This is a genomic window from Polaromonas sp. LjRoot131, from assembly GCF_964252805.1.
Classification (GTDB): domain Bacteria; phylum Pseudomonadota; class Gammaproteobacteria; order Burkholderiales; family Burkholderiaceae_C; genus Polaromonas.
In genome coordinates this window covers 608,287-720,970 of sequence record NZ_CAXUPF020000002.1, presented here as the reverse complement: position 1 = coordinate 720,970, position 112,684 = coordinate 608,287, and the positions used below count along the sequence as shown (strand labels likewise).

100 protein-coding genes, 2 pseudogenes and 1 riboswitch (1 of these 103 cut by a window edge) are annotated in these 112,684 nt (G+C 64.8%); of the genes and pseudogenes, 24 read left to right on the top strand and 78 right to left on the bottom strand.

All coding sequences use genetic code 11. From position 1 onward, the window contains the following. The first annotated feature begins 199 nt into the window (after positions 1–199). From ACSQ27_RS13880 to ACSQ27_RS13870, 3 genes are all read left to right on the top strand, one after another. Positions 200–1,186 (top strand): 23S rRNA (adenine(2030)-N(6))-methyltransferase RlmJ, encoded by a 987-nt coding sequence (locus ACSQ27_RS13880; protein ID WP_436156068.1) that lies wholly within the window; start codon positions 200–202, stop codon positions 1,184–1,186. Between the two features lie 171 nt (positions 1,187–1,357). After that, entirely contained in the window at positions 1,358–3,358 is a 2,001-nt protein-coding gene (locus ACSQ27_RS13875; RefSeq protein ID WP_436156067.1) for a sensor histidine kinase, read from the top strand. Further along, the gene (locus ACSQ27_RS13870; RefSeq protein ID WP_436156066.1) at positions 3,355–5,427 is read left to right on the top strand and encodes a protein kinase domain-containing protein; all 2,073 of its coding nucleotides are present in this window, start codon (positions 3,355–3,357) and stop codon (positions 5,425–5,427) included. Before ACSQ27_RS13875 ends, ACSQ27_RS13870 begins: the two co-directional genes overlap by 4 nt. 2 nt (positions 5,428–5,429) lie before the next feature. On the opposite strand, the gene ACSQ27_RS13865 is transcribed toward ACSQ27_RS13870, so the two are convergent. From ACSQ27_RS13865 to ACSQ27_RS13855, 3 genes are read right to left on the bottom strand one after another with little or no spacing between them, the layout of a single operon-like run. Continuing rightward, positions 5,430–6,461 (bottom strand): cytochrome d ubiquinol oxidase subunit II, encoded by a 1,032-nt coding sequence (locus ACSQ27_RS13865; protein WP_436156065.1) that lies wholly within the window; start codon positions 6,459–6,461, stop codon positions 5,430–5,432. Then, positions 6,454–7,872 (bottom strand): cytochrome ubiquinol oxidase subunit I, encoded by a 1,419-nt coding sequence (locus ACSQ27_RS13860; protein ID WP_436156064.1) that lies wholly within the window; start codon positions 7,870–7,872, stop codon positions 6,454–6,456. Before ACSQ27_RS13860 ends, ACSQ27_RS13865 begins: the two co-directional genes overlap by 8 nt. 2 nt (positions 7,873–7,874) lie before the next feature. Then, positions 7,875–8,531: a GbsR/MarR family transcriptional regulator gene (locus ACSQ27_RS13855; protein ID WP_436156063.1), complete on the bottom strand. Its 657-nt coding sequence runs from the start codon at positions 8,529–8,531 to the stop codon at positions 7,875–7,877. A 195-nt stretch (positions 8,532–8,726) separates the two neighbouring features. Between ACSQ27_RS13855 and ACSQ27_RS13850 the strand changes: the two genes are divergently transcribed. Continuing rightward, a complete protein-coding gene (locus tag ACSQ27_RS13850) occupies positions 8,727–9,026 on the top strand; it encodes a hypothetical protein (protein WP_436156062.1) in 300 nt (99 codons plus the stop codon). A gap of 54 nt (positions 9,027–9,080) precedes the next feature. On the opposite strand, the gene ACSQ27_RS13845 is transcribed toward ACSQ27_RS13850, so the two are convergent. From ACSQ27_RS13845 to ahcY, 4 genes are all read right to left on the bottom strand, one after another. After that, positions 9,081–9,686: a septal ring lytic transglycosylase RlpA family protein gene (locus tag ACSQ27_RS13845; protein WP_436156061.1), complete on the bottom strand. Its 606-nt coding sequence runs from the start codon at positions 9,684–9,686 to the stop codon at positions 9,081–9,083. 11 nt (positions 9,687–9,697) lie between these two features. After that, positions 9,698–10,531 carry a methylenetetrahydrofolate reductase [NAD(P)H] gene (gene metF / locus ACSQ27_RS13840; RefSeq protein WP_436156060.1) on the bottom strand — a complete coding sequence of 278 codons (834 nt, stop codon included), beginning with the start codon at positions 10,529–10,531 and terminating at the stop codon, positions 9,698–9,700. A gap of 10 nt (positions 10,532–10,541) precedes the next feature. Beyond that, positions 10,542–11,543 (bottom strand): TlyA family RNA methyltransferase, encoded by a 1,002-nt coding sequence (locus ACSQ27_RS13835; protein WP_436156059.1) that lies wholly within the window; start codon positions 11,541–11,543, stop codon positions 10,542–10,544. Positions 11,544–11,698: 155 nt separating this feature from the next. Then, positions 11,699–13,129: an adenosylhomocysteinase gene (ahcY, locus tag ACSQ27_RS13830; RefSeq protein ID WP_436156058.1), complete on the bottom strand. Its 1,431-nt coding sequence runs from the start codon at positions 13,127–13,129 to the stop codon at positions 11,699–11,701. Positions 13,130–13,231: 102 nt separating this feature from the next. Further along, positions 13,232–13,304: riboswitch (S-adenosyl-L-homocysteine riboswitch) on the bottom strand. 259 nt (positions 13,305–13,563) lie between these two features. Here ahcY and ACSQ27_RS13825 point away from each other — a divergent pair. After that, positions 13,564–14,358: an HAD family hydrolase gene (locus ACSQ27_RS13825; protein WP_436156057.1), complete on the top strand. Its 795-nt coding sequence runs from the start codon at positions 13,564–13,566 to the stop codon at positions 14,356–14,358. On the opposite strand, the gene ACSQ27_RS13820 is transcribed toward ACSQ27_RS13825, so the two are convergent. Then, positions 14,355–15,608 (bottom strand): MFS transporter, encoded by a 1,254-nt coding sequence (locus ACSQ27_RS13820; protein ID WP_436156056.1) that lies wholly within the window; start codon positions 15,606–15,608, stop codon positions 14,355–14,357. The genes ACSQ27_RS13825 and ACSQ27_RS13820 overlap by 4 nt on opposite strands. Positions 15,609–15,714: 106 nt before the next feature. Between ACSQ27_RS13820 and ACSQ27_RS13815 the strand changes: the two genes are divergently transcribed. Then, the gene (locus ACSQ27_RS13815) at positions 15,715–16,299 is read left to right on the top strand and encodes a TetR/AcrR family transcriptional regulator (RefSeq protein ID WP_436156055.1); all 585 of its coding nucleotides are present in this window, start codon (positions 15,715–15,717) and stop codon (positions 16,297–16,299) included. Here ACSQ27_RS13815 and ACSQ27_RS13810 read toward each other — a convergent pair. Together ACSQ27_RS13810 and uvrA are read right to left on the bottom strand one after the other, a co-directional pair. Beyond that, on the bottom strand, positions 16,286–17,254 hold the full coding sequence (locus tag ACSQ27_RS13810; protein WP_436156054.1) for a tripartite tricarboxylate transporter substrate binding protein: 969 nt from the start codon (positions 17,252–17,254) through the stop codon (positions 16,286–16,288). The genes ACSQ27_RS13815 and ACSQ27_RS13810 overlap by 14 nt on opposite strands. Positions 17,255–17,459: 205 nt before the next feature. Then, positions 17,460–23,333, bottom strand: a complete 5,874-nt coding sequence (gene uvrA, locus ACSQ27_RS13805) for an excinuclease ABC subunit UvrA (protein WP_436156053.1) — start codon at positions 23,331–23,333, stop codon at positions 17,460–17,462. 192 nt (positions 23,334–23,525) lie between these two features. Between uvrA and ACSQ27_RS13800 the strand changes: the two genes are divergently transcribed. After that, on the top strand, positions 23,526–24,638 hold the full coding sequence (locus ACSQ27_RS13800; protein ID WP_436156052.1) for an ABC transporter substrate-binding protein: 1,113 nt from the start codon (positions 23,526–23,528) through the stop codon (positions 24,636–24,638). 242 nt (positions 24,639–24,880) lie between these two features. On the opposite strand, the gene ACSQ27_RS13795 is transcribed toward ACSQ27_RS13800, so the two are convergent. The 14 genes and pseudogenes from ACSQ27_RS13795 to ACSQ27_RS13730 all read right to left on the bottom strand — a co-directional run bounded on the left by ACSQ27_RS13795 (position 24,881) and on the right by ACSQ27_RS13730 (position 38,549). Continuing rightward, positions 24,881–25,345 (bottom strand): hypothetical protein, encoded by a 465-nt coding sequence (locus tag ACSQ27_RS13795; RefSeq protein WP_436156051.1) that lies wholly within the window; start codon positions 25,343–25,345, stop codon positions 24,881–24,883. A gap of 184 nt (positions 25,346–25,529) precedes the next feature. Beyond that, complete coding sequence (locus tag ACSQ27_RS13790) at positions 25,530–25,661, bottom strand: hypothetical protein (protein ID WP_436156050.1); 132 nt, start codon at positions 25,659–25,661, stop codon at positions 25,530–25,532. Positions 25,662–25,794: 133 nt separating this feature from the next. After that, positions 25,795–27,453: an MFS transporter gene (locus tag ACSQ27_RS13785; RefSeq protein ID WP_436156049.1), complete on the bottom strand. Its 1,659-nt coding sequence runs from the start codon at positions 27,451–27,453 to the stop codon at positions 25,795–25,797. A 252-nt stretch (positions 27,454–27,705) separates the two neighbouring features. Beyond that, positions 27,706–28,356 carry a 2-hydroxychromene-2-carboxylate isomerase gene (locus ACSQ27_RS13780; RefSeq protein WP_436156048.1) on the bottom strand — a complete coding sequence of 217 codons (651 nt, stop codon included), beginning with the start codon at positions 28,354–28,356 and terminating at the stop codon, positions 27,706–27,708. A 16-nt stretch (positions 28,357–28,372) separates the two neighbouring features. Next, positions 28,373–28,540, bottom strand: coding sequence for a DUF1289 domain-containing protein (locus ACSQ27_RS13775; protein ID WP_436156242.1), 168 nt, complete (start codon positions 28,538–28,540; stop codon positions 28,373–28,375). Positions 28,541–28,633: 93 nt separating this feature from the next. Further along, positions 28,634–29,128, bottom strand: a pseudogene (locus ACSQ27_RS13770) (YbaK/EbsC family protein); the annotation flags it as partial. Position 29,129: 1 nt separating this feature from the next. Then, positions 29,130–30,050 (bottom strand): hydroxymethylglutaryl-CoA lyase, encoded by a 921-nt coding sequence (locus tag ACSQ27_RS13765; RefSeq protein ID WP_436156047.1) that lies wholly within the window; start codon positions 30,048–30,050, stop codon positions 29,130–29,132. A 153-nt stretch (positions 30,051–30,203) separates the two neighbouring features. Beyond that, positions 30,204–31,142: a 2-hydroxyacid dehydrogenase gene (locus tag ACSQ27_RS13760; RefSeq protein ID WP_436156046.1), complete on the bottom strand. Its 939-nt coding sequence runs from the start codon at positions 31,140–31,142 to the stop codon at positions 30,204–30,206. Positions 31,143–31,162: 20 nt separating this feature from the next. Then, entirely contained in the window at positions 31,163–33,154 is a 1,992-nt protein-coding gene (locus ACSQ27_RS13755; protein WP_436156045.1) for an acetyl/propionyl/methylcrotonyl-CoA carboxylase subunit alpha, read from the bottom strand. Further along, positions 33,147–33,818, bottom strand: coding sequence for a DUF4126 domain-containing protein (locus ACSQ27_RS13750; protein WP_436156044.1), 672 nt, complete (start codon positions 33,816–33,818; stop codon positions 33,147–33,149). The genes ACSQ27_RS13755 and ACSQ27_RS13750 overlap by 8 nt, the downstream gene beginning before the upstream one ends. 4 nt (positions 33,819–33,822) lie before the next feature. Beyond that, positions 33,823–34,614, bottom strand: a complete 792-nt coding sequence (locus ACSQ27_RS13745) for an enoyl-CoA hydratase/isomerase family protein (protein ID WP_436156043.1) — start codon at positions 34,612–34,614, stop codon at positions 33,823–33,825. Beyond that, the gene (locus ACSQ27_RS13740; protein ID WP_436156042.1) at positions 34,611–35,783 is read right to left on the bottom strand and encodes a dienelactone hydrolase family protein; all 1,173 of its coding nucleotides are present in this window, start codon (positions 35,781–35,783) and stop codon (positions 34,611–34,613) included. Before ACSQ27_RS13740 ends, ACSQ27_RS13745 begins: the two co-directional genes overlap by 4 nt. After that, complete coding sequence (locus tag ACSQ27_RS13735; RefSeq protein WP_436156041.1) at positions 35,776–36,912, bottom strand: acyl-CoA dehydrogenase family protein; 1,137 nt, start codon at positions 36,910–36,912, stop codon at positions 35,776–35,778. Before ACSQ27_RS13735 ends, ACSQ27_RS13740 begins: the two co-directional genes overlap by 8 nt. Positions 36,913–36,926: 14 nt before the next feature. After that, positions 36,927–38,549, bottom strand: a complete 1,623-nt coding sequence (locus ACSQ27_RS13730; RefSeq protein WP_436156040.1) for a carboxyl transferase domain-containing protein — start codon at positions 38,547–38,549, stop codon at positions 36,927–36,929. A gap of 146 nt (positions 38,550–38,695) precedes the next feature. Here ACSQ27_RS13730 and ACSQ27_RS13725 point away from each other — a divergent pair, with 146 nt between their 5' ends. The 3 genes from ACSQ27_RS13725 to ACSQ27_RS13715 all read left to right on the top strand — a co-directional run bounded on the left by ACSQ27_RS13725 (position 38,696) and on the right by ACSQ27_RS13715 (position 40,910). After that, on the top strand, positions 38,696–39,733 hold the full coding sequence (locus tag ACSQ27_RS13725) for an AraC family transcriptional regulator (RefSeq protein WP_436156039.1): 1,038 nt from the start codon (positions 38,696–38,698) through the stop codon (positions 39,731–39,733). Between the two features lie 52 nt (positions 39,734–39,785). Further along, positions 39,786–40,466, top strand: coding sequence for a glutathione S-transferase family protein (locus tag ACSQ27_RS13720; protein ID WP_436156038.1), 681 nt, complete (start codon positions 39,786–39,788; stop codon positions 40,464–40,466). Between the two features lie 213 nt (positions 40,467–40,679). Next, positions 40,680–40,910 (top strand): helix-turn-helix domain-containing protein, encoded by a 231-nt coding sequence (locus ACSQ27_RS13715; protein ID WP_436156037.1) that lies wholly within the window; start codon positions 40,680–40,682, stop codon positions 40,908–40,910. A 78-nt stretch (positions 40,911–40,988) separates the two neighbouring features. On the opposite strand, the gene ACSQ27_RS13710 is transcribed toward ACSQ27_RS13715, so the two are convergent. From ACSQ27_RS13710 to ACSQ27_RS13605, 22 genes are all read right to left on the bottom strand, one after another. Then, positions 40,989–41,675 carry a Fic family protein gene (locus ACSQ27_RS13710; protein WP_436156036.1) on the bottom strand — a complete coding sequence of 229 codons (687 nt, stop codon included), beginning with the start codon at positions 41,673–41,675 and terminating at the stop codon, positions 40,989–40,991. Continuing rightward, entirely contained in the window at positions 41,672–41,884 is a 213-nt protein-coding gene (locus tag ACSQ27_RS13705; RefSeq protein ID WP_436156035.1) for a hypothetical protein, read from the bottom strand. Before ACSQ27_RS13705 ends, ACSQ27_RS13710 begins: the two co-directional genes overlap by 4 nt. Before the next feature lie 643 nt (positions 41,885–42,527). Next, positions 42,528–42,923: a hypothetical protein gene (locus ACSQ27_RS13700; RefSeq protein ID WP_436156034.1), complete on the bottom strand. Its 396-nt coding sequence runs from the start codon at positions 42,921–42,923 to the stop codon at positions 42,528–42,530. Positions 42,924–42,945: 22 nt separating this feature from the next. After that, positions 42,946–44,106, bottom strand: coding sequence for an aminotransferase class V-fold PLP-dependent enzyme (locus tag ACSQ27_RS13695; RefSeq protein WP_436156033.1), 1,161 nt, complete (start codon positions 44,104–44,106; stop codon positions 42,946–42,948). An 86-nt stretch (positions 44,107–44,192) separates the two neighbouring features. Beyond that, the gene (gene hpaI, locus ACSQ27_RS13690) at positions 44,193–44,975 is read right to left on the bottom strand and encodes a 4-hydroxy-2-oxoheptanedioate aldolase (protein WP_436156032.1); all 783 of its coding nucleotides are present in this window, start codon (positions 44,973–44,975) and stop codon (positions 44,193–44,195) included. Between the two features lie 97 nt (positions 44,976–45,072). Then, on the bottom strand, positions 45,073–45,453 hold the full coding sequence (locus ACSQ27_RS13685; RefSeq protein ID WP_436156031.1) for a YciI family protein: 381 nt from the start codon (positions 45,451–45,453) through the stop codon (positions 45,073–45,075). Positions 45,454–45,566: 113 nt separating this feature from the next. Beyond that, the gene (locus ACSQ27_RS13680; protein ID WP_436156030.1) at positions 45,567–46,229 is read right to left on the bottom strand and encodes an HAD family hydrolase; all 663 of its coding nucleotides are present in this window, start codon (positions 46,227–46,229) and stop codon (positions 45,567–45,569) included. Next, complete coding sequence (locus tag ACSQ27_RS13675) at positions 46,226–47,062, bottom strand: metallophosphoesterase (protein WP_436156029.1); 837 nt, start codon at positions 47,060–47,062, stop codon at positions 46,226–46,228. The genes ACSQ27_RS13680 and ACSQ27_RS13675 overlap by 4 nt, the downstream gene beginning before the upstream one ends. A 53-nt stretch (positions 47,063–47,115) precedes the next feature. Then, complete coding sequence (locus tag ACSQ27_RS13670) at positions 47,116–47,412, bottom strand: hypothetical protein (protein WP_436156028.1); 297 nt, start codon at positions 47,410–47,412, stop codon at positions 47,116–47,118. 27 nt (positions 47,413–47,439) lie between these two features. Next, complete coding sequence (locus tag ACSQ27_RS13665) at positions 47,440–47,856, bottom strand: YchJ family protein (protein ID WP_436156027.1); 417 nt, start codon at positions 47,854–47,856, stop codon at positions 47,440–47,442. Beyond that, entirely contained in the window at positions 47,856–48,278 is a 423-nt protein-coding gene (locus tag ACSQ27_RS13660) for a rhodanese-like domain-containing protein (protein ID WP_436156026.1), read from the bottom strand. Before ACSQ27_RS13660 ends, ACSQ27_RS13665 begins: the two co-directional genes overlap by 1 nt. Positions 48,279–48,299: 21 nt before the next feature. Further along, entirely contained in the window at positions 48,300–49,430 is a 1,131-nt protein-coding gene (locus ACSQ27_RS13655; protein WP_436156025.1) for an acyl-CoA dehydrogenase family protein, read from the bottom strand. A gap of 9 nt (positions 49,431–49,439) precedes the next feature. After that, positions 49,440–50,162, bottom strand: a complete 723-nt coding sequence (locus tag ACSQ27_RS13650; protein WP_436156024.1) for a hypothetical protein — start codon at positions 50,160–50,162, stop codon at positions 49,440–49,442. Positions 50,163–50,170: 8 nt separating this feature from the next. Further along, entirely contained in the window at positions 50,171–50,845 is a 675-nt protein-coding gene (locus tag ACSQ27_RS13645; RefSeq protein ID WP_436156023.1) for an SDR family oxidoreductase, read from the bottom strand. Positions 50,846–50,851: 6 nt separating this feature from the next. Further along, the gene (locus ACSQ27_RS13640; protein WP_436156022.1) at positions 50,852–52,045 is read right to left on the bottom strand and encodes an acetyl-CoA C-acyltransferase; all 1,194 of its coding nucleotides are present in this window, start codon (positions 52,043–52,045) and stop codon (positions 50,852–50,854) included. A 1-nt stretch (position 52,046) separates the two neighbouring features. Further along, positions 52,047–52,748 carry a hypothetical protein gene (locus tag ACSQ27_RS13635; RefSeq protein WP_436156021.1) on the bottom strand — a complete coding sequence of 234 codons (702 nt, stop codon included), beginning with the start codon at positions 52,746–52,748 and terminating at the stop codon, positions 52,047–52,049. A gap of 19 nt (positions 52,749–52,767) precedes the next feature. Next, positions 52,768–54,645: a bifunctional isocitrate dehydrogenase kinase/phosphatase gene (gene aceK, locus ACSQ27_RS13630; protein ID WP_436156020.1), complete on the bottom strand. Its 1,878-nt coding sequence runs from the start codon at positions 54,643–54,645 to the stop codon at positions 52,768–52,770. Positions 54,646–54,657: 12 nt separating this feature from the next. Then, positions 54,658–55,350 carry a carbonate dehydratase gene (gene can, locus ACSQ27_RS13625; protein ID WP_436156019.1) on the bottom strand — a complete coding sequence of 231 codons (693 nt, stop codon included), beginning with the start codon at positions 55,348–55,350 and terminating at the stop codon, positions 54,658–54,660. 51 nt (positions 55,351–55,401) lie between these two features. Further along, the gene (locus ACSQ27_RS13620) at positions 55,402–56,220 is read right to left on the bottom strand and encodes a hypothetical protein (RefSeq protein WP_436156018.1); all 819 of its coding nucleotides are present in this window, start codon (positions 56,218–56,220) and stop codon (positions 55,402–55,404) included. 5 nt (positions 56,221–56,225) lie between these two features. After that, on the bottom strand, positions 56,226–57,407 hold the full coding sequence (locus ACSQ27_RS13615) for an isovaleryl-CoA dehydrogenase (RefSeq protein WP_436156017.1): 1,182 nt from the start codon (positions 57,405–57,407) through the stop codon (positions 56,226–56,228). A 37-nt stretch (positions 57,408–57,444) separates the two neighbouring features. Next, positions 57,445–57,888 (bottom strand): PaaI family thioesterase, encoded by a 444-nt coding sequence (locus tag ACSQ27_RS13610; RefSeq protein ID WP_436156016.1) that lies wholly within the window; start codon positions 57,886–57,888, stop codon positions 57,445–57,447. Between the two features lie 127 nt (positions 57,889–58,015). Continuing rightward, positions 58,016–58,423, bottom strand: coding sequence for a MerR family transcriptional regulator (locus ACSQ27_RS13605; protein WP_007867394.1), 408 nt, complete (start codon positions 58,421–58,423; stop codon positions 58,016–58,018). A gap of 111 nt (positions 58,424–58,534) precedes the next feature. Here ACSQ27_RS13605 and ACSQ27_RS13600 point away from each other — a divergent pair, with 111 nt between their 5' ends. Then, the gene (locus ACSQ27_RS13600; protein WP_436156015.1) at positions 58,535–59,617 is read left to right on the top strand and encodes an MBL fold metallo-hydrolase; all 1,083 of its coding nucleotides are present in this window, start codon (positions 58,535–58,537) and stop codon (positions 59,615–59,617) included. A gap of 218 nt (positions 59,618–59,835) precedes the next feature. Here ACSQ27_RS13600 and ACSQ27_RS13595 read toward each other — a convergent pair whose 3' ends face one another. The 10 genes from ACSQ27_RS13595 to ACSQ27_RS13550 form a co-directional block, all read right to left on the bottom strand. Next, entirely contained in the window at positions 59,836–60,477 is a 642-nt protein-coding gene (locus tag ACSQ27_RS13595; RefSeq protein WP_436156014.1) for a response regulator, read from the bottom strand. Positions 60,478–60,631: 154 nt separating this feature from the next. Further along, positions 60,632–64,936, bottom strand: a complete 4,305-nt coding sequence (locus ACSQ27_RS13590; RefSeq protein ID WP_436156013.1) for a PAS domain S-box protein — start codon at positions 64,934–64,936, stop codon at positions 60,632–60,634. A gap of 58 nt (positions 64,937–64,994) precedes the next feature. After that, positions 64,995–65,435: a response regulator gene (locus ACSQ27_RS13585; protein WP_436156012.1), complete on the bottom strand. Its 441-nt coding sequence runs from the start codon at positions 65,433–65,435 to the stop codon at positions 64,995–64,997. Between the two features lie 167 nt (positions 65,436–65,602). Then, the gene (locus tag ACSQ27_RS13580; protein ID WP_436156011.1) at positions 65,603–66,622 is read right to left on the bottom strand and encodes a M48 family metallopeptidase; all 1,020 of its coding nucleotides are present in this window, start codon (positions 66,620–66,622) and stop codon (positions 65,603–65,605) included. Positions 66,623–66,658: 36 nt separating this feature from the next. After that, positions 66,659–67,411 carry a lysophospholipid acyltransferase family protein gene (locus tag ACSQ27_RS13575; RefSeq protein WP_436156010.1) on the bottom strand — a complete coding sequence of 251 codons (753 nt, stop codon included), beginning with the start codon at positions 67,409–67,411 and terminating at the stop codon, positions 66,659–66,661. Positions 67,412–67,488: 77 nt separating this feature from the next. Continuing rightward, positions 67,489–68,061 (bottom strand): D-glycero-beta-D-manno-heptose 1,7-bisphosphate 7-phosphatase, encoded by a 573-nt coding sequence (gmhB, locus tag ACSQ27_RS13570; protein WP_436156009.1) that lies wholly within the window; start codon positions 68,059–68,061, stop codon positions 67,489–67,491. Positions 68,062–68,080: 19 nt separating this feature from the next. Continuing rightward, complete coding sequence (glyS, locus tag ACSQ27_RS13565) at positions 68,081–70,186, bottom strand: glycine--tRNA ligase subunit beta (protein WP_436156008.1); 2,106 nt, start codon at positions 70,184–70,186, stop codon at positions 68,081–68,083. Continuing rightward, positions 70,183–70,716, bottom strand: a complete 534-nt coding sequence (locus tag ACSQ27_RS13560; RefSeq protein WP_436156007.1) for a metal-dependent hydrolase — start codon at positions 70,714–70,716, stop codon at positions 70,183–70,185. The genes glyS and ACSQ27_RS13560 overlap by 4 nt, the downstream gene beginning before the upstream one ends. A 28-nt stretch (positions 70,717–70,744) precedes the next feature. After that, positions 70,745–71,665 (bottom strand): glycine--tRNA ligase subunit alpha, encoded by a 921-nt coding sequence (glyQ, locus tag ACSQ27_RS13555; RefSeq protein ID WP_436156006.1) that lies wholly within the window; start codon positions 71,663–71,665, stop codon positions 70,745–70,747. A gap of 82 nt (positions 71,666–71,747) precedes the next feature. Further along, a complete protein-coding gene (locus tag ACSQ27_RS13550; RefSeq protein ID WP_436156005.1) occupies positions 71,748–72,701 on the bottom strand; it encodes a LysR family transcriptional regulator in 954 nt (317 codons plus the stop codon). Between the two features lie 162 nt (positions 72,702–72,863). Between ACSQ27_RS13550 and ACSQ27_RS13545 the strand changes: the two genes are divergently transcribed. Further along, entirely contained in the window at positions 72,864–73,649 is a 786-nt protein-coding gene (locus ACSQ27_RS13545) for an SDR family oxidoreductase (protein WP_436156004.1), read from the top strand. Positions 73,650–73,738: 89 nt separating this feature from the next. On the opposite strand, the gene ACSQ27_RS13540 is transcribed toward ACSQ27_RS13545, so the two are convergent. Further along, positions 73,739–74,800 (bottom strand): asparaginase, encoded by a 1,062-nt coding sequence (locus ACSQ27_RS13540; RefSeq protein WP_436156241.1) that lies wholly within the window; start codon positions 74,798–74,800, stop codon positions 73,739–73,741. Between the two features lie 267 nt (positions 74,801–75,067). Here ACSQ27_RS13540 and ACSQ27_RS13535 point away from each other — a divergent pair, with 267 nt between their 5' ends. Next, the gene (locus ACSQ27_RS13535; protein ID WP_436156003.1) at positions 75,068–75,973 is read left to right on the top strand and encodes a LysR family transcriptional regulator; all 906 of its coding nucleotides are present in this window, start codon (positions 75,068–75,070) and stop codon (positions 75,971–75,973) included. 132 nt (positions 75,974–76,105) lie between these two features. On the opposite strand, the gene lnt is transcribed toward ACSQ27_RS13535, so the two are convergent. The 3 genes from lnt to ACSQ27_RS13520 form a co-directional block, all read right to left on the bottom strand. Further along, complete coding sequence (gene lnt, locus ACSQ27_RS13530) at positions 76,106–77,716, bottom strand: apolipoprotein N-acyltransferase (protein ID WP_436156002.1); 1,611 nt, start codon at positions 77,714–77,716, stop codon at positions 76,106–76,108. Between the two features lie 52 nt (positions 77,717–77,768). Then, positions 77,769–78,551, bottom strand: coding sequence for an HlyC/CorC family transporter (locus ACSQ27_RS13525; protein ID WP_436156001.1), 783 nt, complete (start codon positions 78,549–78,551; stop codon positions 77,769–77,771). A gap of 278 nt (positions 78,552–78,829) precedes the next feature. Further along, entirely contained in the window at positions 78,830–80,398 is a 1,569-nt protein-coding gene (locus ACSQ27_RS13520; RefSeq protein WP_436156000.1) for a B12-binding domain-containing radical SAM protein, read from the bottom strand. Between the two features lie 114 nt (positions 80,399–80,512). On the opposite strand from ACSQ27_RS13520, the gene ACSQ27_RS13515 reads away from it, so the two are divergent. The 5 genes from ACSQ27_RS13515 to ACSQ27_RS13495 all read left to right on the top strand — a co-directional run bounded on the left by ACSQ27_RS13515 (position 80,513) and on the right by ACSQ27_RS13495 (position 86,223). Continuing rightward, positions 80,513–82,696, top strand: a complete 2,184-nt coding sequence (locus ACSQ27_RS13515) for a protein-disulfide reductase DsbD family protein (RefSeq protein WP_436155999.1) — start codon at positions 80,513–80,515, stop codon at positions 82,694–82,696. A 32-nt stretch (positions 82,697–82,728) separates the two neighbouring features. Continuing rightward, entirely contained in the window at positions 82,729–83,394 is a 666-nt protein-coding gene (locus tag ACSQ27_RS13510; RefSeq protein ID WP_436155998.1) for a thioredoxin family protein, read from the top strand. 22 nt (positions 83,395–83,416) lie between these two features. Further along, positions 83,417–83,881 carry a CoA-binding protein gene (locus tag ACSQ27_RS13505; protein WP_436155997.1) on the top strand — a complete coding sequence of 155 codons (465 nt, stop codon included), beginning with the start codon at positions 83,417–83,419 and terminating at the stop codon, positions 83,879–83,881. Between the two features lie 68 nt (positions 83,882–83,949). Beyond that, the gene (locus ACSQ27_RS13500; protein ID WP_436155996.1) at positions 83,950–84,750 is read left to right on the top strand and encodes a hypothetical protein; all 801 of its coding nucleotides are present in this window, start codon (positions 83,950–83,952) and stop codon (positions 84,748–84,750) included. 132 nt (positions 84,751–84,882) lie between these two features. Continuing rightward, positions 84,883–86,223, top strand: coding sequence for a class I SAM-dependent methyltransferase (locus ACSQ27_RS13495; protein ID WP_436155995.1), 1,341 nt, complete (start codon positions 84,883–84,885; stop codon positions 86,221–86,223). A gap of 8 nt (positions 86,224–86,231) precedes the next feature. Here the strand turns inward: ACSQ27_RS13495 and ACSQ27_RS13490 are convergent, their stop codons facing one another. Further along, the gene (locus ACSQ27_RS13490; RefSeq protein ID WP_436155994.1) at positions 86,232–86,528 is read right to left on the bottom strand and encodes an RNA recognition motif domain-containing protein; all 297 of its coding nucleotides are present in this window, start codon (positions 86,526–86,528) and stop codon (positions 86,232–86,234) included. A 260-nt stretch (positions 86,529–86,788) separates the two neighbouring features. Here ACSQ27_RS13490 and ACSQ27_RS13485 point away from each other — a divergent pair, with 260 nt between their 5' ends. Continuing rightward, positions 86,789–89,299 (top strand): EAL domain-containing protein, encoded by a 2,511-nt coding sequence (locus ACSQ27_RS13485; protein ID WP_436155993.1) that lies wholly within the window; start codon positions 86,789–86,791, stop codon positions 89,297–89,299. Here the strand turns inward: ACSQ27_RS13485 and ACSQ27_RS13480 are convergent. Then, a complete protein-coding gene (locus tag ACSQ27_RS13480) occupies positions 89,280–89,642 on the bottom strand; it encodes an aminoacyl-tRNA synthetase (RefSeq protein WP_436155992.1) in 363 nt (120 codons plus the stop codon). The genes ACSQ27_RS13485 and ACSQ27_RS13480 overlap by 20 nt on opposite strands. Positions 89,643–89,755: 113 nt before the next feature. Here ACSQ27_RS13480 and hemE point away from each other — a divergent pair, with 113 nt between their 5' ends. Together hemE and priA are read left to right on the top strand one after the other, a co-directional pair. Beyond that, complete coding sequence (gene hemE / locus ACSQ27_RS13475) at positions 89,756–90,865, top strand: uroporphyrinogen decarboxylase (RefSeq protein WP_436155991.1); 1,110 nt, start codon at positions 89,756–89,758, stop codon at positions 90,863–90,865. 375 nt (positions 90,866–91,240) lie between these two features. Next, positions 91,241–93,442: a replication restart helicase PriA gene (priA, locus tag ACSQ27_RS13470; RefSeq protein ID WP_436155990.1), complete on the top strand. Its 2,202-nt coding sequence runs from the start codon at positions 91,241–91,243 to the stop codon at positions 93,440–93,442. An 891-nt stretch (positions 93,443–94,333) separates the two neighbouring features. On the opposite strand, the gene ACSQ27_RS13465 is transcribed toward priA, so the two are convergent. From ACSQ27_RS13465 to ACSQ27_RS13455, 3 genes are all read right to left on the bottom strand, one after another. Beyond that, positions 94,334–94,873 carry a restriction endonuclease gene (locus tag ACSQ27_RS13465; protein WP_436155989.1) on the bottom strand — a complete coding sequence of 180 codons (540 nt, stop codon included), beginning with the start codon at positions 94,871–94,873 and terminating at the stop codon, positions 94,334–94,336. A 361-nt stretch (positions 94,874–95,234) separates the two neighbouring features. Further along, positions 95,235–95,684 (bottom strand): hypothetical protein, encoded by a 450-nt coding sequence (locus ACSQ27_RS13460; protein ID WP_436155988.1) that lies wholly within the window; start codon positions 95,682–95,684, stop codon positions 95,235–95,237. 207 nt (positions 95,685–95,891) lie between these two features. Beyond that, positions 95,892–96,656: an ArsR/SmtB family transcription factor gene (locus tag ACSQ27_RS13455; protein WP_436156240.1), complete on the bottom strand. Its 765-nt coding sequence runs from the start codon at positions 96,654–96,656 to the stop codon at positions 95,892–95,894. A gap of 140 nt (positions 96,657–96,796) precedes the next feature. Here ACSQ27_RS13455 and ACSQ27_RS13450 point away from each other — a divergent pair, with 140 nt between their 5' ends. Then, positions 96,797–98,083 carry an MFS transporter gene (locus tag ACSQ27_RS13450; RefSeq protein ID WP_436155987.1) on the top strand — a complete coding sequence of 429 codons (1,287 nt, stop codon included), beginning with the start codon at positions 96,797–96,799 and terminating at the stop codon, positions 98,081–98,083. 4 nt (positions 98,084–98,087) lie between these two features. Here ACSQ27_RS13450 and ACSQ27_RS13445 read toward each other — a convergent pair whose 3' ends face one another. The 13 genes and pseudogenes from ACSQ27_RS13445 to ACSQ27_RS13385 all read right to left on the bottom strand — a co-directional run bounded on the left by ACSQ27_RS13445 (position 98,088) and on the right by ACSQ27_RS13385 (position 110,209). After that, a complete protein-coding gene (locus ACSQ27_RS13445) occupies positions 98,088–99,386 on the bottom strand; it encodes an RNA polymerase sigma factor (RefSeq protein ID WP_436155986.1) in 1,299 nt (432 codons plus the stop codon). Positions 99,387–99,392: 6 nt separating this feature from the next. After that, positions 99,393–99,830, bottom strand: a complete 438-nt coding sequence (locus ACSQ27_RS13440) for a YciI family protein (RefSeq protein ID WP_436155985.1) — start codon at positions 99,828–99,830, stop codon at positions 99,393–99,395. A 42-nt stretch (positions 99,831–99,872) separates the two neighbouring features. Continuing rightward, the gene (locus tag ACSQ27_RS13435; RefSeq protein ID WP_436155984.1) at positions 99,873–100,409 is read right to left on the bottom strand and encodes an SRPBCC family protein; all 537 of its coding nucleotides are present in this window, start codon (positions 100,407–100,409) and stop codon (positions 99,873–99,875) included. 172 nt (positions 100,410–100,581) lie between these two features. Next, positions 100,582–100,944, bottom strand: coding sequence for a YciI family protein (locus ACSQ27_RS13430; protein WP_436156239.1), 363 nt, complete (start codon positions 100,942–100,944; stop codon positions 100,582–100,584). A 75-nt stretch (positions 100,945–101,019) separates the two neighbouring features. After that, positions 101,020–101,355, bottom strand: a pseudogene (locus tag ACSQ27_RS13425) (YciI family protein); the annotation flags it as partial. Between the two features lie 74 nt (positions 101,356–101,429). Then, positions 101,430–101,855, bottom strand: a complete 426-nt coding sequence (locus ACSQ27_RS13420) for a YciI family protein (RefSeq protein ID WP_436155983.1) — start codon at positions 101,853–101,855, stop codon at positions 101,430–101,432. Between the two features lie 165 nt (positions 101,856–102,020). Further along, the gene (locus ACSQ27_RS13415; protein WP_436155982.1) at positions 102,021–102,974 is read right to left on the bottom strand and encodes an AEC family transporter; all 954 of its coding nucleotides are present in this window, start codon (positions 102,972–102,974) and stop codon (positions 102,021–102,023) included. 220 nt (positions 102,975–103,194) lie between these two features. After that, complete coding sequence (locus tag ACSQ27_RS13410) at positions 103,195–104,253, bottom strand: porin (protein ID WP_436155981.1); 1,059 nt, start codon at positions 104,251–104,253, stop codon at positions 103,195–103,197. Positions 104,254–104,372: 119 nt separating this feature from the next. Continuing rightward, on the bottom strand, positions 104,373–105,155 hold the full coding sequence (locus tag ACSQ27_RS13405; RefSeq protein ID WP_436155980.1) for an SDR family oxidoreductase: 783 nt from the start codon (positions 105,153–105,155) through the stop codon (positions 104,373–104,375). A gap of 77 nt (positions 105,156–105,232) precedes the next feature. Then, positions 105,233–106,513, bottom strand: coding sequence for an L-fuconate dehydratase (locus tag ACSQ27_RS13400; RefSeq protein ID WP_436155979.1), 1,281 nt, complete (start codon positions 106,511–106,513; stop codon positions 105,233–105,235). Between the two features lie 60 nt (positions 106,514–106,573). After that, the gene (locus tag ACSQ27_RS13395; protein WP_436156238.1) at positions 106,574–107,518 is read right to left on the bottom strand and encodes an ABC transporter substrate-binding protein; all 945 of its coding nucleotides are present in this window, start codon (positions 107,516–107,518) and stop codon (positions 106,574–106,576) included. A gap of 133 nt (positions 107,519–107,651) precedes the next feature. Further along, positions 107,652–108,647, bottom strand: coding sequence for an ABC transporter permease (locus ACSQ27_RS13390; protein ID WP_436155978.1), 996 nt, complete (start codon positions 108,645–108,647; stop codon positions 107,652–107,654). Positions 108,648–108,667: 20 nt separating this feature from the next. Next, entirely contained in the window at positions 108,668–110,209 is a 1,542-nt protein-coding gene (locus tag ACSQ27_RS13385) for a sugar ABC transporter ATP-binding protein (protein ID WP_436155977.1), read from the bottom strand. Between the two features lie 453 nt (positions 110,210–110,662). Between ACSQ27_RS13385 and ACSQ27_RS13380 the strand changes: the two genes are divergently transcribed. Further along, the gene (locus tag ACSQ27_RS13380) at positions 110,663–111,523 is read left to right on the top strand and encodes an IclR family transcriptional regulator (RefSeq protein ID WP_436155976.1); all 861 of its coding nucleotides are present in this window, start codon (positions 110,663–110,665) and stop codon (positions 111,521–111,523) included. Positions 111,524–111,732: 209 nt separating this feature from the next. Next, on the top strand, positions 111,733–112,684 hold the 5' end (the start) of the coding sequence (locus ACSQ27_RS13375; RefSeq protein WP_436155975.1) for an ATP-dependent helicase. The gene runs 1,142 nt beyond the window's last position; 952 of the gene's 2,094 nt are visible here — the first part of the coding sequence; it begins with the start codon at positions 111,733–111,735; its stop codon lies off the right edge, out of view.

Here is a 112,684-nt window from a genome sequence, read left to right as displayed (position 1 = left end):
CTTTCGAAAAAATGGTTTGTCGGGTTCTTTTCTGCGGTCGGTGTTCTTCTGATGAGAACCTCTTAGGCAGTATTTGCTAGCCCTGCCGCGGAACCACTAGGCGCTGCAGAGCCCACGATTATATGAAAAATCAAGGACTTGCGTCAATATTTGGCCGGTTTTAAGGCATTCCCCCCCGGCAAGAAGGTAGGATAGCCCCATGTTTTCCTATCGCCACGCCTTCCACGCAGGCAACCACGCCGACGTGCTCAAGCACACCACGCTGATCGCGTTGATGAAGTACCTGACCCAGAAAGACACGGCGCTGACCGTGATCGACACACACGCGGGCGCGGGCCTGTACCGGCTGGACGGTGACTATACCGAAACCAGCGGCGAGGCCCAGGAAGGCATTTTCCGCCTGCTGTCCGAGCCCAAAGCGGCTCCAGCCCCCGCCAAGAAGGCGCCTGCTGCTCCCAAAACCGCAGCAGCCGACGCAGGCAAACCTGCCGCCGCACCGGCCTGGGCGCCGGCGCTGCAGGACTATATTGACCTGCTGCGCGGCCTGAACCCGCAGTTCTCCGAAACCGGCGACCTCGCCCATCTCAAGATTTACCCGGGCTCCCCCTTCATCGAGCAGCAATTCCTGAGCGGGCGCGACAAGCTCAAGCTGTTCGAGCTGCACCCCACCGATTTCAAGTCGCTTTCCGGCAACATCGAGCAGCTGGGCGTGGGCCGCCAGGTGGCCGTTGCCCGTGAAGACGGCTTTGAAGCCCTGAAAACCTTTCTGCCGCCGCCGGCCCGCCGGGCCATGGTGCTCTGCGATCCCAGCTACGAAATGAAAAGCGACTACGGCCGCGTGGCCACCTGCATGGCCGACGCCCTCAAGCGTTTTGCCACCGGCACCTATGTGGTCTGGTACCCCATCATTCCGCGGCCTGAAGCGCACGATTTGCCGCGAAAACTCAAAACCCTGGCCGTCAAAAGCGGCCGCAGCTGGCTGAATGCGGCTTTAACGGTGAAATCAAGCAAGTTAACGACAGATACGACCGGGGAAGTGATTCGCCCGGGCCTTCCCGCCAGCGGCATGTTCGTCATCAACCCGCCGCACACGCTCAAAGCCGAGCTGCAGGCCGCCCTGCCGCAAATGGTCGCGTTGCTGGGCCAGGACCGCAACGCGGGCTTCACGCTGGAACACGGCGGCTGAAGCGCACGGGGGCAAAGGTCTGGCGACGCCGAGGCTAGCCGGTTTGCAGCCTCGCACGCACATGTTTTCCGGTCTTTACCGCCGCGGTGAGTTGTGGCAAGGTTGCCTGTCACCTTTCCCGCGTCCGCAGCCCCTGCCCTCCTGACCTCTCACCGGCGTTTGACAACCTTCATGCCCGCTCAGGCACATCCGACTTCCCCCGCCCTGCCCGGCACGCCCGGCCGCGGGCCGCGTACGGACTACCCGGTCCCGGCGGACGAGGAATCCATGGAAGCCGAGATCGCGCGCCAGGTCGCGCTGCGCACGCGCGAGCTGGGCGCCTCGCTGGCGCGCTACCAGACCATGGTCGACCTGGCGACCGAAAACATCTGCGTGGGCCAGGGCGGACTGCTCCGCTTCGCCAATCCGCCCTGCCTGGCCTTGCTGGGCACGCAGGCCGGCAGCATGGCCGACCGGCCCATGATTGAGTTCATCCACCCGGAAGACCGCGACTTTGTTTCCGGCAAGCACCAGCTGCGCGCCGCGGGCCAGGTCGTCCCGGCCTTTGAGGCGCGGTTCCAGCGCGACGACGGCACGGTGTCCTGGGTGGAAATCAACGGCGTGCTGGTGGACTGGGAGGGCGCGCCGGCAGACCTGTTTTTCCTGAAGGACGTCACCGAACGCAAAAGGCTGGAGGCCCTGACCCAGTCCGCCGCCGAGCGCTACCGCGCGGTCGTGGAAAACGTCAACGACACCATCCTCGTGGTGCAAAAAGGCATCGTCCGCTTTGCCAATGCCAGCGCGCAGGAGCTGTTCGGCTGCACGCTCACCGGCCTGCCTTCGCTGCACCTGATACACCCCGACGACCGGCCCATCGTGCAGCAGCGCCGCGAACTCATGCAGTCGGGCACCATGGTCAGCGCCTATGAGGCGCGTTTCATCACGCCGCCGCGCGAGGCCATGGCGCCCTCGCTGCGCACCGGCTGGGCCAGCATCTACGGCACGCGCATCGAGTGGGACGGCGAGCCGGCCCTGCTGGTGCTCATGTCCGACATCAGCGAACGACGCCGGCTCGACCACGAACTCAAGAGCGCGCTGGCGCAGCGCGAGGCCATCCTGGAGACCACCGCCGTCGGCGTGACCTTCCTGAAGGCGCGTCGCCACCAGTGGCTGAACCGCACGCTGGCCGCCATGCTGGGCTACAGCCCGGCCGAGCTGCTGGGCCAGGAAACCCGGGTGCACTACCCCGACGACGAAGAGTTCGAGCGCCTGGGCGCGCTGGCCTACGCGCAGATCACGCAGACCGGCCTGTTCTCGGCGGAAGCGCGCATGCGCCGCAAGAACGGCGAGCTGATCTGGGTGCAGCTGGACGGCTCGGCACTGGACCGCGGCCGGCCCGAGGACGGTTCGGTCTGGACTTACGTGGACATCACGCGCCGCAAGGAAGCCGACGAGGAAACCCGGCGCGCGCTGGTGCGCGAGCGCGAACTGGGCGAACTCAAGACCCGCTTCGTCTCCATGGCCTCGCACGAGTTCCGCACGCCGCTGGCGACGATCCTGTCCTCGGCCGAACTGATAGAGCACTACGGCGAAAAAATCACGCACCGCGAGCGCCAGGACATCATGGCCGACCTGGTGGTCGCGGTGAAGCGCATGCAGGGCATGCTCGAAGACATGCTGACCGTCGGCCAGGCCGACGCCGGCAAGCTCAGGCTCAATCTGCGGCCGGTGGACATCGCGGCGCTGTGCCGCAAGCTCGTGACCGAGGTGCACACCAGCGACGCCGGCCAGCACGCCATCGAATTCGAGGCGCCGGTCGGCCACGACGCTTTTTCGCAGCTGGTCATGCTCGACGAACGGCTGATACGCCACATCGCCAGCAACCTGCTGACCAATGCCTGCAAGTATTCCGCCCCGGGCAGCGTGGTGGTGCTGACGCTGGGCGGCGGCAAGGACGAGTTGATCCTGCAGGTCAGCGACGAAGGCATAGGCATCCCGGCCGCCGACCTGCCGCGGCTGTTCGAGAGCTTTCACCGCGGCTCCAACGTCGGCAACCGGCAGGGCTCGGGCCTGGGCCTGGCCATCGTGAAACACGCCGTCGACCTGCACCACGGCAAAATCGAAGTGGCGAGCACGCCAGGCGCAGGCAGCCGGTTCACGGTCAGCCTGCCCATTTCCCAAGGACATACATGACCCTGATTCTGATCGTTGAAGACGACGACGCCATCCGCAGCAACATCGTGCGCCTGCTCAAGCTCGAAGGCTTTGAGACCGCCGCCGCATCCGACGGCGTGCAAGGCCTGGCGCTGGCCCGCGCCAGCAGGCCCGACCTGATCATCTCCGACGTCGGCATGCCCGGCATGAACGGCTTTGAGCTGCTGGCCACCCTGCGCGCCGACCAGGACATGGCCAACACCCCCTTCATGCTGCTCACGGCGCTGGACGACCGCGACAGCATGCGCCGCGGCATGACCTCCGGTGCAGACGACTACCTGTCCAAGCCCTTCAGCCGCGCCGAGCTGCTGGACGCCGTCAATGCCCAGCTCAAGAAAAAAGCGCGGGTGCGCGAAGCCATCGATTCGGAAGTGGCCGCCGGCGAAGCGCGCCTGCGCGCCGCCTTCTCCAACCGCATCAGCGGCGACCGGCCCGACTCGGTCCCCGTGGACATTCCCGCCACGGCGCAAACCGAAGAAATCTCCAGCGCCACGGTGCTGGTCGCCAGCATCCGCAACTTCACCTCCATTGCCGAAAAGCTCAACGCCGCCGAAGTGTCGCAACTGCTCACAGAATACTTCGAACGCGCCTCCGAGCCGGTGCTGAAGAACAGCGGCCGCCACATCAAGTTCATCGGCGACGGCCTGATGGCGGTGTTCTCGGACACCATGACCGGCTCGCCGCTGCCGGCCCCGCGCCGCGCGATTTCCGCCGCCCTGGCCATGGCGCTGGCCACGCATGAATTCCGCGACTGGCTGGACGAACGCTTCGGCGCACGCGCCCTGCCGCCCTTTGCCATGGGCGTGGGCATCCATAGCGGCGCCGTCACGCTGTGCCAGCTCGGCACGCAGCAGAACAAAGAGGTCACCCCCGTCGGCGAAACCGTGACCCTGGCGGCGCGCCTGGAAAGCGCTTCCGAGGAAATGGGCTGGACCGTCATGGCCAGCGAAGAAGCCCTGGGCCTGGCCGGCACCGGCATACAGACCGGCACCCACACCTCGCTGGTGGTGCCGGGCAAGAACCTCGCCATCGACGTGATGGAAGTCATCGGCCTGGTCACTACCATGGAGGACAAGATCCACGGCATGGCCAGCCTGACCGAGCGCGCCAAGGAGATCAGCGACGCGGTGCGCGCCAACTCCGACATCACCGCGCGCGCCGTCAAAGGGGCGCTGGACTCCAAGCTCTCCGCCCTCAAGGATCTGCGCTTCGACGCCAGCACCGAGCCGGTGCGGCTCAAGGGCTACCGCATCACGCGCAAGATAGGCGCGGGCGGCATGACCGAGGTCTACCTCAGCGAGCGCGAGTCCGACGGCCTGCCCATCGTGCTCAAGGTACTCGATTCGCGCGGCAAGGAGGCCTCCGAGCACCTGGTGCGCTTCATCCAGGAATACGCCCTGCTCTGCAAGATAGACCATCCGCATGTCATCAAGATCTATGACCAGGGCTTCACCGACGAGCATGCCTACATCGCGATGGAATACTTCGAGCGCGGCGATCTGCGCGGCCTGTTCGGCCCCAGCCTGGCGCGGCCGCAGGCGCTCATGGTCGCGCGCGAAATCGCGCAGGCGCTGTCGGCCATCCACGCGCACGGCATCGTGCACCGCGACATCAAGCCCGAAAACGTCATGCTGCGCGCCGACGGCAGCGTGGCGCTGGCCGACTTCGGCATCGCCAAGTCCATGCTGCAGTCGCAGAACATGGGCCTGACGCAGACCCACCACGGCGACGTGGTCGGCACCCCCTATTACATGAGCCCCGAGCAGGCCACCGGTCGCAAGGTCACGGCCCTGTCCGACCTCTACAGCCTGGGTGTGATGCTGTTTGAAATGCTGGCCCACCGCAGGCCATACATCGCCGAGTCACTCGAGCTGCTGCTCGCCAAGCACCTGAATGCCGAAACCCCCGCACTGCCGGCCGCGCATGCCGACCTGCAAGGCATCGTCAACAAGCTGATGGCCAAAAGGCCCGAGCAGCGTTATGAATCAGCCGAAGCTTTTCTGCTGGAGCTTGAGGCTGTGGCGCCCGCACCCGAAATCAGTTTGTAGCGCTAGTACTTGAGGGCAGTGCTCTTGCCCCAAAAGACACGATAGGCGAATACCGTATAGCCAATGATCATCGGCAGCACCACCGCCGCCCCGGCCAGGATCACGCCCATGGCCTCGGGCGCGGCGGCGGCTTTCCAGATGTCCAGGCTGTCGATCACCAGCCAGGGAAACAGGCTGTAGGCCAGGCCGTAAAAGGCCAGCAGGAACACACCCACCGTCGCGCCGAAAGGCACCCAGGCGCCGTATTCATTGCCCTGCGCCAGCCGCACCGGCAGGCGCTGCAGGCTGCGGAAGATCACGCCGAACAGCACCAGCGTGGCGGCCGGGATCGGCAGCAGCAGCACGATGTTGGGGAAGGAGAACCACTTGGCAAAAATGCTCTGGCTCACCAGCGGCGTGGCGATCGAGATCGCCGCCACCCCGGCCATGGTGAACCACAGGCTGGCACGGGCCCAGCGCACCGCGCGCAGCTGCAGCTCGCCCTCGGACTTGATGATGAGCCAGCCCGCGCCCATCAGGCAGTAGGCCGCCACCAGCGACAGGCCGATCACCGCGTTGAACACGATGGTCCACCAGTTGTCGGCAAAGCCGGTGACCAGCGAGCCCAGCATATAACCCTGCGACCAGCTCGCCAGCAGCGAACCGGTGTAGAACATGCGGTTCCACAGCGGCTTGTGGCTGGCGCGCGCCTTCACCCGGAAGTCAAAGGCCACGCCGCGCAAGGTAAGGCCTATCAGCATGAAGGCCACCGGCAAGTACAGCGCACCCAGGATCACACCGTGCGCCACCGGGAACACCGTGAGCAGGATGCCCACACCCAGCACCAGCCAGGTTTCGTTGGCGTCCCAGAACGGGCCTATGCTGGCGATCATGGTGTCCTTGTCCTCGTCGCTGGCGCGGCGCATCAGCACACCCACACCCAGGTCGTAGCCGTCCAGGATCACATAGGCCAGCATCGCCAGCCCCATCACCACCAGGAAAACAATCGGCATCCAGCCGGCGGCTTGCGTCAGGTCGGGGGCAAGATCAAGCATGGGATGCTCCTTCCTTTTCGGGGTAGTTCACGACGTTGAGTTCCTTTTCGGTGTCGCCCGCGGTGTTGTCGTCATCGCCGAAGGGCTTGTCCGCGTGCTTCTTGTGGCGCGCCAGGTAGAAAACCACCGACACATAAGACGCCAGCAGCACCGCGTACAGCGCGAGGTAGAGCGACAAGGTCAGCGCGATGCGCGGCGCCGGCACTTTCGAGGCCGCATCGGCCGCCGTCAGCACGCCCGTCACCAGCCAGGGCTGCCGGCCGATTTCGGTCACGTACCAGCCGGCGACCAACGCGATCCAGCCGGCGAAGGTCATGGCCACCAGCACGCGCGCATGCCAGACCGTGAGGGTGCGTGCCGGGTCTTTCTTCCACGGAGCCAGCTGCAGCACACTGGCCCAGCTCACGGCCAACATCAACAGGCCCACACCGACCATGATGCGGAAGGCCCAGAACACCGGCGCCACGGGCGGATGCTTGCCCTCGAACTGGTCCAGGCCTTTGACCTCGCCGTCCATCGAGTGCGTGAGGTAGAGCGAGGCCAGCTTGGGAATCGCGATCTCGTAGCGGTTGGCCTTGGCCTTTTCATCCGGCAGCGCGAACAGCACGGCGGGCACGCCTTTTTCGGTTTTCCAGATGCCTTCCATCGCGGCCAGCTTGGCCGGCTGGTGCTCCAGCGTGTTGAGGCCGTGCAGGTCGCCGGCAATGATCTGCAGCGGGATCAGCATCGCCGCCATGTAGATGCCGGTCTTCAGGCCGGCCATCACTTCGGCCCCGCGGTCATTGCGCAGCCAGCGGTAGGCCGACACCCCGGCCACCAGGAAGGCCACCGTGAGCCCCGAGGCCAGCAGCATGTGCACCAGGCGGTACGGAAAAGAGGGGTTGAAGATCACTTCGAACCAGCTCGTCACATGCGCCTGGCCGTTGATCATTTCAAAACCGGCGGGCGTCTGCATCCAGGAGTTGAGCGCCAGGATCCAGAAGGCCGACAGCGTGGTGCCGCCCGCCACCAGCAGGGTAGCCACGGTGTGCATGGTCTCGCTGACACGTTCGCGCGCGAACAGCATCACGCCCAGCATGGTGGCTTCCAGGAAGAAGGCCGTCAGCACCTCATAGGCCAGCAGCGGCCCGGCGATGTTGCCGACCTTCTGCATATAACCCGGCCAGTTGGTGCCGAACTGGAAGCTCATGGTGATGCCGCTGACCACGCCCAGCGCGAAGGTCAGCGCGAAAATCTTCACCCAGAACTGGTAGGCATCCATCCAGAACTGGTCCTGGCTTTTAACGAAACGCAGCTTGAAGTACAGCAGTACCCAGCCCAGCGAGATGCTGATGGTCGGGAACAGGATGTGGAAAGTGATGTTGGCCGCGAACTGGATGCGGGCCAACAGGAATGCGTCAAGTCCGTCCATCGTCAACTCCTGGTGTCATCGGGAAGGCTGGCAGGCAGCGCTGCGGGTGGTTCGGGCGCTTCGGAAGGCGGAGCTGCCACTGTGGGGGATGGCGCGCGGCCTGTCAAACCGGCCTTCACGGTGCTGGCGACCTTGTCCTTGATCTCCAGCAGCTTCTGCACCTTGGCGCCCATCTTCATGAGGCTCATCAAGGTCGCCGAATCCATTTTTTGCACGTCCGCCAGCCAGCCCGTCATGAGCTCGATCAGGTCGTGCATCTGCTTCATGCGCGCCTGGGCGTGGATGTCGTCCGCGTGCGAGGGATGCTCCATCAGCGCATCGCGCAGCATGGACAGCGTCGGGTCGATCTCGCGCTTGCGGCGCTCCTCGGCCAGGGTGCGGAAGATGGCCCAGACGTCTTCAGGCGCCTGGAAATACTCGCGCCTGTCATTGGGCAGGTGCTGCAGCCGCACCAGGTTCCAGGACTGGAGCTCCTTGAGCCCCATGCTGACGTTGGAGCGGGAGAACGCCAGCGCCTCCCCGATTTCGTCGGCATTCAGGGCGCGCGGCGATACATATAAGAGGGCATAAATCTGCCCCACGGTGCGGTTGATGCCCCAGCGGCTGCCCATTTCACCGAAATGCAGGACAAAACGCTGGGTTAAGGGGGGCAGGTTCATGGTGCCGGGCCTCTTTGATTTATTGAATTTTCAGGAATTACTGAAATTCTAATAAATTGAAACAACTGGTGCCAGCTGTTCTGGATTGACCCTGCGGCTTGGTCAGGTGCGGTGGGCACAATGCGATCTGGAGGCGAAACGGGCCATCCTCTGCCAGAGCTCGTCCTCTTCAGCTGTCAAACCCTGGGGCCATGAATGTCCAAGATCGAAAAATCCGACGGTTTTACCAAGGCTGCGGAGTCCATGCGTGCCCTGGCGGCCAAAGAAGCCGACCCCTCAGAAAAAGAGGCTTATTTATCAGCCGCCCAGAAGTTTGAAGAGGCTCACCTGATTGGCGAGCGTGTTTTTGCAGAAGCCGATGCCGCCGCGGAACGCGGCAAGGAGCTTGCCGAGCGCTTGCTGAGAAAGAAGCGATTCACGCATACCACCTGGGAGTTCTGGTTGGTCGTGACCGCAGTGCTGGCCTTCCTCGGGTACGCGGCGTACAGGGCTTGACCGCCTCGCGCCGAAAGAGATAGCAGGCTACGACAGTTAACCCAGCCTACCAGCTCAGCGCTTTCCGGCAGGCGAAGCCCGGCGCGGTTTGCGCACCGGCTTGCGGGCCGGCGGCGGCGTCACCGCCACCTCGGGCGTGGACTCCGGCACCATCAGCACCACTTCCTTGAAACCCAGGCCCAGCATGCCCAGTTCCTCGGCCGCCGCGCGGCTCAGGTCGATGATACGGTTGCCGGCGTAGGGGCCGCGGTCGGTGATGCGCACGTCCACGTCGCGGCCGTTGACCAGGCTGTGCACGCGCACCAGGGTGCCGAAGGGCAGCGTGCGGTGGGCGGCGGTGAACTCGCGCATGTCAAAACGCTCGCCGCTGGCGGTGCGCCTGCCGTTGAAGCGCGGGCCGTACCAGGAGGCCGTGCCGCGCTGGAACTCGCGCGGCACCTCGCCGCCCAGCAGTTCAGGGCGGGGCCGCTCGGTGAGGGGGACAGGCGCTACTTCATCAACGGCCTGGCCGGGCGCGTCGTGCTGCTGCGCCGCGGCGGGCCGGGGTGCAGCCGTGCGCGAAGCGGGGGATGTGGCCGGGGCCGTCGTGCAAGCCGCCAGCAGCGCCAGCAAAGCCGCTGCGCCGGCGGCACCGGCAAAACGCATCACACCCTGGCGCATGGGATGGGGGCTCAGGCCCGTTGCTGCAGCCGCCCGATGATTTCGGTCGTCGCCGCGGCCTGGTTCATCGTGTAGAAGTGGATGCCGGGCACGCCTGCGGCATAGAGCTGCTCGCACAGGCCGGTGATCACGTCCAGGCCGAAGCTCTTGATGGACGCAGTGTCGTCGCCGAAGCCCTGCAGGCGCAGGCGTATCCAGCGCGGGATCTCGGCGCCGCAAGCGTCGGAAAAGCGCATGAGCTGCGTGGAGCTGATGATGGGCATGATGCCGGGCACGATGGGCAGGTCCACACCCAGGGCCTGCGCGTCGTCGACGAAGCGGAAGTAGGCGTCCGGGTTGAAGAAGTATTGCGTGATGGCCGAGTCGGCGCCGGCCTTGACCTTTTTGACGAAGGCCTGCAGGTCGGCGTCCGCCGACCTGGCCTGGGGATGGATCTCGGGATAGGCCGCCACCTCGATGTGGAAGGCGGCACCGGTTTCCTCGCGGATAAAGGCCACCAGGTCGCTCGCGTAATGAAACTCGCCGCCGGCGCCATAGCCGCTGGGCAGGTCGCCGCGCAGCGCGACCAGGCGCTTCACGCCCATGGCCCGCAGCGTCGCCAGTTGCTGGCGCACGGTAGCCTTGGTCGCACCCACACACGAGAAATGGCAGGCCGCTGCCACGCCTTCGTCGAGGATTTCCTTCACGGTGCCGAAGGTGCCGTCCTGCGTGGAGCCGCCGGCGCCGAAGGTGACCGAGCAGAACTCGGGCTTGTGCGCATACAGCGCCTGGCGCGCCACGCGCAGTTTCGCCGCGCCTTCGGGCGTCTTGGGCGGGAAGAATTCAAAGCTGAGGGGCAGGTTCATCACGTATCTCTCACTCGTTGTCGGTTTTTTTGTCGCGCCGTTTTCCGCGCGCGGGGCCGGGCTGGCCGGCATGCGCGAGTTCGGAGTCTTCGTGCGGCGCGCGGGAGGCGCGCAATTCGGCGCGCGGCACTCGCTTGGCGACCTTGCGCTGCGGCGCGGCCGGCAGCGGCTGGTCTTCGCCCGCCACCTCATCGCCCTTGACGGCCTGGATGAAAAATTCGCGGTTGCCGTCGCCGCCTTCAATCGGCGAGGCCAGCCAGGCTTTGACCTCCAGCCCCAGGGCCGCGCAGGCATCGCGCAAACGCTTTTCCACAAACTCGAAGTGCGCGGTATCGCGCACAATGCCGCCCTTGCCGATCTGGCCGGGCTGCAGTTCAAACTGCGGCTTGACCAGCATCAACAAATCGCCGCCGGGCTTGAGCAGGCGCACCACCGCGGGCAACACCAGCGTGAGCGAGATAAAGGACAGGTCGCCGGTCAGGAAGTCGAAGTTGGCGTCGATGGCCGGGTCTTCTTCGTACGCATCTTCGTCGTCGCCGAAATCCATATCACCCGAGTCGCCCGCATGGCCGGCCACCAGGTCGGCCGCCGTCATGGCGCGCGCATTGACGCCTTCGATGCAGACCACGCGCGGGTCTTCGCGCAGGCTGGCATGCAGCTGGCCATGCCCCACGTCCACGCCCACCACCTGCACGGCACCATGCTGCAGCAGGCAGTCGGTGAAACCGCCGGTCGACTGGCCGATGTCCAGGCAGCGCAGGCCGGCCACGGACAAGCCGGTGGCCTTGAGCGCGCCTTCAAGCTTGAGCCCGCCGCGCGAGATGTATTTGGCTTCGGTGGTGTCCAGCAACTGCAGCTCGGCGCCTTCCGGAATCTCGTCGCCGTTCTTGGCGACCTTCTTCCAGGGCGCCTGCGCTTCCGCGCGCCATTGCACGCCCGAAGCAATCAGGCGCTGGGCCTGCGAGCGGGTGGCGGCATGGCCGTGGTCGACGAGGAATAGGTCAGCGCGCATGTAGCTCCATGGAATAGGCGTCTTCTACTCCCTCTCCCTTTGGGAGAGGGTTGGGGTGAGGGTCAGCGGCCCCAAAAAACTGCCAGAGCAAATAAACGCCGCCGGCCCTCACCCCTGCCCTCTCCCAGAGGGAGAGGGAGGAATACCACCACTAATTAATAGCGGTAGGTATTTGCCTTGTACGGACCGGCTTTAGAAACGCCGATATAAGCCGCCTGCTCATCACTCAACTCGGTCAGCACCGCGCCCACCTTTTTCAGGTGCAGGCGCGCAACTTTTTCGTCGAGGTGCTTGGGCAGCACGTAAACCTTGCCCACTTCGTAGTCGGCCTGCTTGGTGAACAGCTCGATCTGCGCGATCGTCTGGTTGGCGAAGCTGGACGACATCACGAAGCTCGGGTGGCCGGTGCCGCAACCGAGGTTCACCAGGCGGCCCTTGGCCAGCAGGATGATGCGCTTGCCGTCCGGGAAGATCACGTGGTCGACTTGCGGCTTGATCTCTTCCCAGGTGCATTTTTCGAGCGCGGCGACGTCGATTTCATTGTCGAAGTGGCCGATGTTGCAGACGATGGCCTGGTCTTTCATCTTGGCCATGTGGTCGTAGGTGATCACGTTCTTGTTGCCGGTGGCGGACACGAAGATGTCGGCCTTGTCGGCGGCGTATTCCATGGTCACGACCTTGTAGCCCTCCATCGCGGCCTGCAGGGCGTTGATCGGGTCGATCTCGGTCACCCACACCTGGGCGCTCAGTGCGCGCAGGGCCTGGGCCGAGCCCTTGCCCACGTCGCCGTAGCCGGCCACGAGTGCGACCTTGCCGGCCACCATCACGTCGGTGGCGCGCTTGATGGCGTCGACCAGGGATTCGCGGCAGCCGTAGAGGTTGTCGAACTTGGACTTGGTCACCGAATCGTTGACGTTGATGGCGCGCAGGGCCAGCGTGCCCTTGGCCGACATTTCATTGAGGCGCAGCACGCCGGTGGTGGTTTCTTCGGTCACGCCGATGATGTTCTTCAGGCGGCGGCTGTACCAGGTCGGGTCCTGCGCGAGTTTGGCCTTGATCGAGTTGAACAGGCAGATTTCCTCTTCGCTGGTCGGCTTGGAGATCAGGCTGGCGTCTTTTTCGGCCTTGGTGCCCAGGTGCATCAGCAGCGTTGCGTCGCCGCCGTCGTCCAGGATCATGTTGGGGCCTTCTTCGGGCGTGCCTTTGGCGCCGTTGAATTCAAAGATGCGGTGGGTGTAGTCCCAGTAGTCGGCCAGGGTTTCGCCCTTGATGGCGAACACCGGCGTGCCGGCGGCGGCGATCGCGGCGGCGGCGTGGTCCTGCGTCGAGAAGATGTTGCACGAAGCCCAGCGCACGTCGGCGCCCAGGGCCTGCAGGGTTTCGATCAGCACGCCGGTCTGGATCGTCATGTGCAGCGAACCGGTGATGCGCGCGCCCTTCAGCGGCTGCGCCTTCGCGAACTCTTCGCGGATGGCCATCAGGCCGGGCATTTCGGTCTGGGCGATGTTCAGTTCCTTGCGGCCCCAGGCGGCAAGCGAGATGTCGGCAATGATGTGGTCGGTGGAAGGCTTCAGGACGGCGCTCATACGGTTCTCCAATAATCAAACGTAGTAACTGGGCAAAATCGCCACGGGCACGGCATTCAAGGAAAGGGGAATTCAGTCATTCACCCGGCTTGAGAGAGCACATGCGGGTGAGCGTGGTTGCAATGAAGTCCTGAGCCTGGTCCACGTGATGTGGCTTGCAACGCTCCTCAGGAAAGCAGATTATACCCACCCCCGTCCGGACTCACTTCGTGTAGTCCGTTCCCCCCTCAAGGGGGCGGCGCCTAGGGCCGGCAAAGCCGGACCCTCGGCCCCCACTGGTGAATGCCCCCGCTGCTCAGGCCACAGACTCTTCAACCCAGCATGAGCCCCGGAACCGGCTTTGCCGGGCCGGAGGGCGGGCGGCCCCCTCGGGGGGCAGCGACCCACACGAAGTGGGGGAGCGTGGAGGCCACATTCAGTGCGAAAATTTCACCATGCAAGAACTTTCCCGCTGGCCTGCCCCGCAACGAAAAGCCATCACCGGCCTCTTCACCGATATCGACGACACACTGACCACCGAGGGGGAGATCACCCCCGATGCGCTGCAAGCTTTGGGTGAATTAAAAGCCGCCGGCTTCAAGATCGTGGCGATCACCGGGCGCCCGGTTGGCTGGAGCGAGCCCTTTGCGGCGCGCTGGCCTGTGGATGCCATCGTGGCCGAGAACGGCGCCGTGGCCCTGCTACCCGATGGCAAAAGCCCCCCGCCCCGGCCGCTAACCAAAATCTACCAGCAGGATGCGGCCACACGCAGCGCCAATTTCAGCCGCATGCAGGCCGTGCTGGCACGCATCGAACGCGAGCTGCCGGGTGTGCACCGCGCCACCGACTCGCCAGGCCGCGAGACCGACATCGCCATCGACCACAGTGAATTCACGCATCTCAGCGATGCGCAGATTGCCGCCGTCGTGGCGCTCATGAAAAACGAGGGCATGCACGCCACCGTGAGCAGCATCCACATCAACGGCTGGTACGGCAGCCACAACAAGCTTGAAGGCGCGCGCTGGATTGTTCGCCAGCTCTGGCAGCGCGACCTCGATGCCGGCATGGACCAGTGGGTCTACGTGGGCGACTCGACCAACGACCAGCTGATGTTCAAGACCTTTGCCAACAGCGTGGGCGTGGCCAACATCGCGCGTTTTGTGCCGCAGCTGGCACACCTGCCGCGTTATGTGACACGCGGTGAGCGTGGCGCCGGTTTTACCGAATTGACGCGCGCGCTGCTGGATTAATTGGCGGCTGGCGCGCCCGCGCGGCGCATCGAAGTCCAGCGCAGCCAGGCGCCCAGGGCCGCCACTGCCAGCACCAGACCCGCATAGCCTTCCACCGTGGCCGGCAAACCCAACGGCGCAATCAAGCGGCCCGCCAGCATGGCCGGCACGCTGAAAGCCAGGTAGCTGGTGGCGTACAGCGCCGCGAACAGTTCGGCGCGTTGCTGCGGCTGCGCCAGCGGGGCCAGCGTCTGCACCTGGGCCGAGAAAGCAGAGCCGCCGCCGAAACCGGCCAGCGCCGTGCCTGCGAAGAACAAGGCCACCGAATGCGTGGCCAGCGACACGGCCACCAGGCCGGCGCCAACCGCCAGCAAAGCCATGCCCAGGGCGCTCATACGCACGGGCGGCAGGCGTCTGAGCAAGGTCGGCGAAGCGGCGCCCATGCCGAAAAAGGCCGCAATCGCCAGCCCGTTGACGATGCCGTTGTGGATGCCGAAGATCTGCTGCAGCACCGAAGGCACCAGTGAGAGGTAGAGGCCCGCGAAGGACCAGACGGCCAGCATGGTCGGCACGCCGCGCAAGAATTCAGCGCGCGCCTGCGCGGGTATCGAAATGCGCGGTACCAGCGAAGCCAGCGCACCGGGTCGCGGCGTGGCGCTTTCCGGCAGGAACAGCGTGGCCACCGCGCCCAGCACGCAGATGGCGGCCAGCACACCGAACACCAGCGGCACCGGATGCAGCGCGAACTGCACGGCGATGCCGGTCAGCAGCGCGCCCACCGCCAAGCCCGCCAGCGGCGAGACGCTGCCTATCATCGCGCCCAGGCGTTTTTGCGCGGCCGGAGCCGCTTCCACCACCGCCGCCGTCAGCGCGCCGCTGACCATGCCGGTGGCAATGCCCTGCACCACGCGCGCCGCGATGATGCCGTTGATGCCCTCGGCCAGCAGAAAGGTCAGCATCGCGCCGGCCTGCAGCAGCAAGGCGGTAAACACCACGGGGCGCCGGCCTATGTGGTCGGACAGCGAACCGGCCACCAGCAGCGAGGCCAGCAGCGCAATCGCGTAGATCGCGAAGGCCACCGTCAGCAGCGCCGGCGAAAAGCCCCATTGCTGCTGGAACACCACAAACAGCGGCGAAGGCGCGCTGCCCGCCACGAAAAACGCAAACAGCAGGACGGCCAGCAGCGGAAAGGCTGCCGCGGGCGGAAGCTGCCAGCGGCCGGCCTTGGCGGAGGAGGAGGCTGGCAAAGAAGGGGCGGCGGGTGCGGTCATGGGAAACGCTCAACTTTCTTAAAGCAAATTTATTTGCGTTTGCGAATTCTATACCTATTTAAAAATTAACGCAAAGATCATTGCTTTTAGGTTAAGATTAGCCCTAATGGCCACTCCACAAACACCCCAGAACAAGCGTCCCGGCGGCCGCAGCGCCCAGGTGCAAACCGTGGTGCGCAAGGCGCTGGAAGAGCTGATTGCCCAGGAAGGCCGCGACAAGGTCACCGTGCCGGCTGTGGCCGAGCGCGCCGGCGTCAGCGCCTCCAGCATTTACCGGCGCTGGGGCGACGTGAACGGCCTGCTGGATGAAACCGCCACGAACCGGCTGGACCCGAATCGGCCCTTGCCCGAAACCGGTGATTTAAAAGCCGAACTCACGGCTTGGGCACAGGAACTGATCAAACACCTCAACAAGCCCGGCAACGCCTCGCTGCTGAAGGCGGCGGCCGCGCTGGCCGGCTCGGAAGAGACCAACTGCCTGAAAAACCGCCGCAACGAAGCCACCCTGCTGGTCAGCCGGGCCCAGGCGCGGGGCGACGCTACCCCCACGGTGCAGCAGGTGTTGGACCACATGATGGCCCCCATCATTTACCGGCTGATTTTTGGCGCCGGCGTTGAACCCGCTCTGGCCGACCAGTTAGCCAGCGAGCTATTCGTACTAGCCGGCGTCGAGCCCGCTAGTTGGGTTTAGCCAGGCCTAACTTGTCGATCAAGATTTTTTCGCGCCCAACGGTATCCTGCGCAAACTTCGTGTAGTCGGCCGAACTCAGGTAGTTGGGCAGCATGTCGTAACGGGCCAGGGCCGCCACATAGCTGGGCTCTTCCATCGCCTTCTTGAAGGCATCGTGCAAGCGCCTGACCACCTCGGGCGGCGTACCCTTGGGCGCGCCAATGCCGAAAGGCGAGTTCTGTACGATGTCGTAGCCCAGCTCTTTCAGCGTGGGCGCGTTCGGGAATTTGTCCAGCCGTTTTTCGCCCCAGGTGTTGAGCACGCGCAGCTTGCCGGCCTCGACCTGCGGCGCAAAGCCGGTGCTGTCGGCGCCCGCCATCAGCTGGCCGCTCACCAGTGCCAGCATCAAATCGGCGCTGCCTTTGTAAGGCACGTGCTGCAGTTCAATGCCGGCCTTTTGCGCGATGAGTTCGGTCGTCAGGTGCGGGCTGGTCAGCGTGCCGGTGGAGCCGTAGGTCAGCTTGCCGGGATTCGCCTTGGCATAGGCCACAAAGTCGGCCCAGGTCTTGAACGGGCTGTCGGCCGGCACCACGATGCCAAAGGCATAGCCGGTCACGTTGATCACGTAGCTGATGTCCTTGACCGGGTCCCAGTTGATCTTGGTCGTATAGCCCAGGCGGAACACACCCAGCGGAATCTGCGCCAGCGTGTAGCCGTCGGCCTGCGCGCTTTGCAGTTGCTGTGCCGGCAAGGTGCCGCCCGCACCGGGCTTGTTCTCGACGATGACCGGCTGGCCCAGGATCTTGCCGGCGTTGTCGGCCAGCGAGCGCATGGTGATGTCGGTCGGCCCGCCGGCCGGGAAGGCGATCACCAGCTTGATGGGCTTGGCCGGAAAGGTCTGCGCCTGGACCGGCATCGCGGCGGCGGCGATCAAGGCCAGGGCGGCGGCGGTGTGCAAAAAGGGGCGGCGTTGCATGGACGTGTCTCCTGGTCGGGTGGCGGGCAGCCCACATCATGCGTGCTACCCGGCCGCGCCGCATCAGGGCAACACCTGAAAGGCTGTCACATTGGTTGCAGGCCCCGCAAGCCAACAGGGGCCGTGGAACCGGCTTTGCCGGGCCGCAAGCGCCGCCCCTGGAAGGGGGAAGGCGCTACACGAAGTAAGCGTTCGACGAGGTGAGCTAGCTTCGGGCCAGCACGCTTTCCAGGGCTTTCCCCGTATGCGTCCCCAGCTTGACCACCGCCTCCGGCGGCGCCGACGCCACCACGCGCCCGCCGGCGTTGCCGCCGTCCGGGCCCAGGTCGATCACCCAGTCGGCTTCGGCGATCACGTCCAGGTCGTGTTCGATCACCACCACGCTGTGGCCGCCGTTGACCAGGCGGTGCAGCACGTGGATCAGCTTTTCGACGTCGGCCATGTGCAGGCCCACCGTGGGTTCGTCCAGCACGTAGAGTGTGTGCGGCGCCTTCTGGCCGCGGCGCGTGATGTCGTCGCGCACCTTGCTGAGTTCGGTCACCAGCTTGATGCGCTGCGCCTCGCCGCCCGACAGTGTCGGCGAAGGCTGGCCCAGCGTGAGGTAGCCCAGGCCCACGTCTTTCAGCAACTGCAGCGGGTGGCTGATGTTGGGCATGGAGGAAAAGAAGTCCACCGCCTCGTCCACTTCCATTTTCAGCACGTCACCGATGTTCTTGCCGCGCCAGGTCACGGCCTGGGTTTCGGGGTTGAAGCGCGCGCCGTGGCAGGTTTCGCACAGCACTTTCACGTCGGGCAAAAAGCTCATGCCGATGGTGCGCACGCCCGCGCCTTCGCAGGTCGGGCAGCGGCCTTCGCCGGTATTGAAGGAGAAGCGGCCGGCGCCGTAGCCGCGCGCGCGGGCTTCCAGCGTGTCGGCAAACAGCTTGCGAATCGTGTCCCAGAAGCCGATGTAGGTGGCCGGGCAGGAGCGCGGCGTCTTGCCGATCGGCGTCTGGTCGACCTCGAGCACGCGGTCCACGGCCGCATAGCCTTCGATGCGTTCACAGCCGGTCCAGTCGGGCGTCTTGCCCCTGTCGTCGGCGTCGCGCCCGGACTTGGTCGAACGCTGCATCACGCCCGCATGCACATTGGTCAGCAGCACGTCGCGCGCCAGCGTGGACTTGCCGGAGCCCGACACGCCCGTCACCGCCACCAGGCGGTACAGCGGCACGGTGACCGACACGTCCTTGAGGTTGTGCAGGTCGGCATTGACCACCGTGAGCCAGGAGGTGAACTTGCTCGCCGCGGCGGGCGCCGCGTTGTGCAGCGCGCTGGCATTGGCCGCGGCGGCTTTCAGCGCAGCGGCCTTGAGCAAGGCCGCCTTCTGCTTGCTCACGGGCTTGGCGGTGGCGTCGGTGACGGCCGCTTCCACCACGGCCACCGGCGCTGCGCCCTTGCGCGTTTCACGGCGCGCATGCAGCGGGTGGATCAAGGGGTTCGCCAGGTAGCGGCCCGTCAGCGACTCGGGGATGGCCGACAGCTGCGCCGCCGTGCCCTGCCCCACCAGCGTGCCGCCGCGCTTGCCCGCGCCAGGGCCTATGTCGATGATGTTGTCGGCCCGGCGAATCGTGTCTTCGTCATGCTCGACCACCACCAGCGTGTTGCCGCGGTCGCTGAGCTTGCCCAGCGCACCCAGCAAGATCTGGTTGTCGCGCGGATGCAGGCCGATCGTCGGTTCGTCCAGCACGTAGCAGACGCCCTGCAGGTTGGAGCCCAGCTGCGCCGCCAGGCGTATGCGCTGCGCCTCGCCGCCGGAGAGCGTGGGCGCGCCGCGGTCCAGCGTGAGGTAGCCCAGGCCCACGTCCTCGAGGAACTCGAGCCGGCTCTTGATCTCGGGGATCAGGTCGCGCGCGATGCCGGCCTCGCGGCCCAGCAGCGCGAGTTTTTCGACCCAGCGCCGCACGTCGGTCACCGACAACGCCGCGATGTCGGCGATGCCGACGCCGGCGAACTTCACCGCGCGGGCCGTCGCATTGAGGCGCGTGCCCTCGCAGCGCGGGCAGGCGGTGCCGGCCACGTCTTCCACCTCGGGCTCCGCAAAACTCTGCTCGCGGCCCTTGTTGTCGTCGTCCATCACCGAGTCGTCAAACACCTTGCGCTGCTCCTTGGTGAGCTTGACGCCCGTGCCCACGCAGTCGGGGCACCAGCCGTGCTTGCTGTTGTAGCTGAAGAGGCGCGGGTCCAGTTCGGCATACGAGGTCGCGCAAACCGGGCAGGCGCGCTTGGTCGAAAACGCGATCAGCTTGCCGATGTTTTTGGCGCTGGCGCCGGCCATCATCGCGCCGCGCAAACCATCGAGCGGCGCCAGCACGTGGACCACGCCCTTGCCGTGCTCCAGCGCGGTGGCCAGCGCTGAACGCAAAGCAGCCTCGTTCTCGGGCGAGACATGGATGTCGGCGATCGGCAGCTCCACCGTGTGTTCCTTGAAGCGGTCTATGCGCGGGAAACCCGTGGTCGGCAAAAACTCGCCGTCAATGCGCAAGTGCGTGTAGCCGCGCGGGCGCGCCCAGTCGGCCAGCTCGGTGTAGACACCCTTGCGCGCGATCACCAGCGGCGCCAGCAGGCCGATGTGCTGGCCGCGGTAGGTCTTGAGCAGCTGCGCCGCGATGCTTTCGGGGCTTTGCGGCATCACGGCCGCGCCCTCTTTGGTGCAATGCTGTATGCCCAGCTTCACATACAAGAGGCGCAGGAAATGCCAGACCTCGGTGGTCGTGCCCACGGTGGACTTGCGCCCGCCGCGCGACAGGCGCTGTTCAATCGCCACAGTGGGCGGGATGCCGTAGACCGCATCGACCTCGGGCCGGCCCGCCGGCTGCACGATGCTGCGCGCGTAAGCGTTCAGCGACTCCAGGTAGCGGCGCTGCCCTTCGTTGAACAAAATGTCGAAAGCCAGCGTGGACTTGCCGGAGCCCGATACACCCGTCACCACATTGAACTTGCCGCGCGGAATGTCGACCGACAGGCTCTTGAGGTTGTTCTCTTTCGCATTGACGATCTGGATCAGGTTGGAAAACGCCGGCCGCGTGGCCCACACCTTGGGCCGCGACTCTTCCACGCCGTGCACCTTGCCCATGGCATGTTCGTACTCGCGCAGCGCCAGCGCGGTGTGCGAGGTCGGGTGCTGGCGCACCTCCTCGGGCGTGCCCTGGGCCACCAGCAGGCCGCCGGCCTCGCCGCCTTCGGGCCCCAAGTCGATGAGCCAGTCGGCCGAGCGGATCACGTCGAGGTTGTGCTCGATCACGATCAGCGAGTGGCCGGCTTCCAGCAGCTTGCGCAGCGCGCGCATCAGCTTGGCAATGTCGTCGAAGTGCAGGCCGGTGGTCGGCTCGTCGAACAAAAACAGCGTGCCCCGGCCGGGCTGCCTGAGGGCCAGCGCCTGTTTGCTCGCGCTGGTGGTCTTGCTGGCATTGGCCAGGAAGCCCGCGAGCTTCAGGCGCTGCGCCTCGCCGCCCGACAGCGTGGGCACGGGCTGGCCCAGCTTCACATATTCCAGGCCCACGTCCACGATGGGCTGCAGGGAACGCACCACCTCGCGGTCCTGCGCAAACAAGGCGATCGCCTCGCTGACCGTCAGGTCCAGCACGTCGGACACATTGAGCAGGCGCGGCTTGAGGTCGCCGACGGCCTTGCGCTCAATCGTCACTTCCAGGATTTCGGCGCGGTAGCGCTTGCCGTCGCAGTCGGGGCAGCGCAGGTAGACGTCGCTCAGGAACTGCATCTCGACGTGCTCGAAGCCCGAGCCGCCGCAGGTCGGGCAGCGGCCGTCGCCGTTGTTGAAGCTGAACTTGGTGGCGGTGTAGCTGCGCTGTTTGGCCAGCGGTGCCAGCGCGAACAGGTCGCGCACCGCGTCCCAGGCACCCACATAACTCGCCGGGTTGGAGCGCGCCGTCTTGCCGATGGGCGACTGGTCGACAAACACCACGTCGGTCAGGTGGTCGGCGCCCATGAGGCGGTCATGCAGGCCCGGCGTTTCGGTCGCCTTGCCGAACTGGCGCAGCAGCGCCGGCGCCAGGATGTCCTGCATCAGCGTGGACTTGCCGGAGCCGCTGACGCCGGTCACGCAGACCAGGCGCTGCAGCGGGAAGTCCACCGTCAGGTTCTTCAGGTTGTGGTCGCGCGCGCCTTCCAGGATCAGGCGCGGCGTGTTCTCGGTCACCGCGCGCTTGAAGCCCATGCCCACCTGCTTGCGCGAGCCGAGGTAGGCGCCGGTCAGCGTGTCGGCATGCTTGATGTCGTCGGGCGTGCCGTCAAAAACAATCTGGCCGCCCTTCTCGCCCGGGCCCGGGCCCATGTCGATCAGGCGGTCGGCGGCCAGCATCACGGCCGGGTCGTGCTCGACCACCACCAGCGTGTTGCCCGCATCGCGCAGCCGGTGCATGGCCTGGGTGATGCGGTTCATGTCGCGCGGGTGCAGGCCGATGGAAGGCTCGTCGAGCACAAACAGCGTGTTGACCAGCGAGGTGCCCAGCGCCGTCGTGAGGTTGATGCGCTGCACCTCGCCGCCCGACAGCGTGCGGCTTTGCCGGTCCAGCGTCAGGTAGCCGATGCCGACGTCGCACAGGTATTTCACGCGCGTCTGGATTTCCTCGAACAGCGACTTGAGCGCCTGCAGTTCAGCGTCGTCGCCCATCACGTCGAGCGACAGGCCGCTGAAGAACTGGCGCAGCCGGTCTATGGGCAGGCGCATCAGGTCGTGCAGCGCCAGGCCCGGCAGGGCCTCGAGCTGCTCGCGGCTCCACTGCACGCCCACCGGCATGAAACGCTGGCTGGGCGGCAGCACCGCGTCGGCGGCCTCCTTGGAGCCCAGGCGCCACAGCAGCGATTCGAGCTTGAGGCGCGCGCCGCCGCAGGTTTCACAGGGCGTGTAGCTGCGGTACTTGGACAGCAGCACGCGGATGTGCATCTTGTAGGCCTTGCTTTCAAGGTACTCGAAGAAACGCTTTATGCCGTACCACTGCTTGTTCCAGTTGCCGTCCTTGTAGCCCGGCATGCCGTTGATGACCCAGCCCTGCTGCGCCGGCGTGAGCTTGTACCAGGGCGTGTCGCGCGGGATGCCGGCCGCCTCGGCGTGGCGCATCAAATCGTCCTGCGCTTCTTTCCAGGCCGGCGTCTGTATGGTTTTGATGGCGCCGGCACGCAAGGTCAGCTTGTCGTTGGGAATCACCAGGCCGTAGTCCACGCCGATCACGCGGCCGAAGCCGCGACAGGTTTCGCAGGCGCCCATGGCCGAATTGAAGGAAAACAGCGAGGGCGTGGGGTTGGTGTAGCGCAGGTCGCTGTCGGGGCAATGCAGGCCCGTCGAAAAGCGCCACATCACGTCCGGTTGCCCATCCTCGGCATGCTGCACGTAGACATTGAGGCGGCCACCGCGCTTGAGTGCCGTCTCGATGGCGTCCATCACACGGGATTTTTCCACCGCATGCGTGCGAAAGCGGTCGGCCACCACGTCGAGCAGCTTGTGCGGCCCGGCCGGCGTGGCGACGTCGCGCTGCGCATGCACGCGCGTGAAGCCGCTGACCGACAGCCACTGCTCCACCTGTTCGGCGCTGGTGTTGCCCGGCAGCTCGACCGGGAAGGTCAGCACCACGCGCGGATCACCCTCTTTGGTGCGCGCCATCAGTTCGGCGTAGATCGATTCAGGTGTGTCGTGGCGCACGTTCTGCGCGGTCTGCTTGTCGAAGAGCTGCGCGGCGCGCGCGTAGAGCAGCTTCAGGTGGTCGTTGAGCTCCGTCATGGTGCCCACGGTGGAGCGCGAGCTGCGCACCGGGTTGGTCTGGTCGATGGCGATGGCCGGGGGCACGCCCTCCACCTTGTCGACGGCCGGCTTGTCCATGCGGTCCAGGAACTGGCGCGCATAGGCCGAGAAAGTCTCCACATAACGGCGCTGGCCTTCGGCGAACAGGGTGTCGAACACCAGCGAGGACTTTCCCGAGCCGCTGGGGCCGGTCACCACCGTCATTTCACCGGTGCGGATGTCGAGGTCGAGGTTTTTGAGGTTGTGCTGGCGCGCGCCGCGGATGCGGATGGTTCCCTGGGACATGAGTGCGGTCTTTCCTGAAGAGGTCAAACATTCTAGGCAAAGCACCCGGCCGTGCCTGGCATGAGGATTAATGCCCCTTTTGTGCACTTTTGCCGCCGCCAATTAGGGCGCATTCTGGTTTTCCTGCTGACGTTTTTTGCACTTTCATGTTTAACTTTGCGGTCTGGGATTGATTCATCAAGGAGACACAACATGACAGCAAGCAAGCGCTGGTGCGCGGCCCTCGCGATGGCCGCCCTGAGCCAGCTGGGCCAGGCGCAAATCCTGGTCGGGCAGACCGCCGGCTTCAGCGGCCCCGTGGGCGCCGGCGTCAAGGAAACCACCGAGGGCGCCAAGCTCTACATCGACGCCGTCAACGCCAAGGGCGGCGTGAACGGGCAGAAGATCGAACTGGTCTCGCTCGACGACAAGTTCGAGCCCAAGCTCGCGGCCGAGAACGCGCGCAAGCTGGTCGAAGAACAGAACGTGGTCGCGCTCTTCCTCACGCGCGGCACGCCGCACACCGAAGGCATCATCCCCCTGCTCGACAAGCACGGCGTTCCGCTGGTGGGCCCGTCCACCGGCGCCATGGTGCTGCACCAGCCGGTCAGGAAACACGTGTTCAACGTGCGCGCCACCTACCAGCGCGAAGCCGAAAAGGCGGTCACCCATCTCCACTCCATGGGTATCACCCGCATCGGCATCGTCTATGCCGATGACAGCTTCGGTGCCGACGGTGTCATGGGCGCGCAAAAGGGATTGACCACCGCCAAGCTGCAACCCGCCGTGCTTGAAAAATTCGACCGCAGCAAGCCCGACTTCGCGCCCATCGCGCCCAAGGTCTACCAGTCCAACGCACAGGCCGTCATCATGGTGGCCTCGGGCCAGGCCGTGGTCGACGGCGTCAAGGCCTTCCGCGCGGCCGGCTCCACGGCGCAGATCGTCACGCTGTCGAACAATGCCTCGGGCGGTTTTGTGAAAAGCCTGGGCGACAACGCCCGCGGCGTGATCGTGACCCAGGTCTTTCCGTATGAGCGCTCCATCGCCTTCCCCATGGTCAAGGAAGCCCAGGAACTGGCCAAGGCCAAGGGCCAGAGCGAGGTGAGCCCCGCCATGCTGGAAGGTTTCGCCGCGGCCAAGGTGCTGGTGGAGGGCCTGCGCCGGGCCGGCGCCAAACCCACGCGCGAGAAATTGCAGGCGGCGCTCGAAGGCCTGCGCAAGCTCGACATCGGCGGGCTCGAGGTCAGCTACACCCCCGAAGACCACACCGGCCTGGACTTCGCCGACCTGTCCATCATCGGGACCGACGGCAAATTCAAGAGGTAGATAGCTCCCCCCTGCTGACGCTCACTTCGTGTAGCGTCCCCTCCCCCAAGGGGGACAGGCGCCTTGGGAAGAGAGTCCCCCCTGCCGACGCTCACTTCGTGTAGCGTCACCTCCCCCGAGGGGGACAGGCGCCTTGCGCCCGGCAGAGCCGGTTCGCGGCCCCTGCTTGTGGATTCGCAGACCTCGCGGCGTCAGGCCGTCAGGCCGTCGGGCCGTCGGGCCGTCGGGCCGTGCAGGTTTGCTCAGAAGTAAAGCGCGTTTTCGAGTTCCTTGAACTTCTCGGGGCCGACGGCTTCCTTGATCTTGGGCGCGAGCTCCTTGAGCTTGTCGATGTCGCCCGCGGCTTCCACCGCGAGGTTGAGGCGGAAACCCCGCAATCCCAGGCCGGCCGTGAGCCGGGTGGCGATCGGGTAGGCCCTGGAATAGTGTTCCTGCGCGGTCAGCGTGGGTGAGCCGTCGGCATTCTGCGCGGACACCGGCGCCGCCGGGGCGGCGGGTGCCTGCACCGCGGCCGGTGCCAGCAGGCCCAGCGACAGCAGGTGGGCGATGTCTTCCGCCGTGACGCCCAGGCCCGCCGTGGCCTTGACCACATCCTCCATGCTGCGCTTGCCGTCAAACATGATGAAAGCGGAGCGTTGCCTCGGCGTCATCGGAATGGAACGGTCCTGTAATGCGGATTGGCCTAATTCCGTCTTGGTGTAAATCATCAGCTGTTCTCCAGTAAAAACGCCGGGGGGCACAGACATTTGTGCATGGCGCAGAGACAGGTGTTAATACTTTTTTGTCGCCTCTGATTCAATTTACCCCATTTTTACCGCCAATGCACCTGTTTCGGGCATGGTCGGGGCGATGTCCTTCAACTGGAAACGCATCCGCTGCATTACCTCACGCTCAGCCGCGGGCCGTGAGGGGCGCGGGCAACACGCCGTGTTTTTCACCACCGAGGTCTATGTCGCCGCCCTTGTTCAGCAGGAACAGGGCCAAGCCGGCGATCACGATAAATCCGAGTACGAGTTTCCACATTTTTCTCTTCTCCAAAAAAAGGCCAAAAAAAAGCCCCCGGCACATGGATGACGAGGGCCTGCAAATATCACAAGGCTCTACAGCCTGAAGAAACCGGCGCGGGCCGCTGGGCCCGCCCCGGCGATCACACCAATCAGTCGTTGGCGTAGATATCCACGTCCTTGGTTTCCTTGATGAACAAGGTGCCCACCACCAGCGTCATGCCGGCAACGATGATGGGATACCAGAGGCCGTTGTACATATTGCCGGTCTGCGCCACGATGGCGAAGGCGGTCGTCGGCAGCAGGCCGCCGAACCAGCCGTTGCCGATGTGGTACGGCAGGCTCATCGAGGTGTAGCGGATACGGGTCGGGAACAGCTCCACCAGCATGGCTGCGATCGGGCCGTAGACCATGGTCACCAGCACCACCAGGTAGAACAGGATCAGCGTGACCATCACCTTGTCGACCTTGGCCGGGTCGGCCTTGCTCGGGTAGCCGGCGGCCTTCAGGTCGTCCGCGACGAGCTTCTTGAACTCGGCGTCCTTCTTCTTGGCGTCGTCGGCGCTCAGGCCCTTGGCGTTGTAGCTGGGGATCGCGGTTTCGCCGATCTTGATGGAGGCCACCGTGCCGGGGGCCGCTGCCACGTTGTCATAGCTCACCGAAGCGCCTGCCAGCACCTGCTTGGCGATGTCGCACGAGCTGGTGAACTTGACGGTGCCGGTCGGGTTGAACTGGAACGAGCACTCTTTCGGATCGGCGGTCACCACCACCTTGTTCTTGGCTTGCGCGGCGGCGAGGTCGGGGTTGGCGGCCTTGGTCAGCGCGGTGAACACCGGGAAGTAGGTGACCACGGCCAGCAGGCAGCCGGCCATGATGATGGGCTTGCGGCCGATCTTGTCCGACAGCGTGCCGAAGATCACGAAGAAAGGCGTGCCCAGGATCAGCGAGTAAGCCACCAGGATGTTGGCCGTGGGGCCGTCGACCTTGAGCGCCTGCGTCAGGAAGAACAGCGCGTAGAACTGGCCCGAATACCAGACCACGGCCTGGCCGGCGGTCAGGCCGATCAGCGCCAGGATCACGATCTTCAGGTTTTTCCACTGGCCGAAGGACTCGGACAGCGGTGCCTTGGAGGTCTTGCCCTCGGCCTTCATCTTCTGGAAGGCGGGAGATTCATTCATCGACAGACGGATGTAGACCGACACGCCCAGCAGCAGGATGGAAACGATGAACGGAATGCGCCAGCCCCAGTCGGCGAAAGCGGCTTCGCCCATGACGGTACGCACGCCCAGGATCACCAGCAGGCTCAGGAACAGGCCCAGCGTGGCCGTGGTCTGGATCCAGGAGGTGTAGGCGCCGCGCTTGCCCTGGGGCGAGTGCTCTGCCACGTAGACGGCTGCGCCGCCGTACTCACCGCCGAGTGCCAGGCCTTGCAGCATGCGCAGGGCGATCAGGATCACCGGTGCGGCCACGCCGATGGAGGCGTAGTTGGGCAGCAGGCCCACGATGAAGGTCGACAGGCCCATGATCACGATGGTGACCAGGAAGGTGTACTTGCGGCCGATCATGTCGCCCAGGCGGCCGAACACCAGCGCGCCGAAGGGGCGCACGATGAAGCCGGCGGCAAACGCGAGCAGCGCGAAGATGAAGGCCGATCCCGAGTCCAGTCCGCTGAAGAACTGCTTGGCGATGATGGCGGCCAATGAACCGTAGAGGTAGAAGTCGTACCACTCAAATACGGTGCCGAGCGAAGAGGCGAAGATCACCTTCTTCTGCTCGGCGGTCATGGGTCTGTTGTCGACGGCTGTTGCCATGATGTGTGTCTCCAAATAGTGAGGGCCTCCGGTATGGAAGCTTCACTGATTATTTTTGGAGTCCCTGACCTAGCTCTGACGTGAAACTAACAGGAGCTTTCGTGAAACTTATGCGTGGCTGACAACTCAAGGGGAAACCCTTGAGAAACTTTTCAGCATGCGAAGCTCCTCCGGGAAAACGCGTAGAACCTTCTTACACCACGCGTCAAAGTCGCTTACACGGCCATACGCGTGCTTACGTCCACATCCGCATCACGCCTTGCGCGAAATACCCACGGAAATTTTGCTCACGCCGTTCCAGCCCTCGCCCTCAAACCAGGCGTTGCCCAGCAGGTATTCACGCAGCATGGGCAGCGCGTCGAAGCCCCAGAAAATTTTCCCGTCGACTTCCATCGCGGGCACGCCGAAGACCTTCAGTGCGATGGCTTCGTCGGTGTTTTTTTTCAGCTGCGCTTTTGCTTCATCGGCTGTCAGGTGATGCTGCGGCGCAAGCAGCGCCGTCAGCGCGGCCAGCCGCTGCTCATCCGCCGCCTCGGCGCCGCCCTGCCAGACGTGGCGAAAAATCGTCTCGCAGACATAGCGGTTGATGCTTGCCGGATCCACGGGCGTACCACACGCGCTGGCCAGGCGCAGCAGCGGCAAGGGGTTGAAGGGATGGCTCGCCGGTATCTGCATGGCGATGCCCTTGCTGTGCGCATGCCACAGCACTTGCCGGTAAGTCCAGTCGCGCTTGGGTGCGATTTCCGCCGGGCCCAGCTGGCCGTGGTGCTTGAGCATCGCGGCAAACAGCACGGGCCGGTAGCTCACGCTGTAGCTCAGGCCCTTGAGGGCTTCGGGCAGGTGCTCGAAGGCCAGGTAGGCGTAGGGCGAAATGAAGTCGAGGTAAAAATTGATGTGCTTCATGGGACGCCCACTTGGTTTATGCCCGCACGGCCGCCATGCGCTGGCCTATGGTGCGCCAGAGTTCGCGCTGCACCTCGGGGCCGGAGCGCGCCCAGGCCGAGATCTCGCCCAGCGTGCGGAAGCAGCCTTCGCAGAGGCCGGTGTCGGCGCTCACGCGGCACACCGAGATGCAGGGCGAGGGCACGGCGTCACCCGCCGCTTCCACCGTGCGGCCGCGCGCCGTCACCTGCGCGATCGCCTGCTCGCGCGCGATGCTTTCCTCGTCCAGGTCCACCGCCACGTCGACCACGGGTGCGCCGGTCAGCAGCTCGAGCTCCTGCGGCATCAGCTTGAACACCGCATGCGGATGGCCGGCCGCGGCCCAGACTTCCTCAAAACGCATCAGGCTCAGGTCCACCAGCACAACCGCCTCGGTGATATGCCCCACGGGAGACACGCCGCCTATGGAAAAGCCGGTTTTGCTTTTGACAAACTCCGCATCAGCGCGGCCCACGCGCTTGCCGTCCGTGCAGACCAGGGCCTCGACCTTGCGTTCGTCGACCCGCCTGTCGCCCGAGGTCACGACCAGCACCGCAGCATCGTCCGACTTGCGGCGAAAGATGATGCTCTTGGCGATCTGCCCCAGGCGCACGCCCAGCGCATCGGCCGCCTGCTGCGCGGTACGCGCCGCGTCGTCCAGCATCACGGGCATATGCGGATGGCCGCTTTCCCGCAGCACAGCCGCCACACGTTGAACCCCTTCGGGCAAGCTCTTCAGTTCAGCACCACACATATCAATTCGCTCGTTTGTTCAAAAGCGCCGTCGCGGCGCGGGAATTCGGTTTTCGGCCCAGGAAGTCGCTGATGAATTTTCCGGCATCAATGAGTTTGTCGAGGTCTATGCCGGTTTCAATGCCCATGCCATGCAGCAGGTAGACCACGTCTTCCGTGGCGACGTTGCCGGTGGCGCCCTTGGCAAACGGGCAGCCTCCCAAGCCCGCAACAGAGGTGTCGAACTGCCAGACACCCATCTGCAGCGAGGCCAGGGTGTTGCCCAGGGCCTGGCCATAGGTGTCATGGAAATGGCCCGAGACGTCGTTGAGGTCGAAATGCGCCAGCGTCGCATCCAGCGCGCGCTGCACCTTGAGCGGCGTGCCCACGCCTATCGTGTCGGCCACGCCCACGTGCTGCACGCCAATGCCCTTCATGAGGCCGGCCAGCATGCCGACGCGCTCGGGGGCGATCTCGCCTTCGTAAGGGCAGCCCACGGTGCAGGACATCGCGCCGCGCACATAAATGCCCTTCTCGCGTGCAGCCTCGACCACGGGGCGGAAGCGCTCAATGCTTTCGGCGATCGAGCAGTTGATGTTCTTCTGGCTGAAGGCCTCGCTGGCCGCGCCGAAGACCACGATCTCATCGGGCCACAGTTCGCGCGGCGGCGCGATGGCGGCCTCAAAGCCCTTGATGTTCGGCGTCAGCACCGAGTAGCGCACGCCGGGTTTTCGCTTGATACCGGCCATCACCTCGGCGTTGTCGGCCATCTGCGGCACCCACTTGGGCGAAACGTAGCTCGTGACCTCGATCTCGGTCAGGCCCGCGTCCTGCAGTCGGTGCACCAGCTCGATCTTCACCGCGGCCGGCACCTGGGCTTTTTCATTCTGCAGCCCGTCGCGGGGGCCGACGTCGACAAGCTTGACTCTGGAGGGTAGTTTCATGGAACTCTTTCAGGAGATGACGTGGTCACGCGCGCGCCGGTCGGTGTCTAAAGCAAGCAGGGGCCGCGGGACTGGCTTTGCCAGACCGCAGGCGCAGCGGCCCCCTCGGGGGGCAGGGAGCTACACGCAGTGAGCGACCGTGGGGGCTCCATCCTAGTATCCCTTTTTTGGGTCAACCACACCGGCGAGGGTACTTATCGGCGCGCCGCCTGCCAGGCTGCGAATCTTGCCCGCAATCTGGGCAATGCTTTCCTCGCGCAGGGTGCGCGCCGAGGTGTGCGGTGTCACCCCGATTTTTGGATGCCTCCAGAAGGGATGGTCCGCCGGCAGCGGCTCGGTGCGAAACACATCCAGCGTCGCGCCCGCCAGGTGGCCGTTATCGATCAGCGTGATCAGGTCTTCGTCCACCAGATGGCTGCCGCGCGCCACATTGATGACATAGCCGCCCGGCCGCAGCCGCGACAGCGTGTCCCGGTTCATGATGCCCTGCGTGTCGGGCGTCAGCGGCAGCAGGCAGACCAGGATGCGGCTGGCCGCCAGGAAATCCCGGAAGCCGGCGCTGCCCACCTCGCCCGAAAAACATTGCACGCCCTCAATCGCCTTGGGCGAGCGGCTCCAGCCGTTGACCGGAAAGTCGAACTGCGCCAACGCCCGGCTCACACGTTCGCCCAACACGCCCAGGCCCATCACGCCGATGGGGTAGTCGGTCCGCAGGCGCGGTTTGCGGTAAGACCATTTGCCTTCGGCAATGTCAGCCTCATACGCGTCAAGCTCGCGGAAATGGCGTATCACCGCATGGCACACATACTCGGCCATCTGCGCCGACATGCCGGCATCGTCCAGCCGCACCACCGGCACGCCGGCCGGAAGCCGCAGCTTCATGAGGGCATCGACGCCCGCGCCTATGTTGAAGATGCCCTTGAGCTTTGCCTGCTCGTCAAAGAACTGCTGGGGCGGCTGCCAGACCACCGCGTAGTCGGCGGGCTCCGCCCCCGCAGACCACAGCGCCACATCGGCATCGGGGAAGGAGGCCTTGAGGCCGTCCACCCAGGGTTGGGGTTTGGTGTCGGAACAGCAAAAACTGATGCGCATTGAGAATTTCCGTTGAAAGGTCAAACGGCTATTTTCAACAATTCCGCGCCCTCGCTGACCTGGTCACCCGGCGCATACAACAATTCCTGCACCGTGCCGTCGGCCGGCGCGGCGATGGTGTGCTCCATTTTCATGGCCTCCATCACGGCCAGCGGCTGGCCTTTGCTCACCTTGTCGCCGGCCTTGACGGCAAAGGACACGACCTTGCCCGGCATGGGCGCGGTCAGGCGCCCGCCCTCGGCCTGGGCTTCGCCCGCATGGGCCAAGAGGTCTATCGAGAGGATTTGTGTCGCGCCGCGCGCGCTGAACACATGGTCGAGTTCGCCCTGCGCATACACGGCCGCCGTCATGCGCTGGCCTGCGAACTCGATGTCCAGGCCCTGCGCGCTTTCGGAAAATACCAACGGGCCCGCCACGCCATCCAATGCCAGATGCAGCGCGCCGTCATGCCCGTAGCTCAGCACGGCCTTGGCCGGTTCGCCATGGAATTCAAACTCAAAACGCCGCTGCACCACACCATGCGAACGCCAGCCGTCGCGCCGGCTGAAAGGGTCGGCGCCCTCCAGGGCGCGCTCGTCGAGCAGTTGCTTGGCCACCGCCGCCGCGGCCGCGAGGGCCAGGCCCACGGGCTCCTGCTTGAAGAGCACGGCTTCCTCGCGCTGGATCAACGCGGTGTCGAGGTTGGCTTTGGCGAACGAAGGGCTGCGCACCACATAACGCAAAAACTGCACATTGGTGCTCAGGCCCACGATGCGGGTCTGCGCCAGCGCGTCGTCAAGCCGGGCCAGCGCCTCTTCACGCGTGGCGCCGTGCACGATGAGCTTGGCCACCATGGAGTCGTAATAGGGCGAGATCGCATCGCCCTCGCGCACGCCGTCGTCCACACGCACCTGGCCGCGTTCAAACGCCGTGTGCACCGGCTTTTTGTAGACGTGCAAGGTGCCGGTGGCCGGCAGGAAGTTGTTGTCCGGCGTTTCGGCGCAGATGCGCGCCTCGATCGCATGGCCATGTATGCGCAGCTGCTCCTGCGCCAGCGGCAGCTTTTCGCCCGAGGCCACACGCAGCTGCCACTCGACCAGGTCCAGGCCGGTGATGGCTTCGGTCACCGGGTGCTCCACCTGCAGACGTGTGTTCATTTCCATGAAGAAGAAGTTCATGCTGCCGTCGGCGCGCTGCTCGACGATAAATTCCACGGTGCCGGCACCGACGTAGTTCACCGCGCGTGCCGCCGCCACGGCGGCCTCGCCCATCTGCTTGCGCATGGCTTCCGTCATGCCCGGGGCCGGCGCTTCTTCCAGCACCTTCTGGTGACGGCGCTGCACCGAACAGTCGCGCTCGAACAGGTAGACGTAGTTGCCGTGGGTGTCGCCAAACACCTGGATCTCGATGTGGCGCGGGCGCTGGGCATACTTTTCGACCAGCACCGCGTCGTCGCCAAAACTGTTGATGGCCTCGCGTTTGCAGGAGGCCAGCGCGGCTTCGAAGTCTTCGCTTTTCTCGACCGCGCGCATGCCCTTGCCGCCGCCGCCCGCGCTGGCCTTGATCAGCACCGGGTAGCCGATGCGGTCTGCCTCGCGCTTGAGCAGCGCCGGGTCCTGGTCGCTGCCGTGGTAGCCGGGCACCAGCGGCACACCGGCTTTTTCCATCAGCTGTTTGGACTCGGCTTTCAGGCCCATGGCCTTGATGGCCGAAGCCGGCGGGCCGATAAACACCAGGCCGGCGCTGGCGCAGGCCTGGGCGAACTCTTCGTTCTCGCTCAGGAAGCCGTAACCGGGGTGAATCGCCTCGGCGCCCGTGGCTTTCGCGGCTTCGATGATGCGCTCCCAGCGCAAATAGCTGTCCTTGGGCGCGCTGCCGCCTATGTGCACCGCCTCGTCGCAAAAGCCCACATGCTTGGCACCCGCATCGGCGTCGGAATACACCGCGACGGACTGGATGGCCATGCGGCGGGCAGTAGCCGCCACGCGGCAGGCAATCTCCCCACGGTTTGCGATCAGTATTTTTTTAAACATGGTCATTCTTCTTCGAAAAAGGGGACGTCAAGGTAAAAGCGGCGGCAGTGCCCGGGTCCGGCCTGCCGCTGAAAATCCGGGCCACGCGGATAAAGAGCTGGCGCAAAAAGCGCCAGCACACGCGTATCAGCCAGACGCTGAGCGCCAGCATCAGGGCCAGCAGCACGATAAACACCAGCGGATGGACAATCGCCAGCCACAGGCCCAGCGGCACCAGACCGTCTTCGAGCAGCGAAGCGCCAATATTGCTGAAAGGCTCGGGCGAGGTATTGATGGCCGCACGGCTGGTGGCCTTGGCGGCAAAGCTGGTGGCGGCCAGCGTGCCGCCCAGCAGCGCCGCGACCAGCGCGCCCAGGCCGTTGTCGGCGCCGAATACCGCAGCCGCCAGCGCCGCGCCGGCCGGGATGCGGATCACGCCATGCACCACGTCCCACAGCGAATCGAGTCCCGGGATCTTGTCGGCGAAAAATTCGACAAACACCATAAACCCGCTGATACCCAGCACCACCGGGTGCGCCAGCAGCTGCAGGCCGGACGGCAGGGGCACCCAGCCCATAAAACCCGCCAGGCCGGTCAGCAGCACCACCAGGTAAAGGCGCACGCCGCTGGCCCAGCCCAGCGCGCCGGCCAGGGCGATCAGTTGTGCGGTGTCCAGGGTGGTCATGGTTTTATGCCGGTTTGGAGAGCAGCCAATTTGGCTTGCGTTTCTCCAGGAATGATTGAACGCCCTCTCGGCCTTCAGGGCTCACCCGCACGTCGGCAATCCCCTGGACCGTCATCTGCGTGAGTTCGGGTGTGATGGCCTGCCCGGCCACGTCCTGCACGAGTTTTTTGCAGAGCTTCACGGCTTCGGGGCCGGCGCTGACCAACGCTTTCACAATCTCGGCCACCTTGGCGTCCAGCGCCTCGGCCGCCACGACCTCGTGCACAAAACCGATGCGCAAGGCCTCGGCCGCGTCAAAACGTTCGGCCGTCAGGAAATAGCGGTGCGCGGCGCGCGCGCCCATGGCCCGGATCACATACGGACTGATGGTGGCCGGGATCAGCCCCAGCTTGACCTCGCTGAGGCAATAGCCCGCTGTATCGGCAGACACGGCGATGTCGCAGGCCGCCACCAGGCCCGTGCCGCCCGCGTACACATCACCCTGTATACGGGCAATGACGGGCACGGGGCATTCATACACGGCCTGCAGCATGGTCGCGAGGCGGCCCGCGTCTTCCAGGTTCTGTTCATAGGTGTAGTCGGCCATGCTGCGCATCCAGTTCAGGTCCGCACCCGCACAGAACGCCGGGCCGTTCGCCGCCAGCACCACGCAGCGCACGTCATCGCGCAGGCTCAGCTCGACAAAGGCCCGGGTCATCTCGGCGATCACCTCCTGGTTGAAGGCGTTGCGCACCTCGGGGCGGTTCAGGGTGACGGTGGCGACGTGCGCCTCGACATGGATGGTCAGGTGGTTCATGGTTGTGTCCAGACAACGTCGTTATCGACGGCATAGAGTTTGCATTTTCCGGAGGCGTGGCGGTTGCAGCTGTCGAGCGCGCGCCTGACGGGGTCGTCGCCGCCCTCGGCCCAGCCCCAGCCGCCCGTGGGCCCGACGGCAAAGGCGCGCGGCACCTCCTTGGACAGGAAGACCTTGTAGCCTGCCTTGCCGGAAGCCGACAGGAAAGGCAGCGCGGGCTCTTCGGTGATGGCCGCGAAATCGGTTTTGGGCGGCGCCTCGGTTTTTTTGCCCGCGGGCGCAAAGCGCGCAAACGCCGGCGCGGGCTGGCTGGGCAGGCCTATGCTTTCGAGGAAACGCGTGACTTCAGGTTGCCAGATGCCCTGGCCCTTGGTGGAGCCGAACATGCTGTGTGAATCGCTGCTGAAGGTCCCGAAAGCGACCACACGCGCCTTCTCGCCGCCGCTGTTGTAGCGTGCCGCCATGTCCTGCCAGGTGGATGGCGAAAAATAACTGTCGTTGTCGCCGTAGAACCATAAGGAAGGCAGTTGGGTTTCGGCCGCATAGGTGCCCGCGGCTCGGGCCAGATTGGCTTGCCAGCCCGCGCAGCTTTCCTGCCGCAGGCCGCCCGCGAAGTTGACCAGCCCCCTCACGCCCGGGTAGTTGAGTGTGCCGAAAGCCAGCGTGGTCCAGCCGCCATGCGATTGGCCCATCACCAGGATTCGGGTTTTGTCGGCCTCAGGCTGCGCCAGCGCGTAGTCGAGCACCGCCTTGACGTCCTCGGCCTGCACACGGCCGTTGCTCTCCACATTGCAGCCACCGCCTATGTAGTTCCCGCTGGATTTGGAGAAGCCCTGGCGCATGGGCACCAGCACCATGTAACCGCGCTGCAAAAAGTAACGCGCGGCGATGGCCGGCCGGTAGCGCGACTGAAAGCGCGGGTCCCCCATCGCCTTGCCGTGGTTGATGACCACCACCGGGAAAGGCCCGGGGCCGTCGGGTTTGTAGAGCGTGGTTTCCAGTTCGGTGCTGCCGATGATGGCTTTTTTGGACACCATGAACACAGACTCATTCAGGGCCGCGCTGAGTTCCGGCTCCTGCGCGCGCGCGGGAGCCAGGCCGGCGCCCAGCAGCATCCCCAGCAGGGCCGGCGCCCACAAGGTTCGCGAAAAACGGTGTGTATCAGTCATATCGTTTCGCCACCTCTTCCAGCATCACTTCCGTCGCGCCGCCGCCTATGCCCAGCACACGCGCATCGCGCCACAGGCGTTCAATCGCTGTCTCGCGGATAAAACCCATGCCGCCGTGAAACTGCTGGCAGGTCAACAACACCTCATTGACCAGCTCGCCGGTCAGCGCCTTGAGCATGGACACCTCCTGCACGATGTCGCGACCCTGCGTCACCGACCAGGCGCAGTGGTACATAAACTGCCGCGCCGCACGCGTCTTGGCGTCCAGCATGGCGATGCGCTGGCGAATCGTCTGTTTGTCCCACAGCGTGGCGCCGAAGGCCTGGCGTTGGCGCACATAGTCCAGCGTCATCTTCAAGGCCTGGGTGCAGTGGCCGACCGCCATGGCCGCCAGCGCGATGCGTTCGGTCTGGAAGTTTTTCATGACCGAATAAAAGCCCTTGCCCTCTTCGCCCAACAGGTTGCCTGCCGGGATGCGCACGTTGTCAAACACCAGCTCGGCCGTGTCGGAAGACAGCCAGCCGGTCTTCTTGAGCGCGCGGCCCACGCTAAATCCCGGCGTGCCCTTTTCGACGATGAACATGGACACGTCGTGCCGCGCCGTGCCGGTCTTGGCCGCGATGAAATACAGGTTCGCGTGCACGCCGTTGGTGATGAACATCTTGGTGCCGTTGAGCACCCATTCGTCGCCATCACGTTTGGCCGTCATGCGCATGCCCGCCACGTCGGAGCCCGCGCCGGGCTCGGTGATGCCGACCGCGGTAATCGTCTTCCCGGCAATCACGTCCGGCATGTAGCGCGCCTTCTGCGCCGCATTGCCCGCGTGGAACAAATGCGGGCTGGCCATGTCGGTGTGCACCAGCACCGTGATGATGAAACCGCCAAAGGTCGACTGCGACAGTGCCTCGGCAAACACCAGGTTGGTCAGCGCATCGGCCTCGCCGCCGCCGTACTCAGCTTCATACATCAGGCCCAGCAGGCCGGCATCGCCCATCTTGCGCAGAACTTCGCGCGGCACGCAGCCCTCTTCTTCCCAGGCAGCGGCAAAGGGCTCGACCTCGCGCGCGATGAAGCGCGCGACCTGGTCGCGCAGCAGTTCGTGTTCGGGGGTGACGTAGATGTTGTCCATGCCGGCTTTCCGGATTACATGCGGAACACGCCGAACTTAGTCTCGGGAATCGGCTGATTCAAGGTGGCCGAGAGCCCCAGCGCCAGCACCCGCCGCGTATCCGCCGGGTCGATCACGCCGTCGTCCCAGAGCCGCGCGCTGGAGTAATAAGGATGGGACTGGTGGCCGAACTGGTCCAGCACCGGCTGCTTGAAGGCGGCCTCTTCCTCGACGCTCCACTGGCCGCCCTTGGCCTCAATCGCGTCGCGCTTCACCGTGGCCAGCACGCCGGCGGCCTGCTCGCCGCCCATCACGCAGATGCGCGCATTCGGCCACATCCACAAAAAGCGCGGCGAATAGGCCCGGCCGCACATGCCGTAATTGCCGGCGCCGTAGCTGCCGCCGATGATGATGGTGAACTTGGGCACCTGGGCCGTGGCCACGGCCATCACCATCTTGGCGCCGTGGCGCGCGATGCCTTCGGCCTCGTATTTTTTGCCGACCATAAAACCCGTGATGTTCTGCAAAAACACCAGCGGTATCTTGCGCTGGCAGCACAGCTCGATGAAGTGCGCGCCCTTCTGCGCCGACTCGCTGAACAGGATGCCGTTGTTGGCGATGATGCCCACCGGCATGCCCTCGACATGCGCAAAACCGCAGACCAGCGTGGTGCCGTAGCGCGCCTTGAACTCGGCAAACTCGCTGCCGTCGACGATGCGCGCGATGATCTCGCGCACGTCATAAGGCTTGCGGGTGTCGGTCGGGATCACACCATAGAGTTCTTCGGGGCTGTAGAGCGGCGGCGCGGGCGTGCGCAGCACCTGCTGGGGCTGCTTTTGCCGGTTCAGGTTGGCCACGGCGCGGCGCGCCAGGGCCAGCGCATGCGGGTCGTTCTGCGCCAGGTGGTCGGCCACGCCCGAGAGGCGTGTGTGCACGTCGCCGCCGCCCAGGTCTTCGGCCGAAACGATCTCGCCGATGGCCGCCTTCACCAGCGGCGGGCCGCCCAGAAAGATGGTGCCCTGGTTCTTGACGATGATGGTCTCGTCGCTCATGGCCGGCACGTAAGCGCCGCCGGCCGTGCAGCTGCCCATGACCACCGCGATCTGCGCGATGCCCGCGGCGCTCATATTCGCCTGGTTAAAAAAGATGCGGCCGAAATGGTCGCGGTCGGGGAAGACCTCGTCCTGGTTGGGCAGGTTGGCGCCGCCCGAATCGACCAGGTAGACACAAGGCAGGTTGTTCTGCTGCGCGATCTCCTGCGCGCGCAAATGCTTTTTGACGGTCATCGGGTAATAGGTGCCGCCCTTCACGGTGGCGTCATTGCACACCACCATGCAGTCCACGCCGCTGATGCGGCCTATGCCGGCGATCACACCCGCGCAGGGCGCGCTGTCGGTGCCGTCGCGGTCCGGGTACATCGCATGGGCGGCCAGCGGCGAGAGTTCGAGGAAAGGCGTGCCCGGGTCCAGCAGCATCTGCACCCTGTCGCGCGGCAGCAGCTTGCCGCGCGCCGTGTGCCGCGCACGCGCGGTGTCGCCGCCGCCGTGGGCGGCCTTGGCGACTTTGGCGCCGAGGTCGTCGACCAGCGCGCGCATGGCGGCGGCATTGGCCTGGAAGTCGGCGGAACGGGCGTTGAGCTGGGTCTCAAGAGCGGACATGGATTTTTTCCTGATGGGGGCGCCGGTAGACATGGCGGGGCGTACTGGCCCTACCTTAGCGCCAAACAGCCAGCTTAGCGAAAACCCGCCCCCGGCAGGCCGCCAACAAGGTTGCAAATCCTGCCAACGGCACCGAGAATCACCGCATGCCTTTCCGCAGCCCCGCCAACCCGCCCGTCGCCGCCACGCCCATGGCCTTTGCCAGAAGCATTGCAGCCGCCTACAAACGCCACGGCCAAAGCCCGGAGCAAGCCCTGAAACTGGCACAGATCACGCCAAACCAGCTCAAACAGCCGACCGGCCACATCACCGCCCGCCAGATGGAACTGCTGTCAGGCGCCGCCATGCAGGAACTGGGCGACGAAGGCCTGGGCGCCTTCAGCCGCAAACTCCCCTGGGGCAGCTACGGCATGCTGGCCCGCGCCTCCATCAGCTCACCGAATCTGGGCATCGCCCTCAAACGCTGGTGCCGCCACCATGCGCTGATTGCCGATGACATCACCCTGCGCCTCACCACCAGCGGCGACACGGCCGCGATCACGGTCGAAGAGAAGGTGCCCGGCCAGGTTGGCGAATTCGGTTTGGTCCACGTGCTGCGCAATATCCACGGCCTGGCCTGCTGGTATGTGGATTCGCGCATTCCGCTGCAAGGCGCACGCTTTCCGTTTGAGGCGCCAGCCCATGTCGACGCCTACGCCCTGATGTTCCCCGGCCCGGGCCTGCAGTTCAAGGCAGCGCAGGCCGAGATCAGGTTTGATGCGCGTTACCTGGCTTTGCCTTTGCGCCGTGATGAAAAGGCCTTGCAGCAGATGCTGCAGCGGGCCTTGCCCTTGACGGTGCTGCAGTACCGGCGCGACAGGCTGCTGGTAGAGCAGGTGCGACAGGCGCTGGCGAACCCGGCCGTCGCCTCCCATACCGCGGAAACCCTGGCGGCGACCTTGAACATGTCGCCGCGCTCTTTACACCGCCAGCTTCAGGAAGAAGGCGCTTCGCTGCAGCAGCTCAAGGACGAGGTGCGATTTGAGAAGGCCAAGGACTTGTTGCTGAGGACTACAAAGCCGATCAAGCAGGTGGCTGAGGCTTCGGGGTTCCGGAATGAGAAAAGTTTTACGAGGGCGTTTCGGGAATGGAGCAGCCAGTCACCCGCGGAGTTTCGGCAAGGAAACCAGCCACCACTGGCCTGATTTGCCCCTTTCGTGGCAGGACTTGTGACGCGCGGAACCCTAGACTGTGCGCATGATCACCCTTCACCACTGCGTCAGCGCCCGCTCCTTCCGCCCCTTGTGGATACTCGAAGAACTGGGCTTGCCCTACACGCTGCGCATGCTGCCTTTTCCGCCACGCGCGCTGGCCCGCGAATTCCTGGCGGACAACCCCCTGGGCACGGTGCCGCTGCTGGTGGACGGCGACACCCGCATGACCGAATCCGCGGCGATATGCCAATACCTCGCGGCACGGCACAGCCCCGGCCAGCTGGACGTCCCGCTGACGGACCCGGCCCATGGCGCTTACCTGAACTGGCTGCACATGGGCGAAGCCACTTTGACCTTTCCGCAAACCCTGGTGCTGCGCTATACCCACTTCGAACCCGAAGAGCGCAAACAGCCCCAGGTCGCGCAAGACTACAGCCGCTGGTTCCTCGCCCGGCTGAAAGCCATGGACGCCGCCCTACAGCAAGAACAGCAATTTCTCTGCGCCGGCCGCTTCACCGCAGCCGATGTGTCAGTCCACTACGCCCTCATGCTGGCCGCCCACCTGGGCCTGGCAACGCAATTCCCCGATGCCGTGCGCCATTACCACCAGCAGCTGGAGCAACGCCCGGCATTCCAGCGCGCCTTGTTGGCGCAGCACCAGGCTGCAGTGGACCAGGGCATCCCGACCACGCCGGCGCCGGATATGCGGCCGGGCAAGGGGTAGCAACTGGGGGGAAATTACCTGCGGGATTCATTCACAGCTTCTGTGGGCAAGCTTGTGTATCCCTGTGCGGACAACACCGGAAATCCTTACTCGGCGTGGCTTGCAGCAGGATGCCCGCAAAACAGGCGGCATGAATAAGCAGGCATTGCCAATGGCCAGTCAGGCCGTGTGAGTACCAAAGCGTGGTGAGCGCGACAGGCGCCGGCAAACCCGGTGGTCGCTTCACATACTGCGGAGACGCTGGCCACGGCGCTCAACATATCGCCACGCTCCCTGCATCGGCAGCTTCAGGAGGAAAGCGCTTCGCTGCAACAGCTCAAGGATGAGGTGCGCTTTGAGAAGGCCAAGGACTTGTTACTGAGGACCTCAAAGCCTATCAAGCAGGTGGACGAGGCTTCGGGGTTCGGGAATGAAAAGAGTTTTACGAGGGCGGTTCGGGAGTAGGCTGGTATATCGCCAGCGGGCTTCCGTCACGAACCACGAGCGTAGAGCCGCATCACCCTTAAAAAATACACAAATCCATCAGTTGCCCTGCGGAGGAACCACAGCTCCGAGGGGTTGCTCTCCACCATTTTCGGCATCTGCAACTGGCGGCTCGGGCGTGGGGGTTGCGCTAGCCAGTTGCTCCGCGAGCAATTCGCTAATCAATGCGAAGAGATCTCCAAGATCCAGACTCCCAGCTTTGAATGATTCATCCCCCTTGCGTAGCGCTTCAACATAGCGATCTCGCTCCCGTCGTAGCAATTCAGGAAGGATGGTGGCCCCTGGGAGCCACTGCTTTGCTTTTACGCACAAGACAAAGTAGCTAGCAGCTCTTGCAGTACGGCCATTTCCATTTATAAATGGATGAATGTAGTTAAGTCGCCAGAGAACAAGAGCAGACAAGGCTATTGGATCGGCAGTTTCCCAAGATCGATTGACGATATTGACAAAATCGTCCATCAATGCCTCCACTCGATAGTGATCCGGGGGAACGTGATTCCCAACGGAAACTGGGCAAGGCCGATACTCACCAGCATTAGTATGCAGGCAGGTAATCGCGTGGAAATTTAGTGCCTTGATGATGTGAGAGGAAAGAAAGGGGCGTTGAACCGCCAAACTCGCTCCCACCACTGACCGCAAAAAGTCATATTGCCTAGTACCGTTCTCAATTTCGAGGTCTTGATAGACCTGATTGTGCTCAGTACCAACAATCTCAAACAGGATCACTTGGTGGCCTCAGTGCCTCCAACCTGCTCCAAAATAACTTGTCGTACCCTGTCTTTAGTGACATCGTTGTGATTACTCATCGAGCCAAACACGAACGAAACACGCTGCTCCAAAAGCTCTTTCGAGGAAAGTTTTTTCACGGAAGCTCGCTGCAGGGCATCCAAGAGAACTGCGCTAGTTTTTAAACTCATAACGCCGTCGATGATCATGATGCTTCCCCAGTACTGGCCGAAGTACGGCCGATTTCAATAACTTATTGCGCCGCAGCAAAGTCGATTAATTGAGAAAAATTAAAACCCAATTAGAACCACGACTTACCGCGCATACTTAACGTAGAGAATTGAAAAACCCATTGAAATCAAGGTGCTTTCCCACTAAATTAAAGTACTTTGGCAGAAGTCGATATTGGCACACGTGAGTGATTTGTCAATAGGAAGATCGCGCTTTACCCTCTCCGTAGTAGTGAAAAAATTGGAAAAAATGATATTTATCACTTCCAAGAAAATCACTCAAATAACGGCTTTTTTGGACAAAAATCCAGAAAATACAGTCTTTAGTTCATATTTTCTGAAAATTCTCTCAGAATGATTTGCCAAAATGTGAATAAGTCATCGTCAGGCTGACCACAGTCTGGTCGCCGTTGTGCAACTTCTTCGGCCCGAACAAGCCGACACGGAGGTCGTGAATTTCGGCTCTTGGCGTATCGAGAACGCCCAGGCTTCTTTGCGTCAAGGAGGACATGACCAAGCCCTCACCCGTCCAAGCATGAACGGCAACACCACGCGCTCCACTGCACACAACAGCCTCAGATATCGGTAAACCGACTGCCGAAATATCCTGCGTTCGCAGGATTTATTCTTGCGAAACGCCAACGTTCATTTCACGCAGGACCTGCACAGCCAAAGCCCCATACCCAACTCCAATCCCGGAGTTGCTGAGGCTCAGGTTCTGCTCTGACGTTACGTCCCGCCATTCCTCGACGAGCTCCACCGAGACGTGGTTCTTGTCAGTGTCAATCTCAAACGAGATGAACTTCTCTTCCGGAGTAAGGAGTGTGCCAAACAGCCTGGGCATTCCCGGGAAATCAATGTCGAGCCTTAGAAAGATGGCCCTGCCGCAATCGACTCCTTGCGAAGCCGCGTAGTCCAGAAGGGCCTTCGGTGGTGAATGCTGCCGCCAGTACATTGCCGAGCGGCGTATCGCTTCTTTGGAACTCAGGTTCTGCTGTTGTACGTTTTGTTGTCGCATCTGAGGTCGGCAGGCCTTCTACCTAGCCGGCAACAGTGTCGGCGATCTTCGTGCCCACCCCAATCCGCTCCAAAGCCCCCGCCAAACTCGCCACAGTCCGGTCCACGTTATGCCACTTCTCCAGCCCAAACAGCCCCACGCGGAAGGTCTTGAAGTCCGGCCCTTCATCGCACTGCAGCGGCACACCGGCGGCGGTCTGCAGCCCCTCGTTTAAAAACTTCTTGCCTGATTGGATGTCTGGATCGGTGGTGTAGCTGACGACCACACCGGGGGCCTTGAAGCCTTCGGCGGCCACGCTGGGCAGGCCGCGGCTTTCGAACAGGGCTCGCACCTTGCTGCCGAGCTCTTGTTGTTCGGCCTTCACTTTCGCAAAACCGTAGGCTTGCGTCTCCTTCATGGTGGCGCGCAGGCGTGTGAGGGCGTCTGTCGGTAGCGTCGCGTGGTAGGCGTGGCCGCCGTTTTCGTAGGTTTCCATGATCTGCAGCCACTTCTTGAGGTCGCAGGCGAAGCTGGAGCTCATGGTGGTTTCAATCGCGGTGCGGGCGCGTTCGCTGAGCATGACCATGGCGCAACACGGTGAACTGCTCCAGCCTTTTTGCGGGGCCGAGATCAGCACGTCGACGCCGGTGGCTTTCATGTCGACCCACATGGCGCCGGAGGCGATGCAGTCGAGCACAAACAGGCCGCCGACCGCATGCACGGCGGCGGCGACGGATTGCAGGTAGCTGTCGGGCAGCATCATGCCGGAGGCGGTTTCGACGTGAGGGGCAAAGACCAGGGCGGGTTTTTCTTTGGCGATGGCGGCGATGACGTCTGCCACGGGGGCCGGCACCCAGGGCGCCTGGGCGCCTGCCGCTGTCTTGCGGGCCTTGAGCACGGTGTGCGAGGCGGGGATGTTGCCCATCTCGAAAATCTGCGTCCAGCGGTAGCTGAACCAGCCGTTGCGCACCACCATGACATGTTTGCCGGCGGCGAACTGGCGGGCCACGGCTTCCATGCCGTAGGTGCCGCTGCCGGGCACCAGCGCGACGGAATGCGCGTGGTAGACCTCTTTGAGGATGGCGGAGATGTCGCTCATCACACCCTGGAAGCTGCGTGACATGTGGTTGAGCGCGCGGTCGGTGTAGACGACCGAAAATTCGAGCAGGCCGTCGGGGTCAACGTTTGGAAGAAGTCCAGGCATTTTTGTCTCGCATTCATTATTGAAAGTCGGGTTGGCAGCTTAGCACCGCAACCCGATTCGGGACAGCCCCGGCCCGGGAGACCGTTTCAGCGCTGGGGTGCTTGGGTTTTGAGTTCCGCCGCCAGCGCCCGGGCCGCATTGGCATACACCAGCACATCCACGCCCACGGCCACAAACGTGCAGCCCATCGCCAGGTAGCGGCGCGCCAGGGCCGCATCGCCGGTCAGGATGCCGGCGGCCTTACCGCTGGCTTTGATGGTTTGGATGGCGCCCTCAATCGCGGCCTGGACATCGGGGTGCTGCGGCTGGCCGCGGTGGCCCATGGAGGCGGCCAGGTCGGCCGGGCCTATGAAGACACCGTCTACGCCGTCAACCGCGCAGATGGCCGCGAGGTTGGCCATGGCGGTGGCGCTTTCGGCTTGCACCAGTAAACAGACTTCGCTGTCGGCCACGGCCAGGTAGTCGCTGCGCGCGTTCCAGCGCGAAGCCCTGGCAATCGCGCTGCCGACGCCGCGCACGCCCTGGGGCGGGTAGCGGGTGGCGGCGACCACGTGGACGGCCTGGGCGGCGGTGTCGACCATGGGCACGAGGATGGTTTGCGCGCCTATGTCGAGCACCTGCTTGATCAGGGCTTCGCTGCCTTCGACGACACGCACGATGGCGTGTGAGGGGTAAGGCGCAATCGCCTGCAGCGCGGCCAGGGTGCTTTGCAGGTCGTTGGGCGAATGTTCGCCGTCTACGAGCAGCCAGTCAAAGCCGGCGGTGGCGCTGACCTCGGCCATATAAGGCGAGGCCATGGACAGCCAGAGGCCGATTTGCGGTTTGCCGGCCTGGAGGGCGGTTTTGAAGGGATTGCCTGCGGGGGTCATGGGGTTTCCTTGTCGCTTTCCTTGTCGCGTTGGGCGGCGTGCACCGCTGCCTCATGCACTTTAACCCCGGCCCGCCCGCAGGCGCCCGTCGCAGCGTTCAGGCCGGCTTGCCGGCGTACTGCTCAAAAAATCCTATGGGGTGGATATCGATGTTCCAGCCCACGTCTTCGCCCAGCGTGGCGGCCGGGTGCAGCGAGGCGATGCGTACGGCTTCTTCCCGGCTGGCGGCCTCGATGATGAAAAATCCACCGACCAGTTCTTTTGCCTCGGCAAAAGGGCCGTCGGCCACCGTGGTCTTGCCGCCGCGCGGCTGCAGGCGTATGGCGGGCCCGTCCAGCGAAGCGCTCAGGCGCAGCTGCCCGGTGGCTTTGAGCTCGGCATCCTTGGCGGGGCACTGGCTGACCAGCGCCTTGCGGTCGGCAGGCGACAGGGCAGCCATGTCGGCGGGTTTGTAGTTGGCGAGGCAGAGGTATTTCATGGGGTTTCCTTTCGGTGATGGAGGGTTTTGTCTGCTGACACCTCTACGACGAACGGGGCGCGCCGAAATCGACATGCCGGCTCAAAATAATCCTGAAATAGATTCTCAGCCCATCAACTTAACAAAGCCGCCAGGTCGGCCATGTCGGTAAAGACATGGGTGGCGCCGCTGGCCTTGAGCGCCGCGGGCGCGTCATGGCCCATTTCGGACGGGCTGTAGCCAAAGACGGTGCAACCGGCCGCCACGCCGGCGGTGGCGCCGGTGACGGTGTCTTCAACGACGGCGCAGCGTTTGGGGTCCACGCCCAGGGCCGCGGCGGCGGCGAGGTAAACGTCTGGGAAGGGCTTGGAGCGCGGCAGCTCGTGCCCGCTGAAAATGCGGCCCTTGAAGAAGGGCATGAGGCCGCATTTCTCGAGCTGCAGCTCGACCTTGAAGCGGTCGGCACCGGAGGCGCAGGCGATGCGGCCCTGGTAGAGCGCGTGGACCTTGGCGATGGCGTCGACGGCGCCGGTGATGGCCTTGAGGTCGCGCATCAGGCCGGTGTTGCGGCGTTCGCGGAACTGGACCATCCAGTCTTCGGTGACGGGGCCGCCGGTGTTGGCGGCGATCAGGGCGGCTTCGTCCTTGACGGCCTTGCCGACAAAAATGCGCATGCATTCGGCGGGGCTGAGCTTCCAGCCGCGCTCTTCAAGCATGTCGCGCAGCACGCCGTTGGTAATGGGTTCGCTGTCGACCAGCACGCCGTCACAGTCGAATAACACCGCGTCAAATTTCATGGTTCCGCTTTCATGTCCAGTTCAGGTTTTGCCGGGGCGATGAGCGTGAACATCACCCATTCAGGCCGCATATTAAAACGCACCGGCAGGATGCTGACGCCCAGCCCGCTGGTGATGTACATGCGATTGTCGCCGTGCGCCACCCAGCCGTGGGCCCATTCGCGCGGGCCGGCACCGGGCACCACGGGCGGGCCGTAGAAGGGAATGCTGACCTGGCCGCCGTGGGTGTGGGCGGCCACGACCAGGCCGCGCACCGGCGGCAAGTCAAACAGGCTGGCCGGCTCGTGCATGAAGACCAGCGCCTGCGCGCCTTTGGGTACCCCGGCCATGGCGCGCACGGGGTCGGAATGGCCGGTGTCGTCGTCGCCCACGCCGGCCACCCACAGGGCGGTGCCGGGCAGGGGCACGGCGTCGTTCTCAAGCACCTGGATGCCCGCGCGCTGGAAGGCGGCCGTGAATTTCGCGCCGTCGTGCCACCAGTCGTGGTTGCCCATGACGGCATAGACGCCGAGCCTGGCCTTGAGCCCGCCAAGCACCTGGGCGATTTCGTCTTCGGGCGTGGCGGCGATCTCGGGTTTGTAGTCGCGGTCAGCAATGAAGTCGCCGGGCAAGAGCACGACGTCGGGCTGCGCGGCATTGATCTCCGCCACGATGGCGCGGGCCCGCTCCAGCGTCATGACGCGCCACAGCGGGCGTTTGCTGAAGTGCCAGTCGGACGCGACGGCCACCTTGAGGCCGGGCGGGCCTTGCCAGTGGGGGACGGTTTCGCTGATCTCGCGGTGGGCGACCCAGCGTGGCTCGATGATGACAGCCCAGGTGCCCAGCAGGAGCAAGGCAAGCGCCAACATTCCGGCGGCGCGGCGCCCCCAAGGCTTCGCAGGCCCTGTCACAGGCGGATATCCGGCGAGTCGCCGTTCACCGCATCCATCACGCCGGTGCGGTGCGGCGCCAGGCCGTAGCTGCGCAGGTTCTTGCGCAGCTCCGTGGGGTCGACCTCGTTCCAGGCGAGGCCGCAGTCCATGCAGGCATGCGCATGTTCGTTTTGCAGAAGAACGGGCTTGCTGAGCAGCGAGCGCAGCAGGCCGCGCAGGGGATAAAACCGCTCGGCTTCGAAATTCCCGCGAACCACCTTGCGGCTGCTGCAGCGCAGGCAGTACATGCCGCGCACGGTCTGGTTGAACATCTGCCCTCCCCTTATTGGCTTGTTGGCCTACTGGATATCACCGTCCACATAGTACCAACGGCCGTCTTCATGAATGAAGCGGCTGCGCTCATGCAGGCGCACGGCCGGGCCGCCTGCGGGCTTCTGGCGCGCGACAAATTCGACTTCGGCATGGGTGGCGTCAAGCCGGCGATGGCTGCGCACTTCGAGGCCCAGCCATTTGACGCCGGGGTCAAACTCTATCGAGGCCGGCCTGTGGCTGGCGTGCCAGGTGGCGAGCAGGTAGTCGGCGCGTTCGGCCACAAAGGCGGTGTAGCGGGAGCGCATCAGCGACTCGGCATCGGGCGCGGGCGCAGTGTCGAAGTGGTCCAGGTAACGGCCGCAGCAGCCGGCAAACGGCAAGGGCTTTTGGGCCACGCCTGTGCGGCCGCAGGGGCATGGCCGGGATGGCAGCGGCTGGGGCATCAGCCGCAGCCGCTGGCGCGGGCCTTTCGCTCTTCCAACGTTTCGGTGGGCGCGCCCTGCTTGACCCATTCGGCATAACCGCCGTCGATGTGGGCGACGTTGGCCATGCCCATGTCCTGCAGGGTCTTGGTGGCCAGGGCGCTGCGCCAGCCGGCGCCGCAGAACAGGATGAACTCCTTGCCCTCGTCGGCAAACAGCGGCTTGTGATAGGGCGAGGCCGGGTCCACCCAGAACTCGAGCATGCCGCGCGGTGCGTGGTAGCTGCCGGGCAAGGTGCCGGCCGTGAGTTCACGCACGTCGCGGATGTCGACGATCTGTATCTTGGGATCGTTGAGCCTGGCTTTGACTTCGTCGACGCTGTAAGTCTTGACCTGGGCCATGGCCTCGTCGACCAGGGCACGGAATCCTTTGGTGATGGGCATCAGGGTCTCCTTGGTTTCAGTTCAAGCCAGCGCGCGCTGGATGATGATCTTCTGGACGTCCGAGGTCCCCTCATAAATCTGGCAGACCCTCACGTCGCGGTAAATACGTTCAACCGGAAAGTCGCTGACATAACCATAACCCCCCAGGGTCTGGATGGCGACGCTGCAGACCTGTTCGGCCATTTCGCTGGCGAAGAGCTTGGCCATGGCGGCTTCTTTCAGGCAAGGCAGGCCGGCGTCGCGCAGGCTGGCGGCGTGCCAGATCAGCTGGCGTGCGGCTTCTATCTTCGTTGCGCACTCGGCCAGGCGAAAGCCGACGGCCTGGTGGTTGAAGATGGCGGTGCCGAAGCTCTGGCGCTCCTTGGCGTAGGCCAGGGCCGATTCAAACGCGCTGCGCGCCATGCCCACGCTTTGCGCGGCGATGCCTATGCGCCCACCTTCGAGCGCACCCAGGGCGATCTTGTAGCCCTCGCCTTCGCTGCCGATCAGGTTCTCGGCCGGGATGCGGCAGTTGTCAAAATTGATCTGCGCGGTGTCGCTGGAATGCTGGCCCAGCTTGTCTTCGAGCCGCGCCACCACATAACCGGGCGCGCTGGTGGGCACGATGAAGGCGCTCATGCCTTTTTTGCCGGCGCCCTTGTCGGTCACGGCGATGACGATCGCCGCATGTCCATTTTTTCCGCTGGTGATGAACTGCTTGACGCCGTTGAGCACGTATTCGTCGCCCTCCTTCACCGCCGTGGTGCGCAGCGACGAGGCATCGCTGCCCACGTGCGGCTCGGTCAGGCAGAAGACGCCCAGCATCTCGCCCTGCGCGAGCTTTGTCAGCCACTGCTTTTTCTGCTGCGCATTGCCGTAGCGCATGAGGATGGCGTTGACGGGGCAGTTGGTGACGCTGATGGCGGTGCTGGTGCCGCCGTCGCCGGCGGCGATTTCCTCGAGCACCAGTGCGAGCGTGAGGTAGTCCAGGTTGGCGCCGCCGAATTCCTCGGGTACGCAGATGCCGTAAGCGCCCAGCGCGGCCAGGCCTTTGTGCGCCTCGACGGGGAAGTGGTGCTCCTTGTCCCAGCGCGCGGCATGGGGCCAGAGCTCTTCTTGGGCGAACGCGCGGACGGCGTCGCGGATCATTTCCTGGTCTTGATTGAGCAGCATTTTTTGCCTTTAAGGGCCCTTGACGGGCCTGAACCGGTTACCGTCGAGCCGGAAGCGGCGTGAGGTCACCGACAGTTTTTCTTTTGGGGACCCGCCAAGCTGGGTGGTGACCTCGATCATCTCAACGATGTTCGATGCGGAATTGCCCAGCAACTGGAACTGCACATGCGTCTGTTCGCAGGGCTTGGCTGACGGGGAAAACTCCCCGCAAGTGCCCAGGTTGTTGCCGAAGTCGGCTTTATGCAAAACCTGTGTTTCCCAGCCCTTGAAGCGGACCAGCGCATGGATGAAGTCCTCGGTGCCCTGGCCTGAGCCATAGTTCTCCAGCAAGGAGAACTCGCCATAGTGACCGGCGACATAACGCAAACCCAGTGACTGGCTGTAGTCAAGTTCCCTGGCTTGTTTCAAGGCCGGACGGTACAAAAAAGCACCCGCAGAAAAATTACGTCCGCGATCCGGGAACCACACCGAAACAAGGAAGGCCGTCTCGGTTTTCCCGACCATGACCTCATGCATGCCCCGAATGGCCAGGGCTTCCGCCTTGTTGGTGCGGTCCTTCAGGCCTGCACGCATCGCGGTCACGAGTTCGCTTTCATTGGGCCAGGCGGGAACAGGGTCAGGCGCGGCGAAAGCCGAAGTAACCGAAGTCGCCGCACCGACCGCGATCAGCCCGATCACAAGCGCACGGCGCGCACCGGCGACGAGGCGATTGTCACGATCCATGGACATCATGCTGCGCCTTACCAGGACCCAAACGGCGCGCCGTCGTAGTCAAGAAAAGCGCCCTTGTGCTCAGACGTGAGCCCAGCCAGTGCGGCGCGCATGGCCGTGACGCTTTGGGCCGTGGTGAGCGGCGCGCCGCTGCCGCCCATGTCGGTCTGCACCCAGCCGGGCGACAGGGCGACCATGATGGCCTTGGGGTAGTCGTGCTGGGCGGAGGCCACGGCCATGTTGAGCGCGGCTTTGCTGGCACGGTAGACCCAGCCGCGGCTGCTGTCCACGCCTTCTATCTTTGCCATGCCGCTGCTGATGAAAGCGAAACGGCCCTTGCCGTGACGCGCCGCTTCGACCAGGGGCGCGACCTGCGGGATGGCCTGCATGGCGCCCAGCACGTTGGTGTGCATGGCGTTGTCAAAGGCCTCGCGGGTGGGCGGCGACAGCGCGTCGCCGTGCGGGAAGACGCCGGCCACATAGAGGGCGATGTCGATCTCCTCGCCGTCCAGCAGCCAGGCCAGGCCGCTGATGCTGGCGGGCTGGGCCACGTCAAGCCGCAAGGCCTTGGCGCCCAGGCCCTTGAGGCGCTGCAGGCCCTCGTCGTCGCGCGCGGTGGCAATGACCTGCGCGCCCTCGGCCAGGTACTGGCGGGTGAACTCAAGCCCTATGCCGCGCGATGCGCCTATGACGAGGACTTTCATCGCAGATCAGACCAACTCGACCGCCAAAGCCGTGCCTTCGCCGCCACCAATGCACAGCGTGGCAATACCCTTCTTGAGGCCGCGCGCTTTCAGCGCGTGGATCAGGGTCACGATGATGCGGGCGCCGGATGCGCCAATCGGGTGGCCCAGTGCGCAGGCGCCGCCGTTGACGTTGACGATGTCGTGGCTGATGCCGAGTTCCTTCATCGCGGCCATGGGCACGACGGCGAAGGCTTCGTTGACTTCCCAGAGGTCCACGTCTTTCACGCTCCAGCCGATTTTCTTGAGCAGCTTGTTGACGGCGCCCACCGGTGCGGTGGTGAACCATTCGGGTTCCTGCGAGAAGGTGGCATGGCCGACGATGCGGGCGATGGGCTTGGCACCCAGTTCCTTGGCCGTCGATTCGCGGGCCAGCACCAGGGCGGCGGCGCCGTCGTTGATGGAGGAGCTGGAGGCGGCGGTGATGGTGCCGTCTTTCTTGAAGGCGGGCTTGAGCGTGGGGATCTTGTCGAGCTTGACCTTGCCGGGGCCTTCATCGATGGAAATCACGGTCTCGCCGGCGCGGCCCTTGACGGTGACAGGCGTGATCTCGGCCTTGAAGGCGCCGGACTCGGTGGCGGCCTTGGCGCGCTGCACGCTGGCGGTGGCGAAAGCGTCCTGCGCTTCGCGCGTGAACTTGTACTTGTCGGCGCACTGCTCGCCGAAGGTGCCCATGGCGCGGCCGGGTTCGTAGGCGTCTTCGAGGCCGTCGAGCATCATGTGGTCAAAGATGCGGTCATGGCCGATGCGAATGCCGCTGCGGCCCTTGAGCAGCAGATGCGGCGCGTTGGTCATGCTTTCCATGCCGCCCGAGACCATGACGTCGCGGCTGCCGGCGACGAGCTGGTCGTGCGCGAGCATGGTGGCTTCCATGCCGGAGCCGCACATCTTGGACAGGGTGACGGCGCCCACACTGGCGGGCAGGCCGCCCTTGAAGCCGGCCTGGCGCGCGGGGGCCTGGCCCTGGCCGGCCATCAGGCAGTTGCCGAACAGCACTTCGTCGACCTTGTCGGCCGCGATGCCGGAGCGCTCGATGGCGGCCTTGATGGCTGCCCCGCCCAGGTCGTGGGCCGAGAGGCTGCTGAAGTCGCCCTGGAAGCCGCCCATGGGGGTGCGGGCTGCGCCGAGGATGACGATGGGGTCTGCGTTGGGGTTGGACATGCTATTGCTCCTTCTTGATGATTGGACGATTGATTTTTTGCTCTACGAGTGCGATGTAGTCCTGGCCGATCCTGACGCCGTCGGGCGTCGCCAGAGCAAGCTCCAGCTTGGCCGCTGCGTCTTCGTATTGCGCATGCGCAAAATACGCGAGAGACCAGTTGTAGAGATTGATGCGGAGTTGAGGGTCGATGCGATAGGCCTTCTCAAAAAGCGTGATCGCTTCTTTCCAAGTGGACTCGTACCGGCTTTTGACGGCGATGTTCAGGATGATCAAACCGAAATCAGACAGGAAACGCGCATTGTCGTAATAGCGGCCGTGGTAGCGGGCCTCAACCATCAGCGCCGCGGCTTTTTCGTTGTCACCACTGCGGCTTGTCGCCACGGCCATGCCCCACAACGCCGTGGGTTCATAGGGGTTCACCATCCAAGCCTGGTTGAAGCGCCGCATGGGATGCTCCCAGGCCATGGGCTCCAGCGTCAACGACGCCCAGCCGGCTTTTGCGAGGTCTTCGGCGGCCTTGACCCGATCGCCCTTGTACTGCGCTTCAATGCCGGCCACAAACTCGGCATTGGCGGCAAGCTGCTCCGTCGTGAGCGTCTGCCCCCCGAATTTCGGAACGATGGAGAAATGCTGGGCCCGCGCGACAGTTGCTGCCGTCAACACAGCGATGAGCACCACACACTGAAAAACAAGCCTTGTCATGAGACCGCCTTTTTATCGCTCAAGGAGTCAAGCCGCTGAGGCCTGTCAAAACCGGTTCAGGCGGGAGCTGGGTGAGCACCTCGTCATGGGGCGCACCGGGGCTGTGCAGCACGATGAAACGTTTTTCGCGCTCGTAGGGAAACACGTCATGTACATGGCCGGCCTGGATGCGGGCCTGGTGTTTCTGCCAGAAATCGGCGTCCAGCAGGTTGGCGTGGTGCTTCATGAAGACCTCGCGCACCGCGTCGTTGCCGAGCAGGAAGGGCTCGAAGGTTTCGGGGAACACGTCCTTGGGGCCGACGGAGTACCAGACCTCGCCGCTCATCTCTTCTTCCTCGTTGCGGGCGGCGGGCACCTTGCGGAAGTTGCAGTCGGTGATGTATTCGATCTCGTCGTAGTCGTAGAACACGACCTTGCCGTGGCGCGTGATGCCGAAGTTCTTCCAGAGCATGTCGCCGGGGAAGATGTTGGCGGCGACCAGGTCCTTGATGGCGTTGCCGTATTCGACGACGGCGCGCTCTATCTGGTCCTTGGCGGCCGGCTCGTTGACGCCGGCGTCAAAGGCTTCCTGCAGGTAGATGTTGAGCGGGATCATGCGGCGCTCGATGTAGACGTGCTTGATGATGACCTCGGTCTGGCCGTCGCCGTCGCGGTCGCTGATCTCAAGCTGGCTGGGCGCGAACTTTTCGATCTCGGCGATCAGTTCGTCGTCGAAGCGATCGCGCGGGAAGGCGACCTCGCTGTATTCCTGGGTGTCGGCCATGCGGCCGACGCGGTCGTGCTGCTTGACCAGCAGGTACTTGCCCTTGATCTGCTCGCGCGTGGTGTCTTTCTGCGGCGGGTAGTAGTCCTTGATGACCTTGAAAACGTAGGGGAAGGACGGCAGGTCGAACACCAGCATGACCATGCCCTTGATGCCGGGCGCGATGCGGAACTTGTCGGTGGAGTGCCGCAGGTGGTACAGGAAGTCGCGGTAGAACAGCGTCTTGCCCTGCTTGGCCAGGCCGAGCGCGTTGTAGATTTCGGCGCGCGGCATGTGCGGCATCATGCTGCGCAAGAACTGCACGTAAGCCGAGGGGATGCCCATGTCGACCATGAAGTAGGCGCGCGCAAAGCTGAAGAGGATCAGCAGGTCGTCTTCGCCGAACAGCGCGGCATCTATGACCAGCTTGCCCGCCTTGTTGTGCAGCACGGGCAGCGCGAAGGGCACTTCGTTGAAGCCGTTGATGATCTTTCCGACGACGTAAGCGCCCTTGTTGCGAAAGAACAGGCTGGTCAGGACCTGGATCTGGAAGTTGGCGCGCAGCTTGACGTCGACCAGGCGCTCGCTGATGGCTTCGAGCACATAACCGGCGTCGCGCTCGAGGTCGTCGAAGGGCAGGCGCAGGTCGAAGTCGCGCACCACCTGCAGCAGCACCTCGCGCATGTTGTCGCGCGTGGGGTAGTAGGCACGGTAGGTGGGCTGCGAGGCCAGTTCGTCGTTTTCGATGTACTCGGTGCTGACAGCCGGGCGCACGAAGATGAAATCGTTCTGGAAGTAGCTGCGGTGCAGGATCTTGGTGGTGACCGAGTTGAAAAAGGTCTCGGCGAGTTCGGGCTGGTGGTGGTTGACCAGCAGGCCGATGTAATGGAGCTTGACCTGCTGCCAGACGTCCATGGGCTGCTCACCGGCCTTGAACTCGCGCTCCAGGCGGGTGGAGGCCTCGCGCACGCGCAGGTCGTAGAACTCGATGCGCTCGCGCTGGGCGCGCTGCTGGCCGTGCCAGTCTGCCGTTTCAAAACGGTGCTTGGCGCGCGCGGACTCGGTGCGAAAGAGCTGGTAGTGGCGGTTGAAGCCGTCCATCATCGCCTTGGCGATGTCGTAGGCGATGCTCGAGTCCAGGCGCTGGGGGAACATGGCGGCTTTCGCTCAGACCAGCTGCTGCTGCGTGCCGCCGCCGACGCGGGCCATCCACACATCCCAGACGCGGTCTATGGCCTTGCTGTAGAGCTGGTCGAGCTCATCCGGCCCGGCGACGCTCATCTGCAGGTCTTGCAGCAGGCCGTCGTGCACGCCGAAGGCCCAGCCGTGCACGGTGACCTCCTGGCCGCGGGCCCAGGCGTCGACCATGACGGTGCTGACGGAGACGTTGACCACCTGCTCGATGACGTTGATGTCGCACAGGGCCTGCGCGCGCACTTCTTCGGGCAGGCTGTCGAGCAGCTGGCGGTGGCGGTGCCGCACGTCCTGGATGTGGCGGAGCCAGTTGTCGGCCAGGCCGATGCGCGCGCCCTCAAGGGCCGCCTGCACCCCGGAGCAGCCGTAGTGGCCGACGACCATGATGTCCTTGACCTTGAGGCGTTCGACGGCGAACTGGATGGCCGAGAGCGCGTTGAGGTCGGAGTGCACGACGATGTTGGCGACGTTGCGGTGCACGAAGACCTCGCCGGGCTCGAGACCGGTGATCTGGTTGGCGGGCACGCGGCTGTCGGAGCAGCCTATCCACATATACCTGGGCGTCTGCTGCTTCACCAGGCTGGTGAAGAAGCCGGGCCGCTCGGCTTCCATCTGCGCGGCCCAGGCGCGGTTGTGGGCGAAGAGGTCTTGGAGCGAAGTGGTCATGGTCGTATTTTCACCTGCCTGCGGGGATGCCGTCCGGGAAGCGGCTGAAAGTCATGTTTCATCGAACCCCTTCGGCTTCAGAAGCGCTTTCTCGGCCAGGCATTTTTCCGTCATGGTGGCGAGTTCCTTGTCGCTGTGCGGATCCGAGGGTGTGGGATTGGGCCCGGACTTCACGATCGATGCATCGATCAACAAAGGCCCTTCGCCGGAAAAATCGCAGACAAACCGGTAGTCGCCGCCGGCAAACGAGGCATCCAGCATCTTCCGCGTGAGACGCAGCTTGCCGTCCTGGTAACACCATCGCTGCACTTCACCGTCACCTTTGACCAGCCCGGCCAGGCAGCGCTCGCCTTGGCTTTCGTAGAAGGCGGCCGGATTTTTACCGAAAAGTGGGTACAGGTTCTTGAAGTTCGGCGTGGGGCCGCGCGAGTACATCAGCTGCTGGGCCGGATAGGGGTTTGCTCCGCCGTAAAGGTATTCAAACAGGGTGAGGTTTCCCAGGCTTTTCCACTTGAACTGCTCGCAAGCCGTGTGATGCGCCAGGCCCTTGGCGCTGAAACCCAGGGTGTCGTCAAGCTGGATGCTGGTGCTGGAGCCGTCCTGCAGGGTAAGGCCGACGGCGTACGCCACAAAACTGCCCTCAAGGGCGAGCTGGCCCTTTTCAGGCTCACCGATTCTTGTGGCGTCCACAAAAACGTTCGAAACCTTTCCCCGCAACGATTCAGGGACGGGACATTCGAAGCTGGCGTCCGCTTCGGGTGCCGCGGCGTTGTTGGGCAAGGGCTCCTCTTTTTCGCACGCGCCGAGAAGCGCGGCAAGCGCGAGCACAAGAATCCATTTCAGCGTCTGATGCATCACCGGCATGGGCACTGGCCTCACATGGTCTCGGCGAACAGCTCGCGGCCTATCAGCATGCGGCGGATTTCGCTGGTGCCGGCGCCGATTTCATAGAGCTTGGCGTCGCGCCAGAGGCGGCCCAGCGGGTAGTCGTTGATGTAGCCGTTGCCGCCGTGGATCTGCAGGCCCTCGCCGGCCATCCAGGTGGCTTTTTCGGCGCACCAGAGGATGACGGAGGCGCAGTCCTTGCGGACCTGGCGCACGTGGTCGGTGCCCAGCATGTCGAGGTTTTTGGCGACGGTGTAGGCAAAGGCGCGGCCGGCCTGCAGCACGGTGTACATGTCGGCGACCTTGCCCTGGATCAGCTGGAACTCGCCGATGCTCTGGCCGAACTGCTTGCGGTCGTGGATGTAGGGCACGACGCTGTCCATGACGGACTGCATGATGCCCAGCGGGCCGCCGGTGAGCACGGCGCGCTCGTAGTCGAGGCCGCTCATGAGCACCTTGGCGCCGCTGTTGAGGCCGCCCAGGATCTGGCTGGCCGGCACTTCGACGTTGTTGAAGACCAGCTCGCCGGTGTGGCTGCCGCGCATGCCCAATTTGTCGAGCTTTTGCGCGACGGAAAAGCCCTTCATGCCTTTTTCGATCAGGAAGGCGGTGACGCCGCGTGCACCGAGTTCGGGTTCGGTCTTGGCGTAGACGACCAGGGTGTCGGCGTCGGGGCCGTTGGTGATCCACATCTTGCTGCCGTTGAGCAGGTAGTAGCCGCCCTTGTCCTCGGCTTTCAGCTTCATGCTGATGACGTCGCTGCCGGCGCCGGGCTCGCTCATGGCGAGCGCGCCCACATGTTCGCCGCTGATCAGCTTGGGCAGGTATTTCTTGCGCTGTTCGTCGCTGCCGTTGCGCTTGATCTGGTTCACGCAGAGGTTGCTGTGCGCGCCGTAGGACAGGCCGACGGAGGCGCTGGCGCGGCTGATCTCTTCCATGGCGATCATGTGGGCCAGGTAGCCCATGTTGGCGCCGCCGTATTCCTCGCCGACGGTAATGCCGAGCACGCCGAGCGCGCCCATTTTTTGCCACAGGTCCATGGGGAACTGGTCGCTGCGGTCCACCTCGGCCGCGCGAGGGGCGATTTCGGCCTGGGCGAATTCGCGCACCGCGTCGCGCAGGGCGTCGATGTCTTCACCGAGCATGAAGTTGAGTCCGGGCATATTGGTCATGATGGGCTTTCTGGGAGCGAATGATGGGTTGGATGAGTCAGTAGGTCTTGGGCACGGGCACCAGGGTCTGCTGCATCAGCGCGCAGGCGCTTTCCTTGCCGCCGGGGGCGACGTGCGTGACTTCGGCGGTGGTGACGATGATGCGCTTGCCGGCCTTGGCGACCCGGCCCAGGGCGCGCAGCTCGCCGTCCTTGAAACCGGCCATGAAGTTGATCTTGTATTCGACGGTGGTGACTTCGGAATCTTCGGCGGCCACGGTGAGGGCCGCATAACCGCCGGCGATGTCGGCCAGCGCGCCCATGGCGCCGCCGTGGAAGCCGCCCTGCTGCTGCGTGACGCGCTCCGAATAAGGCAGGGCGACCTCGCAGAGGCCGGGCTCCACGCGCAGCAGCCGGGCGCCCAGGTGCTGCATCATGCCCTGGCGCAGAAAGCTGGCCTCGATGCGGCGGAACAGTGCTGTCGGAGCGGCGGGTGTGTCCATAAAGAGCCTTTTGCGAGCTGCGGGAGGTCGGGATTTCTAATTGACGTTTACGTAAACGTCAATTATGGCGCATTTAGGGCCTGCCCCGCTTTGCCCCGGCCGGAACCGGGGGCAAGCGGGCCGGGACCTAGGGCTTGCCTGCCTTGGCCTTCTCGGTTTTGGCGAGCAGGGCCTTGGCTTCTTTTTCGTGGGTGCGGATTTCGTCGAGGTTGGCCTGCAGGTCGAGCATCTGGGCTTCGAGTTTCTTGCGGTGCTCCGTCAGGATGGCCAGGAATTTCTTGAGCTGCGGCGCGGTGTCACGCGGGCTGTCGTAGGAATCGATGATTTCCTTGGCCTCCACCAGCGACAGCCCCAGGCGCTTGGCGCGCAGCGTGAGCTTGAGCCGGGTGCGGTCGCGCGCGGTGTAGACGCGGTTGCGGCCGCCCGCCCCTTCGCGCTGCGGCTGCAGCAGGCCCATGTCTTCGTAGAAGCGCATGGCGCGCGTGGTCAGGTCAAACTCTTTTGCCAGGTCGCTGATGGTGTAGGTGGTGGCCATGGTGTGAGTGAATCTTGTGCAAAACGCGGGCGACAGCGCGAAACGGGCGCGATCCCTACAATGGCTGAACGTGACGTTTACGTAAACGTCAAATATACCGTGAATATTGCCATGAACCTCCTTGAGCAGCAACTCCATTACCCCTTCGGCGATACCCTGCCGGCCCTGGGCACGACGCTGGAGGTGGCACCCGGCGTGAAGTGGATTCGCATGGCGCTGCCCTTCGCGCTGGACCACATCAACCTGTGGCTGCTGCGCGACGAGATGGACGACCCGAACCGGCCGGGCGCAAAAATCCAGGGCTGGACCATCGTCGATTGCTGCATCAGCCGCGAAGAATCAAAAGCCCAGTGGGAGGCGATTTTTGCGACGCAGCTCGAAGGCCTGCCGGTGCTGCGCGTCATCGTGACGCACATGCACCCCGACCACATCGGCCTGGCGCACTGGCTGTGCGAGCGCTGGGCTTGCCGGCTGTGGGTCAGCGCCACCGACTACCATTCGGCGCGCATAGGCTCACAAAGCACCACGGGTTTCGGCGGCGAAAGCGCCGCGCGCTTTTTTGCCTCGCACGGCCTGGTGGATCCGGAGTCCATCGAAAAAATCCGCGGCCGGGCCAGCTATTACCCGGGCATGGTGCCCTCGGTGCCGGCGAGTTATGTGCGCATCATGGACGGCATGGCGCTGCGCATAGGCGGGCGCGACTGGCGCTGCATCAGCGGCTACGGCCACGCACCTGAACACATCGCGCTGCATTGCCAGGAACTTGACACGCTGATCAGCGGCGACATGGTGCTGCCGCGCATTTCGACGAATGTGAGCGTTTACGACATGGAGCCCGAATCCAACGCGCTCACGCTGTTCCTGGAGTCCATCGACAAATTCCTGCCGCTGGAGGAGGACACGCTGGTGCTGCCCTCACACGGAAAACCCTTCCGCGGCCTGCACACCCGCATAGGCCAGCTGCACGACCACCACCGCGACCGCCTGGCCGAAGTCATGCAGGCCTGCGAAGCAGCACCCTGCAGCGCCGCCGACATCCTGCCCATCATGTTCCCCCGCAAACTGGACCTGCACCAGACCACCTTCGCCATGGGCGAAGCGGTGGCGCATCTGCATGCGTTGTGGTTCGGCAAAAAGCTGACGCGCCGCCTCGACCTGGACGGGATCTACCGCTTCAGCGCCGTGTCAGCGTAAGAGTCAGCGCGGCGCCTTCCCAAACCAGCAGGGGCCGCGGGACTGGCTTTGCCAGACCGCAGGCGCAGCGCCCCCTCGGGGGGCAGCGGCTACACGCAGTGAGCAAGCGTGGGGGCTCTTTTGTTCAAGCAGGGGCCGCGGAACCGGCTTTGCCGGGCCGCAGGCGCAGCGGCCCCCTCGGGGGGCAGGGAGCTACACGAAGTGAGCGACCGTGGGGGCTAGTGTCTCCACTTGCGATTGGCCGTCACCAAAGCCGTGATATAGCCATGCAGCCAGTCGAAGTTGATCGGCTTTTGCAGCAGGTGGGCTTCCGACGGCAGGCCGCCGCGCGCCTTGACGGCCTCGGGGGCCAGGCCGCTGATGACCACGATCTGCATGTCCGAGAGCTGCAGGTTGCGTTTGCAGGCCTTGAGCATCTCGATGCCGTCGACACCGGGCATGGACAGGTCGGTGATCAGCAGGTCGGGCCGCATGGACGCGATGTCCATCATGGCTTCGAGCGCCGAGGGCATGAAGGTGCAGTCGACCGGCAGGTCCCAATCCTCGAACTGGCAGCGGTAGAGCTCGCGGGTGTTCTCGTCGTCTTCCACCATCAGCACGCGCAGGCGGTGCTTGGGATCGGTGTCCGCCCGCGAGAGCTGCGGGTTGTTCTTGGCCAGGTAGGCGTTGATGGATTGCAGCGCGATGCGGCGATGGCCGCCCAGCGTTTTCCAGGCCTCGATCTCGCCTTTTTCCACCAGCGATTGCACGGTGGCGACGGACAGGCCCAGCAGCTTGGCCGCATAGCTGGTGCCGCAGTAATCCTCGCTCGAGAAATCCGAAGCGGTGATGGCGGCCTCGAAGGACTTGGGTTCACGCATGGTCAGTCTCGTAAAGGATTGTTTTTCGCATTTTTCGCATTTTAATCAATTCGTTCTAAAAAGCCCTAGAAAAAACACGAGAAAAGAGGTGAAAACATCCTTCTGTGCATGTAATTAAACCCGATCAGGACACATCGCGTCACATCAGGACACATCAGGACGTGTGCGGCGTTTTCGGCAGGGTGAAGAAAAAGGTCGCGCCGTGGCCGGGTGAGGACTCGGCCCAGAGCTTGCCGCCATGGCGCTTGATGACCCGGCTGGAGGTGGCCAGGCCTATGCCGGTGCCGGGAAATTCCGAGGCGGCATGCAGGCGCTGGAAGGGGTTGAAGAGCTTGTCGGCATAGGCCATGTCAAAGCCGGCGCCGTTGTCGCGCACGAAGTACACGGGAAGTCCCGCGGCGTCCTGCGTGTGGCCGACGGTGATCTCGGCCACGCCCTCATGGGAGCTGAACTTCCAGGCGTTGCCGAGCAGGTTCTCCATGACCACACGGACCAGCCGGGCGTCGCCGTGGGCCTTCAGGCCTTTTTCGATGCTGATCACCGCCTTGCGATCGGGGTCGCGCGCCTGCCAATCGTCCATGATGCTGTGCGCCAGCGCCGACAGGTCTACCGTCTTATTGCTCAGGGGTGCGCGCGAGACCTGCGCCAGCGACAGCAGGTCTTCGATCAGCTGCCCCATCTGTGCCACGCCGGCCTGGATGCGCGACAGGTAATGCGTGACCCTGTCGCCGGCGTCGGCGCCCAGCTGCTTGGCCAGCAGGCGGCTGAAGCCGTCCACGGTGTTGAGCGGCGAACGCAGGTCGTGCGACACCGAATAGGAAAAAGCCTCAAGCTCGTGGTTGGACAGCCGCAGCGCGGCTTCGATGGCCTTGATTTCGGTGATGTCGGCGTCTATGCCCACCCAGAAGGCGACCCGGCCCTGCTCGTCCAGCACGGGCGATGCGCGGTAGGACATGGTGTGGGTGCTGCCGTCGCGGGCCAGCACGCGGCGTATGCCCATGAAGGGCGTCTGCGCGGCCCTGGCGGTCACCCACGTGGACTTGACGTCGGGAAGGTCTTCGGGATGGATGACGGAGAACCACTGGGTGCCGGTCCAGTCCTCGAGCTTGCCGCCGACCAGGTCGAACCAGGCGCGGTTGAAATAGGTGGCCGCGCCGTCGGGGTTGATGGTCCACACGACCTGGGGCGCCTGCTCGGCCAGCGCGCGGAACAAGGCCTGCTGGCGCTCCAGCGCCAGTGTGCGTTCGGCGACCTTGCGCTCGAGGCCGGTGTTGAGCTGGCTGACTTCCTCGAGCAGGCGGGCGTTCTCGATGGCGATGGACGCCAGCTGCGCCAGTTCGAGCGCGACGTATTCGTCCTGCTGGGTGAACTCGCCTTCGTACTTGTCGGACAGCTGCAGCAGCCCGATGTTGCGGCCGTCGCGCCCGGTCAGCGGCACGGCCAGCCAGCCGCGCATGGCGGGGTGCTTGTCGGCATAGCTGCCGAAACCGCGCCAGCGCGGGTGGGCCTCGAGCTCGGCCTGCGTCATGCGCATGGAGCGGTTGGTCTGGCAGACCATCGCATAGATGCCGGTGCCGTCGGGCGGCTCGATGAGGTCGCGGTATTTCGCGTATTTGTCGGACAGCGAGAGCGCGTTGATGGCCTGCTTCCAGTCGTTGCTGACGGTCAGGCTGACGATGGACTGGTGCGCGCCCACCACGCCCCGGGCCTGTTCGGCGACTTCGTGCATGGTGCCTTCCAGCGTCTGGTGCCAGGTGATGGCCTGGGCGGCGTCGGCCGCGCGCTGCAGAGTGAACAGGTGCTCCTGCACGTCGCGCTCGGCCTTGCGCTGGGCCGTGATGTCCATCGCCAGCACAAAACGCGCGGGCACGCCGGCGTACTGGATGGGCCGCGACACCACATGGACGGAAAACATCGAGCCGTCCTTGCGGCGATGCTCCCAGGAACCTTTGCGCACGGGCGAATCGTCCTCGAGCGCCCGCTCCAGGCGCGCGTGCTCGCCCTCGGGACGGATGTCGAACAGGGTCATGCCCAGGAACTCGGCCGCCGAGTAGCCGTAGCTGTCCACCGCCGCCTTGTTGACGTTGAGGAAACGCGTCGTGGCGGTGTCGAACACCCACATGGGCACCGGCGCCATTTCAAACAGGGCCGCGTAGCGCTGCTCGCTGTCCACCAGCGCCTGCTCGGCCCGCTTGCGCTGCGTGATGTCGCGCTCCACCGCCACCCAGTGCGTGAAAAGGCCCCTGGCATCGGCGATGGGGACGATGTCGAGATCCACCCAGAACTCCTCGCCGCCCTTGGTGTAGTTGATCAGTTCGGCGCGCACCGGCTGCCATGCCTCCAGCGCGGCGCGGATGCGGTCGAGTTCGGCCCGCTGCGTGTGGGGGCCCTGCAGCAGGCGCGGCGTCTGGCCCAGCACTTCTTCGCGGGTGTAGCCGGTGCGGTGCTCGAAGGCGTCGTTGACGAAGACGATGCGCGGGCCCGGCGCGTCGATCGGCCCGGCCTCGGTGATGAGCACGATGTCGTTGAGGCGGGAGACGCAGGACTCCAGCAGGCGCAGGTGCTCCTGCGCCTGGTGCTGTTCGGTGATGTCCTGCAGCACGCCGACCAGGCTCACGACCTTGCCGTCCCGCTGCAGCGCGCGGCCGCGCGTGCGCACCCAGATGCGCCGGCCCTTGGCCGTGATGAGCGGCATTTCCAGGTCCCAGGACGTGCCGTGGCGGACCGCGGCGTCGGCCGCGGCCCTGACGGCGGGCTGCGCTTCCGGCGCATAAAACCGGATCGCCTGTGCAACACCCAGCGCGGCACCCGGCTCGAGGTCATGGATGCGGTAGATTTCCTGGGACCAGAAGGGCGTCATGGTGTCGACCTGGATTTCCCATCCGCCGATCTTCGCCAGCTCGCCGGTGCGGTTCAGCAACTCGGTGCTGCGGGCGATCTCCAGTTCAGCGCGCTTGCGGTCGGTGATCTCCTGGAGCACGCCGGAGCGGCGCGGCTCATGCCCCGGCTGGCCGTCCTGCCGCTCGTGGGCGCGGCCCACCAAGTGGATCCAGCGCGCCTCGCCGGCCGCCGTGACGACGCGGAACTCGACGTCCAGCGGCAGGCCGCCCTCGACGGCGGCGTCGCGCCTGGCCTTGAAGCCAGCGCGGTCGCCGGGATGGATAAGCTGCAAAAACGCCTCGCGGCTCGCGGCGAACACCGCCTTGTCCACGCCGAGCAAGTCATAGACCTCATCGGACCACCAGGTCTTCTCGGTGCCGACGTCGAGCTGCCAATACCCTATGCGTCCCAGCCGCTGGGCATCCTGCAGCCTGCGCTGGATGGCTTCGCTGTTCGCCAGTTCCGCCTCCAGGGCGCCGCGGTGCTTTTGCAGGGATTCGGCCATGCGGTTGAAGCCGGCGGAGATCCGGGAGAACTCTCCGCCGTCATCGGACGGGCTGATCGGGATGCGCACGTCCAGCCGCCCGTCCTCGATGCGCCGGGTCGCCTCCAGGATGTTGCGCGTGGGAAGCACGATGGCGCGCCCGCCCATCATCCAGGCCAGCAGGCCGCTCAGGAAGGCCAGCGCGGACAGCACGCCCAGTTCCAGCCACAGCTGGCGCTGGGAGGCGCCCACCACGAGGTTGTGGTCCAGGCTGACCGCCACAAAAAATGCCTCGCCCGCGTTGCCGCTGCTGGGCGTGTAGGCCCACAGCCGGCGCTTGCCCGCGCCGTCCGGGCCGTCGGCCGTGCCGGCCCGCATGGCCTTGACCGCCTCGCGCAGCACCGGGCTGGCCGCTTTCTGGCCGATACGGATGGGCAGGGCCGGTTTTCCGGCCAGCAGCACGCCGTTGCGGTCGTGGATGCCGAGCGCGGCGCCGGGCGGCAGCTCGATATTCAGCGCCGACTTGGCCATTTCGGTCAGGTCCACCGAGGCATAGGCCACGACCACGACACGCCCTTCGCGGTCCAGCAGGGGCAGCGCGAAGCTGATGGAGGGTATGCCCGTGGCGCGGCCCACGATGTATTCGCCGGCGACAAAGTCGCGGCGGGCCACGGCGTCGCGGAAATACGCGCGGTCACCCAGGTAGTTCAATGTCACATTGGGAATCCCGTTGCACAGCGCCTGGCCGTCCATGCCCACAACGCCCAGGTTGGCGTACAGCGGAAACAACCGGTTCAGCTCCGCCAGGTAGGCGTCGCAGCGCCCGCCTCTGCCGCCCTTGACGGTTTTGCCTTCCTGGTCGCTCAGCAGCTCGGGCGCATGGACGACGGCCGTGAGCACCTGGCGCGCCGTCTCGGCCAGCTGCTGCTGGTTGGAGGCCGCCAGCGAGGCCGCGAACTGCAGGTCGGTCATGGCCCGCTCGACGGCGGCATCGGCGTTGTAGACGGCCTTGAAGATGGACAGGCCGAACAACGGAACAATCGCGGCCAGCACCAGAATGACGAGACGGGTCCGCAGCGTGATCTGAACCTTCATCGCGGCCATCTCTCAGGAGCCCGCCAAAGCTGCGCGGGCGCCCTGCATCGCAGGAATCTCAACCGGCCGCGATCGATTCATTAACGTCCAGCCAATAGGCCTGGAGCCGCTGGAGTTTTTCCGTGAGGTCTCCGAAATCCACGGGCTTGCGGACAAAGCCGTTGGCGCCGGCCTGGTAGCAGGCCACGATGTCGGAGCGCTCGCTCGAAGACGTCAGCATGACCACCGGCACCAGGGCCGTGAGCGGGTTGGCGCGCACGCTGCGCAGCACGTCCAGCCCCGACAGCTTGGGCAGCTTCATGTCGAGCAGGATGAACGAGGGCTGCCGCTGCGTGTCGCGCCCCGCGTGGCTGCCCTGCCCGAAAAGATAGTCCAGCGCCTGCACGCCGTCGCGGGCGACCGCGATCTCGGCGGTGACGCCCTGCTCCTCCAGAGTCAGGACAGTCAACTCCAGGTGGTCGGGATTGTCTTCAACTACGAGTATGAGCTTGTCGTTCATGGAGGTGCTTGAGAAGTACGACATCAATTCCCTGGAGGTTCTGGCATTTTTGATATTTTTGTCATATTACCAAGTAACGCTGACATGTACTACTTTGTTATCGATGATGCCCCCACAGGCCAAGGTTTGGCCCATGCCGCCTCCAGGCAGGCGCACCGGGCACCCAGCTACCAGCGCGGAATCGCTTCGTCTTTGAGCTGGCCGCGCAATTCGGCGTAGTCGGGCACGATGGTGCGCACCGTGTCCCAGAAGCGCGGGCTGTGGTCCATCACGCGCAGGTGGCTCAGCTCGTGCACCACCACGTAGTCGATCACCGACTGCCTGAAATGCACCAGCCGCCAGTTCAGCCGGATGGAACCGTCGGCGCTGGCGCTGCCCCAGCGCGTGCCGGCGCTGGACAGGCTGAGCTTGTGCCACTGCACGCCGAGCTGCGGCGCGAAATGGTTGAGCCGCTCAATGAAGATGCGCTTGGCCTGACGCATCAGCCAGGCCTGCACGGCGTCGCGGATCTGCTCGGGCGATGCGTGGTGGGGCAGGCCCACATGCAAGATCAGCTGCGCCACGCCGGGCAGCGTCTCGTTGGCCGCATCGCCCTTGCCCTGCAGCAGCACCTCGGGCGTGTGGGTCTTGAGTTCGGCGCCCACGCCGCCGAAGGCGTGCCGCGGGTCTATCACCACGATCACCTCGTCGCCCAGGAAAGGCAGCGTCGTGCCGTCCTTCCACTCGATGCGCGCGGACTCCATGCGCTCGTGGCGTTCGCGGGTCTCCTGCAGCTTGGCGAGTATCCAGCCGGACTTTTCCAGCACGGCTTTGTCGATTTCATAAAGCGGCACCCATTTGGGCGCACTCACCGTGAGGCCCTCGGCACCGGCTGAAAAGCCTATGGTCTTGCGTTTGCCGCGCCGGAATTCGTAGGCCACCAGGATGCCGTCCAGCACACTCTCGCGCGTGGCGCGCGGATGCCGGAAGGTGGCCGGGGCCAGGGCTTGTTGCAGAGTCTGGGCGGGGAGCTGCGGCCCGATGAAGTCGGCCTCGGCGGCCGGCTGCGGGCGCGGGATGGACGCCACCGGTTTGGGGGCGCGCGGCTTTGCAGGAGGCTTGCCGCTTTTCGGGCCGGCGGCGCGGGCCGGCGGCGCGGGATGGGCGTCAAACAGGTCGAGCGTGAACTGGAGCAGCCGTTGCATCATGTCAGTTTAGCGCGGCAGGGCGGGCGCAGGCGCCGCTCAGGTATTCGACGCGGCGGGCGCGTAGGCCTCGGGGTCGAGCCGGTGCATTTCGGATTCGATCCAGGCTTCCACTTCGCGCATCAGCTCGTCCGGCTGCCGGCCCGCGCTGGGGATGGGCTTGCCGATGGAGATGTCGACGATGCCCGGCTTCTTGATGAAGGCCTTGCGCGGCCAGCACTTGGCCGAGGTGACGGCGATGGGGATCACCGGCGCGCCGGTTTCGATGGCCAGGCGCGTGCCGCCCGATTTATAGGTGCCCTTCTGGCCGCGCGGGATGCGCGTGCCCTCGGGAAACATGATGACCCAGGTGCCCTGTGCCATCAGGCGCTTGCCCTGCACCACGACCTTGTTGAAGGCCTGCGAGCGCTGGCTGCGGTCGATGTGGATCATGTCCATGCGCGCCATGGCCCAGCCGAAGAAGGGCACGTAAAGCAGCTCTTTCTTGAAGACGTAGGCCAGCGGGTGCGGCATCAGCGTGGGCATGCACAGGGTTTCCCAGGTGCTCTGGTGCTTGAGCAGCAGCACCGCGGCGCTGGTTTCGCCGGTGGGCAGGTTTTCCATGCCGGTCACCCGGTTCTTGATGCCCAGGATGAAGGTGCCGCCGCTGACCGCCACGCGCAGCCAGCCCGCGCACATCCAGTACATGGTGGTGCTGCTGACGAACAGCGACGCGATGACCACAAAAGTCGCCCACGGAATGATGGTGACGGACATCCACAGAAGGTGAAGAACGGAGCGGATAAAAGGCATGTGGGAGCTTCCGGCTATCGGTCAGGTTGTACAGGTTGCAAGGGGCGGCAAGCGGTTTTCCGCGGAACGCTCGATGTTCAGATGGCCACCGGCAACGGCCGTGCGCCGCGCTCCAGCAGGAAATCGGCGAAGGCCGGCAAGTCCGCATGTAGCGTGGTGCCGGCCGGCAGGCCCGGGGGCTGGCCGCCGCCTCGGTATTGGGCCGACTTGCCCGTCAGCACCAGGTGCGGCTCGCAGCCGGCCGCGGCGCCGGCCTGCAGGTCGCGCAGCGAATCACCGACCGTGGGCACGCCCGCCAGCTGCACACCGAAGCGCGCGCCTATCTGCTCGAACAGGCCGGGCAGGGGCTTGCGGCAGGTGCAGCTTTCCTCGGGGCTGTGCGGGCAGTAGAACACCGCGTCGATACGGCCGCCGACGGCGGCCAGCATCTTGTGCATCTTGGCGTGCATGGCGTTGAGCGAAGCCACGTCGAACAGGCCGCGGCCCAGGCCCGACTGGTTGGACGCGATCACCACATGCCAGCCCGCATGGTTGAGCCGCGCGATCGCCTCCAGCGAACCGGGCAGCGGCAGCCATTCGTCCGGCGATTTGACGAAGTCGTCGCTGTCGCTGTTGATGGTGCCGTCGCGGTCGAGGATGACGAGTTTCATGGTGTTGCCTTGAAAGATGTCAGGAGGCTAATTTGGAAAGATCGGCCACGCGGTTCATGGCCTGGTGCAAAGTGGCGAGCAATCCCAGCCGGTTCGCGCGCAGCGCCGGGTCTTCGGCGTTGACCATCACGCCGTCGAAGAAGGCATCGACCGGCGCTTTCAGAGCGGCCAGCGCCTGCAGCGAGGCGGCGTAGTCGCCGGAGGCAAAAGCCGCTTCGGCCTTGGGGCCGACTGTCTTCAGTGCGTCGGCAAGCGATTTCTCGGCGGCTTCCTGCAGCAGTTCAGGCTTGATGGCGGCCTCGACCGTGCCTTCAGCTTTCTTGAGGATGTTGCCGACGCGCTTGTTGGCGGCCGCGAGGGCCGGCGCTTCGGGCAGCGCGGCAAAAGCGCGCACAGCTGCCAGGCGCTTGGCGACGTCGCCCAGGCGCTGGGGCTTGAGCGCCAGCACGGCGTCAACCTCTTGCGCGCTGTAGCCCTGCTCGCGCAGGGAGCCGGCGAGGCGGTCGTAGATGAAGTCGACCAGCGGGGCGGAGGCATCCTGGATCTTGTCGCCGAACACCGGCTGGGCGCTTTCGACCAGTTCCGCCAGGCCCAGCGGCAGGTCTTTTTCGACCAGCATGCGGATCACGCCCAGTGCATGGCGGCGCAGTGCGAAGGGGTCTTTGTCGCCGGTCGGCAGGTTGCCGATGCCGAACATGCCGACCAGGGTTTCGAGCTTGTCGGCCAGCGCGACGATCACACCGACGCTGTTGCGCGGCAACTCGTCGCCGGCAAAGCGCGGCTTGTAGTGGTCTTCGATCGCATCGGCCACGTCGGCGCTGAGGCCGTCGTTGAGCGCGTAGTAGCGGCCCATGGTGCCCTGCAGTTCGGGGAACTCGCCGACCATGTCGGTCACCAGGTCGGTCTTGGCCAGTTCGGCGGCGCGCTGCACGCCGGCCACATCGGCATTGAGGCGCTTGGCGATGGCTTCGGCAATCGCGCGCACGCGCTGCGTGCGCTCGCCCTGCGTGCCCAGCTTGTTGTGGTAGACCACCTTGCCCAGGCCTTCGACGCGCGAAGCCAGGGTTTTCTTGCGGTCCTGGTCAAAAAAGAACTTGGCGTCGGCCAGGCGCGGGCGCACGACGCGCTCGTTGCCGCCGACCACCGCGCTGGCGTCGCTGGGGCTGATGTTGCTGACGACCAGGAACTGGTTCGTGAGCTTGCCCGCGGCATCGAGCAGCGGGAAGTATTTCTGGTTGGCCTTCATCGTGAGGATCAGGCATTCCTGCGGCACGCCGAGGAACTCTTTCTCGAATTCGCAGACCAGCACATTGGGGCGCTCGACCAGCGCGGTCACCTCGTCGAGCAGCGCGTCGTCTTCAATCGCCTTCACGCCGCCGCCGACCTTGGCCGCGGCTGCCGCCAACTGGCGCGCGATCTCGGCCTTGCGCTCGGCAAAGCCGGCGATTACGGCGCCGTCTTTTCGCAGCGTGGCGGCGTAGCTGTCGGCGTCCTTGAGCACAACCGGATCCACAGCGGCTTCAAAACGATGGCCGTGCGTGCTGTTGCTGGCCTTCAGGCCCAGCGCCTCGATGGCGACCACGTCGCTGCCGTGCAGCGCGACCAGGCCGTGGGCCGGGCGCACAAACTTCACATCGCTCCAGCCGTCGGCCAGCTGGTAGGTCATGACCTTGGGAATCGGCAGTTTGGCGATGGCTTCGAGCAGCGCTTTTTGCAAACCTTCTGCCAGCGTCGCGCCCTTGACGGTGCTGTCGTAAAACAGCGCCTCGGCCTTGCCGTCGGGCGCGCGCTTGAGGCCGGCCACGGCCGACGCATCGGCGCCCAGGGCCTGCAGCTTCTTGAGCAGCGCCGGCGTGGCATTGCCGGAAGCATCCAGGCCCACCGCCACCGGCATGAGCTTTTGGGAGACAGCCTTGTCGGCGGCCTGGGCGGCCACCGCCGTGACATGCGCGGCCAGGCGGCGCGGGGATGCGAATGCAGTGAGCACCGAATCAGCAGCCGTCAGGCCCTGGGCCTTGAGCTGCTCGAACAGCACGCCGGCAAAGGCGTCGCCGAGTTTCTTAAGCACCTTGGGCGGCAGCTCTTCGACAAACAGTTCTACGAGAAGGTTTTGGGAGGCGTTCATGGGTTTTTTCGGGAATGTCGGAGCGCAAAAATTGCCAGGGCCGCGGCCATCAGCGGAAGCCAGATGGTTTTGACCTCGTTGAGCAACACGTCGGCGCCGCGTAGCGTGAAAAATCGGGAAAAGGAGACCGGCGAAACTTCAACCGGCCGCCAGGGGCTGAAAAACCGTTGCTCGGAAAACGGCCAGTAGAGCGGGATGGCCACGCCGCCATTGGTCAGCGTATCCAGCAAAGGGTGCGAAAACGCGCAAAGCGCTATCCACGCATAGCCCTGCCACGGCGGCAGCTTCCAATAGCGTGCCAGCCACCAGCCGATCAGGCCCACGGCGAGCGCAAAGCCGAGGGTGTGGGTGAAGCCGCGATGCCCCCAGATGCCACCGTAATGAATGCCGAGCTTGAAAGCGACGCCGTCAAAGTCGGGAAGGATGGCCGCGACCATGCCCGCCAGCAGCATGGAGGGCGGTATCCGCTTGCTGCCCATTGCCACCGCGGCGGCAATGGGGACGGCAATATGGGAAAAGATGGTGGGCATCGGATGGAGCAACGTGCGGCGCGAACCCTCAGGCGGCCTTCTTGGGCAGCTGATCGACCCACTCGCGCGGCGCCATCGGGAAGCCCAGGCGTTCGCGGCTTTCGTAATAGCTTTGCGCCACGGCGCGGGCCAGGTTGCGGATGCGGCCTATGTAGGCGGCGCGTTCAGTCACGCTGATGGCGCCGCGCGCGTCCAGCAGGTTGAAGCTGTGCGCGGCCTTGAGCACCTGCTCGTAGGCCGGCAGGGCCAGTTGCACCTCGATCAGGTGCTTGGCCTGCTTTTCATGCGCCGTGAAGGCGGTGAACAGGAAGTCGGCGTCGCTGTGCTCGAAGTTGTAGGTGGACTGCTCGACCTCGTTTTGTTTGTAGACATCGCCGTAGCTCAGCTTCGAGCCGTCGGCGCCTTCGGTCCAGACCAGGTTGTAGACGTTGTCCACGCCTTGCAGGTACATGGCCAGGCGCTCCAGGCCGTAGGTGATCTCGCCGGTCGCGGGTTTGCAGTCGATGCCGCCGACCTGCTGGAAGTAGGTGAACTGTGTGACTTCCATGCCGTTGAGCCAGACTTCCCAGCCCAGGCCCCAGGCGCCCAGCGTCGGGTTTTCCCAATCGTCCTCGACGAAGCGGATGTCGTTTTTCTTCAAATCGAAGCCCAGGGCCTCGAGCGAACCGAGGTAGAGCTCCAGGATGTTGGCGGGCGCGGGCTTGAGCACGACCTGGTACTGGTAGTAGTGCTGCAGGCGATTCGGGTTCTCGCCGTAGCGGCCGTCCTTGGGGCGGCGGCTGGGCTGCACATAGGCGGCTTTCCAGGGCTCGGGGCCCAGCGCCCGCAGAAAGGTCGCGGTGTGCGAGGTGCCGGCGCCGACCTCCATGTCATAGGGCTGCAGCAGCGCGCAGCCCTGGGCGTCCCAGTAGGACTGCAGCTTCAAGATGATTTGCTGGAAAGTAAGCATAGGAATGGGTTGAGGGCAAAAGCACGGCGCCTGTGGAGGCGCCGGGAAGGCCAGGCCGCACCGGGCGGCTGTGCCAAAGCGGTCATTTTACGCGGCGACGGCGCGCGGGCGCCGCGGCAGCCGCCTCGGGCGGCACATACCAGGCGGGCCCGGCCTTGAAGGCCTCGGCCAGGAAATCCACCATCACGCGGACCTTGGCACTCAGGTGGCGGCGGCTGGGGTAGACGGCCAGCACGTCGATGTCGGGCATGCGGTAGCCCGGCAGCAGCGGCAGCAGGCGTCCCGCGCGCAGGTCCTCACCGACCAGGAAAGCCGGCTGCCAGATGATGCCCTGCCCGGCCAGGGCCGCCTCGCGCGCGGTGTCGCCGTTGTTGGCGTGCATGACGTAGTTGACCTTGATCTTGTGCGGGCGCGCCTGTGCGTCGGTGAAATGCCATTCGTTGGCGGTGGCGGCATAGGTGTAGCCCAGGCAGCGGTGCGCCGCCAGGTCGGCGGGCACCTGCGGCGTGCCGTGCTCCCGCAGGTAGGCGGGTGCGGCGCAGACGATGTTGCAGGAGGTGGCCAGCTTGCGCGCCGCATGGGTAGCCGGGCCCACGCGCGAGATCCGGATGGCCAGGTCGTAGCCCTCCTCCACGATGTCGACCACGCGGTCGCTGAGCGCGATGTCGAGTTCCACGTCAGGATGTTTTTGCATGAAGCGCGGCCACAGCGGCGCCAGCTGTCGTATGCCGAAGCTCACCGGCGCGTTGATGCGCAGGCGCCCGCGCGGCTGCAGCGTGGCCGAGGAGGCCAGCGCCTCGGCGTCGGCGACCTCCTCGAGGATGGACTTGCTGCGCTCGTACAGCGCCTCGCCGCTTTCGGTGAGCGAAAGCTTGCGCGAGCTGCGGTTGAGCAGGCGCGTGCCGAGATGGGCCTCCAGTTCATTGATGTAGCGCGTGACGTTGGCCGGCGAGGTGTCCAGCGCATCGGCGGCGCGCGTGAAACTGCCGCGCCCCACGACGGCGGCAAACACTTCAAAGGCACGCAAACGGTCCATGGCGATTTTTCCGATCTCCGATATTCATTAAAGCTGAATGATTAAATCACTTTTCAGGCCTTCTTTGCAAAGAACATAAACCATACATTGAACACATCGGCAGGCAAACAAACACAGGCCGACCCGGAAGTTTTTATCAACTCACTCGAACAGGACACTGAAATGACTACGCAAACCATCACCTCCGCAGCTACCGCAGCCCGGCGCTTTGACAACAAAACCGTGCTCGTCACCGGCGGCAACAGCGGCATCGGCCTGGCCACCGCGCTGCAATTCGCCGCCCAAGGCGCCCGCGTCATCATCACCGGCCGCGACCAGGCATCGCTGGACAAGGCCAAGGCCCAACTGGGCACGGGCGCCATCGCCCTGCGCAACGACGCAGGCGCCAGCGGCTCGGCCAAGGCACTGGCCAGCGCACTGGCCGCCGAAGGCATCACGCTGGACGCCGTGTTCATCAATGCCGGCCTCGCCAAATTCGCCCCGCTGGAAAGCGTGGATGAAACGCTCTGGGACGAGACCTTCAACGTCAACGTGAAAGGCGCATTCTTCGCGATCCAGGCGCTGTCGCCGCTGCTGAACACGGGGGCGGCCGTCATCCTGAACGGCTCCATCAACGCCCACATCGGCATGCCCAACTCCAGCGTCTATGCCGCCAGCAAGGCCGCGCTGATTTCGCTGGCCAAGACGCTGTCGGCCGAACTGGTGGTGCGCGGCATCCGCGTCAATGTGGTGAGCCCCGGCCCTGTCACGACGCCGCTGTACGGCAAGCTGGGCGTGCCCGCCGACCAACTCGATGCGCTGGCCGCCGGCATCCAGGCGCAAGTGCCGGTCAAGCGCTTCGGCACGCCCGACGAGGTGGCCAGCGCCGTGGTTTACCTGTCGTCGCCGGAAGCCGCGTTTATCGTGGGCACCGAGCTGATCGTGGACGGTGGCATGAGCCAGCTCTGACACGACGCACCCTCCATGCAAATGAAAAAAGGGCGATGCCGTTGCCGGCATCGCCCTTTTTCTCTATGCCGCGAGGGCTCAGCTCCAGATCAGTATTGCCAGAAAATGCGCTGCAGTTCCTTGCTGTCGATGTTCTTCGTCAAGGCCACGGCCGCCAGGATGCGGGCCTTCTGCGGGTTCAGGTCATGCGCGACCACCCAGTCGTATTTGTCGTCGGGCTGCTCGGCGTTGCGCAGCACAAAGCCCGCGGGCACGCGCGAGGAACGCACGACCTGTATACCCTTGGCGCGAATTTCCTGCAGCGCGGGAACCACGCGGTCGGCCACCGAACCGTTGCCGGTGCCGGCGTGGATCAGGGCCTTGATGCCGGACTTGCCGACGGCATCCACCGTGGCGCGCGGCACATTGCCGTAACCGTAGACGATGTCGACCGGCGCGAGCGCCTCGAACTCATCAATGTTGAATTCGGACTGGGCCGTGTGGCGTTTCACAGGCGCGCGGAACCAGTAATTCTGGCCTTCGACCACCATGCCCAGCGGGCCCCACTGGCTCTTGAAGGCTTCGGTCTTGATGTTGATGGTTTTGGCGACGTCGCGGCCGCTCTGGATCTCATCGTTCATGGTCACCAGCACGCCCTTGCCGACCGCGTCCTTGCTGGCGGCAACGCTCACCGCGTCAAACAGGTTCAGCGCCCCGTCCGCGGAGAGCGCCGTGCCGGGACGCATGGAGCCCACCACCACGATGGGCTTGCTGGTGCGGATCACAAGGTTCAGGAAGTAAGCGGTTTCTTCCAGCGTGTCGGTGCCGTGGGTGACGACGATGCCGTCCACGTCGGCCTGCTTGACCAGCGCCGAGATGCGCTTGCCCAGCTTCATGAGGTTGTCGTTGGTAAAGCTCTCGGAAGCAATCTGCGAGACCTGCTCACCCTTCACATTGGCCACATTGGCCAGCTCGGGCAGGCCGGCCAGCAGCTTGTCGACCGGCACTTTGGCGGCGGCGTAGGTGGCGCTGTTCAGGGCCGAGGCGCCGGCGCCGGCAATGGTGCCGCCGGTGGCCAGGATGACGACGTTGGGTTTGCCGGCGGTCTGCGCCAGCACGGAAGCCGGTACGCCCAGCGCGGTGAAGGCGGCGATGCCGAGCCCAGCGCCCATTTTGAGGAGGGTGGAGGTAATTTGCATGAGGTAATCCCAGGAAAGGTGAAATTGTTCTGCCGGACCGCGGCAAGCGCAGGGCACCCCGTGAAAGGTGGCCATGCGCAGGGCCCGCGCCCCGATGTCTCCTCCGGCGCCAGGGCCAAAGGTGGCTCATCGTAGCCACGCCGCCGGGATGCGGCGATGCATAATGTAACGAGGGGTGTGACTAAAACTCACACCCTCCGGCTGCAGGCTTTCTTCGCCGCGCCGACACCCAGAAGAACGATGAACCTCAGGCAACTTGAAGTCTTCCAGGCTGTCATGCAGACGGGCAATATGAGTGCCGCCGCGCGGCTGATCTGCATCACGCCCTCGGCCGTCAGCAAGACCATTGCCCACACCGAACTGCAGCTGGGCTACAAGCTGTTCACGCGCGGCAAGGGCACGCTGGCGCCCACGCCGGAAGCGCGCGTGCTGTTCGAAGAGTCCACGCTGATCCACCAGAAGCTGGACGGGCTCAAGCGCATCGCCGTCAACCTGCGGCAGGCGGCCGACGGCCAGGTGCGGCTGGCCGCCATCCCCTCCATCAGCCACGAATTTTTACCCCTGGTGCTGGAGCGCCACATGGCGCGGCACCCGCGCGTGCGCGTCGAGGTGCGCACGCTGCACCAGGACCAGATGGTGCAGGCCCTGCTGACGCGCGGCGTGGACTTCGCGCTGGGCTTTTACGAACACCCGCACCCGCTGCTGACCAGCACCACGCTGGTGAGCGGGCCGCTCTACCTGGCCGTCACGCGCGAGATCTGGCTGCGCGCCGTGCGGGCGCGGCGGCAAAACCCCATGTCTTTCCTGGCCAGCATGCCGCTGATACGCCTGGTCGGCGAAGACCCGATGTGCCAGTCGATCGACGAGCTGGCCCGCCACCTGGGCCTGAGCGCCCCGGCCGGCCTGCAGGTGCAGACCTCGCGGCTGGCGCTGGAACTGGTCAAGCGCGGCATGGGCTGGACGGTGGTGGATTTCCTCACAGCCAGCAACCTGGACCCGGCCTCGCTGACGGCGGTGCCGCTGCATGAGTTTGCGCATGCGCCGCTGCAGATGTATTTCGCCACCAGCACGCCACCGGGGCAAGATGCGCTGCGCATGCTGGAGATGCTTCCCGATTTACTCCACGGCGTGATGGCGGCGCGGTAGAGCCGCTCACAAAACCCTCCTGGCGTTGTTGCGCCGCCTTGCCGTACTGGTGTACTGTCTGCGGCGACGCGCCTAGCCAGGACCGCTTCGCTGGGCTTTGTGAACGGCTCTCTGCGCCGCAACAACTCAGCTTCAGCGGCGGCGGAACAGCAGGGCCAACACGGCGATACCCAGGCCCAAGCCCCACAGCGGCCACATGCCATAGCGCGACACCCACAAGGCGTAGGGCGTGATGCCGTTGCGGCCCTCGACCTCGCCGACCAGCGCGCCGCGTGTGTGGCGCTCCAGCGAGTGCGTGACCTTGCCGGCGTGGTCGATGATGACGGTGGCGCCGGTGTTGGTGGCGCGGATCATGGGGCGGCTGAACTCGAGCGCGCGCATGCGCGAGATCTGCAGGTGCTGGTCTATGGCCACGGTGTTGCCGAACCAGGCGATGTTGCTGACGTTGACAAAAATCGTGGGCGCCAGCGCCGGGTCGGCAAAACGCGCGCCCAGTTCTTCGCCGAACAGATCCTCGTAACAGATATTGGGCGCCAGCCGCTGGCCCTTCCATTCAAAGGAAGCCTGGCCGACCGCGCCGCGGTTGAAGTCGCCCAGCGGGATGCGCATCATGTTGATGAACCAGCGAAAGCCCGGCGGAACGAACTCGCCGAAAGGCACCAGGTGGTGTTTGTCAAAGCGGTAGGGCTCGGCCTGCCCGGGCTTGAAGCCGACCACCGAGTTGGCATAACCGGCCTGGGGGCTGCCCACGGGCATGCCCACCAGCGCCGCCTGCTGGCCGGTGGCAAAGCGCGACTGCAGCGCCCGCCAGTAACCTTCAGGCAACTGCATGGGCAGCAGGGGGATGGCGGTCTCGGGCGCCACCACCAGCGGCGTCTTCACGTCGCGCAGTTGCTGTCCGTACCAGTTCAGCGCGGTGGTCACGCCGGTGCCGCTCTGGAATTTTTCGTTCTGCGGGATATTGCCCTGCAGCAGCGTGACCTGCAGCGGCTCCCCGGCCGCAATGGAGCCCGCCTCCCCCGGCAGGGCGCTTTGCACCGGCAGGTAGGACACAACGAAACAAGCCGCCACGATGGCAATCGCGGTCACCCACTGCATGCGGGAGGCGCGCAGGGCCATGGCCAGCCAGGCGGCGGCCAGCGCCGCCAGGAAGGTGATGCCGTGCACGCCCACCAGGGCGGCCAGCGGCCTGGCCCAGCCGTCCACGTGGGCGTAGCCGCCCTCGCCCCACGGGAAGCCGGTGAAAAATTCGACGCGAGCCAGTTCGGCCAGCAGCCACAGCGCAGCGAACACCCCGGCGCGCGGCAGCTTGCGGCGCGGCGCCAGACGCACAAACAGCGCGCCCGCCGCCGCGTAGTACAGCGACAAAAACGCGGCAAGCAGCACCACGGCCAGCACCGTCAGCGGCGCGGCCAGGCCGCCGTAGAAGTGCATGGAAATAAACAGCCACCAGAAAGTGCTGCACAGCATGGCCGTGCCGAAGGCGACACCCAGCCAGGCGGCGCGCTTCCAGGAGCGGCAACTGTCGATCTGCGCGGCGAACAGGAACATCGCCAGCAGCTGCATCCACCACACCGGCAGGCCCTGCGCAAGGCCGAAATCGAAGGGCCAGGCCATGCTGGCGGCATGCAGGCAGCCGGCAATCAACACCATGACCAGCTGGAACGGGGAGAAGCCCTTGCGCGGCGGCAGGTTGCGCGCGTGTTCGAGCAGCGCGGGCAGCGTCGGCAGGTGGGACATCATGCTGTGAATCGAGTCCCGTGCCATAAATCGCCCTCTTCTTTATTGTGTGTCGTCAGACGCCGGCGGAGGCCGGCGATACCTTGAACCAGCGCACCGCACCACCCTTGGTGTGCAGCACCGTGAACTGCAGCCCCGCCAGCGCATAGTGTTCGCCGCGCTTGGGCACATGGCCCATCTCGTGCGCCACCAGCCCGCCTATGGTGTCGAAGTCGGTTTCGGGCAGCGTCACGCCGAAAGCCTCGTTGACGCGCTCTATCGAGGTGTCGCCGCTGACGCGGTAGGTGTGGTCGGTCAGGCCGAAGATGTCGCCGTCGTCCTCGGCGATGTCGAACTCGTCCTCGATCTCGCCGACGATCTGCTCGAGCACGTCTTCAATCGTGATCAGGCCGGCAACGCGGCCGAACTCGTCGATCACGATGGCCAGGTGGTTGCGGTTGCCGCGGAACTCGCGCAGCAGGTCGTTCAGGCCCTTGCTTTCGGGCACGAAGACGGCGGGGCGCAGCAGGGCCTTGATGTTGAGTTCGGGCGCGCGCTGCAGCTTGAGCAAATCCTTGGCCATCAGGATGCCGAGGATGTTTTCCTTTTCGCCTTCGTAGACGGGGAAGCGCGAGTGGGCGGTGTCTATCACCAGGTGCAGCAGTTCGTCGAAGGGCGCGTCGATGTTGATCACGTCCATGCGCGGCGCCGCCACCATGACGTCGCCGGCCGTCATGTCGGCCATGCGGATCACGCCCTCGAGCATTTCACGGCTCTGGGCGCCAATAACGTCATTGTCCTGGGCCTCCACCAGGGTTTCGATCAACTCGTCTTTCGAGTCGGGACCGGGGTGGAGCATTTCGGCGAGCTTTTGCAGAAAGCCTCGCTTGTCTTCTGGCCTGGAAGACCGACTAGGGGGAACGTCGGACACGTGATGGCGGTCGGTAGTTGTGAAGGGGCTAAGGATAGCTGAAATCTTTGACACTGAGGGGGATGTGATACGAGGGACCGGATTTAAAAGCATTTTCCGCGCCAGCCTATCGTATTTGGGCTTTCTCAGCTATTGATTTGATAGCGAATCGGGGCTTTCCCCGGCCCGACGAAACCTTTGGTTGTATTGGGCGGCCCGCACAAAGCTCAGGCCGCGGCGGCAGCCTTGCGGATCTCCTGGCTCACATGCCGCCCCTGCCGCTCGGCGCCGGCCCGGCCGGCGCGCAAGGGCGCCGCCGCCCGCACCGCCCCCAAAGCCCCGGCCAGGCACTGCGGCCGTCCCCGCGCGCCGCCGGCCAGGTAATCCGCGAGCAGCGCGCCGCGAACCTCTTCTTCGGCCAGGCCGCGCACCCCGGTGAGGTGCTCAAACAGCAGGTCCACCAGTTTCTCCAGCGCGAATTCATGTGTCTTGGCCGTGCTTGCCCACAGCCAGTCGCTGAAGCGCAGGAAGTGGCCGAAAGCCGAGCCGGGCGCCAGCAACAGCTGCAGCCCCTGCGCGAAGCGGCCGGAGTTCGCGACCATTTCCCAGTAACGCGCAAAGCGGTTGATGCGCTGCATGGTGGCAAAGTCGATCGTGGAGTTCTGCAATATCGTGTACGGCGTCTGCGGGTCGTAGGCCATGGCAAAGGCCTCGGTGTGCCGTGTGATCGGCGTGCCGCGCAGGCGCTTCAGGATGCCGAACTGGATCTCATGCGGCGCGAGCGCATGCAGGCGGTCAAAACCCTGGGCAAAACTTTCCAGGGTTTCGCCGGGCAGGCCGAAGATCAGGTCGGCGTGCACATGGGCCCGGCTTTCGGTCACCAGCCAGCGCAGGTTGTCGGCGGTCTTGCCGTTGTCCTGCTTGCGCGAGATGCGCTGCTGCACCTCGGGGTTGAAGCTCTGGATGCCGACTTCAAACTGCAGCGAGCCCGCGGGGAACTGCGCGATCAGGGCCTTGAGGCGCTCGGGCAGGCTGTCGGGCACGACCTCAAAATGCACAAACAGGTCGGGCGCCATCCGGTCCAGGAAGAACTGCAGGATGCGCACCGAGTTCTCGACCTTGAGGTTGAAGGTGCGGTCGACGAACTTGAAGTTGCGCGCACCGCGCCGGTACAGCGCGTCCATCTCCGCCATGAACACCTCGAGGTCAAAGGCCCAGGCGGTCTTGTCGAGCGAGCTCAGGCAGAACTCGCACTTGAAGGGGCAGCCGCGCGAGGCCTCGACGTAGAGCAGGCGCTTGGCCAGGTCCTCGGCGGTGTAGTCGCCGTAAGGCAGGGCCAGCGCCTCCAGCGGCGGCTGTTCGCCGGCGATCACCTTCATCAGCGGCTGGGGGCCGTCCAGCAGCGCGCGGCACAGTTTGGGAAAACTCACGTCGCCCCAGCCGGTGACCACATGGTCGGCCAGGCGGCAGATCTCCTGTTCGCCGGTCTCGTAGCTGACCTCGGGCCCGCCCAGCACGATCTTGATATCGGGCCGCAAGGCCTTGAGCAGGCGTACCACCTGGGTGGTCTCGACCACGTTCCATATATAGATACCCAGGCCTATCACCTCGGGCTGCAGCGCCAGCAACTCTTCGACGATCTGCGTGGGCCGCTGCTGGATCACGAATTCGCGCAACTGCGTGGCTTCGCGCAGGCCGGGCCCGCCGTGTTTGTCCATATTGGCCAGCAGGTAGCGCAGGCCCAGCGAGGCGTGGATGTACTTCGCGTTGAGGGTGGCCAGGACAATACGGGGCATGACCCTATTATCGGAGTTGGCTCCAAAAACGGCTGTAATCACGGGGCCGGCAGGCAGATCCAGCGCCACCCACCCCAGGAACTAATGCCCCCACCGCCCGCTCACACTCCCACCATGCATTTCAAGCGCCCCCTGTCCGCCGCCCTCGCTGCTACGTTTTTGATAGCTCTTGGTGCCATGTCCGCAGTGGCGAGCGCCCAGAATGCGCCCTTGAACCTGCCCGGCAAAAGCAGCCGCGGCGCGGCCGCCAGCGTGGTCACGACCGACCAGGTGCGCGCCGAACTGCTGGCCTGGGCGCCCGAGGGCGTGGAGCCCGGCAAGCCGGTCTGGGTGGGCCTGCAGCTCACGCACCAGCCCGAGTGGCACACCTACTGGAAAAATTCGGGCGATTCGGGCCTGCCCACGCAGCTCGACTGGCAGCTGCCCGCGGGCATTGATGCGGGCGAGATCGCCTGGCCGACGCCGAAAAAAATCCCCATCGGTACGCTGGCCAACTACGGCTACGAAAAAACCGTGCTGCTGCCGGTGCCGCTGACGGTGGCGCCCGGCTTTGCCGGCAGCCAGCTCGAGGTGAAGCTCAAGGCTGCCTGGCTGGTGTGCCGCAAGGAATGCATCCCGCAGGAAGGCGACTTCGCGCTGAGCATCCCGGTGCGCAGCTCGACCGGCGCCAGCAGCCAGCTGTTCAAGGACACTTTCGCCGCCACGCCCAAGGCGCTGCCCGCCGGCGCCAGCCAGGTCGACGTCGGCGGCGGCAAGGCCATCAGGATTTCCCTGGCCGGCCTGCCCGCCGCGCTGCAGGGCAAGACCCTGGCGCTGTACCCCGAGACCGGCAGCGTGATCGAACCCGCCGCCGCCTGGCAACAAGCCTGGCAAGGTGCGGTGTGGACGGCCGAGGTGCCGCTGTCCGGCCAGCGCACCGAAAGCCCGGCCAGCATGCCGCTGGTGGTGGCCCTGGACAATGCCGCCTACCGCATAGACGCGCCGGTCAAAGGCGCCTGGCCCGCGCCGGCGGCCGCCGCCGTGGTGCCGCCCGCGCTCGAGGCGGCGCTGCGCGCCAATGCTTCGGCCGGCGCGACGCCGCTGCAAACCAGCGCGGCGCCGGTGGGCCTGATCGCCGCGCTGCTGGGCGCCCTGCTTGGCGGGCTGGTGCTCAACCTCATGCCCTGCGTGTTCCCGGTGCTGGCCATCAAGGTCGTGGGGTTTGTGCAGGTGAAAGACTCCGCCACGCGCCTGACGACCGGCCTGGCCTATACCGTGGGCGTGGTGCTGTCCTTCCTGGCGCTGGGCGCGCTGCTGTTGGGCCTGCGCGCCGCGGGCGAGCAGCTGGGCTGGGGCTTTCAGCTGCAGAACCCGGCCGTGGTCGCGCTGATGGCGGCCTTGTTCACGCTGCTGGGCCTGAACCTCGCGGGCCTGTTTGAATTCGGCAATCTGCTGCCGGGCCGGCTCGCGGGCTGGCAGGCGAAGAACCCGACCGTCAATGCGTTTTTGTCGGGCGTGCTGGCCACGGCGATCGCCTCGCCCTGCACAGCGCCTTTCATGGGCGCCTCGCTGGGTTATGCCGTGGGCTTGCCGGCCCTGGAGGCGCTGGCGATTTTTGCGGCCCTGGGCGTGGGCATGGCCCTGCCCTACCTGGCGGCCAGCGCCATCCCCGCCGTCGCACGCGCCCTGCCGCGTCCCGGCCCCTGGATGGTGACCTTCAAGCAGCTGATGGCCTTCCCGATGTTCGCCACCGTCGCCTGGCTGGTCTGGGTGCTGGGCCAGCAAAGCGGGGTGGACGGTGCGGGCGCGCTGCTGGCCTTGCTGGTGCTGATGGCGCTGGTGATCTGGGCCTTCACGCTGCGCGGCACGGCGCGCACCTTGCTGGCGGCTTTCTCCCTCGCGCTGGGCGCATGGGGCCTCTGGTCCGTGGGCCCGAACATCACCCGGCCGGTCGCCATCGCGTCGGCTGCACCGGTGGCCGACGGCTGGCAGGCCTGGGAGCCGGGCCGGGTTGACCAGCTCGCCGCGCAAGGGCAAAGTGTGTTCGTGGACTTCACCGCCGCCTGGTGCGTGACCTGCCAGTACAACAAGAAGACCACGCTGTCGAATGCCACGGTGCTGGCCGACATCCAGGCGAAAAACGTGGCGCTGCTGCGCGCCGACTGGACACGCCGCGACCCGGCCGTGACGGCGGCGCTGGCCCAGCTGGGCCGCAACGGCGTACCGGTCTACGTGATCTACAAGCCCGGCCGCGCGCCCGTCGTGATGTCGGAGATTCTGTCGGTGGATGAGGTAAGGGCCGAGCTGGCCAAGCTGTGATGTTGTCTATTCTTCTTTCAAGGAGTCAAGCCATGAATGATCAAGCACGCTCTGCGCGGCCATTGAACCGCCGCCACTTCTCCGGCGCCCTGGCCATCACACCCTGGCTGGCAACGGCCGCGCTGTCCCCGCTTTCCGCCCGGGCCGCTTCTGCAGCCGCCGTGGGCCAGGCCGCGCCCGACTTTTCCGCCGTGGACACCTCCGGCAAGACGCATCGCCTGAGCGACTACAAGGGCAAGCTGGTGGTGCTGGAATGGACCAACCCGGGCTGCCCTTTTGTGCGCAAGCACTACAGCGGCAACATGCAAAGCCTGCAAAAAGAATTCACCGCCAAGGGCGTGGTGTGGCTGGCCGTCAATTCCACCGAAGCCGGCAGCGGCGACTACCTGGCGCCGGCCAGACTCGCCGGCTGGATCGCCGAGAAGCAGGGCCAGCCCAGCGCCACGTTGATGGACGAATCGGGCCAGCTCGGCCAGCTCTACGGCGCCAAGACCACGCCGCACATGTACATCATCAGCCCGCAGGGCCAGCTGGTGTATGCCGGCGGCATCGACAGCATTCCCTCGGCCCGCGTGGACGACATCAAGACCGCCACCAACTACGTGCGCCAGGGCCTGACGGAAGCGCTGGGCGGCAAGCCGCTGAGCGTGGCCAGCAGCCGAGCCTACGGTTGCTCCGTCAAATACAAGGACGCGTGATTATTCTCAGCAAAGGCCCGCCATGACATCCCTGCCCCCCGCCGAACGCATGCCGCACATCCTGAACCACTACCGCAACATCGCGGTGGTGGGCCTGTCGCCCCATCCGCACCGCGCCAGTTTCGACGTGGCGCGCTACATGCAGGCCAACGGCTACCGCATCATCCCGGTCAACCCCAACGCCACCGAGGTGCTCGGCGAAAAAGCCTATGCCTCGCTGACCGAGGCCGCGCGCCACGAAAAAATCGAGCTGGTGAACTGCTTTCGCAACAGCGCCGACATCCCTCCGGTGGTTGACGAGGCCATCGCCATAGGCGCCAAGGCGGTCTGGATGCAGCTGGGCATCAGCAACCCGGCCGCGGCAGCCAAAGCCGAGGCCGCCGGCCTGCTGGTGGTGCAGGACCACTGCATCAAGATAGACCACCGGGTGCTGCAGTCGCGCGGCCTGCTGGACACGGCGGCCCGCACGGGCGCGGCTTCGGCCTGAGCTTGCGCTTCACCAAGGCTCGGGAAAGCCATGCTTGCGCGGCCGGGCGCGGCCGCTGAGAATGCGCCATGTCCTTGCGCACGGCACCCACCTTCCCTCCCACCCCTGCCGCCCTCGTCGTTTCGCCTTCGCTTTTTTCCCTTTTCTCCCTCTTCCGCCTTTCCCTGCTGCTGGCCGCCGCGCTGCTGGCCGGTTGTGCCGGCCCGGCGCCCATTCACAGGGGTGAAGCCCAGGCCGCGCCCATGGCCGCCAGCGAGGTGGGCCAGTCGGACGTAAACCGCATGGCCACACTAGGCATGCGGGACAACCTTGAAAGCCTGCTGCGCCTGGCCGACAAGCTGTACCGCCGTAACCCGGCCGAGTGGCGCAAGACCAGCCCCGTCAGCCGCGACGCGGCCCTGGCCCAGCTGCGCGTGGCCGTCGACACCCGCACGCCCTGGCCCGAACTGCAGGGCAAGCGCGACATCGCGGCGCTGTCGCTGGCCCTGGGCCCGGACTTCAAGGGCGACCGCGTGGCGGCCTTCATCTACGCCAGCGCCGACATGGTGGTCACGGCCCACGGCGGCAAAACCAGCTTCTACCTGACCGACAGCCTGGACGCGCAGTACATCTACAACGCCGCGCGCAACATCGAGATTGCCGTCTGGATGCTGTCGAACCGCCGCAATGCCGCGGGCCAGCCCCTGCTGCTGGCCGACGAGATCACCGAGCGCGAACGCAACCTGAGCTTCGAGCGCGAGTTCGGCAAGGTCATAGGCCGGCTGGATTTGCTGGCCTCGGTGCTGACGGAAAAGTACCGGCGTGCGGTGATCACTTATGTTCAAAACCTGCTGGGAGGAACCTTCCTCCAGTTCTTGCCCGTCAGGTAGCCCTGACTTAACCAAGTGACAGCACGGAACCGGCTTCGCCGGGCCGTAGATGTCGCCCCCTAAGGGGGGATCCCGCTACATGAAGTGAGCGGAGAAGGGGGAGGCACGTCTTCGGCCGTAGACAATAGGCTTTTGCCAATCGTTTTTCCGGAAGCCGCCATGCCCGACAACTACCTGCCCGAGGTCCGAAACCAGTACGAGGCCCTGCCTTACCCGCCTTGCGATCCGCAGGACGACCGCAAGCGCCTGGTGCTGACCTGGCTGGAAGACCTGCCCATGATCAACCACTACTGCTTTGCCGGGAAGCAGTCCTTCCAGAAGGGCTTCCGGGCGCTGGTGGCCGGCGGCGGCACGGGCGACGCGACGATCTTCCTGGCCGAGCAGCTGCGCCACACCGATGCGCAGGTGGTGCACCTGGACATGAGCGAGGCCAGCATCGCGCTGGCCAAAGAGCGTGCGCAGATCCGCGGCTTGACCAATATTCAGTGGGTGCATGACTCGCTGCTGAACCTGCCGGCGCTGGCCGCGCAGCTCGGAAAATTCGACTACATCAACTGCAGCGGCGTGCTGCACCACCTGGCCGATCCCGACCTGGGCTTCAAGGCGCTCATGAGCGTGCTCAAGGAAGACGGCGCCATCGGGCTCATGGTCTATGCCACCACGGGCCGCATCGGCGTCTACCAGATGCAGGCGCTGATGCGCATGGTCAACGGCGGCGAGACCGATGCGCAGCGCAAGATCGCCAACACCCGCGACATCCTGGCCAGCCTGCCGCCCGGCAACTGGTTCAAGCGCAGCGAAGAGCTGCACCACGACCACAAGGCCGGGGACGCCGGCATCTACGACTTGCTGCTGCATTCGCAGGACCGCTCATACAGCGTGGGCGAGCTGTTCGACTGGCTCGGCGAGGGCCACGGCCTGCACCTGGCCTTCAGCGACGTGCAGCGCGGCCGCTCGCCCTACCTGCCGCACATGGTGCTGGGCAGCAAGCCGCCGGCCATGGCCGCGGCGCTGCGCCAGCTGCCGCTGAGGCAGCAGTATGAAATGGCCGAGCTGATGGGCGGCAACATCATCACGCATTCGCTGTACCTGACGCGCGATGCCGCCTGCACCGCGCCTTACGGCGACACCGACTACGTGCCTTTTTTCTACCACGAGCCCTTGACGGCCGAGATCGCGGCGCAGGTCTTCGGCAACAGCCGCGGCCAGCCCTTCATGCTCAGGCACCAGCACTCGGGTGTGTCCGTGATGGTCAACCCGGGCAAGTACGGCGCGAAGATCCTGGCGCTGATAGACGGCCGCCGCAGCTTCGGCGAGATCTTCGAGCAGTTCCGCGCGGCCTGGCAGGGCAAGGCCGCCGCGCCCGACAACGCCGTGCTGTTCGCCGACTTTGCCGAATCCTACGAGACGCTGAACGCACTGGAACGCCTGCTGCTCAGGCACGTTTCAGTCGCCATCCCGGCCACGAAATAAGAGACGTCTCAGGCGGCGGAGCTCGACAGGGCGGCCGGTTGCGACGGCTGCTCCGCCAGCAGGTCCACGACAACCACCAGTTCACCGCCGAAGCGGCCTATGCCCAGGCCGCTCATGAGCTGCTGCTCTTCTTCCTCAGAGGCCATGCGCACAAAACACAGGGCCTGCTGCTTGCCGGCATGGGCTGCCGGCAGGATGTTGAGCTGCGTGACCGAGCCGAATCGGGCGCACATTTCCCTCAAGACGGTTTGCAGGGTGGCGATGTCAGGGCATTGCTGCAACTGGTCGAGTTCGAGAGGGCTCATGAGTCCTTGCTTGCAATAAAAAAGTACGGGGATACGAGGCGGTCACGCAAATAGCGCGAGGAGGTGGTGCAGCATGAAGGGTGAGGCTACGACCTTCCGTGAGGTCCCGACGACCCACAGCGTAGGACAAAACCGTGCACAGGTAAGTGACCGAACGTTTTGCAACGCTTTATCGCCAACGCTTGCAAATCTCACGAAAAAATCACGGCGCGATGCGTCAGCATGGTCTACTGAATGTTCTGAAAAGCAGGTGCTTGCCCGTGTCCGTTTCCGTCCCCAGCCTCGATCCTGCCTTCGCGCTCCATGTGCTGCCGCATTCGGGCGCCGACCGGCTGGCCCGGCTGGCAGCCCGCGCCTGCGGCGTGCCGATTGCCATCATTGCGGCCCTTGAAAACGACGAAGCCCAGTTCGTCGCGGGCACCGGTTTTTCCGCGCAGGAGCGCGAGGGGCTGGTCGCGCTGTGCGAAGCCACGCTAGAAACGCCGCCGCGCCAGCCGCTGTTGCCGGCGCGCTGTGCGCCCGAAATCGGGTTTTACCGCGGCCTGCCGCTGAGCCGCGAAGACGGTACGCTGCTGGGCGTGCTGGCGGTCATGGACAAGCCGGCACGCGGCCTCAGCCCCGAGCAGGAAGAAGACCTGGAGACGCTGGCCGGGCTGGCCGCCGCCCAGTTGGATGCACGGCGCGCGCAGGCGCCGCACGCCGCGCAGACCGGCGAAGACGCCCAGCGCCTGGCCACGCGCCTGGGCATCACGCTGGAAAGCATCACCGAAGGCTTTTACACACTGGACCCGCAGTGGCGCTTCAGCTACCTGAACCGCGAAGGTGCCCGCCTGCTGGGCCGGCCCCCAACGGAGCTGCTGGGCAAAAGCATCTGGAAGGAGTTCCCGGGCGCGATCAACACCTTGTTCTCGGAGCAGGTGCGCGCGGCGGTGGCGGGCAACTACCAGGTGGAGTTCGAGGCCCTGTATGCGCCGCTCGACAAATGGTTCGAGATACGCGCCTACCCCTTTCCCGACGGGCTGGCGATTTATTTTCGCGACGTCAGCGAGCGGCGCAAGGCGCGCGAGCAGCTCATGCTGCTGGAGACCAGCATCTCGCGGCTCAACGACATCGTGATGATCGCCGAGGCGGTTCCCTCGGGCCGGCCCGGGCTGCGCATCATCTTCGCCAATAACGCCTTCGAGCAGCACACGGGTTACAGCCCCGGCGAGGCGCTGGGCCACTCGCCGCGCCTGCTGTGCGGGCCGCTGACGCAGCGCAGCGAACTGGAGCGCCTGCGCAACGCCTTCCAGAAGGGCGAGCCGGTGCAGGCCGAACTGATCACCTACAAAAAGAACGGCCGGCATTTCTGGATGGAAATCGACATCGTGCCGGTGGCCGACGATGCCGGCGTGTTCGTCACGCACTGGGTGGCGGTGGGGCGCGACATCACGCGGCGCAAGGTGGCGGAAAGCGAGATCAAGCACCTGGCCTTCTACGACCCGCTGACCCAGCTGCCGAACCGCCAGCTGCTGATGGAGCGACTGGACAAGGCGCTGCTGCACAACCGCCGGCATCCGCGCGAAGGCGCGCTGATGTTCATAGACCTCGACAACTTCAAGACGCTCAACGACACCATGGGCCACCAGAAGGGCGACCTGCTGCTGCAGCAGGTCGCCAGGCGCCTGGCGGCCTGCGTGCGGCAGACCGACACGGTGGCGCGCCTGGGCGGCGACGAGTTCGTGGTCATGCTGGAAGACCTGGGCCAGGACCCCGCCGAAGCCACCGTCAAGGCCGAGATCGTGAGCGGGCAGATCCTGGCCGCGCTGTGCGAGCCCTACAGCCTGGCCGGCTACCAGCACTACAGCACCTGCAGCATAGGCGTGACCGCCTTCAACCAGACCCTGAACAACATCGGCGACCTGCTCAAGCAGGCCGACCTTGCGATGTACCAGGCCAAGATGGCGGGACGCAACACGGTCTGCTTTTTCAACCCGGCCATGCAGGCCGCCGTGACCGCCAGCGCCGCGCTGCAGTCGGACCTGCGCCAGGGCCTGCGCGAAAAACAGTTCCTGCTGTATTACCAGCCGCAGGTGGGCCGCGACGGCCGCATGACCGGCGTGGAGGCGCTGCTGCGCTGGCAGCACGGCGAACGCGGGCTGGTGCAGCCCGCGGAATTCATCCCGGCCGCCGAAGACGCCGGGCTGATACTGCCGCTGGGCCAGTGGGCGCTGGAGACGGCCTGCCGCCAGCTTGCGGCCTGGGCCCAGCGCCCCGAAACCGCGGCTCTGAGCATCGCGGTCAACGTCAGCGTGCGGCAGTTCCGCCACCCCGAGTTCGTCGACCTGGTGATGGCCGCGCTCAAGGAAACCCAGGTCAGCCCGCACAAGCTCAAGCTGGAGCTCACCGAAAGCCTGCTGGCCGAGGACATGGAAATCACCATCACCAAGATGGCCAGGCTCAAAAAAATGGGCGTGACCCTGTCGCTCGACGATTTCGGCATGGGCTATTCCTCGCTGTCCTGCCTCAAGCGCCTGCCGCTGGACCAGCTCAAGATCGACAAGTCTTTTGTCGAAGACATCCTGCGCGACCCCAACGACGCCGCCATCGCGCGCACCATCATCGGCCTGGCGCAAAGCCTGGGCCTGGGCGTGGTGGCTGAGGGTGTGGAAACCGAGGCGCAGCGCGATTTCCTGTCGCGCCACGGCTGCGACTGCTACCAGGGTTATTTGTTCTGCAAGCCGCTGCCGATTGATGAGCTGGAAACCTTTATCAGCGCGTTGCAGAGGTGACGGCCGGGAGCGGCGCGGCCTTGTGGTGCTCGAGCCGGAAGATCAGCTCCTTGACGATGCCGTACATGAGGGCGCGATCGCGGCTCGGGTGGTCGCTGAAATGCACGGTGGTGGCGCCCAGGGTCGCGCCGTCGCCGTCAAAGCCCACACTGATGCCGTAGGCCGCCATCAGCGGTCCGCAGGCACGCCAGTCGCGCGTCCACTGCGGCAGGGCCTGGGCGCTGTCCCAGAGCGTGCCCGCGCTTTCATAACATTCCTCGATGTGCGTGTGCCCCAGCAGCTGCGCCAGGTGGCGTTCCTTGGCGATGCAGCTGCGGAAATATTCCTGGTCGTTCATGCGCATGGAAACACTCCTTGGAGGCTGTCCGGGGCCTGGTCGGGGCCCCTGCGGCCATGGTAAATCCGAAGCCGCGCCAGTGCCAGCGGACACAGACGCACACCTGAGACAATCGGTGCATGTTTGCACCCCTTCAAAACGACACTTTTTTGCGCGCCTGCCTGCGCCAGGCCACCCCCCACACCCCCGTCTGGCTGATGCGCCAGGCCGGCCGCTATTTGCCCGAATACCGCGCCACGCGCGCCCAGGCCGGCAGCTTCATGGGCCTGGCCACCAACACCGACTACGCCACCGAGGTCACGCTGCAGCCGCTGGAGCGCTACCCGCTGGACGCCGCCATCCTGTTCAGCGACATCCTGACCGTGCCCGACGCCATGGGCCTGGGCCTGTCTTTTGCGCTGGGCGAGGGCCCGCGCTTTGCCACGCCGGTGCGCGACGAGGCCGCCGTGGGCAAATTGCAGGTGCCGGACATGGCCAAGCTGCGCTATGTGTTCGATGCCGTCACCTCCATCCGCAAGGCCCTGAACGGCCGCGTGCCGCTGATCGGTTTTTCGGGCAGCCCCTGGACGCTGGCCTGCTACATGGTCGAAGGCGCCGGTTCCGACGACTACCGCCTGGTCAAGACCATGCTCTACCAGCGCCCCGACCTGATGCACAAAATGCTGGCCGTGAACGCCGACGCCGTGGCCGCCTACCTGAACGCCCAGATCGAAGCCGGCGCCCAGGCCGTGATGATTTTCGACAGCTGGGGCGGCGTGCTGGCCGACGCGGCCTTCAAGACCTTCAGCCTGGCCTACACGGCCCGCGTGCTGGCCCAGCTCAAACGCGAACATGAGGGCGTGAAGATCCCGCGCCTGGTGTTCACCAAGGGCGGCGGCCAGTGGCTGGAGGCCATGGCGCAGCTCGACTGCGAGGTGCTGGGACTGGACTGGACGGTCAACCTGGCCCGCGCGCGCGCGCTGGTCGGCGAGCAGGGGCCGCAGGCCAAGGCGCTGCAGGGCAACCTGGACCCCAACGTGCTGTTCGCCAATCCGGCCCAGATCGAGGCCGAGGTGGCCGCTGTGCTGGACAGCTTTGGCGCCCCCCATACCGACCCCCATAAGGCCGGGCCGACCCATATTTTCAACCTGGGCCACGGCATCAGCCAGCACACGCCGCCGGAGAGCGTCGAAGTGCTGGTGCGCGCAGTGCACGCTCACTCTCGCAGCATGCGCACCGCCCGTAGCTAACGCTTTTTGCGCATACCCCGAAATCGCCCGAAATTGGCCTATTTGAACCATGGCTAGCACAAAACCGGGCCTTGGCAGCTGGACTTATGCACAAAAATCTTGTTGCGCCGCCGCAATGCGGGGACCTTGTCCTATTTCGCGCTATCAAAGCAATAGCGCTCGTAAGTCCTTGATTTATATAAAGACTTTAAATTGCTTTTTTTCCGGGCAATTTAAGAAAACCCTTGATTTACAAGGCTTCGCGACCTTCGCGGACAAGCTGTCAACAAAGTTATCCACAGAAAATCTGGAAATCTGTAAAGTGGCGCCAAATCAAGGACTTAGCGCATTATCTGGATGTACTTCCCAAGAAGTAAACACATTTAGTTACTCCAAATGAGCTTTTGGCTGCAAGTCGTCGTCGCGGCGCCCGCGCACAGTTCCATCGCCGGGCCCCTCACTTATCAGAGTGAGTCGCCACTGCCTGTGGGCTCGCTGGTGCGCGTGCCGCTGGGCCGGCGCGAAGTCCTGGGCGTGGTCTGGGAGCTGCTGGCGGACAGCGGCGCGCTGCTGGAGATGCAGACGCGCCACGTCGCCGGCGCGCTGGAAGGCCTGCCCCCCTTGTCCGCCACCTGGCGCAAGCTGGTGCAGTTCACCGCGGCTTATTACCAGCGCTCGCTGGGCGAGGTGGCGCTGGCCGCGCTGCCGCCACAGCTGCGCGACCTCAGCAACGTGCAGCTGGCGCGGCGGCTCAAACGCCCGGTGGCCGACACCAGCTGCGCGCCGGACGGCCGGGCCCTGTGGGCGCTCAGCCCGCAGCAGGCCGCCGTGCTGGCCGAATTCCATGCCGACAGCCGGCCCGCGCTGCTCTTCGGCGCCACCGGCAGCGGCAAGACCGAGGTCTACCTGCGCGCCGCGGCCCGCGTGCTCGAGCTGGACCCGGCCGCCCAGGTGCTGGTGATGGTGCCCGAGATCAACCTCACGCCGCAGCTGCAGTCGCGCTTTGAAGAGCGTTTTGCCCACCTGGGCAAGGAGCGCGTGGTGGCCCTGCACAGCGGCCTGACGCCGGCCCAGCGCCTGAAAAGCTGGCTGGCCGCCCACGCCGGCCATGCGCGCCTGGTGCTGGGCACGCGCATGGCGGTGTTTGCCTCCATGCCCAATTTGCGCCTGATCGTGGTCGACGAGGAACACGACCCCAGCTACAAGCAGCAGGAAGGCGCGCGTTATTCGGCGCGCGACCTGTCGGTCTACCGCGCCAAGATCGAAACCGAAGACGCCACGCATGCGCACGGCCCCTGCCGCGTGCTGCTGGGCTCGGCCACGCCTTCACTCGAAAGCTGGCAGGCCACGCTGGCGGGACGCTACCAGCGGCTCGTCATGGACGAGCGTATTGGTGCAGCGCCATCCACCGGCGAAGAACTGGCCCCCTACGCCGCCGGGCCCCAGCCCGAAGCTTCCACACCGCCGCAAGCCAGGGAGCCAGGCCCCCTGGGCGACGCCGGCAGCCTGCCCACGGTGCGGCGCGTGGACATGAACCACCAGCCCAAGCACTGCATCATCGCGCCGCCGCTGCTGGATGCGATCGCGCAGCGTGTGGCGCGCGGCGAGCAGTCGCTGATTTTTTTAAACCGGCGGGGCTACGCGCCCGTGCTGGCCTGCCATGACTGCGGCTGGAAAAGCGAATGCCCGCATTGCAGCGCGTTTCGCGTCTTCCACAAGATGGACCGCACCCTGCGCTGCCACCACTGCGGTTTCACCGAGCGCGTGCCGCGCGCCTGCCCCAGCTGCGGCAACATCGACATCGCGCCCGTGGGCCGCGGCACCGAGCGGCTCGAAGAACACCTGGCCGAGCTGCTGGCCGGCGTGAAACGGCCCGACGGCGAGCCGGTGCGCATCGCGCGCATAGACGCCGACACCACGCGGCTCAAGGGCGCGCTCGAATCGCAGCTGGCCAGCGTGCATGCGGGCGAGGTCGACGTGCTGGTCGGTACGCAGATGATCGCCAAGGGCCACGACTTCCGGCACATCACGCTGGTGGCCGCCATCAACCCCGACGGCGCGCTGTTCTCCAGCGACTTCCGCGCGCCCGAGCGACTCTTCAGCCTGCTGATGCAGGCCGGCGGCCGGGCCGGGCGCGATGCGCGCCACAGCGGCGCCAGCGAGATGTGGGTACAGACCTTCCACCCCGAGCACCCCCTGTTCGCCGCGCTCAAGCGGCACGACTACGCGGGCTTCGCGGCGCAGCAGCTCGCCGAACGCGAAGCGGCCGGCATGTCGCCCTTCGGCTTTTCGGCGCTGGTGCGCGCCGAGGCGCGCACGCAGGAGGTGGCGCAAGGCTTTCTGAACGCGGCTGCGGCCCAAGCCGAGTCCTTGCAACTCACGGGCAACGGCCAGGTCACGGCCTACCCGGCGGTGCCGATGACGATACAGCGTGTGGCCGATATCGAGCGCGCGCAGATGCTGGTCGAAAGCCCTTCGCGAGCGGCGCTGCAGCGCTTCCTCGCGGCCTGGCAGCCGGTACTGTTTGAAACGCGCCAGCAGGCGGAATTCAAGAGCCTGATTCGCTGGGCGATTGATGTGGATCCGATTGCGATTTGATGGAATTGCCGGTAGTTTGTTTTTCGCACGCTACTTAGCGCAATGTCAGGCGCTCCCAATGTGACTTGCCCTGTTTAGTCGAACAGGAGCGGCCACAGGGGCGTACGATGTTGGGCACCCGTGTCGATCGGCAAGTTAGGCGTCACTCGCACCAAACCTCACACTTCTCTCGGGTTCGCAGATTGAGAAGCGTGGCACTCGCGCAGGCGCCATACGGACTGCCGTCTAAGAAGATCACCTCGTCGTCTTCCTCCATATTGAAGCAGTACGTCTTTGCCTCATACTTCTCTCCATTGATGACAAATAGTTCATCATTCTGCGAAGTCTCGATCGTATAAACGCTTGCGCCACGGCCAGCCCGGAAACGAGGTATTGCACGCGGTGTCTCCAGGAGACGCTGTGGCGGATTGACGCGAACGCCAGGCTCTGACGAGCCGGACATTACCGCACGCGATTCCCTCTCGACGCAGCTTCGGAATAAGCTCGGCCCAAGACTCTGAGGACAGGACTGCAACACCCATGTGCGCTTGTCTTGGGGCATTGCATCGAGATTCGGCATACCGGCTCGCAGTGCAGCGAGTTCTCTGGACTGGCAGGAGATAGTTAGACTTGGCCCGAGACTCGAGGGACAACTGCGTTGAATCCAGGCACGATCCGCTTCTTTCAGCGCGGATATATCTGGAATCCCTCTCTTCAAAGCGCCCACTTCGCGGTAAACACATGACGTCCAAAGAGCTGGGCCCAAGCTGCGAGAGCAAACCCTGTTCACCCAAGCTTGCTGGTCTTTCGGAAGTTCGGCAAGAGCTGCATCCGTACTCTGAGCCGAACTAAGACCAGAGAAGAGAACAGTCGTGAGCAGAACAATGAGTCGCATACGTTTCCCAGTGGAACCTAGCGTTCGATTAGGCCGAGAAACGAGCGGGTGTACTCTGCATGGTCTTGCGATAGCAATGCGCGCGTGTTGCCCCTGCAAAGCCAACCGATGTACTTGGGAATTACCACCCAAGGCGGAGGCGGGGTTGGAGGCCCCGCTGCTCGGGTGTGCCAGTTCGAGGTTCCGGTTGCTACTTCGACGAGTGCAATTCCGTGCGATGTGGCGTACTCGATGGCGCCGGACTGGAACCCCGACACCGAAAATAGCATACCCTTATGTGCACCGAGTGATTGAATCTTGCTGTGCAGAACCTGAACGTCCTTTCGCTCCACCGGGCGAGCAAGGTGCTTGCATTCGACCAAGACCACGAACCTCGCGCCAAGCGCCGAGAATGTTGCGACCACATCGATAACGTACTCGCCGTCCACGCCCGCGAGTAACGCTTGATGTTCAGACTGATAGTCCACTAGGCCGTCGGCCGCGGCATCGATGATGCCTTGCACAAGCAGCTCGAAGTCGCGCGGTGTCAGTGACAGTGACTCTGTGGGTGGGCGCATATGCGAAACCTGACGTAAAAATGATCGACGGACAGTAGGCCTGCGAGAACGGCCGATAAGACGTTTGCGTCGGTTGCCAAGTTAGGTTTCACTCGCACGTCCTACCAGTCGACTCTCCGAAGACCGAACTTTTCCAGGTGCTCCGCGGTTTCTAGGAATTTTGTGGGAGCACTCCAGCCGTAGCTCAGAGTGACATCGTCGTCGGATTCTTCCTCGATCTCCACATCGACCGTGCCAGGCACCGAAGAAACCGCATTCAGAGCGTCTGTTCCCAGAGAGTTGTTCGAAACGAAGACTCCGGTAGTGCGGGAAATTTTGATTGCGTAGCGCTTCAATTCCTCCCCCTCTCGATCACGCAGGATTAGCCCTGGTCTCGGTCAGGCCCGGACGTTCCAGACCTATTCGAGTTGACACCCTTCGCAATTGCAAATCCGGAAACGGCGGATAACAATGGCAACCCAGCCTCCGCCGAGATGGTCTTCGTCAAGAGCAAAATTGTCAGGATGATGATGATCAGAACGGCGACGACGATCTGACCATAGGTCATCCAAAACTCATTACGCCTCTGCAACGACTCCGTTAGCGCGTCAACGAAGTACCGAGGTAAGTTCGGTCGGATGTTCTGCTGCTTCCAGAAATCAAGGAATTTCGCCAAGCCCCAAAAGTCGTACTGACTCTCATCGAACATCCGTCGACCGAACCAAACTATGGCCCAGACAAGACCAATTCCGAGTGCACCGACGATCAAACATAGCCAGAACACCTGATCGGCGCTCAGGACCTGAGATGCGGCCTGTGTAGATGGTGGCATGTTATCCCCTGCGAAATCTAACGTAGTGCATACCGCGAGATACCGCGGCATAACCTGGCGACTTCAACCACCTTGCATGAAGGTTGTGCTCAGGATTCCCAGCAATTCTTGATCAACCCCATAGGTTTGAACATCCTCCATCTGAAGGATGCCGCCGAAATCCTGATCGGCTGCAAAGCTTAGCTGCCCGCGCACAATGCGCCCGGCTCAGGCGGCAATGGTTCGCCGCTCTCCTTGCACAGGCACTGCATCGCCCTCCGTCACCTGCCGCCAATCCTCCTGCCCCATCCAGTCACGCAGCGCCACCACACCCTTGGGCGTGATCTCCAGCGCGCGCATGCCCTGGCGGCGCAAGAGCCAGCCGCGCTCCAGGCTGTGCGTGCAAATCAGCGTGCCCAGTTGCCCGGCCACATGGAAGCGGCGTTCGCTCCAGTCCAGGCAGGGTCGGCAGTAGGGCCGCTTGGTATTGCTGCCGGGCGGCGAAGTCGTCAGGTCAATGCCCAGGCGCGCCAGCACGGCACCGGCCTTGTCCGTCACATGGCCGGCCTCGCCGTCAAACGCAATGGCGCCGTCGCCCACCAGGTGCTGGGCAATGGCCACGCCGAGCCGGCCGGCGATGTGGTCGTAGCAGCTGCGCGCCATGCGCATGGCTGCGTCCTTGGGGCCGGGCACCACGGCGCGGCGCACCGGCGGCGCGTTCTGCGCCGCGAGTTGCGTGATGCCTTCAAGCACGCGGGCCACATCGGCCGAGGCCAGCCGGTGGTAGCGGTGGCGGCCGTGCTGCTCGACGCGCAGCAGGCCGCCTTCGACCAGCAGCGCGAGGTGGCGGCTGGCGGTTTGCGGCGACACATTGCCGGCGCCGGCCAGTTCATGGGCCGTGAGCGAACGGCCGTCCAGCAGTTCCATCAGCATGGCGGTGCGGGCCGGTTCGCCGACCAGCGAGGCGATGTGGGCGATCTGGTTGGTGTTCATCATGGGTTTTGGGGTCTCGTAGCAGCAACCTTATCAGCATCGGAGAGCCCATGCTTCGCTCCGGAGCTAAGTATCGCGGTCACTCTTCGCCGCACCATGGAGGCCATGCGGCAAGCACTGCCGCCTCTCAAGGAATGCCCATGGAAACATCTGCGACTCCCGCCCTCCAGCCCCCGATACCGCGCGCCTTCTTTGGCGCCACCGTGGTGCGCGCCGCCTTTGTGCTGGCCATCTTCGGCTGGGGCATAGGTTTTTACAGCCCGGCGATCTTTCTGCACGCGGTGCTGGCGCGCACCGGCTGGGCACTGCCGCTGGTATCCAGCGCAGTCACCTTTCACTTTTTGTTCGGCGCAGGCGTGGTGGCCTGCCTGCCGCGCATCCATGCCCGGCTGGGCGTGGCCGCCACCATCGCCGCAGGCGCCGCCGCGCTGGCCCTGGGCCTTCTGGGCTGGGCACTGGCAGCCCAGCCCTGGCAGCTGTTTGTAGCCGCACTGCTGACCGGCGGCGGCTGGGTGACCATGGGCGCGGCGGGCATCAACGCCATCATCTCGCCCTGGTTTGTGCGCGGCCGGCCCATGGCGCTGGCCAAGGCTTACAACGGCGCCAGCCTGGGCGGCGTGATTTTTTCGCCGCTGTGGGGCGCGCTGATCGCCATGATGGGCTTCACCGCGGCAACGCTGTGGGTGGGCGCGGCCATGCTGGCCGTCGTGGGTTGCCTCAGCTTTTTTGTCGTGGTGCAAACACCGGAGCGCCTGGGCCAGCGGCCCGACGGTGACGCACCGGGCACGCTGCCCGGCAGCGTCACGTCAGCGCATGCCAAGCCGTTGCCGGGCCGGCTGCTGTGGCGCGACTGCGGCTTTCGCACGCTGGCCGCCGCCATGGCACTGAGCCTGTTCGCGCAGGCCGGCCTGATCACACATTTGTATTCGTTGCTGGTCTTCGCCCTGGGCGCCCAGGGCGCGGGCCTGGCGATGGCGCTGGCGACCGCTTGCGCGATTGGCGGGCGCACCATCGTGGCCAAGTGCATGCCGGCCGGTGCCGACCGCCGCCTGGTCGCCAGCGTGAGTTATGCGGTGCAGATCGCCGGCTCGCTGGCTTTGGCCTGCGCGGCGGAACACCAAAGCGCGCTGATCCTGCTGGGCGTGGTGCTGTTCGGCGTCGGCATCGGCAACGCGACCTCGCTGCCGCCGCTGGTGGCGCAGGTGGAATTCGTCAAGGAAGACGTGGCGCGCGTGGTGGCGCTGATCGTCGCGATGTCGCAAGGCCTGTGGGCGCTGGCGCCGGCCACGTTTGCCCTGCTGCTGGTGACCGGCAACGGGAGCCCGGCGCACCTGGGCGCCGGCACAGGCCTTTACTTCGGCGCGACGGTGCTGCTGCAGCTGGCCGCGATTGCCTGCATGCTGGGTGGCCGCAAGCCTGCGGGCTGAACGTTCAACCCAGGCGCGGCGTGGCGTCGGGCAGACAGGCCGCGGCGCGCGCCAGCAGCAGTTCGCGTTCGCGCAGGTTGCGCGTCAGCGAGGCGGCGCGTTCAAATTCGGCATGTGCCTCTTCCAGGCGTCCCAGCTTGAACAGGAAGTCGCCGCGCACGCTGGGCAGCAGGTGGTAGTTTTTCATCAAGGGCTCGGCCAGCAGCGCGTCGGCCACCTCCAGCCCCGTGGCCGGGCCGAAGGCCATGGCCAGCGCCACGGCGCGATTCAGCTCCACCACCGGCGAGGGCGCGAGCTGCGCCAGCGCGTCGTAGAGCGCGGCGATGCGCGTCCAGTCGGTATCGGCGCCCGTGGGTGCGCGCGCATGGCAGGCGGCGATCGCGGCCTGCAGCGCATACGGCCCCAGCGCGCCGCCCAGCGCCTCGGCGCGGGCCAGTGCGGCAAAGCCGCGGCGTATCAGCAAATGGTCCCAGCGCGCGCGGTTCTGTTCCAGCAGCAGGATGGGCTCGCCCGACGGCCCTGTGCGCGCCTTGGCACGCGAGGCCTGGATTTCCATGAGAGCCACCAGGCCATGGACTTCGGGTTCCTGCGTCGCGAGCTCGGCCAGTACACGCCCCAGGCGCAAGGCTTCGTCGCAGAGCGCGGGCCGCATCCAGTCGCCGCCCGAGGTGGCCGAATAGCCTTCGTTGAAGATCAGGTAGATGACCTCCAGCACCGAGGCCAGCCGGGCGTCGCGCTCTTCGGGGCCGGGCACCTCAAAGGGCACGCGCGCCTCGGCCAGCGTGCGTTTGGCGCGCACGATGCGCTGGGCCACCGTGGGCTCGGGGACCAGGAAGGCGCGCGCGATCTCGTCGGTGCTCAGGCCGCCCAGCAGCCGCAGCGTGAGCGCGATGCGCGCCTCGGTGGACAGCACCGGGTGGCAGGCGGTGAAGATCAGGCGCAGCAGGTCGTCGCCGTAATCGTCGGCACCGTCGTCCCCGGAGCCTGGCTCATCTACGTCGGCGAAAGCCATGTCCTGCTCCATCTCGAGTTCGCGGCCCAGCTCTTCATGCTTGAGCGCAAGCAGCTTGCGGCGACGGAGATAGTCGATGGCACGGTGCTTGGCGACGGCCATGAGCCAGGCGCCCGGGTTGTCCGGAACGCCGGTCTTCGGCCAGCGCTCGAGCGCCGTGACCAGCGCGTCCTGCGCGATCTCTTCGGCCAGGCCCACCTCCTGCACCATGCGCGCAACCTTGGCGATGACCTTGGCCGATTCGATGCGCCAGACGGCGTCGATGGCGCGGTGGGTTTCATGCGAGGCCATGCGGCTTCAGGCGCCCTTGCCTTTGCTTTTGCCGCTCGGCGCCTGCTGCATCTCGGTGAAGCCGGCGGCGGCTTGCTGCACGTCGGGCGGGAAGTCGCTCATCTCCTGCACCTGGCGCACTTCGATGATTTCGTTTTCACCGCCGGGGCAACGAGACGCCCATTGGATGGCTTCCTCGCGCGAGGCCACGTTGATCATCCAGAAGCCGCCCAGCACTTCGCGGGCTTCGGCGAAGGGGCCGTCGCTCACGCGAGGCTTGCCGCCGGGGAAGCTCACGCGCGCGCCCATGGACGGCGGGTGCAGGCCTTCGAGCGAGAGCAGCACGCCGGCTTTCTGCAGTTCTTCGTTGTACTTCATCATGGCGGCCACGGCATCGGCGCTGGGCAGGGTGCCGGCGGCGGCGCTTTCGTAGCCTTTGGGGATCATCAGCATCATGAATCGCATTTGAATACTCCTTGGGTATGGGTTTGAGGTCAGCGGCCGGCTTTACTTTTCCGCAGCGGCCTTCATGGCGGCCAGGCCGTCTTCAAAGTCCTTGCCCACCATCTTGTCGATGTTGAAGAAGACATGCATGACCCTGGAGATCAGGGGCGCGGGACCCGCCATTTCCCAGCTCACCACACTGCCGCCGGCCTGCGGCTGGATGCTGAACACCACCTTGTTGTGGGCTTCAAAGGGCCTGCTGAAATTAAGGTCTATCCTGACGACGGAAGACGGCACCGATTCGGTGATCAGCATGTCGCCCGTGCCGACCTGCTTGCCTTCCCAGGCGTAGGCCGCGCCCTTGCCGGCTGCCGGGCCGCTGAAGCTGCGCTTCATGGCCGGGTCCTTGTTCTCATAGGGCGACCAGGCACCCCAGTTCTTGTAGTCGTTGATCAGCGGGAAGATTTTTTCGGGCGGCGCCTGGACGGTGGTCTGGCGCTGGACGCGGAAGGTGTCGGGCTTGCCGGCGGCAAGCACCAGCACGGTCACGACAAAAAGCACGATGACAAGGGCGGCAATGATGGCAATGGTCTTGAACATGTAAATCCCCTTTTTGGTGTTCGTTCACTTTATGAATGGGCGAGCGCCGGGTTTATCAGGGCCTGCCGGCCCTCCAAAAAACGTCTGCTCACCGATACGACGAACGGAAAACATGAAATCGACATGCCCGACCAAAAAAATTTCAGATTTTTTTTGGACCAGGGCCTGAATTTCAGGCTGCGGCGAAGTCAGCCGCCTCATAGAGCAGCCGGATTTCCACCTCAACCTCCTCGGTGTCGCTGAAAGGAAACGGATAGCCCAGCGCCCAGTCCACCGCGGCCTGCAGCGAGCGTGCCTGGATGATCCAGAAGCCGGCCAGCAACTCCTTGGCTTCGGCGAAAGGTCCGTCCATCACGCTGGGTTTGCCCCGGGTGAATTTGAGACGGGATCCGCTGGCGCTGGGCTTGAGGCCTTCGCCCATCAGCAGCACGCCGGCTTTCACGGCCTCGTCGTTGTGCTGGGCCATGCGACCCAGCCACTGGCTATCGGGCACGGTGCCGGCTTCGGCCCTGTCGTTGGCCTTGAGCAAAATCATGAAACGGCGAAAGCCCTCGGGCAGGGCCGGCGCGCCGTCACCGGCCACGCCGCGCAGGCCACCGGGGCAGCCGCCCTCGCGGATTTCCAGCGAGCTGTTGCCGCCGGCATCTTCCTGCGGCCAGCGTTTGAGCCACTCGATGACCTCCTGGCGCGAGGCCGCCTCGACCATGGTGAAGCCGGCGATCAGCTCCTTGGCTTCGGTGAAGGGGCCGTCGACGACCGTGGGCTTGCCGCCGGAAAAGCGGATGCGCGCGCCCTTTGAACTCGGCTGCAGGCCTTCGCCGCCCAGCAGCATGCCGGCCTTCGCCAGTTCTTCGTTGTAAGCGCCCATGGCAGCCAGCAGCGCCGGGCTGGGGAGCTCGCCGGCCTCGGTACTCGCGTCGGATTTGCGCAGGATCATGAATTGCATATGAGAAGTCTCCTCAGGAGGGCAGCCCGCGCCGCCGTCCCCGGTTTTTACCTCAAACACGGGGCCGGCGCGTTTCAGCCCTTTGCTTCCACCTGCCGGCGCAGGCGCTCCTCGGCTTCGCGCAGCTCGGGCGTGAATTCGGCGCCGAAGTCTTCGGCCGAGAACACCTGGCGGATTTCGATTTCGGCTTCGCTCTCCGGTGGAAGGGGGCAGCGCTTGACCCACTCAATCGCTTCTTCTTTTGACGAGACCTGCAGCATCCAGAAGCCGGCCACCAGCTCTTTGGTTTCAGGGAAAGGCCCGTCAATCACGGTGCGCTTGCTGCCGGAAAACCTGACGCGCGCGCCTTTGGAACTGGGATGCAGCCCCTCGCCCGCCAGCATCACGCCGGCCTTGACCAGCGATTCGTTGAATTTGCCCATGTCGGCCAACAGTTGTTCGCTGGGCATTTCGCCGGCTTCGCTGTGTTTGTCGGCTTTGATCAGGACCATGAATTTCATATCGGACTCCTTGAGGTTGGTGTTGGGAGCGGAGAGCCCGGACAACCCGGGCAGAAACATCCTGCTCTTATGGGTACGACGAATGGCTGGAGCGAAATCGACAGTTCGGGATCGTCTTTTTTCAGGCTTTTTTGTAACAGCGGCCGCAAAGACCGGCTACCAGGCTCAAGTCAGCAGGGCCACGGCTGCCGAGAAACTGAAAAAAGCCAGAACCGTCGACAACAGGATGATGCGCGCGATGCGGCCGTTGTCCGCGCCGAAACGCTCGGCCAGCAGCGCCACATTGCTGGCGCTGGGCAGGGCCGCCACCAGCACGATCACGGTGAGCGCAAAACGCTCCAGCGGCACGCCCAGCGCGATGGCGCCCAGCCCCACCAGGCCGACGAGCACCGGGTGAATCACCAGCTTGATCAGCGCCACCGGCACGTAGTCCCTGAGCGGCGTGGCCGCAACGCTGGTCATCTGCGAGCGGGCCAGCACCGCGCCTATGGTGAACAAGGCCACCGGCGAGGCCGCGTCGGCCAGCAGCCCGACGGTCTGCATCACCGGCCCGGGCAGCGCCACCCCGAAGCCCGACGACAGCGCGCCCAGCACGATGGCCCAGGGCATGGGATTGAGCGCCACGCCCTTGAGCGCCTTCTGCGCGGCGACTTCGGCGCCGTGGATGTCGGCGGAATCCAGCCGCGACAGCGCGATGCACAGCGAACTCGTGACCAGCAGGTCGACCAGGATGGTGACGATGGCCGGGCCGGCGGCCTGCGCGCCCAGCAGCGCCACCAGCAGGGGCACACCCATGAAGCCGGTGTTGGGAAAGGCCGCGACCAGCGCGCCGAAGGACGCATCGTTCCAGGCAATGCGGCCCTTGCGCGTGAGCATCACGGTGAAAGCCACCATCAGCAGCGCGCACACCAGGTAGACGGCCACCAGGCTGGCATCCAGCAGCTGCGCGATCGGCGTGCCGGCGCCGAAGCGGTAGAGCATGCAGGGCAGCGCGAAATACAGCACAAAGGTGTTGAGGCCGGGAATGGCCAGCTGCGGGAGCAGGCCCCGGCGCGCGGCCAGGTAGCCGCACAGCACCAGGGCGAAAAAGGGGAAGGTGACGAAAAGAATGCCGAGCACGGCGCTGATTGTCGCCCAGGCCTTGCGTGGGGGTTGCAGCAGAGCTCCGCCCGCCTGTCGATGGGGCAAAAAAATAGCTGCAGCGCAGGGAGTGCCTGCGCTGCAGCTACTTATTCATGACAGGGCAAATGACGGCAAGACAGCTGGCGGCTGGCGTGGTTCCGATGTGGATCCCGCCGGCCCGCCGCCGAACGCCTGGCATTCGCCCGGCGCCGCCGCTTTAGAAGCTGTGCGCAATACCCGCGTAGATGGTTCTTTGCGACTGGTTGACCGCCGGATTGCCCGATACCGTGTCCACCCCGAAGTTGGCGCCACTGGAGTTGCTGACGTTGCCGAATGCCGCGTACAGTAGCGTGCGCTTGGACATGCTGTAGTCCGCGCCCACCATGCCCAGCGTGGCCTTGCCGGCCACCCGGTCGGACTTGACGTGGAAGACCGAACCGATCAGCGTGAGCGCCGGCGTCACCTCGTAGCGAACGCCGACCCAGGCATGCTTGAGCTTGCTCGCGGCGGTGAGTGCCGCGTCGGCTGCGGTGATGTAGTCGTAAGCCGCATACAGCTTGGCCGGGCCGATCTTGTAGGTGCCGCCGATGATGGTTTCCTTGGAGGTGTTGAAAACATCCGTGAAGGTGCCGACGGCATTGCGGCGCTGGGAATAGATGGCGCGCAGCATCAGGTCCTGGTTCGCATAGGTCATCGAAAAGCCTTCGCCGCGGTTGGCCTTGCTGTTGCCCGCCTGTTCGCCGAGCGAGATCTGCCCCGTGGCACTAAAGCCACCCAAATCAGGCGTTGAATACTCGATTACATTGTTGGCACCGGGCCAGCTGCGGCCCCTGACCAGGGTGGCGCTGCCCACCCACTGCTGGCCGGTCGGGTCCAGGTCCCACACGTCGTTGCTGATGAACAGGTTCTTGCCGATGCGAAAACTGCCCCAGCTGGCGTTGGACAGACCGACATAGGCGCGGCGGTTGAACAGGTTCGTTCCGGCTCCCCCGTTTTTAAGTTCAAACCCGCTTTCGAGAAGGAAGTTGGCCGCCAGGCCGCCGCCCAGGTCTTCTTTGCCCTTCATGCCCCACATGCTGGTGCCCCACTGGTTGCTGGCCACCATGGTTTTAGAGAAACTGGCGTTGGCCACAGGGTCAAACACATGGTCGATATAGGCCAGGCCTGACACGACCCGTCCATACAAGGTGACGGTGGACTGGGCGGAGGCCATTTGCGGAGCCAGCACGGCTGCGCAGGCAACGCCCAGGTACATACTACGGATAGCACTTTTCATGATTTGTCTCTTTTCTGTGGTTGGATTGAGTCAGTTGAAGAAGTCCGGATATGCCCATTCGCCGGCATGGCTGCCCAGAGCGAACCCGGTTCGGGCGGGGAAACTTTTGGCCATGGCGGTCAGCGCGCGGGCAAAGCGCGGTCCAGGTGCACGTAGCCGCCGTCGGGATGAATCCACTGGCCGGTGGTATGCGAGGCTCGGTCGGACAGCAGGAACACCGTCGTGTCGGCAATTTCGCGGTCGGTCGTCATGCGCCGGCCCAAGGGGATCCGGGCCGTGATCTCGGCCAGCGCGGCCGCCGGGTCGGCAAAAGTCTTGAGCCAGTTTTCGTAGAGGGGCGTCATGACTTCCGCCGGCAGCACCGCATTGACCCGCACACCATGCGGCGCCAGGGCGGCGGCCCACTCACGCGTCAGTCCGAGCTGGGCCGCCTTGGCCGCGACATAGCCGCTGGTGTTGCCCTGGCCTGTCAGCGCCGTCTTGGAAGAAATATTGACGATGGCGCCGCGCCTGGCCTTGAGCTGGTCCAGGCACAGGTGCGCCATCAGGTAGTAATGCATCAGGTTGGCCTCCAGCGACCGCGCGAAGGCCTCGGGGCCGGCGTCCAGGCCGACGCTGTCGTTGACGCCGGCGTTGTTGACCAGTGCATCAATGCCGCCGAATTCGTCCACCGTGGCTTGCACCGCGGCCCGGCAGGCGGCTTCGCTTTCAAGCTTGAGCTGGAAGAACCCGTGGCGGGCACCCATTTCCCGCAAGGCCCCGGAAAATTCAGGCAGCAAGGGGCTGCGGCCGAAGATCACCGGCACCGCGCCCTCCCGCGCCAGCTGCAGGCTGATGGCCCCGCCGATTCCGGCGCCCCCGCCGGTGACGATGACAATCTTGTTTTGAAGGTGCAAATCCATGGAGGAGTTCCGGTTTTCTTGATGTTGGATGTTGGTGATGGGTTAATCAGGCTGAAGGTGGAGGGTGTGGCGGGCCGTCAACCCTTGAAGGTGTACTGCGCCAGCGACTCGCGCTTCATCTCGATCGAATAGCCCGGCCGCTGCGGCGGCATGTAGGCGGCATTGCGAATCACGCAGGGATCCACGAAATGCTCGTGCAGGTGGTCCACGTATTCGATGACCCGGCCTTCCTTGGTGCCGGCGATGCAGAGGTAGTCGATCATGGACAGGTGCTGCACGTATTCGCACAGGCCGACCCCGCCGGCATGCGGGCACACCTTGAGCCCGTACTTGGCGGCCATCAGCATCACGGCCAGCACCTCATTGACCCCGCCCAGCCGGCAGGCGTCGATCTGCACCACGTCAATCGCGCCCTGCATGATGAGCTGCTTGAACATGACGCGGTTCTGGCACATCTCGCCGGTGGCGACCTGCATGTCGCCCTTGACCGCCTCGCGGATGCGGCGGTGGCCTTCGATGTCGTCGGGGCTGGTCGGCTCTTCGATGAACCAGGGCTTGGCAAAACGCAGGTGGTCCAGCCAGTCAATTGCCTCGTTCACATCCCACACCTGGTTGGCATCGATCATCAGGGTGCGGTCGGGGCCCAGCACCTCGCGGGCGACTCGCACCCGGCGGATGTCGTCCTGCAGGTCACGGCCCACCTTGAGCTTGATGTGCGAAAAGCCGGCATCCACCGCCTCCTGGGCCAGGCGCCTGAGCTTCTCGTCGTCATAGCCCAGCCAGCCGGCGGAGGTGGTGTAGCAGGCGTAGCCTTCCTGCTCGAGTGTCTTCAGGCGCGCGTCCTTGCCGGCGGCCTGGCGCGTCAGCAGCGCCAGTGCTTCGGCCGGCGTGATGCAGTCGGTGATGTAGCGAAAGTCGATCAGCCTGACGATCTCTTCCGGACTCATGCGGGCCACCAGCTTCCACACCGGCAGGCCTTCCTGCTTGGCCCACAGGTCCCACACGGCATTGACCACGGCGGCGGTCGCCAGGTGGATGGCGCCTTTGTCCGGGCCTATCCATCGCAGCTGGCTGTCCGAGGTGATGTAGCGCCAGAAACGGCCCATGTCCGCGGTCACCCAGTCCATGTCCAGGCCGACCACCAGATGGCGCATGGCTTCGATGGCGGCGCAGCAGATTTCATTGCCGCGGCCGATTGTGAAGGTCAGGCCATGGCCTTCAAGCCCGGGCTCGCCGGTTTCCAGCACCACATAGGCGGCCGAATAATCCGGGTCCGGATTCATCGCATCCGAGCCGTCGAGATGCCGCGACGTCGGAAAGCGCACGTCGATGACTCGCATGGATTGGACAGTGCTCATGAAGGATTGCCTGGTGAAGAAGCGCTTCAGCGCGTGGCCGCCCGGAGGCCGCCGCACCCATCAGTCATACAGGACCGCCGCGATCTTGGGATCGTTGATGGTGGTCTTGTCGTAGTAGTAAAAACCGGTGTCGATGACCTTGGGCAGCTTCTCGCCCTTGAGGGACTTGACCGCCGCCTCCACGGTCTTGTAGCCGATGCCGACCGGGTTCTGCGTGATGGCGCCGGCCATCGAGCCGTCCAGGATGGCGGCTTTTTGCTGCTTGCCGGAGTCGTAGCCGATGATCACCACCTTGCGTTTCATCTCCCTGGCACCGTTCAGCGCGCCAATGGCCGAGCCTTCGTTGGCGCCGAAAATTCCCTTCAGGTTGGGGTTGGCCTGCAGGATGGACTTGGTGATCTCGGTGGATTTGAGCTGGTCACCGCCGCCGTACTGCACGCTGACGATCTTGATGTTGGGATAGGTCGACTTGATGCGGTTGACAAATCCATCGGTGCGGTCGATGCCGGTGCGGCTGGTCTGGTCGTGCACCACCAGGGCGACGTCGCCGCTTTTGCCGATCAGCTCGGCCATCTTGTCGGCGGCCAGGGCGGCGGCGGCCACGTTGTTGGTGGTGGTTGTGGTCACCGGGATGTCGCTGTCCACGCCCGAGTCAAAGGCGATGACCGGAATCTTGGCGGCTTGGGCTTTTTTCAGCAGCGGGATCGACGCCTTGCTGTCCAGCGCGGCAAAGCCGATGGCCGACGGTTTTTTGGCCAGCGCCGCCGCGAACATGTCGATCTGCTTGTCCACCATGCTCTCGCTCTCGGGGCCTTCGAAGGTCACCTTGACCTTGTAGTCCTTGCCGGCCTGCTCGGCGCCGGCCTTGACGGCCTGCCAGAACTGGTGCTGAAAGCCCTTGGAGATCATCGGGATGTAGATCTCGTCGGCGGCCAGCGCCGTGGTGCTCAAGGTGCAAGCCAGGCCAAGGCCCAGCGCGAGGCTCAGAAGTGTTCGTTTCAAAATCATGTTGTTGTCTCCGGATCGTTATGGGTTGCTGCAATGAATATCAAAATCAAACGCGGGCAGGGGTTGGGGGCGTGGTTTCTCCGTGGTATGGGCCGCACGCAGGCGACCATCGGTGGGACAGGGCTTGCATTTATTTGCGCTTTCGCAGGATGTCGGCATACACCGCCGCGATGATGATCAGGCCCGTCACCACGGTCTGCCACTCCTGGGCCACCGACATGATGCGCAGCCCGTTGGTCAGCACGCTCATGATGAAAGCGCCGATGATGGTGCCCAGGATCGTGCCGACCCCGCCGCTGAGCGAGGTGCCGCCGATCACGACGGCGGCAATCGCGTCCAGCTCATAACCCTGGCCCAGTGAGGGCTGCGCGGAGTTCAGGCGCGAGGCGATGAGCAGGCCGGCGATGCCGCAGATCGCGCCGCTCAGCGTGTAGACGATGATCTTCCAGCGGTCCACGTTCACGCCCGACAGGCGCACCGCCTCTTCGTTGCTGCCCAGCGCGAAGGTATAGGTGCCCAGCACCGTCTTGTTCAGCACCAGGCTGGACAGCACCGCCACCACAAAGAGAATCAGCACCGCATTGGGGATGGGCAGGTCGGGCAGGAAGTAGCCGATCAGCGATTCCTGGGAGATGACCGAGAACTCCGGCGTGTCGTTGAAATAGATCGGCTTGGAATGGGTGATGACCAGCGACAGGCCCTTGAGCATGAGCATCATGCCCAGCGTGGCAATGAAGGGAGGAATCTTCAGCTTGGCAATCAGCACACCCGAGATGAAGCCGGAGAACGCGCCGAAGAAGAGGGCCGCCAGCACGCCCAGGTAGAACGGCAGGCCCCAGTAAGTCAGCACCACCCCGGCCATGACGGCGCAAAACGTCATCAGGGTGCCCACCGACAGGTCTATGCCCGAGGTGATGATGACAAAGGTGCAGGCGATGGCCAGCACGCCATTCACCGCAGTCGCCTGCAAGATGCCCACCATGTTGTCGGTTTGCATGAAACTGGGCGAGGCCACGCTGAAGAAAATCAGCAATCCCAGCAAACTGGCAAACGCCAGGAGCTTTTGACGGGTATTGCTGCTGAAAGCCGCAGTCTTGAAACTCTGCAGCAACTTGGAGACGGTCATGGGGGATGCTTCCGGTGTGTTTAAAAAGCGGCGGCCGCGGCAAGCGCGCCGGAAGCGTTTGGAGAGGTTTCGCGCTGGGTGGCGAGCTGCATGATTTTTTCGGGGGTGGCCTCGCGGGCCGACAGCTCGCCGGTGATGCGGCCCTCACACATCACCACGATGCGGTGACTCAGGCGCAGCACCTCGGGCAGTTCCGAGGAGATCATCACGATCGCGCGGCCTTGCGCCGCCAGCGCGTTGAGCAGCTTGTAGATTTCGCTCTTGGCGCCCACGTCGATGCCGCGCGTGGGCTCGTCGAAAAACAGGATTTCGCAGTCGCGCACCAGCCATTTGGCGACCACGATTTTTTGCTGGTTGCCGCCCGACAGCAGCGCCACTTTCTGCAGCGGGCCCGGCGTCTTGATGCCCAGCTGCGCGATCAGCTGCGCCGCCGTTGCCTGCATCGCGGCAGGCCTGAGGAAGAAGCCGAAGCTCAGAAAGCGCCGCAGGGTCGCCAGCACGATGTTGGTCTGCACATCCATGCCGGTGGCCAGGCCAAAGTGCTTGCGGTCTTCCGACAGGTAGCCGATGCCGTGCGCCACCGCATCGGCCGGGCTGCGCACTTCGATCCTGCGGCCTTTGACACGTATCTCGCCCGAATCCTTTTTGTCGGCACCGAACACGGCACGCGCCACTTCAGTCCGGCCGGCGCCCATCAGGCCGGCAAAGCCCAGGATCTCGCCCTTGCGCACGCTGAAGCTGACATCCTTGATCGCGCGGCCGCGATTGAGGCCGCGCACCTCCAGCACGGTCTCCCGGCCCTGGTCGCTTGCCGGCGGCCTGTCGTCTTCCAGCAGCGCGCGCCCGACCATCATGCCGATGATGGTGTCCATGCTGGTGGCGGCGGTCGGCACGGTGCCGATGTACTGGCCGTCGCGCATCACCGTCACGCGGTCCGAGATGCGCTTGAGCTCGTCCATCTTGTGCGAGATGTAGACCATGCCGACGCCCTGGCGCTTGAGCTCGCCGATGATGCGGAACAGGTCGTCGATTTCGGCGTTGTTCAGCGCGGCGGTGGGCTCGTCCAGGATCAGCACGCGCGAGTCGAAGGACAGCGCCTTGGCGATCTCGACCATCTGCTGGCGTGCCACCGTCAGGTCGCAGACCAGCGTATGCGGCTCCAGGTCCAGGTTCAGGCGGTCGAAGATCGCCTGGGTGTCGCGGGCCATCTTCTCGGTGTCGATGAACAGGCCCAGGCGTCCGAGCGGCTCGCGTCCGATGAAGATGTTCTGCGCCACGCTCAGGTGGCCCATCAGGTTGAGCTCCTGGTGGATGATGCCGATGCCCAGCGCCTGCGCGGCGCGCGGGCTGGCGATCTCGACCGCCTGGCCGTCGATGCGGATCTCGCCGGCGTCTTTCTGGTAGACCCCGGCCAGTATCTTCATCAAGGTCGATTTGCCCGCGCCGTTCTCACCCATCAAGGCATGCACCTCCCCCGCGGCAATCTCAAGCCGGGCGTTGTGCAGCGCGCGCACGCCCGGAAAGGACTTGCACAGGTCGTTGATGGCCACAAGAGGTGTCATGAGCGGTTACTGGCAGCTGCGGTGTTCACTCAGGTCCTCAGGCCGCGCCGACCCGCAGCTCGCCGTTGGCCAGTTGGCCGGGCGCCGGCGCTGAGACCGATACCGTTTTCTTCTCAAATCGTCCTGGGCGCATAACAAAAACCTTTTTGAGCTGACGGACCATTTACGAGGCGAAGGCGCCAAAGGCGGGAAACTTCTTGTTACAAATAGTTCATTGATGAACAATCTATTCACTTATGGATCGAAACGCTGTGAATCATAGAAATTTGCTCATCTTTCCAAGCTCCGGACTTTCCCTAGGTCAGGATTTAATTTATTGATGAACATTAAGTGCAAAAGTAAATAGATTCGCAATAATGAAGGCGAAAGTCTTCGCGAACGCCCTGAGGCATATCAAGAGCGCTGCGTTACATATCAAAATTGCAATGACTTTGACCTCAAACACCCTCAGCCATGACACCAAAATCTTTTCCACCGACGCCTGACCCGATCCCGAACGACGCGGACGCTACTGCATCTCCGCCTGTTGCGGAAGACCGCTACCGCGCACCGGCGCTCGACAAGGGTCTGGACATCCTGGAGTTGCTGGCCCGCCAGCCGCAGGGCTTGACGCGCGCGGAGATCGTCAAGGAAATGGACCGCAACGCGAGCGAGATCTACCGCATGCTGGAGCGCCTGGTGGCGCGGCAATATGTGATGCGCTCGCTCTCGGGCGACCGCTATTCGCTGAGCCTGAAACTCTTCACGCTGGCTCACATGCATCCACCGCTCAACCGGCTGGTGACCCAGGCCATTCCCATCATGGAAGCTTTCGCGCAGAAAGCGGAGCAGGCCTGCCACATGGGCGTGTATGACCAGGGCAATGTGCTGATCACCGCGCAGGTCAACGGCCCCGGCACCTGGAGCATGACCATCCGCGTGGGCGTGCATGTCGGGCTGGTCGACACCGCCTCGGGCCGGGTGTTGCTGGCTTTCGCGGATGCCAGCCAGGCCCAGCAAATGCTGGCCCAGCACACGGCACTCGAAGGCGAGGTGCCGATCGAGTCCGATGCCTTGGCTGTCGCCCTGGGCGTCATCCGCAAGCAGGGCTATTTCGAGCGCGACAGCCTGCAATCTTTCGGCGTAGCCGATATTTCCTGCCCGATCTTCGGGCCCGACCACAGCGCGCTGGCCGCGCTGACCTGCCCTTACGTGCGGCGCATAGACCGCCACGTGGGCCCCGACCAGAAAACCGTGCGGCTGCTGCTGCAGCAGGCGGCCCAGGCCTTGTCCTTGACGCAGGGCGGGTTCGCTCCGGCGAGCCGGCAGGCATGAAGCCGCGCCAGGCCCGGCATTGCTATTAATTTGATAGCTCCCGGGGCCCGCGAGGACTCCGTTGCAGGCATCTATGGCCTGAATACGTATTTCGGGCGCTCCCGCACCGCGGATCCCCAAAAGGGCAGCCGCTATGATCTGCCCTTCCCCGGCAGTCCCTGCCAGGGCCGGCCCCGCGCATTTCTCCCCTTGGAATCGATTCTTTTTTCATGACCCACGGCCTGAACCCCGCCCAACAAGAAGCCGTGAACTACCTGCATGGTCCCTGCCTGGTGCTGGCGGGCGCCGGTTCGGGCAAGACGCGGGTGATCACGCACAAGATTGGCCGCTTGATCCAGTCGGGACTCAAGCCCGAGCAGGTCGCGGCGATCACCTTCACCAACAAGGCCGCCGCGGAAATGCGCGAGCGGGCCAAGGCGCTGATCGGCAAAAGCGCCAAGGGCGTGTTGATCTGCACCTTCCACGCGCTGGGCGTGCGCATGCTGCGCCAGGACGGCGAGGCGCTGGGCCTGAAGCCCCAGTTCTCCATCCTCGACAGCGACGACGTGACCAGCATCATCAAGGACGCCGGCGGCAGCACCGACGCGGCCACCGCGCGGCAGTGGCAATGGACCATCAGCCTGTGGAAGAACATGGGCCTCAACGCGGCCGAGGCCATGGCGCAGGCCAACGGCGACGAGGAACGCGCCATCGCCCGCGTCATGGCGCACTATGAAGAACGCCTGACCGCCTACCAGAGCGTGGACTTCGACGACCTGGTGGGCCTGCCGCTCAAGCTGCTGCGCGAGCACGACAGCGTGCGCAGCAAGTGGCAGGAGTCGCTCAGCCATGTGCTGGTCGACGAATACCAGGACACCAACGCCACGCAATACGAAATGCTCAAGCTGCTGGTGGGCGCGCGCGGCCGCTTCACCGCGGTGGGCGACGACGACCAGTCGATCTACGGCTGGCGCGGCGCCACGCTGGACAACCTCAAGAAGCTGCCGCAGGACTATCCCAACCTCAAGGTGGTGAAGCTCGAGCAAAACTACCGCTCGACCAGCGCCATCCTGCGCGCGGCCAACAACGTGATCGGCCCCAATCCCAAGTTGTTTCCCAAGACGCTGTTCAGCGAGCTCGGCGAGGGCGAGCCGGTGCGCGTGGTGGACTGCGACAGCGAGG

Coding starts and splice junctions, on each gene's coding strand:
- ACSQ27_RS13880 (WP_436156068.1), top strand. CDS start 200: ATGTTTTCCTATCGCCACGCCTTCCACGCAGGCAACCACGCCGACGTG.
- ACSQ27_RS13875 (WP_436156067.1), top strand. CDS start 1,358: ATGCCCGCTCAGGCACATCCGACTTCCCCCGCCCTGCCCGGCACGCCC.
- ACSQ27_RS13870 (WP_436156066.1), top strand. CDS start 3,355: ATGACCCTGATTCTGATCGTTGAAGACGACGACGCCATCCGCAGCAAC.
- ACSQ27_RS13865 (WP_436156065.1), bottom strand. CDS start 6,461: ATGCTTGATCTTGCCCCCGACCTGACGCAAGCCGCCGGCTGGATGCCG.
- ACSQ27_RS13860 (WP_436156064.1), bottom strand. CDS start 7,872: ATGGACGGACTTGACGCATTCCTGTTGGCCCGCATCCAGTTCGCGGCC.
- ACSQ27_RS13855 (WP_436156063.1), bottom strand. CDS start 8,531: ATGAACCTGCCCCCCTTAACCCAGCGTTTTGTCCTGCATTTCGGTGAA.
- ACSQ27_RS13850 (WP_436156062.1), top strand. CDS start 8,727: ATGTCCAAGATCGAAAAATCCGACGGTTTTACCAAGGCTGCGGAGTCC.
- ACSQ27_RS13845 (WP_436156061.1), bottom strand. CDS start 9,686: ATGCGCCAGGGTGTGATGCGTTTTGCCGGTGCCGCCGGCGCAGCGGCT.
- metF (WP_436156060.1), bottom strand. CDS start 10,531: ATGAACCTGCCCCTCAGCTTTGAATTCTTCCCGCCCAAGACGCCCGAA.
- ACSQ27_RS13835 (WP_436156059.1), bottom strand. CDS start 11,543: ATGCGCGCTGACCTATTCCTCGTCGACCACGGCCATGCCGCCACCCGC.
- ahcY (WP_436156058.1), bottom strand. CDS start 13,129: ATGAGCGCCGTCCTGAAGCCTTCCACCGACCACATCATTGCCGACATC.
- ACSQ27_RS13825 (WP_436156057.1), top strand. CDS start 13,564: ATGCAAGAACTTTCCCGCTGGCCTGCCCCGCAACGAAAAGCCATCACC.
- ACSQ27_RS13820 (WP_436156056.1), bottom strand. CDS start 15,608: ATGACCGCACCCGCCGCCCCTTCTTTGCCAGCCTCCTCCTCCGCCAAG.
- ACSQ27_RS13815 (WP_436156055.1), top strand. CDS start 15,715: ATGGCCACTCCACAAACACCCCAGAACAAGCGTCCCGGCGGCCGCAGC.
- ACSQ27_RS13810 (WP_436156054.1), bottom strand. CDS start 17,254: ATGCAACGCCGCCCCTTTTTGCACACCGCCGCCGCCCTGGCCTTGATC.
- uvrA (WP_436156053.1), bottom strand. CDS start 23,333: ATGTCCCAGGGAACCATCCGCATCCGCGGCGCGCGCCAGCACAACCTC.
- ACSQ27_RS13800 (WP_436156052.1), top strand. CDS start 23,526: ATGACAGCAAGCAAGCGCTGGTGCGCGGCCCTCGCGATGGCCGCCCTG.
- ACSQ27_RS13795 (WP_436156051.1), bottom strand. CDS start 25,345: ATGATTTACACCAAGACGGAATTAGGCCAATCCGCATTACAGGACCGT.
- ACSQ27_RS13790 (WP_436156050.1), bottom strand. CDS start 25,661: ATGTGGAAACTCGTACTCGGATTTATCGTGATCGCCGGCTTGGCCCTG.
- ACSQ27_RS13785 (WP_436156049.1), bottom strand. CDS start 27,453: ATGGCAACAGCCGTCGACAACAGACCCATGACCGCCGAGCAGAAGAAG.
- ACSQ27_RS13780 (WP_436156048.1), bottom strand. CDS start 28,356: ATGAAGCACATCAATTTTTACCTCGACTTCATTTCGCCCTACGCCTAC.
- ACSQ27_RS13765 (WP_436156047.1), bottom strand. CDS start 30,050: ATGAAACTACCCTCCAGAGTCAAGCTTGTCGACGTCGGCCCCCGCGAC.
- ACSQ27_RS13760 (WP_436156046.1), bottom strand. CDS start 31,142: ATGCGCATCAGTTTTTGCTGTTCCGACACCAAACCCCAACCCTGGGTG.
- ACSQ27_RS13755 (WP_436156045.1), bottom strand. CDS start 33,154: ATGTTTAAAAAAATACTGATCGCAAACCGTGGGGAGATTGCCTGCCGC.
- ACSQ27_RS13750 (WP_436156044.1), bottom strand. CDS start 33,818: ATGACCACCCTGGACACCGCACAACTGATCGCCCTGGCCGGCGCGCTG.
- ACSQ27_RS13745 (WP_436156043.1), bottom strand. CDS start 34,614: ATGAACCACCTGACCATCCATGTCGAGGCGCACGTCGCCACCGTCACC.
- ACSQ27_RS13740 (WP_436156042.1), bottom strand. CDS start 35,783: ATGACTGATACACACCGTTTTTCGCGAACCTTGTGGGCGCCGGCCCTG.
- ACSQ27_RS13735 (WP_436156041.1), bottom strand. CDS start 36,912: ATGGACAACATCTACGTCACCCCCGAACACGAACTGCTGCGCGACCAG.
- ACSQ27_RS13730 (WP_436156040.1), bottom strand. CDS start 38,549: ATGTCCGCTCTTGAGACCCAGCTCAACGCCCGTTCCGCCGACTTCCAG.
- ACSQ27_RS13725 (WP_436156039.1), top strand. CDS start 38,696: ATGCCTTTCCGCAGCCCCGCCAACCCGCCCGTCGCCGCCACGCCCATG.
- ACSQ27_RS13720 (WP_436156038.1), top strand. CDS start 39,786: ATGATCACCCTTCACCACTGCGTCAGCGCCCGCTCCTTCCGCCCCTTG.
- ACSQ27_RS13705 (WP_436156035.1), bottom strand. CDS start 41,884: ATGATCATCGACGGCGTTATGAGTTTAAAAACTAGCGCAGTTCTCTTG.
- ACSQ27_RS13700 (WP_436156034.1), bottom strand. CDS start 42,923: ATGCGACAACAAAACGTACAACAGCAGAACCTGAGTTCCAAAGAAGCG.
- ACSQ27_RS13695 (WP_436156033.1), bottom strand. CDS start 44,106: ATGCCTGGACTTCTTCCAAACGTTGACCCCGACGGCCTGCTCGAATTT.
- hpaI (WP_436156032.1), bottom strand. CDS start 44,975: ATGACCCCCGCAGGCAATCCCTTCAAAACCGCCCTCCAGGCCGGCAAA.
- ACSQ27_RS13685 (WP_436156031.1), bottom strand. CDS start 45,453: ATGAAATACCTCTGCCTCGCCAACTACAAACCCGCCGACATGGCTGCC.
- ACSQ27_RS13680 (WP_436156030.1), bottom strand. CDS start 46,229: ATGAAATTTGACGCGGTGTTATTCGACTGTGACGGCGTGCTGGTCGAC.
- ACSQ27_RS13670 (WP_436156028.1), bottom strand. CDS start 47,412: ATGTTCAACCAGACCGTGCGCGGCATGTACTGCCTGCGCTGCAGCAGC.
- ACSQ27_RS13665 (WP_436156027.1), bottom strand. CDS start 47,856: ATGCCCCAGCCGCTGCCATCCCGGCCATGCCCCTGCGGCCGCACAGGC.
- ACSQ27_RS13660 (WP_436156026.1), bottom strand. CDS start 48,278: ATGCCCATCACCAAAGGATTCCGTGCCCTGGTCGACGAGGCCATGGCC.
- ACSQ27_RS13655 (WP_436156025.1), bottom strand. CDS start 49,430: ATGCTGCTCAATCAAGACCAGGAAATGATCCGCGACGCCGTCCGCGCG.
- ACSQ27_RS13650 (WP_436156024.1), bottom strand. CDS start 50,162: ATGATGTCCATGGATCGTGACAATCGCCTCGTCGCCGGTGCGCGCCGT.
- ACSQ27_RS13645 (WP_436156023.1), bottom strand. CDS start 50,845: ATGAAAGTCCTCGTCATAGGCGCATCGCGCGGCATAGGGCTTGAGTTC.
- ACSQ27_RS13640 (WP_436156022.1), bottom strand. CDS start 52,045: ATGTCCAACCCCAACGCAGACCCCATCGTCATCCTCGGCGCAGCCCGC.
- ACSQ27_RS13635 (WP_436156021.1), bottom strand. CDS start 52,748: ATGACAAGGCTTGTTTTTCAGTGTGTGGTGCTCATCGCTGTGTTGACG.
- aceK (WP_436156020.1), bottom strand. CDS start 54,645: ATGTTCCCCCAGCGCCTGGACTCGAGCATCGCCTACGACATCGCCAAG.
- can (WP_436156019.1), bottom strand. CDS start 55,350: ATGACCACTTCGCTCCAAGACCTCTTCGCCCACAACCGCGCCTGGGCC.
- ACSQ27_RS13615 (WP_436156017.1), bottom strand. CDS start 57,407: ATGACCAATATGCCCGGACTCAACTTCATGCTCGGTGAAGACATCGAC.
- ACSQ27_RS13610 (WP_436156016.1), bottom strand. CDS start 57,888: ATGGACACACCCGCCGCTCCGACAGCACTGTTCCGCCGCATCGAGGCC.
- ACSQ27_RS13605 (WP_007867394.1), bottom strand. CDS start 58,423: ATGGCCACCACCTACACCATCAGCGACCTGGCAAAAGAGTTTGACCTG.
- ACSQ27_RS13600 (WP_436156015.1), top strand. CDS start 58,535: ATGAACCTCCTTGAGCAGCAACTCCATTACCCCTTCGGCGATACCCTG.
- ACSQ27_RS13595 (WP_436156014.1), bottom strand. CDS start 60,477: ATGCGTGAACCCAAGTCCTTCGAGGCCGCCATCACCGCTTCGGATTTC.
- ACSQ27_RS13590 (WP_436156013.1), bottom strand. CDS start 64,936: ATGAAGGTTCAGATCACGCTGCGGACCCGTCTCGTCATTCTGGTGCTG.
- ACSQ27_RS13585 (WP_436156012.1), bottom strand. CDS start 65,435: ATGAACGACAAGCTCATACTCGTAGTTGAAGACAATCCCGACCACCTG.
- ACSQ27_RS13580 (WP_436156011.1), bottom strand. CDS start 66,622: ATGATGCAACGGCTGCTCCAGTTCACGCTCGACCTGTTTGACGCCCAT.
- ACSQ27_RS13575 (WP_436156010.1), bottom strand. CDS start 67,411: ATGCCTTTTATCCGCTCCGTTCTTCACCTTCTGTGGATGTCCGTCACC.
- gmhB (WP_436156009.1), bottom strand. CDS start 68,061: ATGAAACTCGTCATCCTCGACCGCGACGGCACCATCAACAGCGACAGC.
- glyS (WP_436156008.1), bottom strand. CDS start 70,186: ATGAACGCCTCCCAAAACCTTCTCGTAGAACTGTTTGTCGAAGAGCTG.
- ACSQ27_RS13560 (WP_436156007.1), bottom strand. CDS start 70,716: ATGCCCACCATCTTTTCCCATATTGCCGTCCCCATTGCCGCCGCGGTG.
- glyQ (WP_436156006.1), bottom strand. CDS start 71,665: ATGCTTACTTTCCAGCAAATCATCTTGAAGCTGCAGTCCTACTGGGAC.
- ACSQ27_RS13550 (WP_436156005.1), bottom strand. CDS start 72,701: ATGGACCGTTTGCGTGCCTTTGAAGTGTTTGCCGCCGTCGTGGGGCGC.
- ACSQ27_RS13545 (WP_436156004.1), top strand. CDS start 72,864: ATGACTACGCAAACCATCACCTCCGCAGCTACCGCAGCCCGGCGCTTT.
- ACSQ27_RS13540 (WP_436156241.1), bottom strand. CDS start 74,800: ATGGGCGCTGGGCTCGGCATCGCCGCCTTCACCGCGCTGGGCGTACCG.
- ACSQ27_RS13535 (WP_436156003.1), top strand. CDS start 75,068: ATGAACCTCAGGCAACTTGAAGTCTTCCAGGCTGTCATGCAGACGGGC.
- lnt (WP_436156002.1), bottom strand. CDS start 77,716: ATGATGTCCCACCTGCCGACGCTGCCCGCGCTGCTCGAACACGCGCGC.
- ACSQ27_RS13525 (WP_436156001.1), bottom strand. CDS start 78,551: ATGCTCCACCCCGGTCCCGACTCGAAAGACGAGTTGATCGAAACCCTG.
- ACSQ27_RS13520 (WP_436156000.1), bottom strand. CDS start 80,398: ATGCCCCGTATTGTCCTGGCCACCCTCAACGCGAAGTACATCCACGCC.
- ACSQ27_RS13515 (WP_436155999.1), top strand. CDS start 80,513: ATGCATTTCAAGCGCCCCCTGTCCGCCGCCCTCGCTGCTACGTTTTTG.
- ACSQ27_RS13510 (WP_436155998.1), top strand. CDS start 82,729: ATGAATGATCAAGCACGCTCTGCGCGGCCATTGAACCGCCGCCACTTC.
- ACSQ27_RS13505 (WP_436155997.1), top strand. CDS start 83,417: ATGACATCCCTGCCCCCCGCCGAACGCATGCCGCACATCCTGAACCAC.
- ACSQ27_RS13500 (WP_436155996.1), top strand. CDS start 83,950: ATGTCCTTGCGCACGGCACCCACCTTCCCTCCCACCCCTGCCGCCCTC.
- ACSQ27_RS13490 (WP_436155994.1), bottom strand. CDS start 86,528: ATGAGCCCTCTCGAACTCGACCAGTTGCAGCAATGCCCTGACATCGCC.
- ACSQ27_RS13480 (WP_436155992.1), bottom strand. CDS start 89,642: ATGCGCATGAACGACCAGGAATATTTCCGCAGCTGCATCGCCAAGGAA.
- hemE (WP_436155991.1), top strand. CDS start 89,756: ATGTTTGCACCCCTTCAAAACGACACTTTTTTGCGCGCCTGCCTGCGC.
- priA (WP_436155990.1), top strand. CDS start 91,241: ATGAGCTTTTGGCTGCAAGTCGTCGTCGCGGCGCCCGCGCACAGTTCC.
- ACSQ27_RS13465 (WP_436155989.1), bottom strand. CDS start 94,873: ATGCGCCCACCCACAGAGTCACTGTCACTGACACCGCGCGACTTCGAG.
- ACSQ27_RS13460 (WP_436155988.1), bottom strand. CDS start 95,684: ATGCCACCATCTACACAGGCCGCATCTCAGGTCCTGAGCGCCGATCAG.
- ACSQ27_RS13455 (WP_436156240.1), bottom strand. CDS start 96,656: ATGAACACCAACCAGATCGCCCACATCGCCTCGCTGGTCGGCGAACCG.
- ACSQ27_RS13450 (WP_436155987.1), top strand. CDS start 96,797: ATGGAAACATCTGCGACTCCCGCCCTCCAGCCCCCGATACCGCGCGCC.
- ACSQ27_RS13445 (WP_436155986.1), bottom strand. CDS start 99,386: ATGGCCTCGCATGAAACCCACCGCGCCATCGACGCCGTCTGGCGCATC.
- ACSQ27_RS13440 (WP_436155985.1), bottom strand. CDS start 99,830: ATGCGATTCATGATGCTGATGATCCCCAAAGGCTACGAAAGCGCCGCC.
- ACSQ27_RS13435 (WP_436155984.1), bottom strand. CDS start 100,409: ATGTTCAAGACCATTGCCATCATTGCCGCCCTTGTCATCGTGCTTTTT.
- ACSQ27_RS13430 (WP_436156239.1), bottom strand. CDS start 100,944: ATGATTTTGCTCAAGGCCAACGACAGGGCCGAAGCCGGCACCGTGCCC.
- ACSQ27_RS13420 (WP_436155983.1), bottom strand. CDS start 101,855: ATGAAATTCATGGTCCTGATCAAAGCCGACAAACACAGCGAAGCCGGC.
- ACSQ27_RS13410 (WP_436155981.1), bottom strand. CDS start 104,253: ATGAAAAGTGCTATCCGTAGTATGTACCTGGGCGTTGCCTGCGCAGCC.
- ACSQ27_RS13405 (WP_436155980.1), bottom strand. CDS start 105,155: ATGGATTTGCACCTTCAAAACAAGATTGTCATCGTCACCGGCGGGGGC.
- ACSQ27_RS13400 (WP_436155979.1), bottom strand. CDS start 106,513: ATGAGCACTGTCCAATCCATGCGAGTCATCGACGTGCGCTTTCCGACG.
- ACSQ27_RS13390 (WP_436155978.1), bottom strand. CDS start 108,647: ATGACCGTCTCCAAGTTGCTGCAGAGTTTCAAGACTGCGGCTTTCAGC.
- ACSQ27_RS13385 (WP_436155977.1), bottom strand. CDS start 110,209: ATGACACCTCTTGTGGCCATCAACGACCTGTGCAAGTCCTTTCCGGGC.
- ACSQ27_RS13380 (WP_436155976.1), top strand. CDS start 110,663: ATGACACCAAAATCTTTTCCACCGACGCCTGACCCGATCCCGAACGAC.